A 115343-nucleotide genomic window follows, 5' to 3' on the forward strand; every position below is an offset into this window, starting at 1 on the left:
CCTGGAAGTGCTTGAATACGCTCATTGAAACTGTGCATTGACAGAACAAGAGAGGAAACACTAACCTTGATTCAGGTGTTGCACTTTTCAACCGCCATGTGCTTCACTTTTCGACCGGCGCTTACAAACCTTCGTCCCGCTGATTTTGGTTGTCTGCCTGCTGCCGCTGGTCTCCTTCGGCCAGTCGTCGAAACGGGTGGCTGTTCTGGAGCTTCACAACGAGGCGGGGATCACCGATTCCGAGGCGAACTACCTGACCGACAAGGTGCGCGACGCGGCGAGCCGGGTGCTGGCGAGCCGGGGCTTTCTGGTCATGACCAAGGAGAGCATGTACGAGCTTCTCCCTCCCGGCACGGATTACAAGAAGGTCTGCACGTCCGCGCAATGCGAGGTGGAGGTGGGGCGGCAACTCGGCGCGGACTACATCGTCACCGGCGAGATTATCAAATATGCCGGCGATTACCTGATCAACCTCAAGGTGCATCACAGCCAGAGCGGCGCATTTCTGGGCTCACAGTCGGCTGAAGGCGCCGACAAGAAAGCGCTGAAAAAGGCGCTCGACCGTTCCTCTCTTCAATTGTTCAACAAGGTGCTGGCGCACGGGGGGGGCGGGTCGGTTTCACAGACGCGACCGACAATCCAGCCTGGCGCGATCGGCGAGTCGCGGACCGGCGATTGGGAATTGCCCACAGCCTCGCAAGTCGTGGTGCGCTTCGAGAGCGACCCGCCGGGCGCGGTCGTGATGGTCGATGGGCAACTCAAGTGCCAGCAGACGCCATGCAGCAAGGCCATGAATGAGGGCACCGTGACCGTCTCCATGCAGCGCGAACGCTACCAGGCTCGGCAGGAGATCGTGCAGATCAAGAAGGGCATGTCGCCCATTTCTTGGAAGCTGTCGCCCAACTTCGGATGGCTCACCGTCGAGAGCGCCCCCTCCGGACTGCCGGTCAAAATCAACGGCGAGTCGGCCGGATCAACGCCTTTGACTGCCAAGGAACTCGACCCAGGCGCTTATGAGGTGCTGGTCAGCGATCCGCGTTACTACGATCAGGGCGAGCGAATCAACTTATCGGCGGGAGAGCGCAAATCAGTATCCGTCACGCTGCCGCCACGTGAAGGTGGCATCCAAGTCACCGCCCGCGACCAAAACGGCAATGACCTCACGGGCGAGGTCTTCATCGACGGTGCGAAAGTCGGCAACGCGCCTGGGACGTTCAAGGCGATCATCGGGCAGCACAAGGTCGAAGTGCGGACGGCCCAGGGATCGTGGTCGGGGCAAGTCGACGTCAAGGAACGCGAGGTAATCGCCGTGGCGGCCGAAGTCCAGGTGGCGTCGGTTCCGCCCAAGCCAACCGCCTCGACGCGGAGCGCAGCGGCGAGCGGGGCGACGGACGGCATGGTGCACATCCCGGCTGGTTGGTTCCAGATGGGTTGCGTGCCGGGTGACAGTCAATGCGTCACCGCCGAAAAACCACGGAAGCGGGTGTATGTGGATGGCTTCTACATGGATATTCATGAAGTCACCGTCGCTGAATTCCGTCGCTGTGTTCAGGCCGGGCACTGCAAAGTGGAGCGGGACCGCAGTAAAAGCAACTACTGCAACTGGGGTTACGACGACCGCGACGACCACCCGATCAACTGTGTGAGCTGGCATCAAGCAAGCGCTTTCTGTAGTTGGGCGGGCAAGCGCCTGCCCACCGAGGCCGAGTGGGAAAAAGCGGCGCGCGGCGGTCAGAAGGGAAAAGGCTATCCCTGGGGCGATGCAGACGCGAGTTGTGACTATGCGGTGATGGATGACGGTGGCGAAGGTTGTGGCCGAAAAAGTACCTGGCAGGTGATGAGCAAGCCTCGCGGGCGCAACGAATATGGTTTGTACGACATGGCCGGCAACGTGTGGGAGTGGTGCGAAGACTGGTACGACGAAAAGTGGTACTCGAAAATGCCTAAACGCAACCCGCAAAATAATACCCAGTCTCAGCACCGCGTGCTGCGGGGTGGTAGCTGGAGAAGTTATCCGCCTGGCGTGAGCGCGTCGAATCGGATTGGGAATCTACCTACGATTACGAACCACAGCTTCGGGTTTCGATGTGTCGGGACTGAGGAATGACCCTTGGGCCCTTTTTCTCTTTTATCCTTTTGGGGGCTTCCAAAGGGGGCTTGACCCTTTTGGTGAGTACAGGGCGAAGCCCTGTCCGTGAAAAACAGGAAAGAGATGTGGCGTAAATGAAACGCTTTTTTACATGGCTTCTGCCGTTGCTGGTTCTCACGACTGTGTCGCTGGCCGGTGACGCGCCCCGCGTTGCCGTGCTGGATTTCCAAAACCCGGCGGGGTTGGAGCAGCAGGAGGTCGATTACATCACCGAGTTGGTGCGCACCGAGGCTCGGAAGATGCTGCCCCGTGATCGGTATGTGCTGATGACCAAGGAAAACATCCAGGACCTGCTGCCGCCGGAAAGGCGCAATCTCTCCGAGTGCGTCGGCGAGTGCGAGGTCGAAACCGGCCGAATGATCGGCGCGCGCTACCTGGCGACCGGCGAGATCGTGCGGTTTGGCGGTGAACTGCGGGTCACGGTGCGGCTGTATGATGTCGAAACCGGCAACCTGCTGGAGAGCCGTCGCGCCAAGGGCAAAAAGACGCTCGACCTGGAAGCGCCGCTGGAGCGGGTGTCGTCGATGCTGTTTGTCATGCTCCCCGGCGCGAACCAGTTCGTGGCGACCGCGCCGGAGCCGGTGGTTACGCCGACGCCCAAGCCATACACCCCCCCGGCGAACGCGGACCCGGCCTTTGAAAAGCTCGTCCGCGAGGAGCAGGTGCGGATCGAGGCCGAGCGCCGCCTTGCCGCCGAGCGCCAGGCACAGCGAGATGCCGACTACTTGGCGGTAAAGGCGATTCACGATTCACCTTCCTACTCCGACGAAGCGAAGAAGGCGGCCTATGCCAAGTTCATCGAGAAGTGGGCGGGGGATACGGCCCGCACGCCCGAGGTGAAAAAGTGGCTGGCGTCGGTGGATGTGCCGGAGGGCATGGTGCACATCCCGGCCGGGTGGTTCCAGATGGGCTGCTCGTCCGGCGACTCGGAGTGCGACAACGACGAAAAACCGAGTAAGCGGGTGTACGTGGAAGGTTTCTTCATGGACGCTCACGAAGTCACGCAGGCCGAGTATCAGCGCGTCACAGGCACGAACCCCAGTCACTTTCCAGGTTGCCCGACTTGCCCGGTGGAAATGGTCAGTTGGCACGATGCTCGCAATTACTGCGCGAAGGTAGGAAAAAGTCTACCGACGGAGGCGGAATGGGAGTACGCGGCCCGCGGCGGCACGACGGGGGTGCGTTACGGAAACCTGGATTCAATCGCCTGGTACAGCAAGAATTCGGGCCTCAAAATTCATCCTGTCGGCCAGAAGCAGCCCAACGCCTACGGTTTATTCGACATGCTCGGCAACGTGTGGGAATGGTGCGAGGATGGGTACGACGAAAACTGGTACTCGCGGATGCCTGAACGCAACCCCAAAAACGAAAGTCAGTCTCAGTTCCGCGTGCTGCGGGGTGGTTGCTGGATCAATCTTCCTCTAAACGTACGCGCGTCGTATCGGTACAGGTTTCTACCAACGATTACGGACAGCAACTTCGGGTTTCGATGTGTCGGGACTGAAAAATGACCCTTGGGTTCTTTTTCCCTTTTACCCTTTTTGGGGGGTCTGGGGGCAGAGCCCCCAGCGATTTTTGAAAGAAGAACGTACCTGCGGATCGCTGAAACAGGTCGTTCAGCGTGGGATTCTTAGGAGTGTCTGAATGCGACGTATGACAATCATCTTGGTTTTCTTCCTCCTGGCGTCGGTTTGTGCTTTTGCCGCCGACTCGGAGTTGCTCCAGACCAGCGGCCAAGCGGCGGTCGGGCAAAAGGTGCCCTGGTTTTCGGGTTGGACGGTAGACGACCAGGTCTTCAACCTGAAAAAGGCGTGGGCCGATCCGGCGACCAAGCGCGTGGCGTTAGTGTTTTGGGCCACGACGTGCGCCCCGTGCCGCGTGGGCATGCAGCGGCTTTGTCAGGCGAAAGCGAAGTTGGAGCGTGCGCACGTCAAGGTCGTGTTGGTGAATGTCGGCGAGCCGGTCGGCACCGTGCGGCGGTTCCTCAAAACCCACCCGCAAAAGTTCACGGTGGTGGTCGACCAATACGGACATTCGAAAAAGGCCTTCCTGAACAACGGCGACGGCCCGACGCCCGTGCCGCGCACGGCCATCATCGGCCGCGGCGGAAAGGTGATCCGCATCATCGGCGCCGAGGGCAGCGATTACATCAACCAGATTGTGAAGTGAGGTGATTGGATGCAATTCGTGAATCGAAACCGGAATTTGTTTGTTGTCGTCGCTGTTGTCGCCTGTTTGGCGGTCTTGATCGTGTGGACGTTCGCTCTGGCCGCAGGTGACAAGAAGGTCGCGGTGTTGGAGTTGGTCAACAAGGCGGGCATCACCGACGATGAGGCGTATTTTCTCACGGATAAGGTGCGGCGGACGGCGAGCCAGACTCTGCCCATCAGCCATTTCACGATCATGACCAGTGAGAATATCCAAGAGATGTTGCCACCGGGCAAGGACCTGGCCAAGTGCACCGATGCAGCTTGCGAGGTGGAATTAGGCCGGGAAATCGGCGCCGAGTACCTGATCACCGGTGAGATCATCCGTTACGCGGGCGACTTGCGCGTGCAAATCAAGGTCCATCATGTGCCGTCGGGCCATTTCATCGGCAGCGAAGACACCAAGGCCGGTTCGTTGGAAGATCAGGAAGGCATGCTCACGGCGAGTTCCTCGATTTTGATGAACAAGGTGCTTCGGCACGCGGGCGTACAGGCTCCGGCTCGTGCCGGAGGCGGGGCCGTTTTCGTTCAGCCCACTCAACCGACTGGGCCATCCGGGCAGGCGGAGGTGCGGGTGTTGGCCCCGACGGAATTACCACCCCCAACAGCCACCGGTCCGGCGGGTTTGTACATCACTAGCAAACCGGCGGGGGCGGAAGTCTACCTGGGTCAGACGAAGGCTGGGACGACTTCGCCAGCTTTCCAGAAAGTGAATTTACAGACCGGCACGAATGTTCGTATCACACTCAAAATGGACCTCTATCACGATGCCATCTTTGACGCGCAGCTCAAGCCGGGAATTACGAAGTTTGAGGGCGTCGAACTCAAGCCCGCCTTCGGCTCACTGAAGATAGAATCCGAGCCTTCCGGCGCCGACGTGTTGATCGGTGGCGAGAAGGTCGGCACGACGCCGTTTTCAGACCAACGTTATCCGTCCGGCCAGTACCTCGTGACGGTGAAAAAAGAATGGTATTTGCCGCAAGAGGACATTCAAATCACGGTCAGCGACGGCCAGGCCACGACGAAGATGTTTGCCCTGTCGCAAGACTTCGGCACGCTGGAGGTGGCGTCCGAGCCCACCGGCGCGACCGTAACGCTCGACGGCAAGAAACTCGGCACGACGCCGGGCAGTTGGCGGGTGCCGCCGGTGATGGGCGGCAAGCTGGAAGTGACGCTGGCCAGGCATCGTGGCAAGTCCTTCCAGATTACCATCGACCGCAATCAAACTGTGAAGATCACCGCCGAACAGGCGACGCTGACGGCAAAGGTTGGCTCGTTGCAAGTGTACGCCGACCCGCCGGAGCCGGGGGCGAAGGTGTTTGTGGATGGCCGTGAGGTTGGGACCGCCCCGGCGACGGTGGGCGATCTGATCGAAGGCGGCCACGAAGTGAAGGTTGAAACCAAGGACAAATCCGGCACATCCACGGTCAATATCCAGGAAGGGCAAACGGCGGTGGCCACGGTGCCGCTGGGGAATCGCAGTGGTCTTGCCGCGGGTGGCGCGGTGTGGACGGATTCGTCGACGGGATTGACATGGCAGGTATCGCCGACGGGTGGGGAAATGAAGTGGTCTGCGGCGAAATCTCACTGCGAGGGCCTGAGCCTTGGGGGCCAGAGCGGCTGGCGTTTGCCGACGATCACGGAATTGCGGAGCCTGATCCGCGGCTGCCCTGCCACGCAGAAGGGTGGTTCCTGCGGCGTGACGGACTCGTGCTTGAGTTATAAAAGTTGCCGGACCAGTGTTTGTGATGGCTGTTCCAGCAAAGGCGGCCCTGGTTCGGGCGGCGCGTATTGGCCCCCCGATCTTTCGGGCGAGGTGAGTTGGTATTGGTCGTCCTCGGCGGTCGCGGACCTCGACCGCTACGCGTGGTACGTCTATTTCTACGACGGCGACGTCTACAACGGCGGCTACGTCAACGACGGCCACGATGCGCGCTGTGTGCGTTAGTCGACCGTGAAGTTGGTCATTTGGTGATTTGGTCATTTACGGCGTAGGCGGGAAACCAGAAATAAGGATGAACACCCCGTCCGTCATTCCCGCGTAGGCGGGAAACCAGGCAAAAGAAGGCTGGATTCCGGATCAAGCCCGGAATGACAAGGAGTAGGAATGGGAAAACAGTTCTATGTTTACATCATGGCAAGCAAGCGAAATGGAACGCTTTATATCGGCGTCACATCCAACTTGATCAAACGGATTTGGCAGCACAAGAACGATGTTGTGGAAGGATTCACATCAAAATACAGGGTCCATCGTCTCGTTCATTATGAACACCATCCCACTGCCGAAAGCGCCATCGGCCGCGAAAAGAAAATGAAAAAATGGCGAAGGGATTGGAAATTGAGATTGATCGAAAAGGGGAATCCAGACTGGAAGGATTTGTATGAAGAAATCTGCGGAACTGAGTAACTGGATTCCCGCCTTCGCGGGAATGACGAGGGGGAAAAGCGCGGGAATAACGAGGGAGAAAAACGCGGGAATGAGGGTACAGGTTTCATATACTCTTCAAATCCTCTTATGCCTTGCTGCTTGCCGCTTGCTTCTCGCTCCTTCTTTGGCCTTCGCCGCACCGAAGATCATCTTCGAGTCCGAGGTCCATCAATTCGAGAAAATCGAAAGTGGCACGGAAATCCCGGCTGAATTCCTGTTGCACAATGAAGGCGACGACGCACTTGTGATCGAAGAGTTGAAGGTGACGTGCGATTGCACCGAGGTCAGCGCCGAGCCGAAAGTCATCCCGCCGGGTGGTGAGGGAACGATCTTCGTCGTGCTGGATACGTCCTACCGCGTCGGCGAGCTGGACAAGGAGGTCGTCGTCGTCACGAACGACCCGGCGCGGCCGGAAATCACGTTGCACATCAAAGGAACGACCTACCTGCCATTGATCTTCAAACCCAGCCCGTTGTTTTTCGACAGCCTACACGCGGGTCAAAAAGCCTTCGCCGACGTCACACTCATGAATACCGGCAAGAAACCGATCACGGTTAAAAAGCTGCTGGCCTCGGAGCCCGACGTCGAACTGGCGGTTTCGGGAAAAGGCGACACAACCGTCGAATTGCCCCACACGTTGGAATCCGGCGATTATTTGTGGGTCAGGGTCACACTCCAGATAAACAACGAAGCCAAGGGATCAATCAACCGACAAATCTCGGCGGTCGCCGACCCAGCACCGGTGACGCCGTTGATTCTGAAAATACAAGGCAACTTCCCTTCGGAAGCGAAAGGACAACCTCAATGAGGCGTTTTGGGCTTTTCTTCTTGCTGACTGTTGTCGGCACGTTTCTTTCTTGCGCGACAACGATGCCGCCGCATTTGTCGAACCCGGCCGCGCACCCGAAGTTCCCCGTGTCGGAGTACATCACCGGCGTGGGGATGAGCGACACGGGTTTTAGTGACGCGGAGAACCTGGCCAAGCTGAAGGTTTCCGAGCAGGTGCGTTCGTACATTGAGTCGTCCTTCGAGCAGCACATGACCGAGAAGTTCAACAAGATATCGTGGCAAATCAAGAAGCACACAAAGTTCACCCACGCCGAGATGATCCGCATCGACACGACCTCGGGCGCCAAGGTGGGGCAGCTTTACTACGCCTTCGCCTATCTGCCGCGTAAGGACGTGTTCCGAGTTCTTTCTGGTGAATACGAAGCCGAGGCCACCAAGTTTCGCCGCTCCGCGCAATCGTTGCCGACTTTGCACGCCGACCTGCCTGCCTACACCGCGGGACTGCGCCAGTCGCAGAAGAGCTTTGCAGCGCTGGCTGCCAAAGCGTTTGAGATTCGCGCCGTGACCCTCAAGGAGCCCACGGCGTTTCAGGCCGACGACGCCGTGTTTCTGGCGATGGAGCGGGACCGCGTCGCCTTGCTGCGCGGCCTGAAAATCACGGTGCGCATCGAAAACGGCAACGTGGGCGACGCCCGCGAGGTGATCCTCATGGCGGTGACCGGCGCGCTGACGAGGCTCGGTCTGGAGGCCACACCCGGCGTTTGTGATCCGCAGAAACACGAGTTGCTCGTCAAGGCCGAAGTGAAGTGCAAACGCGGTTCGTTCGGCCCGCAATGCAAGCTCGATATCGCTGGCGCGCTAGTGCATTGCTCGTCGGGTGCCGTGCTGGCGGAGGCCGACCTGAACGATCCGTCGTTCAAGGGGCTGCACACCAAAGACCAGTCGCGGGCCTTGACGCAGCTTTACAACACGATCACCGCCGAAGCGCTGACGCCGCTGCTGCAAAAGGCGCTGGCGGGCGTGTTGCCGATTGATGAGCAAACCGCAGATGACGGGAGTATGTGATGGACAGGAATAACGCTGTGGCCAAGAAAGTCGTTTTTGGTCTGATAGCCGGGTTCATGCTTGCCTGCGTTTGGCATCTTGCCTTGGCCAGTGGAGATAAAAAGGTCGCGGTGTTGGAGTTGGTCAACAAGGCGGGCGTGACCGACGACGAAGCCTATGCGTTGACCGATCGTGTGCGGATGATCGCCAGCGAGAATCTGCCTGGCGCGCATTTTACAATCATGACCAGCGAGAACATTCAAGAATTGTTACCGCCCGACATGGATCTGAAGAAATGCACCACGGCCGAATGCGAAGTGGAGATGGGGCGGATGATCGGCGCAGAGTACCTAATTACCGGTGAGATCATCCGGTTTGCCGGGGATCTGCGCATCAATCTGAAGGTTCACAATTCCCGCACTGGTCACTTCGTTGGTGGCCGCAGTTGCGAGGCAACCGATATCCGCAGCCTGGAAACCGCACTGAAAGGAATTTCGAAACAGATCTTCGGGCTGGTGCTCTCGCACGCGGGCGTGGCGGCTCCGGCCCGCGGCGGTGGTGCTGCGGTCTTCGTCTCGCCCACGCAACCGTCGTCGACCGGCGGTGCGGCCGAGGTGCGGGCGCTGGCTCCGAGCGAGCAACCACCGGCGACGGCGACGGGGCCAGCGGGACTTTATATAACGAGCAACCCACCGGGTGCGGATGTCTATCTGGGTCAGACCAAGGCCGGGACGACGAGTCCGGCGTTTCAGAAGGTCAACCTCAAGCCGGGTACAACGGTGCGAGTGACGCTAAAGATGGACCTCTACCACGACGTTTCTTTTGACGTGGCGCTCAAGCCCGGCGTGATGAAATTCGAAGGCGTCGAACTCAAGCCCGCCTTCGGCTCGCTGAAAATCGAATCCGAGCCTTCCGGCGCGAAGGTGCTGATCGGCGGGACAGAGGTGGGCACCACGCCCTACAACAACCCGCGGTATCCCTCGGGCAATTACCTGGTCGTGGTGAAGATGGACCTTTTCCATGATCAATCTTTCCAATTGAACGTTGGCTCAGGAACCTCACATTCTGAAAATTTGTCGCTCAAGCCGGAATTCGGCTCGTTGAAGATCGATTCCGAACCCTCCGGCGCGAAGGTGCTGATCGGCGGTTCGGAAGTCGGAACGACGCCCTACACCAACCTGCGTTATCCATCAGGCCAATATCTACTATCGCTGGAACTGGATTGGCACCTCCCGGTTTTAGATGAGGTTTTTACCGTTATAAATGGGGAAACAACTTTACGAAGCTTTAAACTTTCCCAGGACTTTGGGACCCTTGATGTTGCATCGAATCCCAGCGGCGCTAAGGTCTTACTTAACGGTAAAAAGCTGGGAATAACCCCTGGTAATTTTCGCCTTGCTCCCGTTAAGGCAGGCAAACTTAAAGTAGTGATGGCAGGGTATCGAAGTAAGAAGTTCAAGATTTCACTGGACCGTGGGCAAACAGTGAAGATCACGGCAGATCAAGCGACGCTGCAAGCCAAGCTTGGTTCTTTGCAGGTGTACGCTGACCCCCCGGTGCCAGGAGCCAAAGTGTTTGTGGATGGACAGGTAATTGGGGCCGCACCATTGACAGTAACCGGCCTGATCGAAGGCAACCATGAAGTGAAGGTTGAATCAAAGGACAAAACCGGAACCATGACCATCTCCGTCGCCGAAGGGCAAACTGCAGTGGCGACAATCAAATTGAAGAGCAAGGGTGTTCTTGGTGCTGGCGGTAAAATATGGACCGACGTGTCCACGGGGTTGATGTGGCAAGTTGTTCCAACACGCGGAAAGAAGAATAAAACCTCAAAGAACTTAACAAAATCACATTGTAGGCGCTTGACTTTGGCTGGCTATGGAGACTGGCGTTTGCCGACGATCTCTGAGCTTCGGAGCCTTATCCGCGGCTGCCCAGCAACAGAAAAAGGTGGTTCCTGCAGTGTGACGGATTTGCGATTGAACCGCAATTGGCTTGAGAAATCGTGCTGGGGATGTTCAAGTAGAAAAGGACCAGGGCGGGACGGCATGTACATGCCTCCGGAGCTTTCGGGAAATTGTTGCTCGTATTGGTCGTCCTCAGCAGTCACGGGCGAAAATCGCAGCACTTGGTTCGTCAATTTTCGAACTGGCCGCATCTACAACGACTACTCCGGTGGCAACGCAAAATTCAATAGTATTACGCGCTGTGTCCGTTAGCCGGCGCTACTCTGTAAAGTAGACCGCTACGTAGCACGAGCCGTCAAAGTTGGTTATCTTCCGATTCCAAAGGGAGAGGAAATGAAACTCAAATGGCTTTTGACTATCTGTGCTGTTTTTCTGGTCATTTTTCCGGGGCTTGCCTTGGGCGCGGAGAAGATCGCCATTCTGGACCTGATCAATAAGAGCGGGTTGCCGGAAAACGATGTCTATTTCCTCACCGAACTGATTCGCGGGCAGGTGAAGCGGTCGTTGCCATCGTCCTCTTATTCGATCATGACCCGGGAGAACATCTTCGAGTTGCTGTCCCCCGACATGGACCTGAAGAAATGCACGGAGGCCGAGTGCGAGGTGCAGGTCGGTCGCCAACTCGGCGCAGCTTACATTATCACCGGCGACGCGCTGATTTTCGACCGGCGCTTACACCTGATGAAAAATTTCTTGGGTGAGCCTGTCGGATAGTTGGCGCATCGTTCCCGCGCCCGTGGGAAAAACCAGGCGGTGCGGGTTCTGCAAGCGCCACGCCTTCAAGATCGGGGTGAGCACGTCGAGAATCGGGATGTGTCGCACCTTGCCGCTTTTGGTTGTCGCCTTGTCGTAGCGTCTCGCGACAGTGATTAAATGTGTTGGAAAATCCACGTCCGACCAACGCAGGCCGAACAGCTCCCTGGCCCTCATCCCGGAATAGATCGCAGTCGCGTACAGGGCGAAAACTTCGGGGCTGCGTTCGTGCGCTGCTGCCAGAAACGCTCTGACGTCTTCCTTCGTTCGAAGGTAGGTCGGTTCTGTGATGTGGTTTTTTACCTGCCTAATCGTCGGCAAGGCGCGAAGGATTTCGAGATCAATCGCGTAGCGAAGGACGGAGCCAAGCAGCCCCAAGGTGTTATTGATCCGCGCCGGACTCAATCCGGCTTCAAGAAGCTTCCCCTTAAGGTCTTCGATTCGCGCGGTCGTGATCGCGGCAAGAGGCATGTTGTCAAAAGTGGGCAGAAGCCAGCGGTTGAAAATCGAGTGATCGTCTTTTGCAGAGCGTTTTTGTTCCGTGCGAGCCGGGATATATCGCTTCTCGACAAAATCACGAAAGGCCGGCGTTGGTGTGGGGCGGGGGGCGCGGCCTTCAAGTATCGCCGCAACCTCTGCTTTTCGTCGTGCGAGTTCGTTTGCCGCGTCTTGGTACTTCTCGAAGCTTCGGTAACGGCGCCGGCCGTCGAAATCAATCCAATTGATTCGCCACTTATCGCGGTGACGGTTGGGTCGGCTTCCGTGTCTAGGGGCGCGGCGTTGGCGGGGTGCGGATTTATCGGGCATTGTTTGACCTCCCACAAGGTGAAAAGTTCTTCGCCGTAAGTGGTCTAACGTGTACAATTTGAACGGGTAAGCGGGTTCGTTTTGCAAAAAGAAAGCCCGGAATCGCGAATGATTCCGGGCTTTTAGCGTTGTAGCGGGGATAGGATTTGAACCTATGACCTTCGGGTTATGAGCCCGACGAGCTACCGGACTGCTCCACCCCGCAGCAGCGAAGCATGTTTCTATACGAGTCGCCCGGAATTGTCAAGGGTTGATTATGTATCGCCACGAAATCGCAGATAATTCCCGCCCGGCAGGTGGCGCGCTTTGCCCGGACCGGATGAGTCTGTTACAACACTCGCATGTCACGACGATACCGCCTTCGCCATCGTGCAGTCCTCTACGCCATCATCACCTGCGTGGGCATACTGCTTTGTGCCGAATGGCTGGCGGGAATCGCCGTCGGTGACGCGCCCGCGACACGCTTTTTCGCCGCTCAGGATAAAAACTTATTTCGTGCCGATCCCGAGCTGTTTTGGACTTTGCGACCCAGAGCGGTTTTGGCAGACGAGGGCATTCGCGTCAACGGCGCCGGTTTCCGCGGCCCGCCCATCGAAGCGGCGGAGGCGTCCAGAGCGCGGATCGTCTGTCTGGGCGATTCGGTCACTTTCGGATTCAAGGTGCGGCAACACGAAAGCTATCCGGCGCGTTTGCAGGCGGCGCTTGTGGATCGTTTTGCCGTGCAGGTGATCAATGCGGGCGTGCCGGGGTATACGAGCCTGCAAGGGCTGCGACGGTTTGAGCGCGACATCGTGCCGCTGCGGCCGCAGTTCGTGATTGCGTCTTTCGGCAGTAACGACACCCTAAACGCCACGCGGCGAGACAGCGAGCAGCGCGTATTATCGCCCTGGATGTTTCGACTGCGGCGGCTTCTGGACCGGTCCAAGCTAGTGCGTTGGTTGGCGTCGACGCGACAGGAAGAGCCACAAACGACGCGCTGCACGCCTTCCGAATTCACCGAAAACTTGCGGGCCATGGCGCGGCTGGCGGAAGAAAACGGCTGCCGAATATTCTTCTTTCATCCGCTGCACGCCTCGCGCGAGGACTTGCGGGCTGTCGGCATCACGCTGCCGCCGGAGTTGGCGCAGATCGACGTCGCCGGGGCTTTCGTGGCGACGGGACCCGACGCCCGGAGCATGTTTCAAAGCGACGACAACCACCCGACCGCCAGGGGAAACGCGTTGATGGCGCGAACGATTGCAGCCTTCCTGCGTGAGAGCGGAGCGTTGGATCGATTTGCGCGGTGAGGGTTACTCGGGTTTGGCCTTGCCGCCCATTTCCAAATTGTCTTGGATGCGCCCGGTGCCTTCGGCTATGAAGTCGTCCGGTACGCGGCCGGTCTCGAGCATGTAGGCGATGTCGTAGGCTTCGGTCAGCGCGACGATGGCGTGCTGGTTGTAGTCGACGCGGATCGACGGATCGATGGGGCTGGCGCGCAAAGCGCCGCGGGTTTCCTCGGGCAGGTTGACGTAATAGGTGTTGTCGCGCCGGTACTGGTTCTGCAGGAGGAAATGCGCACCGCGCATGATGGCGTCGACGTAGGGCTTCGTGTCCTTGCCCATCCGGTAAGCAAGCCAGTGGACGGAGATTAACGCTTCGACGCGGCGGGCGGCGGTCAGGGTACGGGGCGGCCGGGTCGTGGCGAAACCACCGCGATAGTCGGGGTAGGTCGGCCGCTTGTAGGTTGGGCTGCCGTATTGTTTGCCCAACAGGCCGACTTCCGCCATTTTGAAACACGCCTCGGCGTACTTAGGTTCGTTGACGATCTCATACAATTCGGCCACACCGCGCACCGTCCAGGGGTTGACCTCTTGGGTCTTCTCAAACTGCTCGATTTGGAAATCCGCCGCGAGGCGGGCGGCCTGTAGCCACTCTACGTTCTGGTTCGAGCGGTAGTATCGCGTAAGCGCGAACAGCGACTCGCCCTGGAACGACGGCACCGGGTCATCGGACAAATAACCCAGCAACCGCTGCCAGTAGAAATCAAAGAACTGCCCGTTGGGTTCCTGCATTTCCACGAGAAAGCGAGCCAAGCGATTGATGCGGTCCACGCCGATGCGGTCCAGCATTCGGTCCGGCAATTCGGTCAGGGCCAGGAGGGTCAGCGCCGAGGCTCCCAGTTGGGTAGTTTGCATGCGCTTGACCGCCAACAGGTCCGGCTCCAGCAAGGGCGGGGTGATCCGCTTGACGAGGAAGTCCAGCGATGCCTGGCACACATCGAAAAACTCTTCCTTGCGACTCGCTTTGTATAGTTTGAACAGGGCGTAGACGGTGCCCGCGTGGTGGACCGTGTCGTATTCGAGAAAACTGTTGCGCTCCAGCGTCACCGGATTGAACAAATAACGGAAGCGCTTTTGGTTGAAATCGAAGGTGGCGTTCAGGTAACGCCCGGCGTCAATCGCGGCGCGCCCGATTTCGCGGCTGCCGAAACGCTTAATCAGGGGCGCGTCGCGCAGCACGATCAGCGGCACGAAGTCGGGGCGGTGTTGCAGAATCGAGTGACAGTGGAAGCGGTAGATCGGGTACTTGTGCCAGTTGCCCGCACCCACGCCGGCGGATTTGGCCAGCTCTTCGAGTTGTTTACGTTGACGTTCGGCACGGCTATGGCTGCCGTCTTCCCAGGAGTAAATCAAATAGGAGAAGGGCGGCTGCACCGTGAGTTGGTTGCCGTTTTGCAGCAGCAAGCCGTGCACGCCGGGCTCGATGCGACTCTTGGTGATGTTCTTTTTCGTCGATTCCAAGCGATCGACCCGGTCGGCGATATCGATACGCACGGTCACTTCGTCGAGTTTTACGGAATAGAATCGCTGGAAGACTTTCTGTTGCTGCGTGATCTGATACGTAGCGCACATAATTCGGTCATACACGCAGCCGGTGCGCTTCTGAAGCCCTAGGGATTCCAGGCACCCCTCGGTGCCCACGCCCCATAGAGGCGGTGTGTTTTCTCGGTAGATCGACACGATGACCGGACGGTCGCAGACGTCGGGCAGATCCGAGTCGACGGGAATGGAAAGCGCTTTCTTGACGTCGGGATAGGCGGTCAGGGCGTTGCGGACCAGCGTAAACATCACCAGGTAGTTGTTGATGTTCTTGAACGCCGGCGCGATGGTTTCGAGCGATTCCCCGAAGGGCTCTCCGGGCGGCGGGGCCGACACCCACGGGCGCAGGACAAAGAGCACCGCCAACGCGACAATAAGAACTCCGATAATCGTCCACTTCTTGCGCGTCATAGTCCTGCGATACTCCGCAATTGTCGAACCTCGGAATTATGCAAATGCCGCCATTGCCCGGCCTTCAACAGCCCGGCCTCCAGCGGCCCGAACTTCTCGCGTACTAAACGAATGACCGGATGCCCGACGGCCTTGGTCATGCGTTTGACTTGCCGGTATTTACCCTCTGTGAGCTTGATCCGCAACCACGTGTTGGCTTTGCCGCGCGACAATACGTGAACCTGCGCGGGCGCCGTACGAAAGCCGCCGATGTCCACGCCGTCGCGCAGACGCTGAAGCTCGGCCGCGTTGACTTGGCCCTTCACCTTGACCCGATACACTTTTTGGACCTTGGATGTCGGGCTGGTCAGTGCGTGCGCCAGCGTGCCGTCGTTGGTGAAAAGCAACACGCCCTCGGTCTCGTAGTCCAGCCGCCCGACCGATTGCACAACCTTGCCGTACTTGCCCAGCAGCGCGTAAACGGTTTTTCGGTCCTGCGGATCGTACGTCGTGGAAATCGTGCGCGGCGGCTTATTCATCAGAATGTAGGTCGGCGGCCAAATTTCCTTAATCAGCTTTTGATCGACGCGTACGTGGTCGTCGGCCGGTAGAACTCGCCGTTGGGCGTTGGTTTCAACCTGGCCGTTGACTTTCACGCGCCCGGCGGCAATCAAACGTGTCGCTTCGCGTTTGCCGCCGAAACCGGCGCGCGCTAAGAAATCGACTAGCGGTGTGGGGGCTTTCTCCGTGATTTTCATGACGATGAATCGTCCTCGGCGTTGTGGGACGGCTCGTCTTGGGCGTCGGGATCAGCGGGCGCGTCCTCGTCCTTGTTTTCATTCTCGGCGTCGCCGGCGGATGGCTCGGCGACCTCGGCGTCGTTTTCTTCTTCGGCTGTTTCGACTTGATCGCCTGCCGCGGCGGCTAGCTTTTCTGAATACGCCTCGATTTCTTCGGGCGCCAGGTCTTCGATTTCGCGCAGGCTGGGCAGTTCATCCAGGTTGACCAGGTTGAAGATTTCCAGGAATTCCGGGGTCGTGCCGTAAATAAACGGGCGGCCCGGCATATCCTTGCGGCCTAGAATCTTTACCAGACCCAGTTCCAACAAGCGGGCCACCGAACTGGAGCAGTCGACGCCGCGAATCGCTTCGACCTCCACTTTCGTGGCGGGCTGCTGATAGGCGAAGATCGCCAGCGTTTCGAGCGCCGCGCGGGAAAGGCGGATGGGCTTGTACTCGACGAGCATCTTGACCCATTCTTGGTTCTCCGGCGGCGTGCGGAATTGGTAGCCCTCGGCTACTTCGTCCAGAATGATGCCGCGATCGCGCGACCGGTGGTGACCCTGGAGCTCCTCCAAAATGGACTGCAATTCCTTCGTCGGTACACCCTCCAAAATCGAGCGAATCTTCCGAAACGAAAGGGGCGTTTCAGATACGAAAATCAAACTCTCGACAATGGACGTGATGCGCTCGCGGTCAATGGCCATCGTCGTCCTCCCGGCCGTCGCTGATCAGCGATTGAATGCGGATCGGCCCCGTGGGGTCGATTTGCGTGACTTTCAACATGGATTGGCGCACTAATTCCAACAGCGCGAGGAAGGTTACAATGACTTCGCCGCGCGTCTTGGCGCCACGGAATAATTCTTGAAATACGACGGTGGAACGCTTGCCGAACAGGTCGACCAGTTCCGCCATCTTTTCGCGCACGCTCATGCCCGACATCTGAATTTGATGCACCTGGTCGCTGGGCAGGTTTTTGATCACCTGCCGCATGGCTTGCAGAAGTTGGTAGATATCAACTTCCAGATACGCGTTTTCGCCGTGTGCTTCGCTTAGGTCGGTCGCGGGGAATTTGCGGGCAAAGACATCGCGCCCCAGCATCGGGCGCTCGGAGATTTCCATGGCCGCTTCCTTGAAGCGCTGATACTCCAGAAGTTGTTGGATGAGTTCGGCCCGCGGATCTTCTTCTTCGCCGTCTTCGTCTTCGGTGGGCGGCAGCAGCAAGCGGCTCTTGACGCGCATTAGCGTGGCGCTCATCACCAAGTACTCGGCGGCGACGTTCAAATTCAGTTCCTGCATCAAATCGAGGTATTCGTTGAACTGGTGCGTGATATCGGCCACCGGAATGTCGAAGATATCGTATTCGTTCACCCGCACCAAGTGCAGCAGCAGGTCCAACGGGCCTTCAAAAATATCCAACCGAATTTGCAGATCGTCTTGGCTCATTCGTCAACCAAATTGTAGGACTTTGCGAACTTCCGCCATCGTCGCCTCGGCTTCCTGCCGCGCTTTGGCGTTGCCGGCTTCCAGAATGCGATCGACAAGCGTTTCGTCCGCCTCCAGTTCGGCGCGTCGCTCTTGAATGGGCGCGAGTTCCTGGTTGATCGCCTCAATCAGGGGCTTCTTGCAATCCAGGCAACCGATGCCCGCCGTCGCGCAACCCTTCCTAACCCAATCTTTGGTCTCTTCATCAGAGTATACGCGATGCAAATCGAAAACCGGGCAAATGTCCGGATCGCCCGGATCGGTGCGCCGCTGGCGGGCCGGGTCGGTGACCATGGTTCTGATTTTCTGCGAAACGAGATCGGGCGGATCGCTCAGCAACACCGCGTTCCCGTAACTTTTCGACATCTTACGCCCGTCGGTGCCCGGCACGCGCGGTGTGGGCGTCAGGATTTCCTTCGGCAGTGGGAACACTTCACCGAAGATGTGGTTGAAACGCTTGCCGATGGCCCGCGACAACTCGACGTGCGCGCTTTGATCTTCGCCGACCGGTACGCCGTGCGCCCGGTAAATCAGAATATCCGCCGCCTGCAGCACCGGATACCCGAGAAAGCCGAAGGTGTTCAAGTCTTTCTCTAGGATATTCTCCTGCTGATCCTTGAACGACGGATTTTTCAGCAACCATGGCAGGGGAGTGATCATCCCGAAAATCAGCGCCAGTTCCGTGTGCGCTTTGACTTGGCTCTGTACGAAAATCGTGCACTTTTCGGGGTCCAGCCCGGCGGCGAGCCAGTCGATAACCATGTCGCGGGTGTGCGGCGCGATGGTGCTGGTGTCTTCGTATTCGCTGGTGAGCGCGTGCCAGTCGGCGGCGAAGTAAAAGCACTCGTACTCGCTCGTGAGGGATATCCAGTTGTGCAAAGCTCCGTGCAGGTGTCCCAAGTGCAATTTGCCTGTGGGTCGCATGCCGGAAAGAATGCGCGCCATCGATGCCTCCTGTTTACATGCCGAAAATTGGCTGGAACGTAGCCGGTATCATCACCTGCGAGAGCAGGCGGATCGGGAACACGAGAAAACTCACCACGCCCAGCATCAATAAGCCGATCACGATGAACATGCCGTAGGGCTCGATTGCCGCCACCGCGCGAGCCTGGCGATCGGGCAGGAGACCAACCAGAATTCGGCCGCCGTCCAACGGCGGTATCGGCAGCAGGTTGAACACCATGAGAAACAAATTGAACTGCACGGCGAAGTAACAAATGACGACCAGCGGTACAATCACAGTCTGCAGCATCTGCCCGCCGGGCTCGATCACCTTAAGAAGCGGGACCATGCCGTATAGCAGAAACGAGGCCAGCAGCGCGATCGCCAGATTCGCCGCAGGCCCGGCGGCCGCCACCAGGGCCATGTCCCGTTTGGGATTCCGCAGATTCATCATGTTGACCGGCACGGGTTTCGCCCAGCCGAACATCATGCCGCCAAATATGTATAGCACGGTGGGAACGATCACCGTCCCGACCAGATCGATGTGTTTCAAGGGGTTGAGGGTCAGCCGCCCCAGCATCTTCGCCGTGTCGTCGCCAAGGCGATTCGCGGCGTATCCGTGCGACGCTTCGTGGAGCGAGATCGCCAGCAAGGCGCCCGGCGCGAGCAAAAATAGGTTGGCAACCTGGGTCATGTCCATCGTGTGTACGGCCTCCAGTTGAAACTCCTTTACTAACAGCCCCCAAGCATCATTGTCAACGCGACGCCCGCTTTTACCGAGGCCTCGCGGGGGAGACAAGTTCAATAAATTCCGAGGTTTTTTGGCACCGCGAAGAGGAATGTAGTCGTGATCAAGGGCTTGGCGAGAGCCGCGCCCAAATTTGCTTGGCCAGCCGAAGCTCTTCCATCTTGCCGTCAACTTTGCCGTCGAGCTTCGCGTCGCGCACTTCATCGAGGATCTGCTTGAAAACCGGGCCGGGTTCCAAACCCATTTTGACCAGATCGTCGCCGGTCAACTCGGGTTTGATTCGCGCCAGCGATGAGAAATACGCCTTGACGTTCTGCGACGCGATGTCCTGGTCGTCAAAAACCGTCGCCAGCAGCGCCGCCGGCGGTGCCTGCTCTCGCATCAAGGCCGCAAGCTGACTCGTCAGGTGGGGAGGGCGTTTGACGAGGCGTTCGCGAAGCGCCACCGCGGCATCCTGCAGTTCGGCGATTTCGCTCATTGTGTTCTCGGCCAGCGGCAATCCGGGCGCCCACTCGGCCTTTTCGGCGGGGCTCATGGTCAGGGTCAACACGGCCAACCAGAAGTGAGTAGCGCTGACCGCCGCGACATCGTCCAAGCGCCGATACCAGGAAATCGTCGCCTGAGCGCGCGTCAAAGTTTTCGCGCTCTGATCATCGACGGCAAACGATGGATGAATGCCCGCCAAGACGCCACGTTCGGTCAGCACGACCAACACCGCCGCGGCGTCTTCTTCACCGAACACGAGCTGCATCTCTTTCCAGAGCCGCGCGGGTTCGACACGGTTTACGTAACCGCCCGCCACAGCCTCGTCGTACAGGCGATCGGTGTGAGCGCTGAAGCGAAATCCGAAGCGTTGGGCGAAGCGTGCGCCGCGAAACAACCGCGTCGGGTCCTCGACAAAAGACAGCGGGTGCAACACGCGCATCCGTCCGGCGAGCAAATCCCGCCGGCCGTCGAAGGGGTCGATCAGATGCCCCCACTCGCTCGGATGAAGCGCGAGGGCCATGGCGTTGATGCTGAAATCGCGGCGCGCCAAATCCTCGTCCAACGACGCCGCCTCGACCGACGGCAGCGCTCCCGGCTCGTCGTACCACTCGCGACGGGCCCCGGCAAAATCCACCGAACCGGCGGGACCGTACGCCGTCGCCGTGCCGAACTGCTCGTGTTCCACGACACGACCGCCGACCGCTTCGGCAAAGGCGTGCGCCAGCGCGGCCGCATCGCCTTCGACGACCACGTCCAAATCCTGATTGCCGCGCCCGAGAAGCAGATCGCGTACTACGCCCCCGACTAAAAACGCCCGCGTCTCCAGCGCCTCGGATTGCGCTGCGATTTGCACGACCGTTTCGTGCGCGTCAGGTCGCAGCAACTTGCGCATCGTGGCGGCGTAGCGTTTGTCAGCGCCCGCCGTAGTTTGCGGTGTGGGGGTTTGGTCCGTGTCGGCGACGAAGAATTCATCGGCGGTCGCCCGCAGCACGGTCTCCCGCGACAGGAGGCCGACGAAACGCGATTCGGACATAACCGGAAAGATCGCTTGGCGGCTGTCGCGGACCACGGGAAATAGTTCGGGCACCGTCGCCGAGGCCGGCAGAACATCCAGTTGTTCCTCGAACGCCAGTTGGGTGACCGGCAGCGGGCCCAAGCCGTGATGCAGGGCGCAGGTCGCGTCGGTCAGCGAAAGCAGGAACGCCGGTTTACCGGTTTCATCGGCCACCAACATTGTCGACTCGCGGCCCATGACGAAGCGCCGCGCAGCTTGTTCCACCGTCAACGAAGGTGGGAGCGAATCGGGCGGTGACATCAAGTCGGCCGCGCACGTGTTGCGCTGTTGGCCGATCATCGCCGCGTCCACCAATTCCTTCAGGACGTCCCCGGTCTTGCGCCCGGTGATGATCGCCGTCAGTTCATTCCCCTCCGCGGGCACGTGGAGCACTTCGGCCAAGGACGCCAACGCCCCGCGTCCCGGCCGGGTAAAAGCGAAAACCGTCATCGCGTCGGTGTGGGTGACGGCGACGATCGTTACATCGCCGGCGCGCAAAGCGTGCAGGCGCGCCGCGCATCGATGAACGTCCACATCCGACGGAGCGGCGGTTTCGCCGACAACCACCCGCAGGCGGCCGATTTGCTGAGGCCGGGCGCTACGCAGGAGATCGGCGAGCACCACGGTCTCATCCGAACTCATGGCCTGCCGAGCGGTGGTGGCGACCACCTCGAGGTCGGCGCCGAAATCCAGTAGCTGAGCGGCGGCGCGAAAGTCATCGGACGTCGTGTGGGGCAAGGTGAGGCCGCCGGTTTTTTCAAACAAGCCGAGCAGCGCCCAGGTCGCCTCGTCGGGCATCAGTTTGAGCCCGCGGGCCAGGAGAAGCTGCAACACAATGGTGACGCAGGCGCCGGTTTTTTCGGTCACCTCCATCGTACCTTCGAGATCGACGGGCGAGCGCGGGTGATTGTCGTACAGGTGCAATTCGATATCGGGGTTCTCGGCCAAAGCCACCAAACCGCCGATGTTATCCGGACGGCGCGTGCCGACGAGAATCAGCCGATCGACATCGGCGAAAGATATCTCCTCGGCCTTTTTCAGTCGCAGGCTGCGCAACATCGCGGCGGTCGTTTCGCTGGTGAGCAACTCGCCGTGGGGCTCGGGCACAATCAACGCCGCGCCGGGATACAGCTTGCGTGTCATCAGCAAGCAGCCGATGGCGTCCCAGTCGGGATTCGTATGGGTGGCGACAACATTCATCAGTTATGGGATTCGTAGCAAAAACGACCCGCCGACGCCAGTCGTTATCCTCGCGGATGATGTTTATGGTGAATCGACTTCAGCCGCTCGCGAGTTACATGGGTATAAATTTCCGTCGTGGAAAGGTCAGTGTGACCGAGCATTTCCTGCACCGCCCGCAGATCGGCGCCGTGAGCCAACAGGTGTGTGGCGAAACTGTGCCGCAGCACGTGCGGCGAAATCTTGCGCGGGATTCCCGCGAGTTTCGCGTAGTGATTCACCAAGACGTAGAATCGCTGCCGCGTCATCGGGCCGCCCTTTTGCGAAAGGAACACCGCGTCGCCCGCCTTTTTTATCAGCAAGCGCGGACGGCTTTCGTCCAAGTAGCGTTGCAGCCAATGGCCGGCCTCGTCACCGATCGGCACGAGCCGTTCTTTCCGTCGCTTGCCCAGCACGCGCAGAATGCCGATGTCCAAACGCAGCGCGCCCATCGGCAGGCCGACCAATTCCGAAACCCGCAGGCCGCTGGCGTAGAGCGTTTCGATCATCGCCTTATCGCGCAGCCCGAGCGGCGTCGCGACATCGGGCGCGGCGAGCAGCCTTTCCACTTCCTTTTCGTTGAGTGTCTTGGGTAATCGCAGCTTTTTCTTTTGCAGATCGACCAACTCGGCCGGATTGCCGGGCAGGGCGCCCTCGAAGACCAGAAAGCGCAGAAAACTTCGCACGGCGACCAGGTTGCGTTGCGCGGTGACCGCCGAGACGCCGTCCACGTTGCGCCGGTGCACCACGAAGGCGAGTACTGCCGCCTCGTCGATGGCGGTGACTTCCGTCAAGTCGCGACCTTCGCAAAACGTGGCAAAACGCGCTAGGTCGCGCCCGTAGGCATCCAGCGTGTGCGGGCTGGCGCCGTCCTCGACTTTCTTGTGCGCCAGATAGGCGTCGATCCAGCTTTCCACCGCTATGACTCCGTGGCCAAGAAAAGGACGATGCCGTCGGCGACTCCCTCCGCAAGTTTGGCGCGGTAATCCGACCGTGTCAGCAGCTTCGCCTCTTGCCGATGCGTCGCGAAGCCGATCTCCACGAGCACCGCCGGCATGCGCGCTCCGGAAAGAACGAAAAAAGGCGCCGCTTTGACGCCCCGGTTTGCGGCGTGCCGCACCGTCCGCGCCTGACCCAAAAGCCGCCGCTGAATCGAATATGCCAGCGACGAGGACAAGGCTCCCAGGCGGGCGCGCTCGGCGACGTCGATTTGCGCCGGTGAGAAAACACCGGCTCGCCCCGCTTGGTTTTCAAAGTCGACAATGCCCTCGTCTTCGGCGCTGATCTGCGGTTCGTACACGTAGGTTTCGATGCCGTTGCTCGTGAGTCGCGGGCTGGCGTTGACGTGCAGCGAAACAAAGAGATCAGCTTGCACGTCATTGGCGAACGCGAAGCGTGCATCCAGCGGCAGGTACGCGTCGTCGTCGCGCGTCAGCAAAACGCGCACGCCCGGCAACGCGGCCAAACGGTTGCGGGCGCGCTTGGCCACGTCCAGCACGACGGTTTTCTCGACTAGCCCGTCGGAGTGAGCGCCCAGGTCCGAACCGCCGTGGCCGGGGTCGAGCACGATCAACGTGTCGGCGACGGGCAGCCTAGTGCTTCCCGGCGCTTTGATCTCGATCACGACCCGCGCCGGGGCTTGCAGCAGGTTGACCCGCGTTCCCGAAAACGACTTCGTATCCAACGTCAGCCGCACGCCGGATGCAGAAGTTTGTAGGGCGATGTGCCGCACGGGCCCACTCGTCAAATTCGGCGGCTCCACCGTCTCCGGCAGGACCGCGCCGCGCAAATCGACTGTTACCGTGCCGCTTTCGTCGTCACTGCGGGGCGGCCGGGCGGCATGCTCGACAAGCACCGGGGCCGACAGGTAAACCACGATTGTCGTCCGTCCGGCGATGCTCCACGCTTCGATTTTCGTGACAGAGGGACCGGCCGGCGCGGCGGGCTCCGGCGTGGGTGCGGGCGTCGGCTCAGGAGTCGGTTCGGGCGTTGGTTCCGGTGTAGGCTCTGGCGTCGGCTCGGGTGTCGGTTCAGGTGCGGGCTCGGGTGTCGGTTCGGGTGTCGGCTCGGGTTCAGGCGCGAACGCCGCGAGGCGCTCAGTTCCGTCCAGCGCCTTTTGGACCATGTCGCCATCGGCGTAGCGATCGACGATTTCCCGGTAGAGGCGATAAGCGTCAGCGGGCCGGTCGAATTTCTTTTCCCAAATCTCAGCGGCGCGAAGCAGCCCGTCGTCGGCCAACGGGTGATCGCCGTACACTCGCGCCAACCAATCGAAAACCTTCAGCGACTCGAGCAAATCGGCTTCTCGTCCCGACCAACGGGCGAGTCGTGTGTAGGCGTCGCCGGCCAAGTACAAGGCGTCGGGCGCTCGCGAGTGCGATGGGAACGCCTCCACGAAATCGAGAAATCCGCGGATATGTTTGTTCCACTGCACGCGTTGATGCTGTGCTTGGATGTTGCCCAGAAAATCATCGTAGGCCGCGCGAAGCTGTAGATAAGCGTCCTCGATATCGTCGGCGGCCAGCGGGGCGGCCAGCCAGCACAGTAGGATGAGGACTGCGGCGAGGCGCTTCACTTTTTGCATTTCTCCTGTAAGCGGACCAGGGCGCGCAGGGCCTCCAGCGGCGTTAATCCGTCCAGGTCCATGGCGCGGATTTCCTCTTCCACCGGCGAGGGCGCGCCGGCGAACAACTGCAGTTGGCCGGTTTTTGGTTTGCCTTCTTCGGATTGCCGCTTGGCGATCCGCGCGTGGCCGACTTCGTCGTACTCCACGGCTTCGAGGTTAGCCAGCACTTCCTTGGCGCGGTCGATAACCTGCGGCGGCAGCCCGGCCAAGCGTGCGACCTGAATTCCGTATGAACGGCTCGTCGCGCCGGGTACGATCTTCCGCAGAAAGAGGATGTCGTCGTTCCATTCCTTGACCGAGATATTGAAATTCCGCACGCCGGGGAGGGTGCGGGCCATGTCGGTCAACTCGTGATAGTGCGTGGCGAACATGGTGCGTGCGCCGACGTGCTGTTCGTCGCGGATAAATTCCGCCACGGCCCAGGCGATCGACAGGCCGTCGAAGGTGCTGGTGCCGCGGCCGACTTCGTCGAGTACGATCAGCGAGCGCCGCGACGCATTGCGAAGGATGTCCGCGGTTTCGGTCATCTCCACCATGAACGTGCTTTGCCCGCGGGCCAGATTGTCCGACGCGCCCACCCGCGTAAACACCCGGTCGACCACGCCCACGTGGCAACTGGACGCCGGGACGAACGAACCCATTTGGGCCATCACCACGATCAGCGCGACTTGGCGTATATACGTGGACTTGCCGGCCATGTTCGGACCGGTGATCAGCAGCAGGCGGTTGTCGCCGATGTCCAGGAAGGCGTCGTTGGGCACGAATCGTTCTTCCTTGAACGCAACCTCCACGACCGGATGGCGGCCGTCCTTGATATCCAAGGTGTCGTCCGGTCCGACGGTCGGCTTGCAGTAGCCGCGGGTCTCGGCCAGCAGCGCGAAGCACGCCAGCACATCGACTTGCGCCACCACGCGGGCGCTGGTTTGAATGCGCTCGACCTGGTCGGCCACAATCTGCCGCACTTGCGTGAACAAGTCGTATTCGAGCTCGCTCAGCTTGTCCTGCGCGGTGAGAATCTTCTCCTCGATCTCCTTGAGCTCGGGCGTGATGAAACGCTCCGCGTTCACCAGCGTTTGCTTGCGTGTGTAGTCCTCGGGCACGAGGTGCAGGTTCGCTTTGCTCACTTCGATGTAGTAGCCGAAGACGTTGTTGTAGCGGACCTTCAGGCTCGTCACGCCGGTGCGCTGCCGCTCGCGCTGCTCGATCTCGGCGATGATGCCGCGGCCGCTGCGGGCAATGTGCCGCAACTCATCGACCTGCTCGTCGTAGCCGCTCTTGATCAGACTACCCTCGCGCACGGTGATCGGCGGTTCGTCATCGATAGCGTTATCCAGCAGACCGCGAATGTCCTCGAGCAAGTCCAGCGACTCGACCAGTTCCCGCAAGAGGGGACTTTCAAAGACCGCCAACGCCGCCTGCAAATCAGGTAGGCGGGCGAGGCTGACGCGCAAGCTCACTAGGTCGCGGGCGTTGCAGGATGCGAGGCCGATCTTCCCCGCCAGGCGCTCCAAGTCGTGGATCGTCTCCATGGCCTCGCCGAGGGCTTCGCGATCGGCACGGCGCTGCACGAGTTCGGCCACCGCGTCCAGGCGTCCCCGAATCGGCTCGGGCTGCACGAGGGGATAGGTGATCCAACGCTTCAGCAGGCGTGCGCCCATGGCGGTGCGGGTTTCGTCAAGCACGGCCAACAAGCTGTCACGACGCCCGCCGTCGCGGAGGTTGGCGGTCAACTCGAGGTTCCGCTTCGCCGCTTCATCCAAGACGAGAAAAGCGCCGGACCGATCCACGATGATCTCGCGGAGATGCGCCAGCTCGCGTTTCTGAGTCATCTGCAGGTAGATCAACGTCGCCCCGGCCGCGCACATCGCGGGCGCCAACTCGTCGTTGGGCTCGAAACGCGGAAACTGCTCGGTCAGGCGCGCGCGGGCGTCGTCCAGATCGAAGGTGTCGGGCGATTGAAAGGTCAAGAAGCGACCGGGCAACGCTTGTTGCAGTTGCGCCACGCGCGGGTCGTCCTGCAAGCCCTCGGGAAGAATAATCTCCGCCGGTTCCGCGCGGACCCATTCATCGGCCAGATCCTCCAGCGACTCGTGTTGTCCGATCCGAAACTCGCCCGTCGAGAGGTCGCAGAGGCAAAAGCCGTATTCGTCGTCGGCCAGGTACACGCCCATCAGGTAGTTGTTGTCTTTTTCGTCGAGCAAGTCGTCGCTGCCGATCACCAGGCCCGGCGTGACCACACGTGTGACGGCGCGTTTGACGATCCCCTTGGCTTGGCGCGGGTCTTCGATCTGGTCGCAAATGGCCACTTTGCGCCCGGCGCGCACCAGCTTGGCCAGGTAGGAACTCAGCGCATGATAGGGGATGCCGCACAGGGGGATTCGCTCGCCGGCGGATTTGTGGGAGCGGCTCGTCAGGGCGATGTCGAGGATCTTCGCGGCGATTTCGGCGTCCTCGAAGAACATCTCGTAAAAATCGCCCATGCGAAACAATAAGATATGGCCCGGGTACTGCGACTTGATGTCGAGGTACTGGCGTATCATGGGCGTAAGTTTTTTGGTCGCCTTTGTGGCCATGCCGCAATCCCGTGGAACTTGAATCGACAAGCTAACAAAATCGATGGACCGCTTCAAACAGATCGTCCGGAGCGGATAAGACGCCTTAGCCGTTCAGAGATCGCGCCGGCGTATCGGCCGCGGATCAGGCCTTTTCGAAAAACGCCTTGTAGGCCAAGTAAGCGCTGTATACGTCGTCCTTATGGGCGAGTTCGAAAGGACTGTGCATCGACAACAATGCGGGCCCGACGTCGAGCACGTCGCAGCCGTGAGTGGCGAAATACAGCGCGACGGTTCCGCCGCCGCCTTCGTCGATCTTGCCCAGTTCGCCCGTTTGCCACGGCACCTTGGCTGCGTTCAGGGTTCGCCGCACCTCACCGAGAAATTCGGCGTGCGCGTCCGAGGCTCCTGATTTGCCGCGCGAGCCGGTGTATTTCGTCAGGCAGACGCCTCGGCCGAAGTACGCGGCGTTGCGTTTGTCGTGCACGTCGGGCCATGAGGGATCCAATGCGGCGTTGACGTCGGCGGATAGTACGCGGCTTTCGGCGATGGCGCGAAACACGGCCATTTCGCTGCAGACGCCTTCTCGTTCCAGCAGACGCCCGATCAAATCGGGAAAAAACCGCCCGTGTGCGCCGGTGTTGCCGAACGAACCGATCTCTTCCTTATCCATGAACAAGGCGATCGACGTGCGCTTGGGCCGCTTGTCCAGGTCGAGCAATGCCCGCAGGCTCGTGTAGACGCAGATACAGTCATCCTGCCCGTACGCGCCAATCGCCGCGCGATCCAGGCCCACGTGCCGCGCCGGCCCGGCCGGGACAAACTCCAACTCCGCGGAGATCAAGTCCTCTTCCACGATGCCGTATTTGTCGTACAAGAGTTTTAGGATTTGCAGTTTGACGCGGTTCTTGCCGTCACCCGGTTTACCCAAGGGGCGGCCGCCGAAGAGCACGTTGAGCTTCTCACCGGGAATCGCATCGGCCATCTTTTTTGCGTTTTGCGCTTTTGCGGCCAGGTGGGGCAGCAGGTCCGTGACCGTGAACACGGGATCGCCATCGTCGTCGCCGATCGCGATTTCGACGGTATCGCCGTTGGCGAGCACGACCACGCCGTAGAGCGCCAGCGGCCGTGTGACCCACTGGTGTTTGCGAATGCCGCCGTAGTAGTGGGTTTTCAGCAGTGCCAGGCCTTGGTCTTCATAGAGTGGCTCGGGTTTCATGTCCAAGCGGGGGGAATCCACGTGGCTTACGACCACATTGACGCCCTTGGAAATAGGTTGGCGTCCGAGGTGCACCAGCGCCGCGGCCTTGCCCTTGAAGGAGTAATAGAACCGGCTGCCCGTGGCATCGGCCCGTAACGATTTGAAGCGGGCCCGCCGGGCGAAGCGCTCGATTTCCCGCACCGCCAGGCGCTCGGTTTTGACCTTGTCTAAAAAGGCCATGTAGTCGGCGCAGAAAGGTTCGACTTCTTTACGCCGATCCGCCGTGAAATGATCGTGAGCCGCCAGCCGCTCCCGCAAGAGTTTCTTTTTTAGCTGTTTGAAGCTTTCCTCTTTGGGCATGATGTCGCTCCTTCCTACTTTTTGGGACAAGCAGAATCTAAGAATTCCAAATCCCCGCCGATGATGTTCGAAGCGAGACCCCGATTGTCGGAGAGTTGCAGCTTGAAATTCACGATTTCGCCGTCGGGCACGCCGCCGTCGAAGCCGAACTCCAGGCCGATCGATCCCTGCGGTGGCGCTGATCCGGTGAGGGTTCCGCCCACCGGCGGGAAGGTGTTGTTGATGATGATCGACAGCGTGCCGCCGCTGAGATTGGCCTCGGCGTCCACGTAATCGAAAATGATATCGAAGGTCGCGCCGTCGGCGGTGCAGGCCGGATCCGGATCGAAACGGAGATTGGAAATAACCGGCGCGGTATTCACTCCGTAGGAGCGGAACGTCGCGGCGACCCGGTTGCTCTTATTACCGGCCACGTCGGTCAATTCGATCTCGACGTTCACGGTGCCGGTAGGTAGGTCTTCGGACATCTGGTAGGCGAAGTCGATGAATCCGGAAAATTCGCCCGCGGTGACCGCATCGAAGGTACCGGCGCTTATGCCGTCGAAAAAGAGTTCAACAACGCCGCCGTTCACGTCGCCCTCGAGATCCTGCCAGTGGAAGGATAGCGAGATCAGATCGCCGGAATATCCCTCGTCGGGCAGCAGCGATAAGCCGTCGATCAACGGCGCGGGGCCGGTGGGCGTATCGTCGTCATCGTCGTCGTCATCGTCGTCGGCGGTGTCGTCGTCGGCGGTCGTATCGTCGTCGGCGGTCGTATCGTCGTTATCATCGTCGTCGCCGTCGATGTCGTCGTCATCGTCGTCGTCGCCGCAAGCGAAAACGGCGACGAACGGCAGGGTCACCAGCAACATGAATACCACTATCAGGCGCGGGAAAGACATATTCTACCTCCAACAAGTAGAAGCTCTAAGACCGGTTACTATAACGCCCGATTAGGCTTTTCGCCAGACCTCGTTGCGCGGTCGATCGGGGACCCTCCTGCGCGCCGCGCACCCCGTTGAACGGGGGCGTCACGCGGTTTGTTTTTCACTTCCTTTTCAACAGCCTCCGAAAGATGGACGGCTTCTTTTTACGCAGCGCGCGGCGAATTTGGGGCAGGGCGGCTTCGGCGGCTTCCCGTCCCCCGGCGATGATTTTTTCCGCCGCGGTGAAGTCGGCCCAGTGATGCTCGCCGACCGCGGGCGTGATCACAACGTCGGCCTCGCTCACCTGAAGCGAGATCAGTATCTTCTTGGTGATCTCGTGCGTCCGGAAATACACTTCCAACGCCCGTTTCAGTTCCGCCGGGTGCATCGCGTCATGGGAAACGTTGACCGCAATGACGATATCCGCGCCCATCTCGCGGGCCACGCCGACCGGTACCATGTTGACGACGCCGCCGTCGATGTACTCCGCGTCACCGAGCTTGATCGGCGGAAACGCGCCCGGGATCGCGCTCGAGGCGGCGACCGCGTCAATGACCGAGCCCTTGCGAAAAACGTGTTGGACCCCGCCGACCATTTCGCACGCGATCACGCCGAGTGGGATGTGCAGGCTGCGAATATCGCGGTCGTCAATGAAAGGCTTCAGAAGTGAGTACAAGTCTTCGCGGTCCAAATACGATAGGCGCGTGACCTGGCTGCCCAACGCGATGCCTTTGCGCAAGCGCGAGACGACGGCGTCGAGGAATCCCATGTCCTCTTCCGCCCCGCGACGCAGGTCGTGGATGCGCGAATTGGTGAACTCGGGGCTGGAATAGAAGCGCACGACGCGCTCCACGATTTTGTCGATGTGCGGCCGCGCCGCGTAAACCGCGCCCACTAAGCTGCCCATGCTCGTCCCGGCGATCAGGTCGACGGGTATCCGTTCGCGTTCCAACACTTGGAGCACGCCTAGATGGGCCAGGCCGCGCGCGGCTCCGCCCCCCAAAGCCAAACCGATTTTTACGCGTTTACTCATTTTCCGCCGAGTATTCTGTCGACCGGGATGCCCCATTCAGCGGCCGTCACGTCGCCGATGCCGACGAGCCGCCACGTCGAGCCGTCTTTCGCCAGGGTTAGTTCCACGTTTTGCCGGTAAGCCGTCGGTCGCGACGGCGGTCCTTGTTTCGAAATCGTCTCGGCCACGGTGGCGTCGACACGCACGTGACATCGGAACGTTGCCTTCTCGCCGTCGACCTCGACGTCCGGTTGGATCAATTTGATGTCGACCTGCTTGTAGCGCTCCCGGCTGTAGTCGAGCAACATCATCCATTCCTCGGCACCCAAGCCCAGTAAGTCTTGAAACTGAGGATGGAAGAACGCCTTCACCGCGTCGCGGTCCTCGTTCTCGATCGCCGTAATGGCCGCCACGACGGCCGCTTCTACTTTTGCCTCGGGGCGCAGGTAACAATGGTGGACGACGGCGCCAACCACGAGCAGCAACACAGCGATGGCAATCCAGCGTTTCATCATGACTCCCTTTCGGTCGTCGCGTTCCCGGCGCCGCGGAACACGCAGCCCTTACTGCAACCGCGATTTGCGCTTGCGCTTCAGGCCGATCAACGTGCCGTCCTCGCCGCCCAGCACCACCAACAATTTATGGCGGCATTGCGGGCAGAGCGTCAGGTCTATTTCCATATGAACTTGGTTCTCCAAGGTTTCCTCATCCATTTTCGCGGTCTCCTCGACGAGCTTCGCCAAACTCTCATCGCGCGCCGACGCCGGCAGAAAGCCGTCCCAGACGGACGTGATTTCCACAAAGGCGTGGTATTTGGTCGCGCCCAGCGGCAATTCCCGCCCACAGCGGTCGCAGGTTGTGGCCAGTTGCTTTGGGTTCACGGAGTTTCCTCGGTCAGTGTTTCCACCAAGGCAATGTGCAAATCGCGCCGGTCGCCGTCAAGAATCGTTCGCGGATCAAGCAACAGGCGATCGCGTTCGATGCGCGCAATGACCGGTACGGCGCGAGCCCGCAATCGAGACGCCACCCGGTCGACCGACAAATGCTTCGGCGCAATCGCGACCACCGGACCCGCCAATTCGGCAAAGGGCAGGGCGCCGCCGCCCACTTGCCCGTGGGATTTTACGACGCTCACCTTCGCGTGCTTGCCGAGAGCCGCGGCCAGCGCCTGGGCAATCGTACGCGCGCGTCGGCGCAACGTTTCGTTCTTCGCGCCCAGCATGCGCAGGGTCGGAATCTCCCGCATGGCGCGTTGCGGATCGCGGTACAACTGCAACGTGGCTTCCAAGGCGGCCAACGTCATTTTGTCGACGCGCAGGGCTCGGTGCAGCGGATTCTCGGCGATCGTCCCAATGATCTTCTTGCCGCCGAGCAACACCCCGGCTTGGGGACCACCCAGCAGCTTGTCGCCGCTGAACGTGACCAAGTCGAGCCCTTCCTGCAGCGCTTCGGCCACCGTGGGCTCGTGCGGCAACCCCAAACTCGCGGTGTTGAGCATCGAGCCGCTGCCTAAATCCTCGAAAGCCAGCAGCCCGCGCGCGTGGGCCAGCGTCGCCAAATCCGCGCCCGATACGCTCTCGGTAAATCCAAGAATGTGATAGTTGCTCGTGTGAACCTTCAGCAGCACCGCCGTGTGTTCGCCGATGGCCTGCTCGAAATCTTTGCGATGCGTGCGGTTGGTCGTGCCCACTTCCACCAGGCGCGCGCCGCTTTCCGCCAACACCGCGGGAATCCGAAAACTGCCGCCGATTTCCACCAATTCACCACGGCTCACCACGACTTCCCGGCCTCGGGCGAAGGCCGAAAGCGCCAGCATGACAGCCGCCGCGTTGTTGTTGACCACCAGCGCGGCCTCGGCGCCGGTCAACTCGCACAGGAGCTCCTCGACCAAAGCATATCGGCTGCCGCGCCGGCCCGCAGCCAAGTCGTACTCGAGGTTGGAGTACCCTTTCGCCGCCGTCACGACGGCCTCGATGGCCGTTTTGGCCAGTGGCGAGCGACCCAGGTTCGTGTGCACCACGACGCCGGTGGCGTTGATCACCCGCTTGAGCTTCGGCGCGGCCATCGCGCACGCCCGCTGTTGCACACCGGCCGCGATGTCCGCCTCGGTGATCTCGATCGCGAGGTCGTTTTTCAGCCGTTCGCGCGCGGCGTCGATTTCGGCGCGCAGTGCATCCACGACCAGGGAGCGCGGAAGGTGTTCAACCATCGCTGCCACGTCGGGGTGGTGAATCAAATCGCCGACCGCCGGCAGGGCGCGAAGCTTATCGGACAACGCTTTGTTCGTCATGGCGCTGACTATACGGAACCCAGCGCCCACGGGGCAAGGCCGGTTCTTTTCCGTTTCTGGCTTTCCGGAGAATCATTGGCTATGGTACATAGGGTACAAGCAATTCCACTTCAACCGACTATTGGAGCCGTGACATGAGCGTAGCGGATAAACTTCGGGAACTGGCCGAAAAAGTGCCCGGCGTCGCTGAGTTTCTGGAGCGCGAAGACCTTCGCGAACAAGATAAACTCGTGCGCGATTACGCGGCCGACCAAATGACGAAAATCAAGGACGGCATTACGGGAATCAAGAAAGTGCTGCTGGAGAAGATGCAACTGAGCCTGTTGGACGATTTCGATCGCCTGGGCCAGATCATCGGCCGGCTGCGCGAGTCGCATCGCTTCGCCGCCTATGGCTACGCCGGTGCGTTCGATCGCAAGAAAATCAACGAGCCGGAACTGCAGGACATGCTCGACAAGGACCTCGAAATCCTCGATACCGTCGAGCAACTCGTGGGGGATTGCGGCGACTTGTGCGCCTCGGTCACCGACGAGGACGGCGCAAAAACCGCCCTGGCTAGTCTGCGGGTGGAAATCAAAAAACTCGAAGCGCTGATCGAATCGCGCCGCGCCATTGCCGGCCGAACCGGCTTGTAGGAGGCGACCATGGCCCTCTTGGAAATCATCGAGTATCAAGACCCTTCGGGCAAGGAAATCTGCCACAAAATCCCGGAGCACGGCAGCACCGAAACCCGGTTGGGCAGTCAACTCGTCGTACGGGAATACCAAAAAGCGGTCTTCTTCCGCGACGGCAAAGGGCTCGACGTCTTCGGACCCGGCCGCCACACGCTGACGACCGAAAACCTGCCCCTGTTGGCCGGGCTGATCGGCACGCTCTTCGACGGCGGCAAAAGCCCCTTCCGCACGGAAGTCATCTTCGTCGGGCAAAACGTCTTCAACGATTTGAAGTGGGGCACCAAAGAACCCGTCCCCTTCAAAGATTCCGAATTGGGATACGTGCAGTTGCGGGCCTTCGGCAGCTACACCATGCGTGTGGCCGACCCCTTGCTTTTCGTCAACACACTCGTAGCCGGGCGCGGCCGTTACGGCACCGCCGATATCGCCAATTTCCTGCGGGATATTATCATCTCGCGGCTTAACGACATCCTCGGCGAAGCCTTGGATACCGTCTTTTTGCTCGCCGCGCTTTACGACGAACTCGCCGCTGCGGCCAAGGTTCGCATGGGCGAGGATTTCGCCAAGTTCGGCCTGGAACTGATGGATTTTTACATCAACGCCATCACGCCGCCCGAAGAAGTGCAGAAGGCGATCAACGAGCGCGCCAGCATGGGCGCCTTGGGCGATATGGGTAAGTACTCCCAATACCAAGCAGCCAAGGCGATGCGCGAGGCGGCGAACAATCCCGGCGAAGCCGGCGGCGCCATGTCGACCGGGCTCGGCGCGGGCCTGGGCATGATGATGCCGCAAATGATGGCCGACGCCATGCGCCGCGAGCAGGAAGGCAAAGGCGAGGGCGCTCAGCCGGCGGCCCCCGTGGGAGTGCCCACCATCGCCGAGCGCCTGACCAAACTCAAAGGCCTCCTCGACCAAGGCCTGATCGATCAAGCCGACTTCGACGCCAAGAAAAAGGAAATCCTCTCCGAGATCTAAACAGAGATCTGAACGAGGCGTGCCGGGCGCGCGGCGTTGTTGGTATAGACGCCTTAAAAAACGGTTGCCCCGCCGAAGCGGGGCAGAGCCTACGGTCCGAAGACCTTGTTGGGAAAAGTCTCCCAAATTCAGTATGATTACGAAATGATATTGACACTCTTCTCATAGTCTGTCAATCAAAACTTTGTCGGTTTTTTTACGCCTGCGATAAACACACCAAATTGCCGATTTTCTATGACAAGTTCTCAAAGGAGTCTCCGATGGACTATATTCTCGGTTTGGATTTGGGGGAAACTTCACTCGGTTGGGCGGTAATCAAAGTTGTGGACGGGCAGCCGGCCGGCCTCATTGATGCCGGGTCCCGAGTGTTTCCACCGATCGTGGATCGCTCGGCAAACCTGAGCAATCCGAAAATCAAAAACGCCGATCGTCGCATGCATCGCGGCGCACGCCGTGTATTAGCGCGAAGGGTTTCGCGGCGTGAATCGCTGCAGAGCGCGTTGAGCGATGCGGGCTTGCTGCCGGAATCTGAAAAAGAGCGGGCTCAACTTTTCGCCGCTGTAAATCCATACGAAGCACGAGCCAAGGCGCTGGATGAAAAACTGCCGCCTCACGAATTGGGGCGCGCGCTATACCACTTGGCGCAGCATCGCGGTTTCAAGTCGAACCGCAAAGAAGAAAGCAGCGACGACAAGGAGCAAGGAAAGGTTGCCAAAGAGATCGGAACGCTTCAGGCGCTGATCACCGAAGCCGCTTGTCGTACGCTCGGAGAATTCTTGTGGCGTCTCGGGCGCGATTCCCGGCGTTTGGAGTACGGTGAGACAAGGTTGCGCAACCGTCGCTTCAGCCGCGACATGGTTGAAGCGGAGTTTGACGCCGTCTGGCAGGCGCAGCAGGCGCACCATCCGGCCTTGCTGACGGAGAAACTTCGCGCGCGCCTCCACAACAACATTTTCTTCCAGCGCGATTTCGCCATCAGTGACGAGCGCCGTGCCGCTTTGCCCAAACGTGCCAACGCCCTGCGCGCGCCACAACTCAAAGCCTGCTCGCTCATTCCGGACGAGAAACGTTGCGGCGCCGGCGAATGGATCGCCCAGCAATTCCGCATTTGGAAAGAGGTCAACAATCTGCGCGTCATGGAAGGGCATCATGCGGAACGTCCGCTGACCGTCGAGGAAGCCGCCAAGCTCGTGGCGGGTTTGATCCGCCAGAAAAAAATGACATTCGGCAGGATGAAGACAATTCTCGGCTTTGCGAAGGACTCCCATTTCAACCTCGAGGCCGGCGGGCGCAAAGATCTCGACGGCAATACGGTGGAAGCTGCGCTCGCTACCGCGTTCGGCAAAGCGTGGGATGCGCTCGATGAGGAAACGAAACACGAGCGCCGCAGCCTGCTCACGCACGAGGAAAGCCCGGAAAAACTAGCCGAGGTGGCCCGGCAATGGGGCTTGGATGATGAGGCGGCCGAGAAGCTCGCCAAGTTCAAGCCGAAAGGCTCGTACCTGCGATACTCCGCCAAGGCGATGGAAATTCTGCTGCCTTACGTGGAAGCGGGGCTGATGGAATATGACGCCATCGTGCAAGCGACCGAAGACGGCAAGTTGCCGCATAGCGAGGAAACCGACCCCGTGGACCGCTTGCCCGGACCGCCGGATTTGCCCAACCCCAATGTTATGCGCTGTCTGCACGAAACGCGAAAAGTCGTCAACGCGCTCTTGGCGATGTACGGAAAACCGATGCGTATCGTCGTCGAATTGGCGCGCGACCTTAAAGCTTCGGGAGCCGAGCGTGAAGCCGCCGTGCGGCGAATGCGTGACAACGAGAAGTTAAATAGGCAGGCAAGGGAGTTCTTCGCCGACCACGGAAACCCGGAACCCAGCAATACCGACCTCATCCGCTACCGTCTCTGGCAGGAACAGGAGTGCGAGTGCCCCTACAGCGGCCGGACGATCACCGCCGATCACTTACTATCTCACTACAACGTGCTGGAGATCGACCACATTCTGCCGTACTCGCTATCGCTGGATGACTCCCTGCAAAACAAAGTGCTTTGCTTCACCGACGCCAACCGCGATAAGGGCCAACGCACTCCCTTCCAATGGAAGGGCGGGCCGGACAGCGAAGCCTACGAGGAAATGATCACCCGCGTGAGACGCTACTACCACTACAACCGCGGCAAGTTGCTTAAGTTCCAGCGAGCGGAAATCGACGTGGAAGAAGTCATCCAGCAAAAACTCGTTGACACGCGCTACGCGAGTAGGGAAGTGAAAACATTCCTCGCGCTGCTCTATCCACCCGCCGAGCGCGTCGGCGAAAAACGCGTTCAAGCCAGTCCGGGCCGCGTGACGGCCATCCTGCGATATCTCTGGGGCCTCAACACGATCCTCAACCCCGAGGGCGATAACGAAAAGAGTCGCCTCGACCATCGCCACCACACCGTCGACGCCGTCGTCATCGCCTGCACCGAGCGGCGATTCGTTAAAGCTTTGTCCGACGCCGCCAAGCGCGAACTGCGGCGTGACGAAATGCACGTGCCGCCGCCCTGGGAAGGGTTCCGAGGCGAGGTCGAAAGAGTCTTGTGCCGCCAGGTACGCACCTGGAATGTCGACGGCCGTGAAATCACCACCGAAGGCATCCTCGTTTCCCACCGGGCCGAACGAAAAATCGGCGGCGCGCTACACGAGGAAACCAGCTATGGACCCACGGCGGATCCCAAGGTCTTTACCAGCCGCGTCAAGGTCGAAAACCTCACCGGCGCGATGGTTGCGCGCATCCGAGACAAAACCATTCGCCGTATCGTCCGCGAGCACCTGCTCGCCCAGGACATTGACCCCGCCAAGAAAACCGGCGTGACACCCGCCAAAGCGTGGCAGACCATGCCCCAGTTGCCCGTATCCGCTGCCCGGCGTCGCAAGGACCCCACGTTGCCTGAATCCATCCCTATCCGAAAAGTGCGCGTCCTGAAAACGATCGACCGGCCGCTGCTGATGCCCGGACCCGACGGCGAGCCGTATCGCGCGGTGATTACCGGCAGCAACCACCACATGGAAATCGTCGAGGAAATCGACGCCAAGGGCCGCCGCAAGTGGGTTGGCATACCCGTCACGATGTTGGAGGCTGCCCGCCGCGCCCGCCGCGCGAACGAGCCCATCATCCAACGAGATCACGGCGAGAAGCGAAAATTCGTGATGTCGCTTTGTAAAGGGGAAGCGGTCTTTGTGGAAACGAATGGCGAGTTCAATCCGTACCGCGTTCAGAAGATGGATCAACAGGGTCGAGTATGGTTCCGCCGCTTGACTGACGCCGGACCCGTCGAACAAAAGAAGCTTCTGCAAAAAAATGTTGGGGCGTTAAGCGGAAAAATCTTTAAGATCGCCTTGGACGCTGTCGGTCGGGTGAAATCCTGTCATGATTAAGCGAACCGTCGAAGTTTCGACACCGGGATCGCACTTGCGCACCGAAAACGCTCACTTGGTTGTGTCGGTCAAGGGAGAGGATCAAGGCCGCGTGCCGTGGGAAGACCTCGGCCTGCTGATCCTCGATCAAACCCAATGCACCATCACGCAAGCCGCACTCGCCGCCGCGTCGCAAAACGGCGCGGTGGTCGCCGTATGCGGCCGCGATCACCACCCGTGCGGTTTCCTTTTGCCTCTGGCGGGCAACCAGTTGCACCCGGCGCGCCTGCGCCTGCAAATCGAGATGAACAAGCCGCTGGGCAAGCGTCTGTGGCGCCAACTGGTGCGCGCCAAACTGGCCGGGCAGGCGGCGATGTTGCCGGAGAAAAATGTGGCGCGCGTGCGTATTTCGCAACTCGCCAAAAACGTGCGGCTGGGAGATCCTGACAACAAAGAGGCGCAAGGCGCGCGTTTTTATTGGCCGGCGCTTTTCGGCAAAGCTTTTCGCCGGTCGCGCGAGGGGCCGCCGCCCAACAATCTGCTTAACTTCGGTTACATGGTGCTGCGCGCCGCCACCGCCAGGGCGATCGTTAGCGCGGGCTTGCACCCGGCGCTCGGCATCGAGCATTCGCATCGCAACAACGCGTTTGCGCTGGCGGACGATCTGCTCGAACCGTATCGACCCTTCGTCGACGAACGCGTGTTGTTTATGTGGCGGCAGGGGCACGCCCTGGTCAAAAAGGAAACCAAGCGGCAGTTATACAGCCTGCTGGCCACGCCCATCGCCACGGCCCGCGGGCAAAGCCCACTGACGGTGGCGTTGGATCGCACGGCGACCTCGTTTGTCGATTGCCTGCGCGGCGAGAACAACGCGCTGGAATTGCCGGTGCGATGAGGGTATCGGGGTACCGGCTGATGTGGCTGATGGTGATGTTCGATCTACCGACCGATACGAAGGAGGCGAGGCGGGAGTATACTCGTTTTCGCAAGAAACTTATCAAGGAGGGCTTTCTCATGTTACAATTCTCGGTGTACGGCAGGCCGTGCCCGAGTGAGGAAAACGCCGAAGTGCATGCTGGTCGCGTGCAGGCCTCGTTGCCGCCGGAAGGCCATGTGCGCGTGCTGATGCTCACCGACAAGCAGTTCGGCCGGATGAAGGTTTTTTCCGGAAAAAAACGCGGCAAACTGGAGCACGCCCCCGCGCAATTGGAGTTTTTTTAGTGCTTTTTCACCTCCAAGTCGCCGAAATCGCCCGGGAATTGCTGCCGTCTATTGTAATCATACCGAATTCGGGAGCAATCCCCAACACAAAATCGCCGGTGGATCGTTTCTCGGAATTGTAATCATACCGAATTCGGGAGCAATCCCCAACTCGTGGGCGTAGTACACGGCGCCGCGCGTGATTGTAATCATACCGAATTCGGGAGCAATCCCCAACGGGCCGGCCGGGGGGGCCGTCTAAGTACGTATTGTAATCATACCGAATTCGGGAGCAATCCCCAACGGGAAACGCGCATGAACGTACCGATCGAAGATTGTAATCATACCGAATTCGGGAGCAATCCCCAACAAGGAATAATCAGGCCCGGCAAACGGCGTGATTGTAATCATACCGAATTCGGGAGCAATCCCCAACGGTGTTCCGATCTACGTGAGCAACAACCTGAATTGTAATCATACCGAATTCGGGAGCAATCCCCAACCGCGCCCGTGGTAGTCCGGCACACCAGAGTATTGTAATCATACCGAATTCGGGAGCAATCCCCAACCGTAGAATGCCTGGCCGGCTGAATGCGGGCATTGTAATCATACCGAATTCGGGAGCAATCCCCAACGTGACGCGGCCACGCTACGAACGACGATTTATTGTAATCATACCGAATTCGGGAGCAATCCCCAACCGAACAAAGGCGACCGACCCCACTCATATTATTGTAATCATACCGAATTCGGGAGCAATCCCCAACCTTGAAGGGCGAACGCTACGTTGAGTGAGGATTGTAATCATACCGAATTCGGGAGCAATCCCCAACAACATAATGCCAGACATCCGCGCTCGGTAAAATTGTAATCATACCGAATTCGGGAGCAATCCCCAACCGCCCCGCCGTAGAATTGACACAAATTGAAATTGTAATCATACCGAATTCGGGAGCAATCCCCAACTCGACAACGAGAACCATAACGGGGTCGTCAATTGTAATCATACCGAATTCGGGAGCAATCCCCAACTGTATTTGGGCAACGGCTCTGTTGGCTCTTATTGTAATCATACCGAATTCGGGAGCAATCCCCAACACAAAATCGCCGTCGGTCAAACCGGAGATATTGTAATCATACCGAATTCGGGAGCAATCCCCAACAATTTGAATCGGGTCGCCAGCGTTTTCGCATTGTAATCATACCGAATTCGGGAGCAATCCCCAACATATTACGGACAACGGTGATGCTTCCGGTATTGTAATCATACCGAATTCGGGAGCAATCCCCAACTAACCACCCAACTTGGCGACGTTGAACTTCATTGTAATCATACCGAATTCGGGAGCAATCCCCAACGGCCCCGTAGTGGCGACGATTCACGCCGCTATTGTAATCATACCGAATTCGGGAGCAATCCCCAACGATGTCAAATGAACACCAGACTTCAATTTCATTGTAATCATACCGAATTCGGGAGCAATCCCCAACGTAACCGCGCCAGTCGTGAAAGCGCAATCGATTGTAATCATACCGAATTCGGGAGCAATCCCCAACGTAGTGTCGCGAACCGTACCGTCAATTGAAAATTGTAATCATACCGAATTCGGGAGCAATCCCCAACAACCCCCGCGCCATCGTCATTTTTGGTCCTATTGTAATCATACCGAATTCGGGAGCAATCCCCAACGTAACAGGGGCAGTGCCAGTGCCAACAGTATTGTAATCATACCGAATTCGGGAGCAATCCCCAACGCAATTGCCGAAGGCGGGGCAAGTGGCGTCGATTGTAATCATACCGAATTCGGGAGCAATCCCCAACCAAGTGCTTCGAGCATGTGCGGCGGAATCATATTGTAATCATACCGAATTCGGGAGCAATCCCCAACATGACGCGACTCACCTCGCGCCTGGTTGTATTGTAATCATACCGAATTCGGGAGCAATCCCCAACATGACGCGACTCACCTCGCGCCTGGTTGTATTGTAATCATACCGAATTCGGGAGCAATCCCCAACATCGGCGCAGTCGGCCGCCGCCGCGGCGAGATTGTAATCATACCGAATTCGGGAGCAATCCCCAACAACACACACACAGTAGAGCCATCATAAAAATTGTAATCATACCGAATTCGGGAGCAATCCCCAACATATGCTGTACGTCAATGGGCGGAAGCATGATTGTAATCATACCGAATTCGGGAGCAATCCCCAATGTGTCGCGCCCGGGCGGGCGGAAAAGGCTGGCCGTGCGGGGAAGGTTTGCTATAATGCGGGGCGTCATTTCATCGGGTGATTTATGAAGCAGGGAGAAAAGCCGCATCTGTCGGTGATTGTGCCCGCGTACAACGAGGCCGAGCGCATCGGCATCACGTTGGGCGATTTGGAAGTCTATCTGCGCACCGTCGACTATGCGGCGGAGATCCTCGTCGTCAACGACGGCAGCCGCGACCAAACCGAGCAGGTCGTCCGCGAGCGCATGGGCGGGCAGGTGCCCCTGGAGTTGCTGTCCTACGGCGGCAACCGCGGCAAGGGGTTCGCCGTCAACTACGGCATCACGCGGGCGCGCGGCGCGTACCGCTTGTTTTTCGACGCCGACGGCTCGACGCCCATTGAGGAGGTCGAGAAGTTCTGGCCGCATTTTCAAAAAGGCTGCGAGGTCTGCCTGGGCTCGCGCGCGATGCGGGAATCGAACGTCGTGGTTCACCAGCCGTGGTATCGGGAAACCATGGGGCGCACCTTCAACCTCATGGTGCGGCTTCTGACGGTGCGCGGTTTTCACGACACGCAGTGCGGTTTCAAAGCGTTTTCGGAAAAAGCTGTGCGGGAAATTTTTGCTCGGCAACAACTTAACGGCTTCGGTTTCGATGTCGAACTGCTGTATATTGCGCAGAAGCACGGCCTGCGGGCGGTCGAAGTACCGGTCAAGTGGATCAACTCGCCCAGCAGTCGGGTGAGCCCGATTGGTGACGCAAGCCGTATGTTTTTGGAGTTGCTGAAAATTCGTTGGCTGGACTGGCAGGGAGCGTATCGGTAGACGCGATGACGATCAAATGGAGTTACTTGGGGCAAACCCCCTACGAGAAGGCATGGGCGCTGCAGCGGGAATTGCGGCAGCAGGTCATCGAACGCGGTGACAGCGACTACTTGCTGTTGATGTCGCACCCGCCGGTGGTGACGCGTGGCGTATCCGAACGAGGCGATCACGCCGGACTCGTGGAATCGCGCGAGCAACTGGAAGCGCACGGCATTTCCGTGGTCGACGTGGACCGCGGCGGTAAAACCACCTTTCACGGCCCCGACCAGTTGGTGGGGTATTTCATCTTCGATCTGCGACGCCGCCAAGTAAAGTTGCGGCAGTTCGTCACCCAGGTCGCAGCGGCGATTATCCGCGTGTTGGACTCGTACGGCGTGGACGGCGACTACCGGGAAGAAGACCCGGGCATTACGATCAACGGCCACAAGGTCGGCTTTCTGGGCTTCAGCGTGAAGCACAATGTGACGGCGCACGGCTTCGCGCTCAACATCGGGCGGGACATCAAGGGGTTCGAGTACATCGTGCCCTGCGGCCGGCTGGACCGAAACATCAGTTCGCTGGAAGGCGAGACCGGCCGGCGCTTTTCGATGTACGACGTCTACTGGCGCTGCGTGACGGCCGTGGGTTCGCACTTCGAGGAAACGCTCGAAGAGGTCTTCGTCGACGAAATGGTGCAGGGCTAACGCCGCAACCCAGGAGGGAGCGAAAGGCCGGTGTTCCAGAAGTATTACTGTTTGGCCGTCGTCCAGATTTTGCTGCTGGTGTTTGTCATGCCGCAGGTGCTGGGTTTTATCGGCGGCCTGATCGCCGGTCGAAAACTCCGCGACAAAACGTGGTATCTCGCCATCGGATTGGTGGCGCTAATGGACGTGGCCGTGATGATCGACAAGGGAGGCGTGCCCTTTCTTGTCGGGCATGCGATCAACATGTTTCTCTACACGCCGATGAAGCTGCACTGGCAATTGATCGTCGGCCTGCTGGGCGACGCGGCCCTCGTGTGGTCCTTTCACGGATCAATACGTTCAGGCATGAACCGGGCGATGCGGTTGGTTTCTCCGGCCGAAAAATCCAAGCAATAAGCGCGAGCAAATAGAAAAACGGCGAAAAGCGTGAAGTGCCTTTCGCCGTTTTGTTTTGGTCTCAGGGCCGTGTCGTAATTAGTCGGCTAATCCCAGCAGAGCTCGCACGGTTGCGTGATAGGTGCTCAGGTAGCCGCCCTTCCGCTGAATCACCATGTCTTGATCCAAGCAGGCGTACGCGGGGATGCTGATCGAACCGCCGTGCAGCGGGTAGGTGACATCCCAGTTGTGGTCGTCGAGCACCGGGAACTCGAGGCTGTAGAGCGTTGCCCAACCCAACAAGTCCTGTTGGCTGGGCGGATTCCCGGCGTTATTTTCGATGATCATCTGCAGGACAGTGAATCCCTCATCGGCGTAGACATCCATGAAGTCGGTTTGCAGTTTCGGCGTGTCCGTACGGCAGGGGCCGCACCAGAAGGCCGAGGTGTCGAGCAAGACGACGTCGCCTTCGTAGTCGTACAACGAAACGTTTTCACCGAACTGATTCGTCAGCGTGAAGTTCGGCATCTTGTTGCCGACGTTGTAACCCATCGAGGGCGTGCTGTCGTCGTCGTCATCATCATCGTCATCATCATCGTCGTCGTCATCGTCGTCGTCATCGCCGCCGGTGTCGTCATCGCCGCCGGTGTCGTCATCATCGTTGTCGTCATCATCGTCGCCGCATGTCGCGCCCATCGACGCGATGACGAATACGCCGATTAGTAATAGGGCTATTAGCCAAAACATCCTGGATTTCATTGTGTCTCCCTCTTCGAGTTCCCGGCGGAATCTCGCTTAGTCGATTCCCAACAGATCTCGTATCGTACCGTGGTTTGAATATAACGTATTGCCTTTGCGTTGGATCACCATCTGCTGATCCAAAGTTGTGTAATGCGGAACATAACCATTTCCCAAATTCCGGTCGACTTGCCAGTTTGCGTCGGCCAGCACGGGAAACGTTAGGTTGTATTTGCTTTTCCAATTCGATAGATCGCTGGTCGTGGGCGTGTCGCCGCCGTAATCTTCGCCCAGCAATTGCAGAACGATGAACCCGTCGCCGGTGTCTTTGTATTCCTGGTAGAAGTCGGTCTCCAGGCTCGGCGTGTCCTGCTGGCACGGGGGGCACCACATGGCCGAGGAATCCAGCAGCACTACCAGGCCGGCGTAATCGTACAGTTCGACTTCCGCGCCGTTGGAATCCGTCAGGCGGAAATTCGGAAGGCGGTCGCCAAGGTCGTAACCGTCGGGGATGTCGTCGTCGAAAGGATCGCCGCCCGAATCGTTATCATCGTCGTCGTCATCGCCACCGCCGCTGTTGAACGCGGCCAGGCAACCGACCAGTTCGGCGCAATCCGAAGCTGCCGCGACGCACTGACGCACATCAAGCGCAAAATACTCGAACATCGCCTCACATTGGTCGAAACCACTGATGCTGAGTTGGGCGGTCGCCGCCGGGCACTTCTCCAGCTTCTCGCAAAACTCTTGGCTTGCCGAAGGGGAGTCGCCGGACGTGTCGCTTTCGTCGCCGCTGCTACCGCATGCCGCGATCAACGAAACCGCCATCAGTAAGGCTATGATTGTTGTGGCCAGCACCGCACGCCGGGTCATATTGTCTCCTTCGATGTAGCCTTTTTCCGCTTCCGCCCCGTTGGGCTTGGCGGCCCGAGAAACCGAACACAGAAGTTAACAAACCCGAAACCCCTAGTCAACACATCGGTTTTGTCGGAAACGAATGCGAAGGCGTGTCAATAACACGAGAAGCGGGCTTTTCTTTGTCGGGTCATTGGTTTGGGATTGTCGTTTCAGCGCTGAGTGATTACTCTTACGCGTTCATCCAAACAAAATCGGAATCCAAAACGCCCGAGGCTGTGGATAACGTTGTGGAAAAGTCCGCGGTAAAAGGGACGCGTCGACCGCGCCGAGAAAAAGGCGTCGCCGAGGCTCTTTGGAGTGATTGTGTCTAAAATTCAACGGGTTAAGTCGTTAAATATAAATCAGAGCCTCATGAAAACGGGGTTAAAACGCGATTCTGAAAAACTATCCACAGACTGGTGGGGGATAAGGGGCACAGCATGCCGGAAATAGCCAGCGTAAACGGCGAAATCACAGCGATCGAAAAGGCCTTTGTTTCCATCAATGATCGTGGCTTCGTCTTCGGCGACGGCGTGTATGAAGTCATCGTCAGCTACCGCAACAAGCTCTTTTTGTTCGACGAGCACATCGAGCGTTTGCGTCGCAGCCTTCGATACGTGCGCATGGACTACGTCGACGTCGAGGACATCATCGCCCAAATCGAACGGGCGTTTGACGCCGCCGATATGCCGCGCGCCAAAGTGTATGTGCAGGTTACGCGTGGCGCGGCGCGCCGCAATCACGTTTTTCCGGACCCGCCGGTCAAGCCGAACGTCATCGTTACTGTTTCCGAGTTCCCGCCCGTTGATGAGAAACTCTTCGAGGACGGAATCGCCTGTCTGACCCGAGCCGATATCCGCTGGGGGCGCGTCGATATCAAGACGATCAACTTGTTGCCTAACTGCCTGGCCAAACAGGAGGCGTTGGATAACGGCTGTCTGGAGGCCATTCTCATCGGCGAAGACGGCGAGGTTCGCGAAGCGACCGCGGCCAACGTGTTTATCGTGCGCAAGGAAAAGGTCATCACCCATCCGGACAACGAGCGCATCCTTTGCGGCATCACCCGGAACGCCGTTCTCGCTCTGTGCCATAAGGCGGGCTACCAGGTAGAAGAGCGACCGGCGCCGTTGGAAGAGATGATGCTCGCCGACGAGGTCTTCCTGTCGGGTACTACCGCGGAAGTCATGCCGGTTGTGCGAGTCGACGACCAGCCGATCGGCAAGGCCAAGCCGGGCCCCGTGGCGGCGCGACTGCGGCAGCTCTTTCAAGCGTGGATCAACACGAGTTCCTGAAACGACACCCACAAAAAAACGCCCCGACATCCGCCGGGGCGTTGCTTTCTATGAGATGTGAGATTAGCGCTCCGTGATCAGGAAATCGATCCGCGTATTGCGCGCGAGGCCTTCGGGCGTGTCGTTGGACACGAGCGGCACCTGGTCGCCCATGCCGGCGGCCGTGAGGCGGTCGGCGGCGACGCCTTGCTTGAGCAGGTAGGTGCGCACCGTCGTGGCGCGAGAACCACTTAAGGATTCGGCGTTCGGCGTACCGGCCGCGACGTGCCCCTCGACATGCAGTTTGATGTTTTCGAACTCGCTCATCAACTTGGCGACATCGCGGAGTTGCTTCTTGTCAGCGTTGGTGAGTTTGGAGCTCCCGGGTCCGGCAAAGGTTAGCGGAGCGGGCAAAACGAGTTGGCTGTCAAAGAGCATCAAACCGCTCGGTTTCCGGACCAGCAGTACTTCGGGCACACCGTCTTGGTCCAAGAATCCGTTGACGGTTTCGGCTTCCAGTGGCGCACCGTCCGCGCCATCGGCGACGCCGTCACCGTCGGTATCGGCGCTTACCGGATTCGTTCGCAGGGCGCTGACTTCCTGCCCGTCCAGCAGGCCGTCGCCGTCGGTATCGGCGCGCAGCGGGTCGGTGCCGTGCAGGCGCAACTCGGCGGCGTCGGAAAGGCTATCGCCGTCGGTATCGGTTTTCAGCGGATCCGTCTTGTACTGTTTGACTTCCTCGCCATCGAGCAGACCGTCGCCGTCGCTATCCGATTTCATCGAGTTGGTTTTGTATTCGTGAATTTCCTCGTGGTTGTTCAGGCCGTCGCCATCGGTGTCCATATCCGCGCTGTCCGCCGCGCGTAATCCCGCCGGTGAGGGGGCGAGGGCGGGTTTGGGGCCGTAATCCAACGCCGGGTACGTGAACGAAACGCCCAGCATGCCGCGGTACTCCGGCGCGCCGATGCCATTGGTCAATCCGAAGCCGAAAGCCGTGAGGAAGTCGAGGCCCACGCCGGTGTAAAAGCGAGCGCCGAAGAGCCCTTCCAAGGGGTTGGCCGGATCGATTTCCTCGATGCCGTAATCCTGGGTTCGTCCGACCACTTCGGCGGTCAGGCCGATCCATTTCGCCGCGGCGACGTCGATTCCCAGACCGCCGAATACCTGCCCGGCGGGATCGAGGCCCGAGGGGCTGCCGAGGTATTCGTAGCCGACGTTGGCCACGATATTGACCGGGTCGAAACGTTTGTCCAAAAGCAGCGCGCCCGAGAAGCCCGTGGCTCCGTTGCCGGCGTAAATTTCCTCGTCCCCCGTAGCGACATGCGCGAGGGCGACCAAACCCAGCCCGATCCAGCCGGGCTTGTTGGGCAGAATACTGACCTTCGCGCCCGCGGTCGTGTCGCCGAGAGCGCCGGCGCTGGTGATGTCGGTTTCGGGCAGGCCGTCGATCATCACTTTGTCCATGTCTTGGCCCGCGGTGCGATAGTACGAACCGCCGACGAGCAGATCGAGATGGTCGAACAAGCCGAGCCCTGCGTAGAAATGCCCGGAAATGACCGAATCGACAGCGTTGATTTCGGTGCCCGAATCCTCGCCCTCGAAACGCACCGGCCCCTTGGCGTAGTTGCCGACGATACCCAGCGCGAACTGAGTGTGGGCAAGGGTGGTGCTGGCGTACATACTCAACAAGTTGTGTGGTCCAAGAGCCGGCGTGACGTTCTGGGCGTCGATGGCCGAGACCGCCGTGGCGCCGGCGAGAATCACCAAGAGAGCCAATACCGCAGCGCGTTTCATGGTTCTTCCCTTTCTCCGCTACGGACGCGGAGCCACAGTACGCTTCCCAACACGAATATCAGCAAAAAGACCCCGGCCCGATCGGGCACGCTTGTCGCGCCGCACTCGCCGCAGAGGTCTTCTTCGTCGTCGTGGTCGGTGTCCAAATTTATTTCGTCCACATCAAGGACTTGTTTGGCAAGCCCCCAGCCGCCGTTTTCATCCAAAACGGTTAGGGTGAGGATTGTTGCGCCACCGGAGGTGTAGGTGTGGGTGGTCTGCGGACCGAGGCCGGTGTAGCCGTCGCCGAAGTTCCAGAAGTAGCGGAGATCGGCCCCGTCTGGGTCGACGCTGTCGGCGGCGTCGAAGATCCACGTGATGCCGTCGTCGGACGAAGCCGAGAGCCTCGCCGCGGGCGCCAGGTTTTCGGCGTGCGGTTGCGCGGTGAACACGACGCGAACCTCGCCGCCCACTGCGGCCGGAATCGTCCCGCCGATGCCGTCGATTGTGGCTTTGGCGTAAAGCACTACTTGCCCGTCACTTCCGATGCCGAAATCCGCGATCGGTACGGCTTGGAGGGTGTCGCTGCGCACGATTTTATAGCCCGCGGGCGCGGGCGCGAGATAAAGCTCAAGATTCACCGTCGTTTGCTCGGGTAGGCCGTTGGTGACTTCCACCGTTGCCGATTGCGTATCCCCGTTGTTGTTGAGGTCGCGGCTCCAGAGGTTGCCGGCCGGTACGCTCTGTAGCGCTCCGGGTAGGTAGTTGAGCGACGTGACGTCGCCGTCCGCCAATTCGACGACGCGATAGCCGTCGTATTCCAACTTGCCGGTGTCGGGTGTCACGCCCGCCGTCGCCGTCGTCGTTTGCACGACGGTGAAATCATTCAACGCCAGCAGCGTGCCCACGGCGTTGCCGTCGCGGTCGGTGATCGCTTCGCCGGGACCGTAGGTCCAGATCTTGTCGGCATGGTAATTGGCGATGAACACGTGACTGACGTTGTAATCCAGGGCTAATTGCAGCAGCCGCACGCCGGTGTTGTACTGCTCGCTCTCGTTGGCGATACCGTCCTGCGTGTTTGAATCCCATTGCGGAGACTCCATGTTCCACGCCTCGGTTTCCAGCGAGTCCCAGGATTCGGTGCCGAAAGGACGATTGGCCGTGTAGGGGCCGCGCGGGTCGTGATGCATGAACAACAACGTGGTTTGACCGGCCGCATCGGCGACGGCCAGGTCTTCGGCAAGCCACGCCAGTTGCGCCTCGCTGAGAAAACCGCCCTTGTTATCGGCCGGCAGGGCCAGGATCAAGCGGCCGTACTGCCGCCGCGCCGCCGCGCCGTCGTAGCTGTTGAGGCAGACAAAATGGAACTCGTCCACATCGAAACTGTAATAGGGAGGGCCGAAAGACCGGGCGTAAAATTCCAGACCGTCTTCCTTAAGTTCGTTGCCGTTGAACCACGCGTAGCCGTCGTGGTTTCCCGGTTGCATGAACAGCGGCGTTTGCGTGTTCTGCACCACGCGCATGAAGTCGTCGTTTTCTCCGGCGTAATCGCCGCCCCAAACCAGATCACCGCCGAATACCGCGAAGTCGGGCCGCAGCAACGCCAACTCGTTCAGCACTTCTTGGCGCAGCAAATCGGCGGAGCGTCCGTCCAAGCCCGCGTTCGGGTAACGACGGTTGCTCAGTTCGTTGTCTTCATCCTGCCCAAAGGGATCCGCCGTTTTCGCGTTGGCTAAATGGACGAAGCGAATCGTGTTGCCGGGTTCTCGAACGCGCACCGCAGCGGGTTGGATGTCCGAAAACGCGGGGTTGGAAACATGAATGGCGAAAATATCGGTCGGCGTTTGCGCGGAAACCTGGCATCGCAACGTGTAGATGCCGACTTCGGCGTCGAACGTGACGCTGAGGATATCCAGGTCGTATTCCTGCCCGACGGCGTCGCCAACCGGCGCGTAATCGTCGAGTCGGTTGCGAAAGGCGGTAACGAGCCGAGCGCGCCACAACCCCACGTCTTCCAGAGCCTCTTCCGGTTCCTGGACTAATACCGTTAACGTCTGACCGCGCGTGACCAATGCCGGCAAGCCCACAACCGGGTACACGATTTTGGTTACCCGTCGCGGGATGGCGTTGGTACCTTGTTGGTAAGGAGACGCATATTCGAGCCCCGGGGCGCCGGCGATGTCATAGGGCCAGCCCATCAAGCTGACAAGACTGTCGGCTGCGGCCGGCGGCGTGAACGCCAAAAGGGCAAATGCAACCACTGTAAAAAGGCGCAAAAAACGTATCGGCATTGAGACTCCCGCCTAAGTGTCGCCACATTTGAACGGTTTGGGCACTATAGGATTGACGGCAAGCGAGTGTCAAGACGACGGGCGTTGGATTCCCCCCAATTGCCCCTGTAAATTCGCTTGCTTGGCCACCAACAAACAACAACCGCCTCAGCGGAATCGCGCCAGCATATCCCAATAACCCGGATACGATTTCGTGACGCAATCCGGGTTGGCGACAACCAAGTCGGGCACGCGCAGTGAAATCAACCCGAACGCCATCGCCATACGGTGATCCCCGGCGGGGTTCAACTGTACGCCGCCGTGCAAGGGCCGCGGGCGAACGAGTATACCGTCAGGCAGTTCGCGAACATCGGCGCCGAGCTTGGCCGTTTCCCTCGCAAGCACCGCGAGACGATCGCTTTCCTTAATACGCAGATGCGACACGCCGGTGATTTCCGTCACGTCCTGCGCGAACAATGCGCAAGCCACGACCGTCGGCACGATGTCCGGCGCGTCCTGCAGGCTGAATACTTGATCGCCCGATTGACCAAGTCGCTGAAGCAATCGCTTGAAAATGCGGTCGCCTTGCTCGGACTGCGGATCGAGATTGTCGACTTCGACCGGCTGATTCATCAACCAACCGGCCGCCAGCGGGTAACTCGCACTGGTCCAATCGCCTTCGATCGTGAATTCCGCCGTGTGCGGCATCTTGGGTGGTATTTCAATAATCTCCTGTTGCGAGGTTCGCAGGTCGATGCCGAAAGCGTGAAGCGTTTGGATGGTCAACCTTACATAAGGGCGCGAAGGGAACCTGCCTTCCAGGTGGACGACTAGGCCGCGCGGCAGGCGGCAGCCCATCATCAACAAGGCCGATAGCTCCTGGCTCGAACCGCCGGCGCGCAGGGAAACTTCGGCGGGCACTTGTTCCAGAGGCCCGGGGTTAAGCATGATCGGCGGGCAACACGGCTTCCCCATCTCGACCACTTCCACCCCCATTTCACCAAGGGTGGCCAGCAAGCCGGTCATGGGGCGGCGGCGCATCGCCGGGTCACCGTCGACGACGAACGATCCGGGAAGTAGCGGCGCCAGGCCGGTGATGAAGCGAACCGCTGTGCCCGCGTTGCCGAGCTTCAACGGTCGCGTCGGAGGGCGAAAGATATCCGGCGGCTGAACGCGCCACGCGTCGGTGTCTTTCTCGATACGGGCACCGAGCGAGACCAGAGCTTCGGACAAAACGCGGGAATCGTCGCAATCCAACGGAGAGACGAGGCGTGTTTCGCAATCGGATAAAGCTGCAAGGAGCAACGCGCGCTGAGTCAGACTTTTGGAGGCGGGCACATTAATGCGGATCATCGCCTCCCTCCTTCATGTCCCGTAATACGGACAGCACGGCATCGCGCTCCACCAAATATCCGTAGTTGCCCGTGTCGTCACGCACGATGCTTCCGATCGTCGCGGGCAGCACGAAACGCACGTGACCGCCGCGGCTCTTTTTGTCGGTGGCGGTAGCGTCCCAAATCGCCTCCGGCGTGCAGCCCGGGGGCAGTTCGGTGGGCAGGTCGAGACCGCGCAGAGCGAGTAACACCGTGTCCCGCTCGCGATCCGACAAGCGTCCCAGTTTCGTCGCCAGACGACAGGCCGCCGCCACGCCGATCGCCACGGCAAGACCGTGCGGCGTACCGAAATGCGTCACTTTTTCGATCGCGTGCGCGAACGTGTGGCCGAGATTCAACGTCTGCCGTAGGTTGCCCTCACGCGGATCGGCTTCGGTGATGCGGGCCTTGATTTGCGCCGAGCGATGAATGGCGCGGCCGAGCGCGTCCAAGTCGCGGCCTTCATCGAGTCGACCCAGCGCCACCAACTCGTCTAGATGCATCCTGTCGGCGACGACCGCGTGTTTCACCATCTCGGCCAAGCCGTTTTGCATTTCGACGCGCGGCAAGGTGGCGAGGAAGTCCAAATCCACCAACACCGCCAGCGGGGCGTGGAATGCCCCGACCATGTTTTTCCCCCCGCTCGTATTGACGCCGGTCTTACCGCCGATCGCCGCGTCAACCGCACCAAGCAGCGTCGTGGGCATGGCCAGCCAGGGGATTCCGCGCATGTACGTCGCCGCGATATACCCGGTTAGGTCCAACGTGACGCCGCCGCCTAAGGCAATAAGAAGACCATCGCGGCCCAGGCCGGCGGCGACCATCTCATCTTCGAGCCGGGCTTTGATCTCGCGGCTTTTGTTTTCGTCGCCCGGCGGAAAGACGAACAAATGTCGTGGAATCTCTTTAGGAAGCAAGTCGAGAAGGGTGGCGGCATGAAGTTCCGCGACGGTTTCGTCGGCAACCACGCCGATCGCCGCGATCCACGGCGGCAGGAACTCCGCGATTGTCTCACGCATTCCGCGGCCGATACGAATCGGGTGTTGCGTCGTGGTGATGCTCCAAATCGGCGCCCTAGCGCTCACTCGGGCTCAGCCTCCGCGAAGCCGCTACGGGCTCGCTGCAGCAACACGAAATCAGCGAGCACGAGACACGTCATCGCTTCGGCCACAGCTACCAGCCGTGGCGCAATGCACGGGTCGTGTCGGCCCTCCACCGCAACCTGCGTTCTTTTTCCGCTCCGGTCGATTGTGTTTCGCGCCTTGGCGATCGACGAAGTGGGCTTGACGGCGACGCGTAAAAAGATGTCGGCGCCGTTGGAAATCCCGCCGACCATGCCGCCGGCGTGGTTCGATTCGTATACTCCCGGCCTCAGCATGCTGTCGTGGGCCTCGCTCCCCTGGTGCCGGGCGGCCGCGAATCCGTCGCCGATTTCCACGCCCTTGACCGCGCCGATCGACATCATCGCCGCGCCGAGCCGTGCGTCGAGTTTGTCGAATACCGGCTCGCCGAGCCCAGCCGGCATGCCCGTGGCCTTAATCGCGACGATCCCGCCGACCGAATCGCCTTGCTCGATGACGCGAAGCAGCAGCTTTTCGATTTCCACTTTCGCGGCCGGGTCCGGACAACGCAGGGGCTCGTCGCGGAACTCACGCCAGTCGTCGTCGGCCAGGTTGACCGCGACCCCGCCGATTTCGGCCACCGCGCCGATCACTTCGATGCCGAGGCGATCGAGGACCTGTCGGGCGATTGCACCGGCGGCGACGCGCGCGGCGGTCTCGCGGCCCGAGGAGCGGCCGCTGCCGCGCCAATCCCGCCTGCCGTACTTTTGTTCGTAGGTGTAATCGGCGTGGCCGGGGCGGAACGTATCTTTGACCTTATCGTAATCGCCGGAGCGAGCGTCCCGATTCTCAATTAGCAGCCCGATCGACGTGCCGGTGGTCTTGCCGTCGAACACGCCGGACAGAATGCGGACGATATCTTTTTCCTGCCGCGGCGAAACGAGCGAACTGCGGCCGGGTCGCCGCCGATCCAAATCTTCCTGTATCATCGCTTCGTTAAGTGGCAGACCGGCGGGCACGCCGTCCACGATGGCGCCAATGGCCGGACCGTGGGATTCTCCAAATGTCGTAACGACGAATATCCTGCCGAAGCAACTGCCGGGCATGCAACCTCCTGCCGGGCCAAAACTATCCGAAAACGTTAGGCAACGCTTCAATTGTAGGCTTGTAAGCGGCAAAAGCAAAGCGTGGAAGGCCGAGAAAAAAAAACGCCATTCGTTGACAACCCTCAAATTGAGATTACGGTACAATTTGAAACCGATTGGAACGTAATTAAATGAACTGGAGGGATGATGTACGCCCTGCCAACCTTAAAAAAATAGTCTCCCCTATGGGGTTTTTACCTCAGTATTTTTTAAGGTCGACGGGCTTCAGCGTCCTAGAAAAAAGGGAGAATAGTATGAAAAAATATCTCTTAATTCCTGTGTTTGTTCTCGTTGTGGGGCTACTTGCGCCGACCGTGATGGCGCAAGATAACAACGAGGAATTTGACCCGGACGAACTCCTGAACATCCAACTGTTTCGCCCGTCGATTTTCGGTGGCAGTTTCATCTCCTTCGATGACGGCGACACGCTGGGCACCCTCGGTTTTCACGTCGGGTTGTTGGCCAACTACACGGCCGAACTGCTGGTGGACTACGACAACGACGAGCCCAACTTCAACTACATCGAGGACCTGTTTACCGGTAACTTGATGCTCGCGTTCGGCACGTGGAATTTCCTTAGTCTCGGCGTGGATATCCCCGTGCACTACATTAATCATCGCAACATGACCCTCCTGACCGATCCTGACGAAGCCGCGAAACAGGGCATCCTTTCGCCGCTGGATCTTGAGGACGAGGATCCCGAAGGCGAATTCGTTTTCGGTGACGTACGCGCGGCGATTAAATTCGGCCTGCTCAAGCAGGAAAAACACTGGCTGAACTGGGCCATTACGCCCTACGTCATCTTTCCCACCGGAGAGCCCGATCTCTTCCTCGGTGAAGGCCGTACCACCGGTGGCGGCAGCACAACCATCGAGCACGATTTCGGCCCCATCAACATCGGCCTCAACGGCGGCTATCTCTATCGCGGTAAGTCGATGTTGTTCGGCACCGACGTGGGCGACGCCATCACCTGGGCCGCCGGTGTCTCGAAAGATTGGGATAACGGCTTCGGGCTTTCGGTCGAATACTTCGGCAAGTACTTTGATGTTCAAGATACCGACGCTTATCGCCCCCTGGCTCAGGAAGTTTTGGGCACGCTTCGCTACCAGTTCGGTAAACGCGGCCCGCGTTTGATCGCCGGCGCCGGTCCGGGAGTCTCCCGCGGTGTGGGCACACCCGCCTACCGTGTCTTGGCCGGTATCGACTATACGTACGAACGGCCTGAGAAAACCGACGGCATTATCACCGTACGCACCGTCGACGAAAGTGGTGCCGAAATCGCCGCCGATGTGGCGTTCGACGGCCAGGAAGACGACTTCAACGTCGACTCCTCCGGGGAGTACAAGGCGGAAGTGGCCGCCGGCCTCTACACCATCACCGCCGATCGCGGGGGCTACGAGTCCGACACGCAGGCGGTGGAAATCGCCGTGGACGAATCCAAGACAATTACCTTAACCCTGAAGAAGATCCCGGTCGTGCCGCCCACGATGTTGACGATCATCGTCATCGATAATGATACCGGTGAGCAGGTGGCCAGCACCTTGATCTTCGATCGGGACAGCGACAAGAAATCCTACGACAACCCGGCCGGCAAGCTCAGCGAGAAGTGGTCGCCGGGCGAGCACACGCTGATGATTCGCGCCGCGGGGCACGAAACCTTGTGCACGACCGTCGGCATCGAGAAAAACAAAAACAACATCTACACTTTCAAGCTTCGGACGAAACTGGAGAAGAAGGGCAAGGTCCAATTCAACATCGCTTCGGCCCAGCTGCGGCCCGAGTCCTACGCCGTGTTGGATGACGTGGTCGAGCAAATCGGCCAACTGTGCGAATACAAGAAAATCACCGTCGAAGGTCACACCTCGAACGTCGGAAACGACGCCTACAACATGAAGTTGTCGCAACAGCGCGCCGACACGGTCCGGAACTACCTTATCAAAAAGGGTATTCCCGCCGAGAATCTCGAAGTGAAAGCCTACGGTGAAACTAAGCCGATCGCTGATAACAACACCAACAAAGGCCGCGAGGCGAACCGCCGAGTGGAATTCGTGATCGAAAGTTAGCCGGCAGCTTACATCCATAGAATCCTCACGCCCCGGAAAGCTTCGGCCTTCCGGGGCTTTTCTATACCCTTTGGGGAAACCCCGTTTTGTGAGTTGTGCAGGAGCGATGCGACAGTTTGGGACACCTATAAGCATTACAAGTAAAGGTCCGAAATATACAAATATTGGCCGATAGGTCGAATGAGCCATCCACGAAAGGCCAAAAACGTAGAAATTTTAGAGGTTATCGCGCTAATATAGAAAAGTGGCTTATTTCAGTAACTTATGGAATTGAGGCGAATCGTGCTGATTTCACCGCCGTTTTGGACGTTATCAAAATAACATGGTCATCCAAAATCTAGACAATGCCTGCTAACTATCAGAAAATAAAAGGAAATAAAAATAACATTTCACCCCGTGACATTGCGAGTTTCTTTGTTATATTATCCATGTCAGAGGAAGATTTTTCGGGGAGGGTCGGTTATGCCTAGAGCGGTTGCAGACCGCGATCTCGTTTCCAAAAGCCTGTCAGGTTTCTGGTGGGGCGCTGGATTGCTTATCATGTCAATTGCGATCCTTGGCTTTTGCTCCGCCATGGTTCCGGCGGCTTAGTAAACGACGTCCGACGACGGTTCAAGCTGAACCGAGACCACCACCGCGTTCAAAGCGTGGGGTGGTTTTGTCATTTAAGGTGCGAAGGCTTCTGGAACCTGAGCGACGAATTTCTCCGATTAAGGCCTTGACCAGACGATTTAATGATTACCTTTATTGAGAATAATCCTCAAAATAAAGGATTTATCTGCACGCGAAGAATGCAGCGATAAAAAAAGCGAAAACGGCGAGAAAAACGAAAGCGGCGGGCAACAAAAAAACGACCCCAAGAATGCGCTCCCGATTCGAAATTTCCTCACGTTATTGGAGGAATAGAGATGAGAAAAAAAGACCTCTCCGCGTGGTTGCTTTGGATTGTTCTCGTTCTGCCAACCGCAGCGCATGCACAAACGCTGGATGATTTGGTCTCCGAGGCGTGGCGCGCCCACGGGTCGCCCGCTGCGTTGGACGCTCGCATCGACGCGCAGCGCCATGCCACCCGTCGGGCGGGCGGCTGGATGAACCCGGTCTTTGCGGTCGAATACAGCAACGTCCCTGTTGACTCCCTGGCGTTGGATGAATCGCCCATGAGCGGCGTGCAGTTCAAACTGACCCAACCGTTTCCCTTTCCCGGTAAAGCCGACAAACGTCGCGCCGGTAGCGAATATCTAACCGCCGCGGCCCAATGGGAGCGTGCCGAGAAAGTAAACCAACTGCGCTTCGCGGTAACGAAGCACTACTACGAATTGGCGCGCAATCGACTCCTTCAGCAAATCACCGAACGGCACCTGGAGCAGGCCGCCACACTGGTCGCCATGGTGCGTATCAAGTTCCAGGTCGGCGCGACCGGACAGCACAACTTGCTGCGCCTGGCGGTTCTGGAAGAGCGTTTGCGTGACGACCTCGCCGAATTCGCGCGCGGCGAAGTTGAGCACCGCGCCATGCTCAACGCCCTTTTGGCTCGCGATCCGGGTACGCCGATACAGACGCCCGGGCTTCTCGAACCCGTCGCGCCGGCCGCCGCGGATTTGTGGGAACAGGCGCGTGACGCGCGCCCTCTGCTGAACTTTTGGACGGAAAAAGCGCGCGCGGAGCAGGCCGAAGCCGAGCGGGCCGGGTATGAAGCCTGGCCGGATCCGTCCTTGTGGGTGGGGTATCGCGTGCGGGAGGAGATTGTCGGACCCGACGGCATGGTCCGCGACGAGGGCGACGATTTTTTGACATTCGGCATCGCCTTCTCCTTGCCGCTGTTGCACGGCCAAGGGTGGGGGGCGGCGAAGAAAGAAAAGCTGGCTCGGGCGCAAGCGGCGCAGCACGAGCGCCGCGCTGTGGCTGACGACCTACGCGGCCAACTGGCCACCGCGCTGGCATCCTGGCGTCGTGCTTACGAAAAAGCGCAGGTCTATCGCAATAAAATCGGACCCGACCAGAACCGCGCGCTGGAGTCCACACGCTCGGCCTACCGCGTCGGCTCGGCGGATTTCGCCACGCTATACGGTACGGAAGTGGGCTTGTTGGACATCGAGCGGCAGGCCGTGACGGCCGTCGTGGAAACCCATTTGCGGCAAGCACAGGTGGAGGCGCTGGTTGGCGCCGACTTGCCTGATGCGGGAGTGAAAAAATGAAACGCGCGATTCTCATAGCGGTACTCGCCTTGGTCGTGGCGCTGGCGTTGATCCAACGCCCGGCGCCCGCTGAAGAGGCGGGAACTCTTTACACATGCCCCATGCATCCGCACGTCGTGCAGGACGAGCCGGGCGTGTGCCCGATCTGTCATATGGACCTTGTGCCGATGAAGGACACGCCAACGCCGGATGACGCCGCCGGGATGGATACGCACGAGGATCACGCGACCGACAGCGCGAAAAAATCCATCGTGATCGACCCCGTGACGGTTCAGAACATGGGGATGCGTGTTGAGCACGTCGAACGCGGAGACCTGACGCGTACCATCCGCACCCTTGGCGAAATTGATGTGGCCGAGGATGCCCTCTCGGTGGTCAACCTGCGCTTCTCGGGGTGGGTCGAGCAGATTTACGTCGACGAAACCGGCATGAGCGTCAAGGCGGGGCAACCGCTGTTCCGCATCTACTCGCCGGATTTGGTGCAGGCGCAGGAGGAGTTTCTGCAGGCTCTGACCGCAGCGGGGACCGACGCGCCGCTCACGGAGAGTGCGCGAACAAAACTCGATTTACTCATGGGCGGCTCGTGGCTCAGTCGGCACCTCGAAAAAACCATGAAGCCGATTCGCAGCGTCTCCATACCGTCGCCGCAGAGCGGGTTCGTGTTGCATAAAAACGTGGTGCGGGGCTCGCAGGCTGCGGCGGGACAGGACCTCTATCGCATCGGCAACCTGACGAAGATATGGGCCAACGTGGAGGTCTATGAGTTCGACGCGCCTTGGATCAAGCCCGGCCAATCGGCCCGCATGGAACTCTCGTTCCAGAAAGGCAAGCGATTTGAGGGGAAGGTCGACTACGTGTATCCGACCCTGAATCCGCAATCCCGGACGCTGCGTGCCCGGCTTGTGTTCCCGAATCCCGGCCTCAACTTGAAACCCGGCATGTTCGCCACAGTGTGGATCGACGTGGAAGCCAAGAAAAATGTTTTAGCCGTTCCGACCGAAGCCATCTTGTATTCCGGCGAGCGGCAACTCGTCTTCGTCTCCACCGGCGGCGGCAAGTATTCCGCGCGTGAAGTGGTCACGGGATTAACCGGCAACGATCACCGCACGGAAATCCTTTCCGGTTTGGAAGCGGGCGAGGTAGTGGTTACCAGCGGTCAGTTCCTACTCGATTCGGAAAGCCAACTCCAGGAGGCCGTGGAAAAACTTCTCACCGCGCGTTTGGAGGCAAAGAAGAAGTCCGCCGGGGACGATGAAAACGCGGGCCACGATCACAACGCGATGGCCGCCGATAGTTATTGGAGGTGCCCCATGCACCCGGAAGTCGTACAAGATGAACCGGGACAGTGCCCCATCTGTAAAATGGATTTGGTCGAGAAGAAAAAATGATTGAGCGCATCATCCAAGCCAGCGTCGAGAACCGCTTTGCCGTCATCCTCATCACGTTGATCGTGATCGTGGCGGGCGTGTGGGCGATGTTCGACACGCCGGTCGACGCCATTCCCGATCTCTCCGACGTCCAGGTGATCGTTTTCACCGACTACGCCGGGCAGGCACCGCAGGTGGTGGAAGATCAAATCACGTATCCCTTGGCTTCGGCCATGCTCGCTGTGCCCTTCGCGAAAAACGTGCGCGGCTTTTCGATGTTCGGCTACTCGATGGTCTACGTGCTATTCGAAGACGGCACCGACCTCTACTGGGCCCGCAGTCGCGTGCTGGAATACCTCAGCACGATCCGCGACCGCCTGCCCGAAGGCGTGACGCCGCAACTCGGGCCCGATGCCACCGGCGTCGGCTGGGCTTACATCTATTCCCTGACCTCGGATCGTCATGACTTGGCGCAACTGCGTTCGCTGCAGGATTGGTATCTGAAATACGAACTGACCAGCGTGCCCGGCGTGGCGGAAGTCGCTTCGGTCGGTGGCTACGTGCGGCAGTATCAGATCGAAGTCGATCCCGAACGCCTGCGGGCGTACAACGTCGGGCTGGGCGACATTTCCCGCGCCGTGCGCGATTCCAACAGCGATGTGGGCGGGCGCCTTCTGGAGATTGCCGAAACGGAATTCATGATCCGTGGGCGCGGCTATCTGCGTTCCATAACGGATTTGGAAAACATCCCCGTCGGCGTCAACAAGCAAACCCACACGCCGATTCTCCTTAGCCAGTTGGCCAACATCCAAATCGGGCCGGAGATCCGCCGCGGCGTGATCGAATTCGACGGGCAGGGCGAGGCCGTGGCGGGGATCGTCCTCGTACGCTTCGGCGAGAACACGCTGGAAGTCATCGACCGCGTGAAAACCCGGCTCGCCGAATTGGAGAAGGGGCTGCCCGCGGGCGTCGAAATCCATACCTCCTACGACCGCTCCCGTTTGATCTGGCGCGCCATCAACACCCTGCGGTCCAAGCTGATTGAAGAAATGATCGTCGTGGCGCTGATCATCATGCTTTTCCTGCTGCATTTTCGTTCGTCGTTCGTGGCCATCATCACGTTGCCGGTGGGGATCCTCATCAGCTTCCTGGCGATGCGCTTGCTGGGCATCTCGGCCAACATTATGAGTCTCGGCGGCATTGCCATCGCCATTGGTGTCATGGTCGACGCGGCGGTCGTGATGGTTGAGAACCTTCATAAGCACAAGGAACGAGACGTCGACCGAACGCACCAGGAGACTGTCATCGCCGCCGCGCGGGAAGTCGGCCCCGCGCTCTTCTTTTCGCTGATCATCATCACCATCAGCTTCCTGCCCGTGTTCTCCCTGCAACAGCAGGAAGGGCGGATGTTCACGCCTCTGGCCTACACCAAAACCTTCGCCATGGCCGCCTCGGCGTTGCTGGCCGTGACGCTTGTGCCGGTGCTGATGTTCTACTTCGTGCGCGGCCGCATCCGCCGGGAACAAGACAACCCGGTCAGCCGTTTCTTCATTCGCGGCTACGCGCCGGTAATTCGCGCCGTTCTCAAGCGACCCTTGACCACCGTCGGCATCGCCTTGGTGATTGCCCTGGCGACGGTGTGGCCGTGGACGCGCCTGGGCGGCGAGTTCATGCCGCCGCTCAACGAGGGCGATTTGCTCTACATGCCCACGACGCCCCCGGGCATCAGCATCACCAAGGCCAAGGAACTGCTGCAGCAAACCGACAAGCTCATCAAGACACATCCGCAGGTCGAGCACGTTTTGGGCAAGGTCGGGCGGGCCGAAACCGCCACCGATCCCGCGCCGCTCTCGATGATCGAAACCCATATTATTCTCAAGCCAAGCAGCGAATGGCCGCCGGGTAAAACGATCGAGGACATCACGCGTGAATTGGACGCCCGGGTGCAGTTCCCAGGGCTGACCAATGCCTGGACGATGCCGATCAAAACCCGTATCGACATGCTTGCCACCGGCATTAAAACGCCGGTGGGCATCAAAATATTGGGTGAGGACCTTGCCACGCTGGGAAAGATCGGCGAACAAATCGAAGGTTTGCTGCGCGGCGAAAAGGACGTGTCATCGGTCTACGCCGAACGAGTCACCGGCGGCAACTACATCGATATCGATATCGACCGCGTCACCGCCGCCCGCTTCGGGCTGACCGTCGGCGATGTCCAGCGGGTCATTAGCAGCGCCATCGGCGGCATGAACATCACCGAAACCGTGGAAGGCTTGGAACGCTACCCGGTCAACCTGCGCTTCCCGCGGGAACTGCGCGACAGCCCGGAAAAACTCCGCCGCGTGCCGGTGATGACAAAGATGAACCACACCGTGCCGCTTGGCCAACTGGCCGACATCCGCGTCAGCAAAGGCCCGCCGGGCATCAAAAGCGAAAACGCGCGCCGCACCGCGTGGGTGTTCATCGACTTAAATACCGACGACGTGGGCGGCTTCGTGTCGCGGGCGAAAAAACTGGTGGGCGATAACATCGAACTGCCCGAGGGCTACTCGCTGCTATGGTCCGGGCAATACGAGTACATGCAGCGCGCCGCCAAACGCCTGCGGGTAGTCGTACCGCTTACGCTGGCGATCATCTTCCTGTTGCTCTTCATGCATTTTCGCAACATCAGCGAAAGCCTGATCGTCATGCTCACCTTGCCCTTCGCCCTGGTCGGCGGCGTCTGGCTGATGTTCGCCGCGGGCTACAACCTGTCGGTCGCCGTGGCCGTCGGCTTCATCGCCTTAGCCGGGCTGGCGGCCGAGACCGGCGTGGTGATGCTCGTCTACCTCGACAACGCCTACCGCGAACGACAAAACGCGGGACTGCTCACCAGCCTGGCGGACTTGCGGGAAGTCGTCATGGCCGGGGCGGTCGATCGCGTGCGCCCGAAGCTGATGACCGTGGCCACTACCACCATCGGCTTGCTGCCGATTATGTTCGGCATCGGAACCGGCACCCGCATCATGAAACGCATCGCCGCGCCGATGGTCGGAGGGCTGATCAGTTCCACGATATTGACCCTCGTGATTCTCCCGGCCATCTACTTCCTTTGGAAAAAATGGACGACGCAGCCCGCGCTTGCCGTAGAAAAACACGACGACGATGAAAAATAGATCCGAGAACCCTTGCTTATCAGGACGGTATGGCTATCGTTTATGGTTGAAAAGACATATTGAAGTGTTGCCATGACAAAAACGACGAACGAGAAAAAAAGGAGATGAAAAATGGTGAATATAATCGACCGTAAATTCCTCGTGACGGCGCTGGCCTTGATGTTCTTGCTCGTGGGAGCGGCCGCGGCCTTCGCCGGTGGCGATTGTCTTAGCGGAAAGAAAGCTGCCGCTGAGAAGATGGCCGCTGCGCAGGCGCCCACGTCCTTTGACGCGCCGCAAGCGCCGGGTACCATGGCGACTTGTCCGGTGATGGGCGGCTCGTTCACGATCACCGAAAAGACGGATTCTGCCGAACATAACGGTCAGTACGTTTACTTTTGCTGCCCCGGCTGCGTAAGTAAGTTCGAGGCCGATCCGGAAGCCTTCTTGAACAAGGCCACCGACAAGGTGACGTCTAAGTAGTCTCGTCGGTAAGCGGCCCGAACGCGCCCGCTTGTCGATATTCTTCAAACTTTTCGGCCGTGACGCCGGCTTCGGCGTACACGGCCTTTGTGTGTGCGCCCAGCGCCGGGGCCGGTCCATCCGCGGGGTGTGCGGGCGGATCGAAGCGCAACGGCGACTTCAAGCGCTGATACGTGCCCCCGGTCGGGTGCTCCGTTTCCTGGAAACAACCGCGGCCGGTGAAATGTGGGTGGTGAGCTGTTTCGGCGAGGTTCAACACCGGCTCACAGCAGCAGTCGACTTCGCCCAATTCCCGCACCCATTCCGCTTGCGTCTTCCCGGCGAAGATTTCACACACGGTTTCGTACACCGGGTTGCCGCGCCGCGCCGGCGTGTACCCCTCGGCAATCAGATCGGTCCGGCCGACCGCTTCGCAAAACGCCTGCCAGAATTTCGGCTCCAACGCGCCAAGTGCCATGTGGCGATCATCCGAGGTGCGATACAAGTGGTAGCAGACGTGCAGCCCGGTCACCGGGTGCCCCGCGGGGGTGGGCGGCGTTTGCGACTGAAAATATTCGGCGTAGGTCATCGCCATCAGAGCCAGAGCGCTATCGGCCAGGGCGACATCGACGTAGCTGCCGCGCCCGATTTTATCGCGCCGAATCACCGCCGCCAAAAGGGCCACTGCGGTGTAAAGGGCGCCGCTCACGTCGGCGATCTGGTGTCCCGGGATCACGAGTTCGCCGTCGGCGTTGCCGGTGATGCTGAGGCCCCCGGTAAGCGCCAGGTAGTTCACGTCGTGGCCGGGCTTACGCCGTAGCGGACCCGTTTGGCCGAAGCCGCTGAGCGAAGCGTAGATCAAGCGCGGGAATTCACTTTGCAGTTGTTCGTGTCCCAGACCGAAACGGGTAAGGACGCCCGGCCGAAAACCTTCCAGCAGTACGTCGAAGGTTTCGAGCAAAGCGCGCAGCGCATTCGGGCCGGCCGGGCTGCGCAAGTCGACCGTGATTGAGCGCTTGCCCGCGTTGACGGCGAGGAAGTACGCCCCTTGTTCGTTGACCCGCGGCGGCATGTTGCGCATATAGTCGCCGCCGTCGGGGCTTTCCACTTTCACGATGTCGGCGCCCAGGTCGGCCAGCAGTTGCGTACAGAAAGGGCCGGGCAACAAGCGGCTGAGGTCCAGGATCTTGACACCTTCCAGGGGACGATTGGTTTGGGGCATCGCGTTTCCTCCCGTTTCAGCAGCCTTCAGGCTGTTTCTTTTTCGGCATCATAACCTGGCGGATCAGCAACCGCACGGCGGGGAACAACATGCCCACGCCGATGATCAGCGGGTAGGATAGGAACCACGAAAGGATGGGCCGGCTCCAATACGTGGCGCTAACCACAACGCCGAAAATGAGCGTGAAGATTCCCCAAAAGCGAAAATAGCTCGGCTTCAAGATGTTGGCGTCACGCCGTTGCGCGAAAAATCGCGCTAGATAAAACGTGACCAGCACCGTGCCGATCTGCGCCAGCGGAAATACTTTCCACGTCGCCGCTCCGGTCCGGCCGCCGAACAAGCTCAGCGGCAGGCACACGAAGTCGACGAATATCCACTGGAGTATAAATATCATAAATGATTCGCGGCCGATGAATTCAATTGCCTTGTTGATCTTCAACCGGCCTTTGTAGAAGCGCCGCGTCAGCAAAATGGAAATGCCCGCAATGCCTGAAGACCAAAACAGGAAGTCGATCTTGCCGCGAAAGTAGAAGTCCATTTGGATTCGCGGCACGTACCACGGCGCGTAAAACGACGCCGCGAGAAATCCGCCGAACAACAGATACAGCCACTTCTCGTGGCGACTGCCCGCCAGGCGCATCAGCACGCCGCCGAGCAGGAACCAGGCGACCCACGGCAGCAGCGAGAAGTGCACGAACAAAAAGCGCTTCCAATAAGGGTACTCGTGAATCACCAACAGGTTGAACAATCGATGTAGGCGGTCGACGACCAGCGGGCGCAGTTCGGCGTTGGCGAACGAGGCCTGCAGGGCTTTCGCGTTGATGACCAGCGGGTAATCGTGCCAGGTCTGCGCGTCGAAAAGCTGCGGGATCAAAGCGTCGATTTTCCCCGCCGGCAGCATGTCGTAGTAGAAATAGCTCCAATTGGCCGTCGCGCCGAACAGCAGCACCGAGACGACGATCAGCGACCAGTTCGGCCAGTTGCGGCGCAAAATCAGGTACGAAATCGCTGTGCATGCCGCCACGCCCTGGAAGAGCTCCATCTGGCCGAGCATGCGCCGGTTCATGCTGTAGACGATGCCGAGCCCGAACAGCGCGGCCGTCATGAGCATATACGAGGTCAGGGCACGCCGCCGGTCGCGGTTCATATCCCGCGACACCGACCGCCATACGTTCATGCCCGAAGCCATGAAAAACCAAGCGTAGAACTGATGAATGAATTGAAATTGCACCGTCCACAGCACATGACGGTTGGGCACGCCGATCATCACGACCGCGTGCAGCATCAGCATGAAAATACACGCGATGCCCTTGATCCAATCCAGGTCGCCGTCACGCCGCGGCGCGGCGGGTTTTGTCTCGGCCAAGCTTCCGCTCCCTCTTGTTGGTGAATCGATGCTAGGCGAGCCGTCCCGAGGCGTCAACATCGGGCGGGATACCGGCGGGCTTTTCGCGTTCGGACGACGTCGAATCAGACCAGGCCGAGCGCGCGCTCAATCGCCTCAACCTCCGCCGGCAGTTCCACAATCGGGTTGGCCGCGTGCGGCCTCAAGTCCGGCAGCGCCCCCGTGTGGTAATCGACGCCAACCTGCGAGAACTTCGCGCCGTGCGCCGTGAGAATCACCACGACCGATTGGCCCGCTTCGATCACGCCCTCGGCCCGCAACCGACGCAAGCCCGCCAGGGCGACGCCCGAGTTCGGGCAAACCGCTACGCCGCAACGGTCGGCGAGGGCTTTGGCGTCCATCAACTCACCTTCGTCGACCCGGGCGACCACACCGTCGAAGCGCTGTACGACGCCGCGGGCTTTCTCGTAGCTGACCGGGTTGCCGATCCGAATGGCGCTGGCCAAGGTGGGGCCGGCTTGCCGCGTGATCTTCTCCCGAAAGCCGGTTTCGTAACTGCGATAGAAAGGATCTGCCGCGGCCGCTTGAATGCCCGCAATGCGCGGCAGGCGGTCGATGATGCCCAACTCGAGCGCTTCCCACAGGCCCTTGCCGAGCGCGCTGATGTTGCCTGCGTTGCCCACCGGAATGACGAACCAGTCCGGCACCTGCCAGTCAAGCTGTTGGATCGCCTCGAGGCCGATCGCTTTTTGACCTTCGATGCGGAAAGGGTTCATCGAGTTGAGCAGGTAGACCGGATGCTTGGCCGTGACCGCCTGCACCAGCCGCATGCAGCCGTCAAAATCGGTATCCAGCGCCAACGTCCGCGCACCGTAGGTGATGGCCTGCGACAACTGCTCGGCGCTGATCTTTCCCCGCGGCAAAAACACCACGCTCTGCATGCCCTCGACCTGCGCCGCATACGCGGCCATCGCAGCCGAGGTGTCGCCGGTCGACGCGCATGCGACAACCTTTTGCCCCAGGTGATGCGCCCACGAGACGCCCGCGGTCATGCCGCGATCCTTGAATGACAAGGTCGGATTCTCGCCCTCATGCTTCAGGTGCAAACGCTTGGTGTCGAACGCGGCGGAAAGCTTGGCGCTGTGGTAGAGGTTCGTGTTGCCTTCGGGTTTGGTGACGACGTCCGCCGGCGGCAACTCCGGCAGAATCAACTCGTGATAGCGCCAGACGCCCGACAGGTAGGGCCGCTGCGTTGTGCCCATGCGGCGGGCGAACAGTTCCCGCAAATCCGGGTGGAGTGCGCGCAGGCGGTCCAAGTCGTGTACGACTTCCAGCAGCGCGCCGGTGTCGCTGCGATAGCGAACCTCGCGCGCGTCGTACAGCTTGCCGGTGTCCAAACAACGTAAGTGGGTCAACGGCTCGTTCATAAGCGACGCGCTCCTTGCAGACTGAGGGGCGAAAGAAAAGTCTCGGCGGCGTGACCGTGGTCGGCGAATACCTTCGCGATCTGTGCGGCAGACGCGGCGGCGGTCTCGCGCTCTCCCGCCAGGCAAAACAGCGACGGCCCCGCGCCGCTGATCGAACACCCGTAGGCTCCCGCGGCGAGCGCGGCGGATTTCGCCTCGGCAAAGCCCGGTATGAAGCGAGCGCGATAAGGTTCGGCCAAGCGGTCGCTAAATGCTGCGCGCAGCAGATCCGCATTGCCTTCCAGCAGGGCTACCACGAGTGTCGCCGCGTGCGCCACGTTGGCGGTCGCATCGGCCATCGGCACGTGTGCGGGCAGGGCGTCACGGGCCACTTTTGTCGGGACCGCAAAAGCCGGCATCACCACCGCGCACCATAGCGGCAGCCGCGGTTCAAGGCGGGCAATCGACGGCGGATCACCGGGCCGCGCGATCGTGAAGCCGCCCAACAACGCGGGCGCCACGTTATCGGCATGCCGCGCACCGGCGGCGACGGCCTCACCGTCCAGTGCGGCGGAAAGCACGCGCGTGCGGTCGTAGGGAACACCGGCGACGGCCATCGCTACCGTGGCGGCGGCTACGGCCCCGGCCACGGCGCTGGCGGCGCTGCTACCCATGCCGGAGCACGGCGGCAGGCCTTTCTCGATGCGGATCTCCAGGCCGCGATCGGCTGATGCGGGCATGCTCGCCCACACTGACAAGGCGGCGCGTCCGGCGGTGTTGCGCTCGATGTCGTAGGGCAGCGCACCGTCGTCACCGGTGATGCCCGTGATGCGCACGCCGGGCTCGGCGGCTACGCGGGCGGCCACGACATCGCCGGGCGCTTCGAGCGGGAACCCGAAGCAGTCGAAGCCGGGGCCGACGTTGGCGACAGTTGCCGGTGCGAAAATGCGTACCCAATCCTCGTTCATACATGCCTCGCTTTGCGAATGTCGGCGAACGTTACTTCGCAGCTTGCCCGCGCGGATAGGTGTATCCAATCGCCACTCATACATGCCTCGCGATCTTGAGGATGTCACCGAAGACGCCGGCGGCGGTTACTTGTGCTCCGGCGCCGGGGCCGCGTATGACCAGGTGGTTTTCCGCGTAGCGTTCGGTTTCGTACACCAGCACGTTATCCGGGCCGAAAAGCTGCCCCGTAGCGCTTTCGCGCGGGACGGGTCGCAGGCCGACGGTGACTTTCTCCGGCGTGATCTCCGCGACGTAGCGCAGCACCTTGTCGTCATTTTCGGCTTCCTGAACGCGGCGGGCAAACGCCTCGTCGAGTTCGGGCAGGCGGGCCAGGAAAGTCTCAACATCGGGCAGGTCCATGAACTCGGCGGGTACGAAGGATGCCAACTCCAGTTCGTCCATTTCGATTTTCATGCCGATTTCCCGCGCGATGATCAGCGCCTTGCGGGCCACGTCCAGGCCGGACAAGTCGTCGCGCGGGTCGGGCTCGGTGAAACCCTTTTCCTTGGCCTCGACGACCATCTCCGACAGGGGCCGGCCTTCCTGCAAACCCGTGCAGATGTAGCCCAGCGTGCCGGAGAAACAACCGGTGATGCGGCGCACGCGATCGTGGGTGGCCAGCAGTTCCTGCAAGGTAAACAGCACCGGCAGCCCGGCGCCGAAGGTCGTCTCGAAGTGGTAGCCGAGCCCTTGGCGCGCCGCTTCGGCACGGATCGCCTCGTAGTCCGCCAGCGACCCCGAGAGCGGTTTTTTGTTGGCGCCGACAACGTGAATCCCCGCCGTCAGCGCCGCGTGATGCAGATCGCCGGTTTCGGCCGCGGTGACGTCGCACAGCACGACGTCGAGGCGTCGCGTTTCGCTGAGGGCGGCGACGATTTTCTCATTCGTAGGCCGTGCTTCGCCGCCCAGTTCGAGGAGCGATGCGCCCGCCGCGATGCCGGTCAGCGTTTCGTCGGACAGGCCGTGAGGATCGAACAGCCATTCGCTGCGTCCCGCCACGCCCACGACCTTCAGCGACAGCCCGTGGTCGCGATGCAGGCGCTCGCGGCTGGCCAGCAGTTGCTGCAGGAGCGTTCGGCCGATCAACCCCTTGCCGAGCAGGAACACGTGGGTGTCGCTCGTCAGGCCGAAGCGCGTGTGGACCGCGCCGACAGCCCGATGCAGGTCCTGTTGGTCGACGACGACCGACACGTTCAACTCCGAACTGCCTTGTGCGATGGCCAGCACGTTGATGCGGCTCGCGCCGAGGGCGGCGAAAAGCCGTCGGCTGATGCCTGGCGTGCCTTTCATCCCTTCGCCGATGATGGCCAGGATGCCCACCGGCGTCCGGGTGTCGATACGGTCGATTTTGCCGCGACGCAGTTCGTTGTCGAATTCTTCGTGTAGCGTCGCGGTGACGCGCTCGCTGTCGGGCTCACGCACGAGAAAGGTGATGTTCTGCTCGGAACTCGCCTGCGAAATCATGTACACATTGACCTCGGCGCGGGCCGTGGCCGTGAACACGCGGCCGACAATACCGGGCACGCCGATCATGCCGCGCCCTTCGATCGTGACCAGCGCCATCTCGGCGATCGAGGTGACGGTCTTGACGCCATCGAAGCGATCGGTGCGCCGATCCGAAACCAGCGTGCCGGGGAGTTCCGGGTTCATGCTGCTGCGAATCCGCACCGGAATATTGGCGCGAATGGCCGGTATCATCGTGCTCGGGTGCAGTATTTTGGAACCGAAGTACGCCATTTCGGCAGCTTCGCGGAAGGAGACAGCTTCCAACGCGCGCGCTTCGGGCACCACGCGCGGGTCGGCGGTCATCACGCCGTCGACATCGGTCCATACCCAAATCTCATCCGCGTCGAGAAACGCCCCGACCAACGTTGCGGTGTAGTCGCTGCCGCCGCGTCCGAGCGTCGTCGTGCGGCCGTCGGCGGTCGCGCCGATAAAACCGGTGACGACCGGCACGCTGCTCGCGGTTTGGGGAAGAAGCGATTCACGGGCCAGGGCGCGGCTGGGGTCGAAATCGACGTTGGCGGCTCCGAAGCGGTCGTCGGTGCGCAGAAAGCTTCGCGCGTCGACGTAATCGCTCGGCGTGCCGGCCGCGTTGAGGGCGGCGGCCAGTAGGCGCGCGGCAAGTCGCTCGCCGAACGAGGCGATCAGGTCGAGGGAGCGCGGCGAAAGTTCTTCCAACAATTGCACGCCTTGCAGCAATTGCCCCAATTCGGAGAATTCAGCGGTAATATCCGCCCTCAAGGTTTCGCGATCCGGGTCGTTCGGCACGAGGGTGTCGGCGGCTTCGAGGTGCCGCGTGTGCAGCGCCGTCAATTCGCGTTCCAGGTCGGCGGTGCGGCGCTGTTGGGCCAAACTCCCCAATTCGATCAGGCGATCGGTCACGCCGCCGAGGGCCGAGGTCACCACGACCGCGGGGCGTGGTTCCTTCGAGGCGAGTTGGGCCGCGTGTTGGAGGCGTTTGGCGTCGGCCACCGAACTACCTCCGAACTTGTGAACTAACATGCAACCTTGTCCTTTCGATGCAAACTCGTATAAATGAGGTCAAGCCTTGATAAAATGCACCGCTTTGCGGCTGCTGTAAACACGCTGTTATTGCGTTATCGTCCGGCATTGTGTAGATTGCCGCACCCTGGAACCGGCGAGGGATATGTCAGCTAAATCGAGTCCACAGCATCGAATCGCCTACATCGACATGATGAAAGGCATCGCCTGCCAGATCATGGTGTTCGCCCATGCGATCACGATGAATTTCGGCGCGCTTTCGGTGCCGGAAAAAGCGTTTTTCACCTTCATCATTTACCCGGCGGGATTGTTCTTCTTGGCCTCGGGCGTCAACGTCGTTCTCTTTTTTGAGAAAAGCCGCGGGCGGGAAGGCTTTCAGGCCTCACGCTTTTTCCTGATGGCGGCACTCGTGCTTTTCGTCCTCTCGCTGCCGTATTCCATCAATCGCAACAACCTCTTTGTACCGCAAATTTTCCAAGGTATCGCCGCGACCTACGCGGCGACGTACCTGCTGCTGCGCGCGCGCTTATCCAACACCTGGCTTGTCGTGATCGCCTTTGCCTCCTACCTGCTGTGGTTCGGAGTTTGGTATTCCGTGGCCGGAGACATCGCCGCGCTGCGGCACCTGGATACGAGGGAAATCTTCCCGGCGACGCTGACATGGCTCAAGCAATTGGGTCCCGCCCACCGTTTTCTCTTTGTGAATTTCGCCTTATTCCCGTGGGTGAGCTACATGCTGACCGGCGCCGCCTGGTACCGCAGCAACCGCGACCACCCGGAACACCTGTGGCGTTGGGTGGCGCTATTTTGCGCCTGCCTGGGCGTGGGCGTTTCATCCATCGCGGTGGGCGCTCTGGATCAACCGCTGCTGCTGGACAACTTCGCCGACATGCTCATGCGCAACGTGCCGGTGCACTTCTTTTCCTGGATGGGGCTCAACGGCCTGACCGCCATCGCCTTTGCGCGGTGGTATCGCGGCACGGACCATTTCGCCAATTCACGGGTGCGGTGGGTGTTGCGTTACGTCGAATACACGGGCAAAGAATCGCTGATGTTTTTCGTTTGGCACTGGGTGATCCTGTTCTCGGCGAGCGTCTTGCTGCATGTTTTGGGCATTTTCACCTACCTTGCCGACCCGCCGTTCAAGGCCCACCTGACGTGGATCATCGCCATGCCGGTAGTCGCCTGGACCCTGCCGAAAGTCGTGGCGTTCGGCAAAAAATGGAGTCAACGCCGAAACTTCGTGTACGAAGTCATGACCGTGTGGATCGTCGGCAGCGCGTTTTCCTTGAGGCTGATCAAGGGCAGGGCCGATGTACCGCCGGCGGCGTTCGTGCTCTCGCTGCTGGCCAGCATCGCCTTCGCCGCGTTTTATCCCGTCGCCCGCCAAATTTTGCGCGAACGCTATACCGTGCGACCCCGCACGATCAGGCGAAAATAACCGCTCACCTGCGGGCTTTCAGACGCACCGGCATGCGCAGTGGTCAGAGACCGCGAGTTTTGCCAGAATGGTTCAAACCTTCCGGGGGAAGAAGTTGACGGAAAAGGCCGTGAAGTACGCGGGCCTCGCCGCGGTTGTGGGATGCCATCTGGCGACACGGCTCGTTGGGCTGCTCGCGTTGCCGATTTTCAACGACGAGGCCATCTACCTGCGCATGGCTCAGCTCGTGCGCCAGGGACATGGCTTGGTGTCGCTGTCTCATGAAAGCCTAAAACCCCTTTTCGTGTGGCTTCTGGCCCTTTGTTGGCCGCTGGCCGACGACCCTCTGGTGATGGGGCGGCTGGTGGCGATCGCTTGCGGCGCGGCTACCGTCGCCGTGATTTACTTGACCCTCTACCGCTGGGGCGGGAAGGGGCCCGCGCTGTTGGCCGGCGCGTTTTATGTGTTGCTGCCCATGGCGCTGTTTCACGACAAGATGGCGCTTTACGAACCCCTCCTGACGCTGCTGAGCGCGGTGTCACTCGCCGCCGCCTGGTCGCTGGTGGAAACGCGGACGTGGAAGGCGGTCGTGGTTTTCGGCTTGGCAGCGGGTCTCGGGTTGGCGACCAAGGAATTCGCGCTGTTCTTCCTGCTCTATCCCCTGGCCGGAGTCGTGGCGCGTTGGCGGGCGCGGCAGCCGGTCGGCAAAGGTCTATGGAGCCGCGTGGGCGTCGCATGGCTGTTGGCGGGGGTGATCTGGCTGGCGCTGGTCTTCATTCCCTCGTTGACCACGGCGCACGGCATTCTCCACGGGCAGGTGGGCAAGTACGCTTTTTCGGCTGCGGAACTGGCGGCCTTTCCTTTCGACAAGTGGGCCGCGAACCTCGTCTTCACCAGTGACGCGCTCGGGCGCTACCTTGGCCCGCTGTTTGCCCTGGGCTTGTTGGCGTCGGCGGTTTGGAGCCTCTGGCGTCGGCGGGAAAATGCTCTCTTTGTCGCCTTGTGCTGGGCGGGGCCGCTGGTCGCGCTATTGTTGGTCGGGCGCACCTTGTTCTCGCGCTACTTCCTTTTTTTGGTTCCGGCGATGGTGGCTGCTGTGGCGCTGGCGGTTTGGGCCGTGGCGCAAGCGTCCGCGAAGGATAGAGGTCAACGCGGATGGTGGATCCTTGCGGCTTTGACGGCGGCGATCTTGGTGTTTCCGGCAAGTCTTGCGTGGAAGGTCACGTTTCAGCCGCACGCCGCGCCATTGCCGAGTGGCGATCGCGAGCAGCATTTAGATGGTTGGGCGGCCGGATCGCCGTGGCCCAGCGTCAAAACCTACCTGGAACAAGCCGCCGCGACCGAACCGATTGCCGTTTTTGTCGCGCCGGTGCCCGGACTGTATCACGACGTGTTGAAGCTTTACGTGGAGGGTCCCCGCGTCCAGGTGTGGCCGGTACCGTGGGTGCTGGAAAAGTCGTTGACGGCGTTTACATCCGGCGACCAAACGACGCGGCTGCCGACATCGATTTACCTGCGTGATCTGCCGCTGCGCGAGGCCGACCCCGCAGACTGGCGGCGCGCTTTTTTCCTGATCAATGTGCCGCAATTACGCCTGGAGCCTTTCATGAGGCTCAACCCCAACGCAAAACTCGCCCATGTTTCACGCCATGCGCAAGGAAAAGCATTTGTCGCGCTAATGGAATTGCCGGTACGGGAACCAGAGGCGTCCTCTAGCGAGCCATAATCCCCTTCACCGTCGCCAGAAAAACCTTGCGGTCAAAGGGCTTGGTGAAAGTGTGTTCCACGCCGAGGCTCTTGGCCCATTCGATGCAATCCTTGGCCTGCAGGTAGGCCCCACCGCCGGAGATGGCGACGATCGCTGGAGTCGGCTTTTGCCGGCGTAATCTCGTAATGACTTCCACGCCGTCCATGCCGGGCATCAGAATGTCGGTGATAATGAGTTTGACCGGCTTGTCGCCGAAACGATCCATGGCTTCTTTGCCGTTGGCGGCGAGGAGTACTTCGTACCCTTCACGCTCCAACATTTCTTGCAGCAAGGAGCGCATTTGCTCGTCATCTTCGATGATCATAATCAGTGGCATAGAGCAATCCTTCTTTTAGTGAAAATAGCACAGCGAAGGACTCAAGTCGACACCGAAAATACAGAACGGAATTTTACGAAAATGACGTTTGTCGAGTTTTCCAGTTGGCGTTTCAATGGCGGGAGGAGGGTGTAATTAGTATATTATTCGAATAGTTATATTTTAATACACCCTTCAGCGGGTGCGAAATGCGATGGTCCGACAAAGCTGGAAAAACTCACCGTTGTCGCTCCATTCCGGAATTTTCTTGAATAGTCGTTCAACTTCTTTGAGGGAGTTTTCGAGGTGGTCCGAGACCTTCGCGATCAAATCGGTTTCACGGGCCAGAGCGAGGATGGGCGCGGCGAGCGTCGTGTCGCCGTTACCGAGTTCCGCCAACAGTCGTTGCCGCTGCTCCGGGGTGCCGATTTCCATCAAAAGCAAATAGGGGAACGTTAGTTTTCCCTCGTTCAAATCCCGCAACACGTCCTTGCCCGTTTGATCGGTGTCGAAAGCCAGATCGAGCATGTCGTCGGCGATTTGGAACGCGCGTCCCAGTAGAATCCCGGCCTGGAATAGTTGCTCCTGTTGCTCCGGCGCGAGTTCGGCCAACACGCCGGGAAGGCCGACGCTGAGGCTGATCAGGCTGCCGGTTTTTCGGTCGACGATGTAATTGTAGTGATCCAGTGTTCGGCTCGATGGCGGGACCGGTACCGACTCCGCCAATTGCCCGGCGGCCAGATCGACCACGGCTTTGCCGACGCGCCGATACACCGTGAGATTGTCCAGGCGGGTCAGTAACTGCATGGCACGGGCGAAGCAGAGGTCGCCGGTCATGATGGCGAAACGGGCGCCGTTGTTCGTGTGCAGCGCGGGCTGCCCGCGGCGCAACGCGGCGTTGTCAATCACGTCGTCGTGAAAGAGAGACGCGTTGTGAACCATTTCAATCGCGGCGGCCAGGATCGCGGCGCGGTCGTCGACCACGCCCAATCCGGACGCCACGGCATGCAACAGGCGGGCGCGTAGGCGTTTGCCGCCCAATTGCAGCTCGGGCAGATCGTTGGTCCAAGCGATCCATTCCCGCAAGTTGCCGGCTTCGGCAACCAAGCGCTCGACCTCGTTCAGCCAACCGGCGAGGGTATCCGGAGCGTTCGTCATATGAGGGTACCTATCAATACGCCGGCGCTGCATAGCAATCCGGCCATTAAGTGCATCATCAGGGCGTCCGCTTGGGCGGCCCGAACGCGTTGCGGGTCGTCGTATCCCTCAAAGGCGTTGCGGGTCGAGCGCCAAGCGAGCGGCAAAGCGATCAGGACAATAAGAAAACTCGGTTCGACGACGGCTTTCACCACCGCATACACCACGGCGGCGTACACAAATATATTAAGCAGCATGTAGCCCCATCGCGCTTTCTTTTTTCCCAGGCGCACTACCAGGTTGTTTTTGCCCGCCAGCTTGTCGGATTCGAAATCCGTGTATTGGTTGATCCACAAAAGCAGCGCGATGAGTCCGGCGATCGGCAAACTGAGTACAATCGCCTCCCACGTGATACGCCCGGTTTGCACGGCGTAGGTCCCGATCACCGGCGCCGGACCGAGGAAGACGAAGATGTCGAGTTCGCCCAAGCCGCGGTAGGCCAGGCGCAACGGCGGCGCCGTGTAGAAGTAACCGCCCAGGAATCCCAGCACCATCACGGCCATGACCTCGAGATGTCCGGCCGGTATCCACACGAGAATGACGATCCCGATCGCCAGGGCCGCCGCGAAACAGATCCAGAACCACCGCTTCACGCTTTCCGGCGGCACTCCGTCGCGAACAATGGCGTCGCCGCCGCCGGAGTAAGGGCGATCCTCGTCGTGTCGATCGGCCCCGGATGCGAAGTCGAAGAAGTCGTTGGAGAGGTTCACGCCCACGTGCGCGATCGAAACGCCGAGCAAGGTGAGCAGAAACAGCGGCCAGTCGAACCGGCCGGTGTGGGAATAAGCGACCGCGCCGCCGAAGGCCACCGGCACGACGGTGCAGGTCAAAAACAGCATGCGCGACTGTCGTGCAAAGTCGCGTAGGATGCGGACGAAACTCATGGGACCCTCCCGAACGATACGGGCTTCGAAGCGCGGCAAATTTTCTGTTGTGATCAATCGTGTTGAATTCGGATAGACCAACTAGCGCCGCTTTGCAAGCTCCGGCGCCGTGAGCGTCTCCGTCGAACAGGCTTCCCACTGCCGCAATATCTCGAAAACCACGATACCGCAGGCCGTGGCGACGTTGATGCTCTTCTTGTAACCCTGCATCGGGATTTGCACCACGTGATCGCACTGCGCCAGCGTCGCCGAATCGATGCCGCCCACCTCGTTGCCGAACACCAGCGCGACCGGCCGCGGCCACGTGAAGCTGTGATGCGCCGGCGCGTCGTCCTGGGTCTCGATGCCGACGATTGGAATGTTTGCAGCCTTCAACGCGGCGATGGCCCCCTGGATATCCCACGTGTGGCTCCACGGGACGTAATCCATCGACCCCAACGCGGTCTTGGCGAGTTTGCCGTTCGGCGGATGCGCCGTGTAACCCCACAGGTGCAATTGCGCCACGGCCGCCGCGTCCGACGTGCGAAAAATCGAACCGACGTTGAATGCGCTGCGAATGTTTTCGAGCACGACATGCAACGGGTGATGCTGCCGTTTCGGCAATTGTTCGGGCGGCACGTCGCGGTAATGTGGTTCCAAATCAGGCATGCGTGCATTGTGTCGTCCGGTGAGGCGCGGGTCAAATCCGCCATCGGGAAGCGCGACAAGCCCCGCAGCCCGGCGTCTTGTGGTTTGGAGGGGGCGTCGGTATGATCGAAAAATCGAATCCGTGGGAGCGTCGTTGGAATCCATCCGATTACTTAAGTGGGTCTTGCTCATGATCACGGTGGTGCTGTTGTTGGGCACCATCGGATACTCCATGCTCGAGGACGTCACGCCCTTCGAAGCCTTCTACATGACCGTCATTACCATCACGACCGTGGGCTTCCGCGAGACCTTCGCTTTAGACGATAGCGGCCGCCTTTTCACGATCATCCTAATCTTTATGGGCGCAGGCATGATCATGTTAACGATCGGCGTATTGACGCAGATCGCTGTCGAAGGCACCTACCAACGCGCCCGGGAGCAAAAACGCGTGCAACGAAAAATTGGTAATCTGACGAACCATTATATCGTCTGCGGGGCCGGGCGAATCGGCCAGTATGTGTTGGGCGAACTCAAAAAACGCCACGTCCCGATTGTCGTGCTCGAGGCCGACGAGGCCGTGTACCAAGAATTGATCGACGACAACATCGTCGCTTTGCACGGCAGCGCCACGGAAGAAGAATTTCTGCTCAAGGCGAACCTCGAAAACGCCAAGGGGTTGATCGTCACCGTCAGCAGCGACGCCGAGGCCGTGTTCATCATCTTGACCGCGCGGGATATCAACCCCGACCTGTTCATCGTGGCCCGGTCCATCGAAGAGCACAACGAATCCAAGCTGCGGCGCGCCGGCGCCAACCGCGTCATGTCGCCCTACCGCCTCATCGGCAAGCGGATGGCCAACTCCATGCTGCACCCGGCCGTCATCGACATGATCGACTCCCTGATGTTCTCCGACGAACTCGACCTCGCGCTCGAAGGCGTCAAGGTCTATTCCAGCAGCCCGGTCGCCGGGCAAACCCTGCGCGACAGCCACATTCGCGACAAGTTCGGGCTGATGATCATCGGCGTCCAGAAAGCCCACGGCAACATCATCTTCAATCCGATGGCCGAGGAAGTGATCGAGCCGGGCGACACTTTGATTTCCATCGGCGAGAAAGATGCGCTGATGCGCTTGACGGAGTATCTGGCGGGTAGCGGTCGGGGTTAGGGCTTACCGGTTGCGATAGCAGCCGCCCGCGATGTCACGGTAGAAAAGAATGTCGGCCACCCGCAACTTGGCGCCGCGGCGATGACGGTCGAGGATCTGCACGCCGCGCTCCTTGAGTTGCCGCCGGTGTTTGATAAGTTCCTTGCCGACCACGTAATCCACGACATAAACCAAATTGCCCCCGGCCGCCGCGTATTGTTGCCCGTAGGAGATGGGCACGTCCGCCGAGGGCGGTTCCAGAAGCGAACGCATGATCGGCGTCACCTTGCGACTGCCGGCCGCCAGCAAGAGAACCGTCCGCGCCCGAAACACTTGCTTCGCGCTCATGGACGTGGCAAAGCGCGGCACCTGTTGCGCCGAGGGAAAGTAGCCGTCGGCCACGGCGTTGACGACCGTGTTGTCGTCGAGCCGCACCAGCAGCGTGCTGCTCATCGACCACGGAATGCCGGACTCGTGAAACGCCACGTGACCGCGACCGCCCACGCCGATCACCTGCAGATCGATGCCGCCCGCGGCGCGGATCTTCCTGTCGTAAGCGTCTAGAATTTCACTGCGTACCCAACGCAGATAGGACGAGTGCGCTTTCCGGGAAATCACGATGGCGCGTCCCGAATCGCCGCCGCGCTCCCGCCAATCGTCGGGATGGGCGCGAAGTTCTGACCGCAGTTCGTCTTGATCGATCACGCAGCCGAGCGGCAGATCTATGGACGCGAAAGGGCGGCTGAGCAAGCCGAACAATTCGGTGGTCATGAAATAGCTGTAGCTGGCCGGGTGCAGCGTGCGGGCCTGCGCGTTATCGCCGGGCAAGCCGACGTACTCGTCCAAATTGAACGTGCGTATACGGCGCGGGTCGATACGCCCCTGGTTGGCCGCGTACTGAAAATGCTTGTACAAACCCACCGGCGAGGTGCCCGTCGCCAGGCCGAGCACGTAGCGGTCTTTGATGGCGAGTTGGGCTTTCAGGTCGGCGTGTAGAAGCTCAAAGGCGACTTCACTCATCTGGTCGTAATCGTTTGCCACTACCACGCGAACAGGCATACCGCATTCCTTTCCAATTCCACTGAAAAAAAACGAAATGTTGTGTTTGAACGTCTGTTCAAGCGAGTGCTTTTTCTACAGCATCCACAACTTGTTGGCAATACGCGCGAGTCTCGTCCTCGGTCGGGCCTTCCACCATCACGCGGCACATGTTTTGCGTCCCCGAATAGCGGACCAGCACGCGGCCTGTGTCGCCGAGTTTGGCCTCGACATCCGCGATGGCCGCCATGACCTCGGGTAGTTCTTCGATCGGCGGTTTGCGCGTGACGTCCACGTTGATCAGCTCTTGCGGAAGCACGTCCATCACCTTGGCCAGTTCCGAAAGCGGCCGGCCGGTGCGCCGCATCACCGCGATCAGTTGCAGCGCCGAGAGTGTGCCGTCGCCCGTGCCGTGGTGCTCGCAGAAAATCATGTGACCGGAATCTTCGCCGCCGATCACCGCGTCGAGCTTCTCCATGTCTTCCAGCACATACCGGTCACCGACCTTCGTGCGATGGTTCCGAATGCCCAAGTTATCGCAGGCGACTTTGAGGCCGAAGTTGCTCATCACCGTGGTCACAAGCAAATCATTGCGGAGCCGTCCTTCCTCTTTCATCTGCCGCGCGCAGATGGCGAGGATCTGGTCGCCGGTGATGCGCTGTCCGCGCTCGTCCACGGCGATCAAACGGTCGCCGTCGCCGTCAAAGGCCAGGCCGAGATGGGAGCCGGTGTCGATCACGAGTTGTTCGAGGTCTTCGGTATACTGGCTGCCGCATTCCTTGTTGATGTTCAGGCCGTTGGGCTCGTCGTGTATCACCGTGAGTTCGGCACCCAGTTCGCGCAGCGTACCCACGGCCGTGCGGTACGTGGCGCCGTTAGCCACGTCGACGGCGATTTTCATGCCTTCCATCGTCAGATCGCGGGGAAAGGCGTTTTTGAGAAACTGAATGTAGCGGCCGCGGGCGTCGTCGATGCGGTAGGCGCGTCCCATGTCCGTCGCGACGGGCGTCACTTCCGACAGGTTGCCGCTCAGGATCAACTTCGCCAACTCTTCTTCCTGCGCGTCGCTCAGCTTGCGGCCGTTACCGGCGAAGATCTTGATGCCGTTGTCGTAGAAAGGATTGTGCGACGCCGAAATGACGATACCGGCATCCGCCCGCATACTTTCGGTGATGAGGGCGATACCGGGCGTGGGCAGCACGCCGACCAGATAGGAGTCGCCGCCCATCGAGGTGATCCCGGCTTCCAGCGAACTCTCCAGCATGTAGCCGGAGATGCGTGTGTCTTTGCCGATGACGATGCTGAAGCGGTGCCCGTTGCCCATTTGCTCGCGCAACCAATGTGTCAACGCTTGGCCTACGGCGAACGCGGTTTGTGAATCCATGGGGAAGCGGTTCGCTTCACCGCGAATGCCGTCCGTGCCGAATAGGTCGCCCATAACGTCGCCCTTTCTACGTTCGCGGCCGAAAAGCCGGAAGTATTTGCCAAGCGGCTTCCATCACCTCGTCGACGATGCTTTGCAGCCACGCCGTGCCGGTGGCGACCGTTTTCTCGTCGAGGCTCTGAATCGCCGTCACGTAATCGTCGGATGCCGCACCCCGGCAGGCGGCGAGAAATTCGTCGCGCTTCGCTGCGTCCGTGTTTTGCTCGAAACCAGCGCTAAAGACCGCCGCCAACTCCGCGTACCCTTCATGAAACTGGCGCTTCGCCGCGGCATCGTCTTCGTCGGCGGCAATCGAATCGGACATCTTATCGGCCATCGCCTCCAAACGCTTAAGTCGCTCTTGCTTCGCGCGGGCTAATTTGTCCAGCGCGCCTTCATAAAGGAGCGAACCCAGCGGCGCGCGCGAGAAGAAGTCGCGCCGTACGCTACGGTACCACTCGGTAAGCGCCAGCAGATTCGCCACGTACAACACGTTGTTGGCGAGCACGCGGGCGAGGGTCGGGTACCGTCGCGGCATGAAAGGCTTCCTGACCGAACGCGGCAGGCCCTCAACGACCAGTTGATTGTCTTCGGGTACGTCGTGGCGCAAAACCGAACCGGCGGCCGATACCGTGCCGAAACCCATGTGAACCGGGCCGACAATGCCGCCTTGGCCGCCAAGGAAAATCGGCGGCTGCCGCAACATCACGCCGCGGGGCACGTCACCCAGCAGGCTGGCCGTGGTTTTGTCGGCCTCGGGCGTGAAGTTGAAATGAATGAACGAAGAACCGACTTCGCTGTGGTTCTTACGGCTGGTTCCCCCGGCCATCAAGCAGTCACAGAAGTTGATCAGGCTGCCCAGCGTCACGAAGGGGAAGAGGATCGTTTGCTTGATGCCGACGGTATGCGCGCCGCCCGCTTCTTCTTCCAGCAGGCAGCCCTCCCGCACGTGCGCGCCCATACACATGTTCGCGCCGCGCAGGAATGTCGCTTTCTGGAAATAGCCGCCCTTGAGCTTCACGTCGGGACCGATCTGGCAGTCCTCCACCACGACAGGCGCTTCGTAGCCGAGTTGGGCGCCGGCGCAAATCGCCGTCGTCGCCCCGCACAGCCGCGTGCCGGGATACAGCACGACGCCGTCGCCGGAAATGCGGTCCGGGTCGATATCCTCGCTGATCTCCACCATCAGCGGGTTGACGATTCGCACACCCTTCTCGAGCAAGGTTTTCACGGTGTCGGACACGTTGATCCGCACTTCCATGCGTCACTCCTCTTGCTGGCGTCCAGTGTGGAGGAAATATAGCGCCCCAAGGCGGCGATGTCCAAGCGGCCCACGAGCCGAAAGCGCCTTGAACCCCAAACCGGTGCGGTGCAACATTGACATGACTTTCGCGTTCTGTTTGAAAAGGCATTCACACCACCGCATCCGGAGGTTTGCGATGATCAAAGGAAACGCCGTCATCGGTCAGTCCGGCGGCCCGACGCCCGTTATCAACGCCTCGCTCGTCGGCGTGGTTCACGAAGCGAAAAAGCACGCCTTCGTCGAGGGCATCTATGGTATGCGCTGGGGCATCCAGGGATTTCTGGAAGAGGATCTGGTCGACCTGCGGGCCGAAAGCGACGCGACCTTGGAAGCCGTGCGGGTCACGCCGTCTTCCGCGTTGGGATCGTGCCGACTGAAAGTGCGCGACGAACATTTGCCGCGCATTCTGGACATGCTTAAAAAATTCAACATCCGCTACTTCTTTTATATCGGTGGCGACGATTCGCAAAACACCTCGCACCGCGTCGTGGAGTTCGCCAAGGAAGAAGGCTACGAACTCTACGCCATCGGCATCCCCAAAACGGTCGATAACGACCTGTTCGGCACCGACCATACCCCCGGCTACGGCTCGGCCGCGCGCTACGTGGCGCTCTCGGCGCAGCAGGGCGGCATCCTGGCCCGCGACATGCAGAAGGTGGACCCGGTGCTCGTCTACCAAGCCGTCGGGCGCGACGCCGGTTGGTTGGCGGCGTCGGCGGCCTTGGCCAAGAAGGTCGAAGGGGACCCGCCGCACCTGATTTACATCCCCGAGCGGCCGTTCACGCGGGAGAAGTTCTACGCCGACGTCGAGCGGTGCTACTCGAAGTACGGCTTCGTGTCGATTTTCATCGGCGAGGGCATCGTGTATCCGGACGGCTCGCCCGTCTCGGGCACGCAGACCGTCGACAAATTCGGCAACCCGGAATTCGGCGCGATGGGCGGCGTGGCCGCCGCGACGGTTGTCAAACAAATGGCCTGCGACCACCTGGACGTGCGCGGCGAGTTTCAGATCGTCGAATCTCTGCAGATGGCGGGGATGGATCGTGTTTCGGCCGTCGACCAGCAGGAGGCCTACCAGGCGGGGGTCGAGGCGATGCGCCTGGCGGCTGCGGGCCAAAGCGGCCTGATGGTCGCGTTTGTGAGGGAGTCGAGCGATCCCTACCGCATTCGTTACGAAGCCGTGCCGCTCACCCGCGTCAACGAAGGCAAACAGACGATGCCCGACGAGTTCATCGACGACGAAAACAGTTTCGTGACCGAGGCGTTTTGCGAATACCTGCGTCCCTTGGTGGGGCCGCTACCGGACATGGGCCGGCTGTCTTATAAACCGCGCTAAACCACGAGGCGAACATGGCCACCTTCACGTACCGAAACGGCCGCTACTTCCGCGATGGCGAACCCTTTTTCTTTGTCGGCGTCGACTACCAGTACTACCGCGACAAGCGTAGCAATTGGGCCGACCGCCTGGCGCAAATCAAGGCCGGGCAGGGCAATGTCATCACCTTTTACGTGCCCTGGCGGCATCACTTGGTCCATGATCCGAAAACCGGTGCCATCAGCTACGATTTTCGCGGCGAGACCCTCGATTCGCGCGATCTGATTCACTTCATCGACTTGATCGCCGAGCAGGGGCTCTACGCCGTGGCCAAGCCGGGGCCCTTCGTGCATTCGGAGTTGAACATCGGCGGCCTGCCGGATGTTACCTCGCCCTCGTTCAATCCCGAGATCGAACCGGTGCGCGTGCATGACGGCCGCCCGCTGTATTGGGAATACGACTACACGCAGTTGCCGTCTCCCTACGACGAGCGCTTCTTCAAATTGGCCGAACAGTGGCTCGCGGCGGTGGGCGAAGTGCTTGCGCCGTACACGGGCGAGGCGGGGCCGGTCATCGGCATTCAACTGCTGGATGAAACCATCTACTGCTCGTCGAACGACGCGCCGTGGCACTACGGCTACGACGCGCCCAATCAGCGCTATTTCCATCAATTGCTGCGGAAGAAATACAAGACGATCCACCGCTACAACGCGCTGCACGGCACCGAATACCGCGCCTTCGAGTTGGTCCCGCCCGTGTGCCTGAAGCCGGGCGAGCCCGTGGCGCGGCGGCGGTCGGAGTTGCTGCGGCTGGTCGATTGGGCCGAGTTCCAATGGCGTGTCCGGCGCGATGCCTACGCGCTCTACAAGAAACAACTCGGGATCGACTTGCCCTACTTGTCGAACTTCGCCGGCATTACGCCGCCCATCGAGGAAAATGTCCCCGATGCGCAGGAGAGTCCGTCCAAGGATTCACCCGGGAAATACCTGCCGCTTTATCCGGAGTGGTGGTTTGCGCACAACCGCGTCGACCTGGATGCGGAGGTCTACCACTACGGGATGATCTCCTGGCTGGGCGTGGCGGCCTACAACATCGCCGACGCGGGCAGCGAGCCGGGCGAGATCGGCGACAACGAAGTCTTCAACCGCTACATCAACACCTCCCGCCGACGCCGCGGCATAAACGTCGAAGAAAACTGGGGATTTTCGAAACTCTATCACCCGCTGAGCGAGTACCCGATCATTCCCTTCTTCCAAACCCTGGCGTCGATTGCCGGCGGCTGTACGGGCTACGTCGTGTTCACCGGCGTGTGCCACGGCTACTGGACCGACGACCTGGACCGCACGACCCAAAAGCAGTTCCGTACCTTCCCCGCCGACGCGCCCATCGGCGAAAACGGCGAGACCGGCCCGATGTACGCGGCCATGAAGCAACTCGGCGAGTACTTTGCGCGAGAGGGCGGCGACTTCCTGCGGGCCGAACTGGAAATGGATGTGTGCTTCCTCATCGTGCCGGAGTACGCCGCGGTGTCCTCCTGGGTGCCCGGCGCCGAAGAATGGGCGTTGCCCCATGCGATCCCCCGCGTGGGTACCGACGTGCTCGAACCGGCGACCCACATCTGCAACACCAACGGCATCAACTACGAAATGGCCGAACTGCCCGCGTTTTCGGTTGAAGACCTGCTGGCCAAGCCGCGCCTGGCATTGCACCTCGGCTTCTTCCTGCCGGCGGACGAGCAAGAGAAACTTGTCCAGTACGTTCGCCGCGGCGGGCAACTGATTCTAAGCGGCGAACTGCCGCAATTCGACGAATTCATGAAACCCTGCACGGTGCTTGCCGATTGCGTGGCCGAAGGCTTGCCGGGCGTCCACTACAACACCGGCAACATTTTCCGCGACCAGCGGGCGCTGCTGGCCAACCTGCGTCGGGCCGGCTGGCAGGCGAGGGTGTCCTATTCACCGCTGCTGCGCGCTTTTGTGTACCGGAGCGAAACGGATACCTTCGTGCTCTTTTTCAACTTCGACCGCGAGGGTCCGCACGAGAAAACCATCGAGTTCGACGGCCTGCGTCTGGACCTGACGCTCGGCGCAAAAACCTGCGGCGTGGTGCGGGTGAGGGGAGGACGAATTCGCTCCTACCTGATCAAGGGCGTCAACGAGTTTGAGGGCCGCAGCGAGACCATCGTGCTCGGCTTGGGCGACCAAGAAATTACGGTCGAGGGCGACGGGTCGGGCTTCGATATTTGATCGAAAGACGCCTGCGAACTTGTGTCGCGGACATAAAATAAGGGTTTTTTTCGATTTGCGCGCCGCATTCGGTGTCCGATTCGATGTCCGTTTGGACACAATTGTTGTTAAAAAGACGCAAATTAAGGTGCGATGACACAATTGAAACGCTTTTCAAACCGGCTGATTCCTGCTATACAACAACGCCAGAGGGTCGTTGTTGAACGCGAGTCTCATTAACCTGGCGGAGGTGATACAGCATGGCCAAGGCAAAAGTCGCGGTTCTAAAAACCGAACCCGAACGCGCAGTCGAGGACTATCAGAAACTCTTGGAAATGGCCGGCGCCGACCAGCACATGGACAAAAACGCGACGACCATCCTCAAAGACAACATCTCGTGGCACTTCATGTATCCCGGCGCGAACACCACGCCGTGGCAGCTTGAGGGCACCATCACCGGGCTGCAGAAGCTTGGCTTCACCGATCAGGTGGCCGTGCAGAACGAGACGGTCGTCATCAACGCCTTCAAAGGCGAGCGGCTCAATAAATATCCGCCGATTTTTCAGAAGTACGATATTCCGGTGCTCTACAACTTCCGCCCGGAAGAGATCAAGTGGATCAAGTACGAGCCGCAAGGCGAAACGCTCGTGCTGCACAAAATCTACCCGCAAGGGATCATGATTCCCGAGTTCTTCCTCGGCAAAAACATCGTTCACCTGCCGACGGTCAAGTGCCACGTCTACACGACCTACACCGGCGCGATGAAAAATGCGTTCGGCGGCTTGCTCACCACGCGCCGGCACTACACCCACACGTGGATTCACGAAACACTGGTCGACCTGCTGATGATCCAAAAGGAAATCCACAAAGGGATTTTCGCCGTCATGGACGGCACCACCGCGGGCAACGGCCCCGGGCCGCGCACCATGTGGCCGGTGGTGAAAGACTACATCCTGGCCTCGGAAGATCAGGTGGCCATCGACGCCATCTCCGCCAAGATGATGGGCTTTGACCCGATGACCATTCCGTGTATCCGCCTGGCGCACGACCGCGGGCTCGGCGTGGGCGACCCGAACGAAATCGAAATCGTCGGCGAAGATATCAGCAACGTGAACTTCCATTTCCAGACCGGGCACAACGCCGCGACCGGCTTCGTGAAGTATTTCTGGTGGGGGTTCCTGTCGCCGCTGCAAAAGCTGTTTTTCCACACGCCGCTGGTCTACTTCTTCGTGCTGGGCAGCTACATCTTTCACGACTACATTTGGTACCCGGTCAAGGGCATCCCGCGCGTTCGCAAGTGGCTGAAAAATACCAAGTGGGGCAAGCTCTTCATGAAGTACCCCGGCAAATTCAGCTACTATTGATCCCCAGGCTGAGCCTGGACCGGACAAGGTCCGGTGCTAAGACCGAGTGCATCCGACGACTATATTGTTGCAACGACCGCTCCCGCTGGTCGCTTGGCGAGCCCCAGGCAGTGCCTGGACCCGAAACCGAATGCATCTATCGACTATATTGTTGCAGCGACCGCTCCCGCTGGTTGCTCTACGAGCTTCACACCAAACCGTAGGAGCGACTTCAGTCGCGACCGGACAAGGCCCGCCAGGCTGAGCCTGGACCCAAAACCGAGTGCATCCGACGACTATATTGTTGCAACGACCGCTCCCGCTGGTCGCTCTACGAGCTTCACACCGAACCGTTGAAGCCGGGGTGCCATAGTCTCACCGCCGACGGCGGGGAGGTTGTGCGGCTGAGTCTTGGGGAAAACGGGGACATGTACTTGATTCGTGTCCCGTTTTTTGCCCTCACCCCCGGCCCCTCTCCCACGAGGAGAGGGGAAGTAGGTCGCCGGCATTTTCGCTTCCCTCTCCCGCGGGGAGAGGGACGGTCGTAGGCCAGGGTGAGGGCCGAACTCAAATCCGCGCGGAGGCTGTGCGGCACTGGCTTGCGTTCACGCGACCAGAGGCGTAGAATTAGTATAGTTGCCCCGCCACAACGTAGATTTTCCACCAACATCGTTCCTGCAAAGGCGGCAATCAAAGAGTAAGCGCCGAATAGTGTTTTGCACGGGGCCGACAATTTCGAAAGCCGTATTCGGATCGATAATCCGAAATGACAGCCTCGACGGAGTGGAAGATGCGTCGGATAAATAAGTATGCTGTCCGGGGAATTCTCGATTGATTACAATGCGTGACAGGGGTACGATTAATACCAGCAATCAGGATTTATCCGAAATCGGGATCATGAAGGGATCTTTTTAGAATGCGGTCAGTTTGAATAGGGGAAGTTACCACTTTTTTGGAGGAATCCCGAATGAATGAATTTCAAACAAAAGTACTGTTGCTAATTATTGGTGTAATAGTTTCTCAAATTAGTGCAATGGCAACTACAGCCAGTAAAAGTGTAAAATGTTTACTTTTCCAATTTAATATAGAACATAATAAAGAGGAATTCATTGTAAATCTTACAAATTTTAGTTCGGAAAAAACGGGTGAAGTCAAAATCGCTATTTCGGGAACATCAGATGTGCAAATATTTGATGTAAAATATCAGTTGAGTGATGCATTTGATACTAACCGTTTTAAATCAGCGAATCAAATCCGCTTTGGAAAACAAGTAGTTTTAAAGTATTTACATCCGGATGACAGTATCATGATACATTTTCTTTATAAAAGTGACAAACCACCTGCTTATATTGATGACAAATTAGAAAAGGGATTGTCGATTACTTCAGAAGAAACAAAAGTTAGGATATTTAGGATTTATGATGAAGTTTTCACTAGGCCAATTTTATGTCATGTAGTGTATCTTATAATTCTTGTAGGCGCTTTATTAATAATATTTAAGTTATGCTTTCCAAAAAATAACAAAAATGTCTTGGCCACGCAAAGGCCATCCAAAGAGAGCGAATCTATGGGGGAATGATAAATGAGAAGGTTACAGGGTTTGGCAATTGCGTCTATCGTTGTCTTAGTTCAGAGTGTATGTCTTCTTACGCTAGTGTTTGCTCAGAGTACACGAACTGTTTCAGGAAAGGTCATCGACGAAAACGGTGACGGGGTCAAAGGAGCCAAAATCGATGCCGATGGTTGCGCCGTAAATGAAGATATATCACAAGAAAATGGTAATTATACTTTACAATTAGGAACGGATAAAAGCCCCTGTACTTTTAGTATATCGGCGAAGAAGGAAGGTTTTCTGCCTAGCGAAAAAGTTCTTGTAACAGTAAAAAGTAAGAGTGTTGCTGAAAGAAATCTCAAGGTACTTAGCCGTCAGTCAGTTCAAAAGACAGTGGGAGACCTTCGTAAAGCAATCAATACTGGAAACGTAGAAGAAATCATGAAGATTAGCAAATCTCTGGTTGAGACATGTAACGGGTTCGGATGTGATGCCATCGGAGAGTATAAAAATGTTATGGATGAGACAAGCAAAATATTACAAAAAAAGTGTAAAGGCGATATCATGAAATAAATCTATTCCATTGTCTTCAGAAGAATAGCTCTAAATTTAGGGACACTAGGCTTAATTATCGGACGCATCTTGCCCTCCGTCGATGCCGTTACTTCGAGCGATCGCTTCGTACGACGCGCCCGATATATTCGGCCCCGCGCAACGCTTGGCGTGGCGATTTTTCTAAAAATTCCATTTTCGTGGGAACGATGTTGGTGGAAAAACTACGTTGCGGCGGGCGGAACATACGAATTATGCGCCTCTGGTTGTGTGAACGCAAGGCTGTACTTTCAGGCCCTCACGCTCGAGTAAAACCCAGGACACGTAACAAGTACATGTCCCGATTTTACTCTGGCAACGACGCTGAGCCGCACAGCCTCCCCGCCGATGGCGGTGAGACTATGGCACCCCCGAAAAACATAGCCCCGCAGGGGCGTTATCAAATGGCCCTGGGTAAGGTTGAGCATTATCGCGACTGAAGTCGCTCCTACGGTTTTGTATGAGGCGCGCCGAGCGACCAACGGGAGCGGTCGTGATGACAACGTCGTCGTCAGATGCAGGCGGTCTTAGGCCCGGACCTTGTCCGGTCGCGACTGAAGTCGCTCCTACGGTTTTGGGTGAGGCGCGCCGAGCGACCAACGGGAGTGGTCGTGATGACAACGTCGTCGTCAGATGCAGGCGGTCTTAGCGCCGGACCTTGTCCGGTCGCGACTGAAGTCGCTGCTACGGTTTTGTATGAGGCGCGCCGAGCGACCAACGGGAGCGGTCGTGGTGACAACGTCGTCGTCAGATGCAGGCGGGCTTAGGCCCGGACCTTGTCCGGTCGCGACTAAAGTCGCTCCTACGGTTTTGTGTGAGGCTCGTAAAGGCGGCGAAGACGCCGGTCGTGGTGGCAACATAGTCGTAGGATGCATGCGGTTTTGGGTCCAGGCACTGCTTGGCGGCTTTTTTCTGCTTTTTTGATGTGGCATGTGATACGCTATATTTACATATTCTAAGTTCCTGGAGGAGAACCATGTTTAGACAATGGATTTTAGTCGCGTGCGTTTTGTTGCTCTTCACTGTATGCCTCACCCCTATACTATCCGGCTGCGACGATGACGATGACGACGATGTGTCGCCCTCGGCTGACGACGACACGTCGGCCGATGATGACGACGACAATGACGACAACGACGATGACAACAACGACGACAACGACGACAACAACGACAACGATGATGACGACGACACCGCGCCACCGCTCATTTCGCTGACGCCGGGAACCTGCAAGCATCCGTTCGAAATCGGCGAAGTATTGCTGCAGCAGATCGTCGCGGGCGCGCCGGGCCGCAACGGTGTCGGCGCCGATCTCTCGCCGGACGGGCACCTGACAGTCGCCGCGACCTACGGTGCGGGCGTGGTCGTGCACGAACAGGACGAAGAGGGTGCCTGGCGGGCCGGTTGCTTGGACGAATTCGGCGACGATCCGCGTCTCGATCGCGGGCCGGACGGCGTGATCCACGGCATCTTTCGCGATTATTGGACCGACGCGTTGATGGTTACGCAGCAGGTCGGCGAGGCGTGGACGGAGCCGGAGATGATTCCGCTGCAGGCGAAGACGGTACACCAATTCCGCGTGGGTCACGACGGAGCGCTCTACGTGGGGTGTATCGATTTAGACACCAAGGTGGTTTACGTGCTCCACAACGCCGCGGGCGAGTGGGACCGATTCGACCTGATGGACTACGAGGATTCTTTCAACAATATCTATTTCGATTTTGACGTGGACGAACAGGGCGTGGTTCACGCGATACTCTCGGGTCCGAGCGACGTGCGCTACGTGCGGTACGAGGGCGAGGACGCCGAAGAAGAGATCGTCGCGGAAGATTCGCGCTACCCGGCGATTCGCTTGGCGTCGGACGACTCGCTGCGGGCGTTTTTCGAGCGCTACGAGTTGGACCACGTCTACTGGTCGCAGATCCTGCCCGGCGTTTGGGTCCCAACGCGGGTGTACGACTATTTCGGCACCGTCAGCATTCGAACCGCCGACGGTTGGGAGGCGGACGAGGTCGACGCGGGCGGTTACATGCTGACGGGTCGCTACTTGGAATTGGATGCCGAGGACTACGCGCACGTGCTGTATCCCATCGAAAATTCCTATCCGCGGAAGTTGCGGTATGCGACAAAACGCCCCGGGTTTTGGCAGACGATTAATTTCCAGGAACAGGACGAGGGAGGCTACGACGAGGACTTGGTCGTCGAGCCCGACGGCGTGGCGCACGTGCTCTATGCCGATACGGACAACCAGCGCTTACGGCACGCGCACAATACGCAGATGCCCTGGACGACCGAGACGGTCATGAAGGCGGAATTGAGAGTATATGGCGTCTCGCCGGCGCTGATGCCCGACGGTACGCCGGTCGCGATGTTCCACGACGGGGTCGCGGGCAAGTTATATAGCGCGCAGCAAGTGGGCGACTCGTGGACGATATCGACTCTCCTGCCGGAATTGACCTGGTTCCGCGATTTCGCGTGGGATATGGACGGCCTGGGACGGCGGCATTTGGTTTACCAAACCGAGCCCGGCATCGTGAACTATCAGATGTGCGATCCGGAATGCGGGCCCGCGACGCAGCTTGCGGCAGCCATTTACAACGACGCGCGGGCCGATGTGGACATCGACGCCGATAACGCTGTGCACGTGGTTTATCGCACCGGTGAATACGACGCGATGAAGGTGATGTACGCCACCAACAAGAGCGGTAACTGGGAGTGGACGCTCGTGGCGAGCCACCGGCACGACGGTCGCAACGCGATATACGTGGGCGAGGACGGCGTAGTGCACATCGCTTACGTGCGCGAGTACGAAGAGAGCGACGACGTGCTGTTCTACGCCCGGATCGACGGTGACCAAGTCGAGCGGGAAGCGGTTCACGGCGATATGCAGCGGACCGACATCGCTGTCGGCGCCGCGCCCGACGGCACGCCGCACCTGCTGTATTCGTGCTACATACAGGGCGGCGGTTACGGCACCTTCTATTCGGTGAAATCCGGTTCGACGTGGCAGACCGAACAGCTCACCGACGACGGTTTCGCGAGCGTGGACATCCACGTCGACGAGGGCGGTACGCCGCACTTGCTGGTCAGCGCTGAAGATCTGTCGTATTTCGTTCCGGGCGAGGACGGTTGGGATGTCACGGCGATTGCCGTTGGAGGCCCGGAAGGCGGTTCATTCGTGTTGGACGAGCAGGGACGTTTTCACGCGATTTATCTGAACAGGGATACGTTGTCGTACGCGCGGTTCCCGCTGGGACTCTCACAGTAAGTCGTTTTCGATAAGCGCGCGCTGCAACAGCCGGGCCATGTCCGCGTGGCCGGCGTCGTTGAAGTGAACCGGGTCGTGGGGCCACACGTAGTCCAGCGGTTGCGGCTTGGCGGCGAAGTACGACCAGGCGTCGAGGTAAGGGAAGCCCTCCGCTTCGGCCAACTCCCGCAAGACGCGCCGGATATCCAACTGGCGACGATCGTTATTATGGTCGGTCCAGTTTTGGCCGTGGAATTCCGAGGCCAGCAAAACCTTGCCGCCTTGATTGCGCGTCAAGTCGATCACGTCACGCAAGTTGGCCCGGATGTCGGAGAGGGGGTTGGTGCCGCGTAGAAAATCGCGGCCGAGTTGCATGGCCAGGCGCTGGCGGCCGGCGACGATCAAGCGAGAGTATCCATTGTAGAGCAGGCTGTGACTCAATCCCCGTTGCATCCGCCGCACCCACGATTCGCTGCGCGCGCTCTCCCACAATTGACGCACCGTGAAAAGGCCGCGAGGGTTCGTGTGGTCGTTGAAGCCCATGTAGATCACCACCAAGTCGGGGCGGTAGCGCGCCGCGTACTCCGTGTAAAGCACCATGACTTGGAAGCTGTTGAAACCGCGCACACCGGCGTTGAGGACTTCCACGTCGTGTCCGGCCTCGCGCAGATTGGTTTCGAGCAAGCCCGAAAAGGCCGTGTCGTTCGAGGGCTGGCCGTCGCCCCACACGTTGGACCCGCCGAGGGTCATGATTCGCAGGCGGCCGGGGGCTTTTTCGAGCGGCGCGTCTTCGTGGCCGCGGAACCGCACGGCCCGCACATCCTTGGTGTGTTTGTAGGGAAACGAGTCGGCATACCCAAAGAGGTTCTTCGGCACCCAATACAGCAGCTTGTCGGTTTGGTAGTCGTCGCCGATGCGATGCGGTTGCAGGTGTCGGCGAAGCTCCGTTTGGCCGAGGGTCCATTCGGCCAGGGCGAGCGAGGCGACCACCAGGATGAGCATCAATGCGCCATAGGCCCGCAGACTTTTGCGGTGGTGGGAGACGGGAATCGTCATCGCCAGAACGCCCAGCGGTAGGAACCAGCGGAAGGGGTCGCCCAGGCGCGCCGTCAACACGATGGGAAGGAACACCGCCAGAAAGGGACCCAACGTTCCGACCGCTCGACGCCAGGTCACCTCGAGATCCAAGCGCATGGTGACGATTACGGCCGCGGCGAGGGCCCAGGCCGCCACGACAACCGCCGGTGCACTTGTAACGAAGGTGAAAGTCAACGCACCCAACCCGGCCAGGGCGATGAAGGCCGAGGAAAGCCGGTGCGTGCCCGTGAAGGGTAGCCGGGAGCGCAGGACCCAGAATCGGGCGCGCAAGAACAGCCACAGCCATAGGGCGGGCCACGCGACGTGAGGGGCGAAGGGGGTATCGACCGCCGCCGCGGCAAGGCCGAGGGGCGGGAAGGTGGTCAGTGTCCAGCTAAGGGCGAGCGAGCGTGGGCTTACGTGGGTTGCGCGGGCTACGGCGAGTTCGATTAGAAAAAGCAGGACGATGAAAACGACGCCGCCCAACCATCGGAGGATTTTCTTTCGTGTGCGGTCCGGAAAGGAAACGTGGAGCGCGGTGCGGCCGGTCAGTGTGTTTTCGAGACGCAATTCGTGGACGAGCAAGGGCGCCCATCTGGCGTACACGAAAAAACTGCGCGCCTCGATATCAGCGCGCCGCGCCCTCAGGTAGTCGTTTCCATCGTGGTGAAAAACGGCTTCGTCACCTTGCGGCACGATGTCAACTTCAAAGGGCTTACCGGGAAGCATTTCGTCATCGAGCGGGCTGCTGATGACCACGTCCTGGGTGACCACGCCGATTTCCGCCGGCACCGGGGCCGTTTTTTCCAGGCGGAGGACGAGGCGTTGGTGCTTGGGCGGCAGGCTGGGATCGTGAATGCGCAGCGTCGCGCCGGGCGGCAGTTTGAGTCCGTTTTCCAGCCGGGCGACCGCGCCGTGGGGTTCGATTAATTCGAGTCGTTGGTCTTGAAGCGGAGTTCCTGAGAACAGGGGCAAGGAACCGACGATGCGGGCCAGAAGCGCGCCGGCGGCGAGGCAAAGGGCAAGCGCAAGAACGATTAAGCCGTATTGCTTGAACCGACGGCGCACCCTTCCTCCTTTGGCAACGGTGGCGTGATCGTCGCCGCGGAACCGCTTATTCGGGGACGAGGTACTGTTGACTGTTGTTGGCTTCTTTTTGCGAGTTGAGGTTGTAAATCAGGTCGTGGAAGAACTCGTGCATTTTGATGACGCTTTGCTTGAGCTTCGCGTCATCATCGCCCTTGGCGGCGGCGACAACATTGGCAACCGAATCGGCCAGAAGTTTGACGTCGATGGCGTATTGCGCCTTGCGTTCCGCGTAGTTCGCGGGTAGTTCGGCCTTGACCAGCGCCGCGGCGGCTTCACTGAGCTTCGGCGCGACGGTGCGAATCGCGGCCCAATCATCCTTGGGGAAATCGACGTGCCACATCTGGGCCATCACGTCGTGAAATGCCTTCAGTTCGGGAAAGCCCTTGGGGCCAGGTTCTTCCGCGACGGCAACAACCGTTAAAGACGCGATGAGTGCCAGGGTGAGAACAATGGCGTTCAACGTGCGCATGGTGTGCTCCTGTTTGGTTCTAATCGACGAAACGGAATTTGATTATCGTCCACAAGGCGCGAAAGCCGTCGCGCCACGTGATTTTCTTGCCTTCTTCAAAATCGCGGCCGGAATAGTAGATCGGCACTTCGAACACTTTGTGCCCGGCCTTGAAGACCTTGGCGGTGATCTCGGGCTCGAAGTCGAAACGGTCGGAGCGGATCGCCATGTCTTTGAGGATGTCGGCCTTGAAAACCTTGTAGCAGGTTTCCATGTCGGTCAGCGTGGTGTTGTAAAGCAGGTTTGTCACGAAGGTCAGGAAGCGGTTGCCGAGGTAGTGCCAAAACAAGAACGCGCGGTGCTTGCCCAGAAAACGGCTGCCGTAAACGACATCCGCCTTGCCGGCGGTGATGGGCTCGATCAGCGTGGTGTAGTCGTTGGGGTCGTATTCGAGGTCGGCGTCCTGAATCAGCGCGATATCGCCGGTGATGTGCTGCTTGCCGGTACGGATCGCGGCGCCTTTGCCGCGGTTTTTCTCGTGATAGAACACGCGCACGCCCGCGAGCGATTCGATCTTTTCCTTGAGGATCGCGATCGTGCCGTCAGTGGAACCGTCGTCGACGATGATCAGCTCCTTGTCGAGATCAACCGCCATCACCTGGCGAATGATTTCCTCGAGGGTCGCTTCTTCGTTGTAGACGGGCATGATAATCGAGAGTTTCATCGGCCCTCCTGCCTCGTGAAGTTGGTACATTAAGCGAAATCGCTTCGCAGTGTAAACCGGTGATGTCCAGGGCGCACGACAACTCGAAATCGGGGCGGGACAGCAAGGCAACAATCCGCTAAACTCGTCGAAATTCACAAACACGCGAGAAGGATGAGCATGTTGCAGTACACCTTGGCTGCGGCGCTGGTACCGGCGCTGTTTCTCGTTTGGTTTTTCTATCGTGCGGACCTACGGCCGGAGCCGCCGAAGGTGATATGGATCACTTTCTTTTTAGGCGTCGCCTCGACCTTCGCCGTGTTGGCGGTGCTTTTACCGGTCAAATACTTGTTTGGCGATTTCGAGGATCTGGCCAATCCGCTCTGGGGCAGCGTAGGGGAGGCGTTTTGCTCCGCCGCGATTCCTGAAGAACTCCTCAAGTTTTGTGTGCTGTTTTTCTTCGCCGCCCGCCACCGCGCGTTCGACGAGCCCATGGACGGCATCGTGTACGGCGCCACGGCGTCGCTGGGTTTTGCGGCGCTGGAAAACGTGTTGTACACGCTGTCGGGCGGGATGGTCGTGGCGATCATGCGGGCGCTGACCGCGGTGCCGGCGCACGCCTGCTTCGGCGCGGTCATGGGATACTATTTGGGGCAGGCGAAATTCCGTTCGGGGGCCAGTCGCTTCTACTTCTTACCCGCAGCGCTCATCTGGCCGATCGTCTTGCACGGGCTGTACGATTTTCCGCTCATGTTGGCGAACCGGATCGATTCGGCGTCGGGCCTGGCCGAATTCGGGATGTTTTCGGCATCGATGCTCGTGTTGATCCTCGGCGCCGTGTGGACGTTGTTGCTGGTGCGGAAACTTAATCACGCGCAACGCGCGGAGTTGGGGATGGAACGCCCCGCGCGTCCCTCATTATTCGATACATCCAGAAAAGCCAAACCGGCGGCGCCGGCCCCGGCGGTTGCGACAGGCATTCCCGTGGCACCGGCCCCGGTGGGCGGCGTGAGGATCGGACCGCCTCCACCGGTACCGCGCCGGGCCGCCACCGATGCCTGGACCATCATGATGTTGATCGGCGGGGCGATATTGGGCACGATCGGCGCTTTGCTGACGCTGGTGGCCATTGTCGGTGTGATCGCCGAGCCACCGAGCGGCGGCGATGACGTGTTGGTCATCGGCTGCGTTTCGTTCATGGCGCTGGTGCCCAGCGTCGGCGGCGTGGTGTTATTCGTGTTGGGCCTGCGTCGCATGCGGAAATAGAAAAGGACGCCCGCCTCGAGCGTCCTTAGTCTCGCCTTGATTGTATTCTAGTACTTGTAGAACCCTTGGCCGGTTTTGCGACCGAGGCGACCTGCTTCCACCATTTTGATCAATAGCGGGCACGGACGATATTTGGCGTCGCTAAAGCCGGTGTAGAGCCTCTCCATGATGAACAGGCAGGTATCCAGGCCGATCAGGTCGGCGAGCGTGAGCGGCCCCATGGGGTGGTTCATGCCCAGTTTCATGACGGTATCGATCGCCTCGGCGTCGGCGATGCCTTCGTAGAGGCAATAGACCGCCTCGTTGATCATCGGCATGAGGATGCGGTTGGAAATGAAACCGGGGTAGTCGGCGACCTCGGCCGGTGTTTTGCCCAGTTCAAGGGAGAGGTCGTAGATGGCTTTGTAGGTATCGTCCGAAGTGGCCAGGCCGCGTACGATTTCGATCAACTTCATGACCGGCACGGGATTGAAAAAGTGCATGCCGATGACTTTTTCCGGGCGCGCGGTCGCCGCGGCAATGGCGGTGATGGACTGGCTTGACGTGTTGGTGGCCAGGATCACGTCAGGACGGCAGACCTGGTCGAGTTCCATGAAGACTTTTTTCTTGATATCGAGATTCTCGACGGCGGCCTCGATAACCAGGTCGGCGTCTTTGGCCAGCGAGAGATCGCTGACGGCCTGGATGTTGGCCAACAGCGCGTCTTTCTGTTCGGCGGTGATCCTTTCCTTTTTCACTTGGCGGTCCAAGCCCTTGCTGACCGCGGCTTTGCCCTTGTCGGCGAGTTCTTGACTGATGTCGTGCAGCAGGACGGTTTTACCCTTTCCGGCGGCGACCTGCGCGATGCCGTGACCCATTTGGCCGGCACCGACTACAAAAATCGTCTGAATGCTCATGTTCTGCTCCTTCCGTATATCCGCATGGTTGCCGAAATCTCGTGGAAAATCGATGAAACTGAGTCTTCGTAGCACGCCTGAAATATGGGAGCAAGTACCAGTTGCGGGAGTATATTCATTCTGGTACAAACGACCGTCGTTTTTGGTCGAAAGCGCCGTTCTCCGGGGGTCGTCAATGGCGAAAAAGGACTTTGGCAAACTGCACATCTGTGGCGAGTGTGGAACCAAATTTTTCGACTTCAACAGCGAGGGTCGGACATGTCCGAAATGCGGCCTTGCGGAATCCGGTGAGCCGCGCAAGAAGCCGGTCTCGCCGAAGAAAACCGTCGAGAAACCGAAGCGCGAAAACTTCGACGAGATTGATGATCTAGACGACATCGATGGGGATTACGACGGAGAATTCGACGAAGAATTAGACGGTGATTTTCCCGCCGCCGACGAAGTCAGCGACAAGCCGGATGCCGACGCCGGCAACGATTCAACCGACGACAGCGACGGCGGCGACGGGAAAACGAAGTAGTCGCCCCGCCAAGGCCGGCGGAGCAGCGGGCGAGTCGTTATTCTGCAGAGTGATTCACTTGCGCGTGTGGCGGCACGAAGAAACCCGCATACGCCTCTTTTAATTCTTCCCCAAATAGCGGCGCCAATTTGCTGCCCTGCCTGCGAACCGGCGTTAAATCGAGGGTCATGAGGCGATCACCGTAATAGGTGAAGCGGGTGACGAAGGTGACGGGGAAACGCAACTCCGGCCCGGTCGAGAAACCCAAGCTACCCAGCCCGAAGAAAATGAACACGTTGTTTACCAGTTCCATGCCGCCGGGCGCGAAATCGCCCGCGAAAATGATGGCGGCCGGCTTCGCTTCGGTAAGGCGGTAAGCGATCGCCGAATGCTCGACGGGCGGTTTTTTCGCAACCAGGTAAACGAACGTCCGGCGCTTGGCGGCCGTCTGTTTTTGGACGGCGGCAAAGGCTTTTTCGAGCGACCAATCCGGGGAAGAGATATCAAACACCATCACGGCGAATGCCACGCCGCGCGAATCAAACACTTGGACGGGAGTGGTGGAGGGCGAAGCCGTCAGTAGATTGTGGCTCGCCAAACCCTCTCCATTAGCCGCGGCGATACCCGGCAGCGTGGCTACGACGTCGATGCCCGCATAGTCCAGCGCGCCATACCACTCCGGATCCAGGCAACGCGCGCCGGGCCGGCAATCCTTTTCGAAAGGCGCGGCGAGAACCGTGGCTGTCAGGTCGAAGCCCTGCAACAGCGGCGCCGCTTTGAAAAAAGCGTCCGTGACCGGTTCAAGCCTCTCGTCGATCATCACCGCAGGCGGATGGAGCGGGGGAATGAGGTGATCGGTCATGACGACGCGGCGCAATTGGTGGGGGTCGAAGACCAAATCCGCCGGCAGCGAGCCGTCGAGCTTCATCGGTATCAACAAGGGGTAACGATTGAAGTAGTAGCGCACCAGGGCGCCGCCACGCCGGGCGCAATCGCGTATGTAGGGTGTGTCGGGGCTTTCCCCGTCGATGGGAATGACGCGCAGTCCCGGCAACAAATCGTCCAGGGGTAGAAAGCCGAGCGTCATGGGGTCGGTCAACAGACGGCGGCGTACGGCTTCGGCGTCGGGCAGCACCTCGATCGGGACGGGCGTTTCGATTCCCATTTGGATGGGCACCCATTTGTCGAGCGGGGCGACCGTCACAACGCTCACGGGTACTTCGATACCGTTGATTTCCTTCCAATTGGAGATGACGCCGTCCACCATGTTTTTCACGCGGGCGGAGAACATGCTTTCCACGGGATTTTTCAGTCCCGTGACGCAGGCAATGATCGCCTTGTGTGTGCCTTCTTTATCGAACTGCGCGCCTTTGGGAATGCCGATGAGCAGCGTGTTGAGATCGGCGTCGTCCAGATGCATCGGTTCATGTTCGAGCAGGTAGTCCAAGTTGAGGTGATAGAGATGCGCCAGAATGCGTCCCTCGAGGTCGAGCCCGCCCATGCGAATCAGGGTCGGGCGGTCGTCGAGCAGGAGCTTCAGCTTTACGGAGTCGCGCTCGAGGAAGTAGCGGTTGTCCAGTATGTACTGCGTGAGCCAATCCACGTTCCGGCCGGCGCCGCGCGCAATGATGATTTGGGTACCCCAGATGACGCGACCGAAGTGCTTTTCCAGCAACGTGGCGAATACGTCCCGTTGACGAATGATCGCCTCGAAAGCGCGCTTTTTGTCCTCGTCCCATCCGAAGGAAAAGTCGAGCAACAAATTGTTGTAGCGCTGCATGAGCAGATGGAGACGCGGGATGTCTTCAATCAAGCCCAGCATGCGACCGCCGATGACCGACAAATTCGGGTAGTCGCGCAGGAAACTTTGAAATTCGTCGCCGTACTGGTCCATGTCCACGTCGACAAGCAAGGGCAGGTGGTTGAGTTCGCACCAGGCGTAGAAGTCGGCGAGTCGCGGGTCGTTCAGGGCGACGCGGCGGCGGTCCGGCAAGCCGTTGGCGATGCGAAAACCGCGCGCCTTTTTGGCGACAAGCGACTTCGCGTACGCCAACAAATCAGGTTCGTCGCCGCGAAGCAGGGGAAAGGCGATGATGCGGTGGGGAACGCGCGCGTGTGCGTCAAGCAGCAACTCGTTGTTGGCGTGCGAGGAGTTCCAATCGATCGGTTCGGTGGGATTGAAGGCCACGTTGTAGGCGCCGGCAAGCAGGATGTGGTCGATGCCGGCTTTGTCCATGGCCTGGAGCAAATCGCCGCCTTTGGCTTCGTCGGCGAGGTGATCGCGGCCGGAGTAAATGGATTTTTCATCGTAGAGACTATCGCCGCAGGCCGTGAAGAGCGGGATGCTTAGTATCAGAAACAAAAAAAGCCGCAGGGATCTCGGCATTTCACGTCCTTTGCTGGATTACGTTTTTTGACACCTCATTGTAATGACTACAACGAATTTGGTCAAACCTTTGCCGGGCGTAAATCGGGCGTCTCGATTGAGCGGTCGTTCAGTTTACGGCACAAAAACGTCCCATTTTGAGTAATAGGAAAAAGGCAGTGGTTTCGTTGAGTTGAATTAAGCCAACGGTTGGCGGTGGGTCCGTGTTTTTTGATAAATAGACTTTTTGAAGGCAGTATTTTTCGTTGACAGGAGGGGGAATATGGTTATTTTTGTGCTGGCGTTTTGAGATTAGCGCGAATGTAAAGGAGTAATCAGATCATGAGTAAGATTATCGGCATCGACCTGGGAACAACAAACTCGGTCGTGGCGGTGATGGAAGGCAACGAAGCCAAAGTCATTGTCAACTCGGAAGGTGGACGTACGACTCCTTCAGTCGTGGCTTTTACCAAGGACGGCGAGAAGCTGGTCGGCACAGTTGCCAAGCACCAAGCCGTATCCAATCCGGAAAACACGATTTTTTCGATTAAGAGGTTTATGGGGCGCCGCGTCGCTGAAGTGACCGAGGAGCGGAGCTTCGTACCGTATAATATCGTGAGTGGTCCCAACGGCGACGTGCGCATCGAGGTCGACGGGAAGCAGTACAGCCCGCCTGAAATCAGCGCGATGATTCTGCAGAAACTGCGCAGCGCGGCCGAAGACTATCTTGGTCAAAAGGTGAGCGAAGCCGTCATCACCGTGCCCGCTTATTTTAACGACAGCCAACGCCAAGCCACGAAGGACGCCGGTACGATTGCTGGCTTGACCGTGCGGCGCATCATCAACGAGCCCACGGCGGCCGCGTTGGCGTACGGCCTGGATAAAAAAGAGAACAAAGTGATCGCGGTCTACGACTTCGGCGGCGGCACCTTCGACATTTCGATTCTGGAAGTCGGCGAAGGCGTGGTGGAGGTTAAGGCCACCAACGGCGACACCCATCTGGGCGGCGACAATTTGGATCACCGCGTGATTGAGTGGCTCGTCGCCGAGTTCAAGAAAGAGCAAGGCATCGATCTGTCGCAGGACAAGATGGCGCTGCAGCGCCTGAAGGAAGCGGCCGAGAAGGCGAAGGTCGAATTGTCGACAGCCAGTTCGACGAAGATCAACTTGCCCTTCGTGACGGCCGACGCCGCGGGACCGAAGCACTTGGACTTTGATCTGACGCGCTCGAAATTGGAGCAGTTGATCGACGACTTGGTCGAGCGGACCAGGCGCCCGGTGGAACAAGCGCTTGCCGACGCGAAGATGACGCCGTCGGATATCGACGAAGTTGTGCTCGTCGGCGGCAGCACCCGCGTACCGAAAGTGCAGGAACTGGTCAAAAGCGTCTTCGGGCGCGAACCGCACCGCGGCGTGAATCCGGACGAAGTCGTGGCCGTGGGCGCGGCGATTCAAGGCGGCGTGTTGGCCGGCGACGTCAAGGACGTACTGCTGCTGGATGTCACGCCCTTGTCGCTGGGAATCGAGACATTGGGCGGCGTGATGACGCGGCTGATCGAGCGCAACACGACGATCCCGACGCAGAAAAAGGAAACGTTCTCCACGGCCTCGGATAGCCAAACGAGCGTGGAAATTCACGTGATGCAGGGAGAGCGCGAACTCGCCCGGGACAATCGCACGTTGGGCAAATTCCACCTCACCGGAATTCCGCCCGCGCCGCGCGGTGTGCCGCAGATCGAAGTCAGCTTCGATATCGACGTGAACGGCATTATGTCGGTTTCGGCGAGAGACATCGCCACAAGCCAGCAGCAGTCGATTACGATCACGAGTTCGTCAGGCTTGAATAAAGACGAAGTGGAGAAGATGGTTCACGACGCCGAGGCGCACGCGGAAGACGACAAGCAGCGGCGCGAGTCGATCGACCTGCGAAACCAGGCCGATTCGCTGTGCTACCAAACCGAGAAGCTGCTTCAAGAGAACCGCGAGGCGGTTGGCGAGCCCGAGGCCGGAAATATCGAAGCGGCCGTCGCCGAATTACGTAAAGCGCTCGAGGGCGAGGACGTCGCCGATATTAAGGCGAAGATGGAAGTGCTTACGCAGGCGTCGCACAAATTAGCCGAAGCCATGTACCAGAGAGCCTCCGCGGAAGCGGCGGGCGATTCAGGCGGCGACGCGGCGCCGGGTGCAGAACCGGAATCGGGTAAGGCCGCCAGTGGTGGCGACGATGTGATCGACGCGGAGATTGTCGACGAAAATTGATGTCCGCCTGAAAGCTTCGGGCGACGTTTGTGGCGCACAGGAAGACTGGTTTAAGGTGGTTGAGATGGGGCGCCGCAAACGGCGCCCTTTTCGTGCCGCCCAACGGCGGTTGACCGGGTAAACGTGTGACGGAGGACGATCGCATTGGCCGGGAGACGTGATTACTACGACGTGTTGGGAGTGCCTCGCGGCGCCGAGATGAAGGATATTCGTTCGGCGTACAAGAAACTTGCGAAGAAATTCCACCCTGACTTAAATCCGGACGACAAGGAAGCCGAAGCGCGTTTCAAGGAAATCTCGGAAGCGTACGCGGTGTTGTCGAATCCGGAGGCGCGCAAAAAGTACGACCAATTCGGCCATCAAGGGCCGCAGGCCGGCGGTTTCGACTTTTCCGGATTCGATTTTCGCAACATGAGCGGCGGATTTTCCTCGCAAGGCGAAACCTTTTTCGGATCCTTCGGCGACATCTTGTCGGACTTGCTCGGCGGGCGGGGCGCGAGGGGCCCGCGCGGCCGGCGACCGTCGCGGGGCGATCCCTTCGGCGGCTTCGATCCCTCCGGAATCGGCGGATTCGAGGACGGCGGCTTTCGCGGCCGGCGACCGCCGCAAGAATTGCGGTTGAAGCTGAATATCGACTTCATCTTGGCGGCGCAGGGCGGGGTGACGAAAATCCATCTGGCGGTTGGCGGGCAGAATCAGGAAATCACGACGCGGATTCCGGCCGGTATGAGTACGGGACAAGTCATTCGGCTGAAGGGCAAGGGCCCCGGCGGGACCGATCTACTCTTAGAATTGGAGGTCGGCGAGCACCCGGTTTTCACGCGGGATGGTTTAAACCTGCGGTGTACCGTGCCGATCACGATCGCCGAGGCCGTGCTTGGCGCGAAGGTGCGGGTGCCGACCCTGGAGGGCGAAGCGACAATTACGATCCCGCCGGGCACGCAAGGCGGCCAAACCCTTCGCTTGCGGGGACGAGGCGTGCGCAAGAGCAATAAGCAAAAAGGGGATTTGTTCGTCAACGTAAAAATTGCCGTACCGAAAAAGGTGAACGACAAATCCAAGGCGCTGATCCAAACTTTTGACAAAGATAATCCGATGCATCCGCGAGCGGACATCAAGGAGTAGGAGAATTTAGGCTATGGCGGAAGAGAAGGGAAAGCCGAAGGCGTCGAAAACCAACGGGGCCGATCAGGAGCGCGCGGCCGACACCGTCGCGGCGGAGGAGGCTCCGGTCGAGGCGCCGTCGGACGAGGAGGCGGGCGATCCAGGGGATTGGCAGGCTCGTTACATACGCCTGGCGGCCGACATGGACAATTTCCGCAAGCGCACGGAGCGCGAACTGGCGTCCCGGCACGAAGCGGGCCTCGCGCGGGCGGTGATGGAATTTCTGCCGGTGCTCGATTCCCTCGATCGATCTTTGGAAAGCGCCCCGGCCGGACAGGACGAAGCTTGGCGGACTGGCGTGGAGAAGATTCACCAGCAGTTTCTAGAGGCATTGACCCGAATTGGCGTGCAACCGATTTCCGCCGAGGGCGGCTCGGCGTTGGATCCGCGGATTCACGAAGTATTAGCGACGCAGCCGTCGACGGATATCGAGGCAGAAAAGATTTTGCAGACGTTTCAGGTCGGATATACATTGAATGAAAGGTTGCTGCGGCCGGCGAAGGTAATCGTCGCTGTGGCCCCACCCGATAATCAGTCACAGGAGTAGGGACATTATGGCGTCCGATGCAACGAAAAAAGACAAGCCGGTGTCAGAACAGGAAATGGCGAAAGACGGGGAAGTATCTGGCGAACACGAAAAAGAGCAATTCGAAGAGGATTGCGAGCCTTGTGAGACCGATTTTCGTTCTTTGCCGCCGATTGATTTTACTTCCTTCGTTTTTTCGTTATCGACCAGCACCATGATTTACCTCGGGGTGTTGCCGGAGACGGAAGGCGTTGAGTCCAAGGTCGACTTGGCGATGGCCAAGCAGCACATTGATATCCTCGGTATGCTGCAGGAAAGGACGAAGGGTAATCTGACGCAAGAGGAAGCGGACTTCCTGGAACGATCGCTGTACGACCTCCGTTTGCGTTTTGTGACCGCTTGTTCTGAGTAGCCCCGCGGACACGTCATCGACTTGAGGAGTTGCGAATGAAGATCACCGTCGCGGCACGGGCCGCGTTGGCAGTGAGCCTTTTTACGATAATCCTGCTATTCGCAGTGCCGGCGCAGGCCGAAGTCCCAAGTTTCGCGGACCTGGTTAAAGCGGCGGCTCCCGCGGTCGTGAACATCGACGTGTCGAAAGACGCCCCGCGCCGTCCGGGTCTCTTCACGCCCCACAAAGACCGCGTTCAGCAAGGGCAGGGTTCGGGGTTCATCATCGATCCCGAGGGCTACATCGTCACCAACAATCACGTGGTGCGTGACTCGGCGCAGATCGTTGTGCGGCTTTCGGACAAGCGCGCTTTCCCGGCGAAGATCATCGGTACCGATCCGAAGACTGATTTGGCCCTGCTGAAAATCGAAGAGTCGGGCTTGCCGTACCTGCGTTTCGGCGACAGCGAGCAGTTGGAAGTTGGAGAATGGGTCGTGGCGATCGGCAATCCGTTGGGCTTTTCGCACACGGTGACGGCGGGGATCGTTTCGGCCAAGGGACGTTGGATCGGCGCGACGCAATACGACGATTTCATTCAGACCGACGCGTCGATCAATCCGGGAAATTCCGGAGGGCCGCTGCTCAACACGAGCGGTGAAGTTGTCGGTATCAATACGTTGATCGCGGCGGGCCAGGGCCTCGGGTTCGCCATTCCCAGCAACTTGGCGCGGCACATCATCGGGCAACTCCAAGAAGCGGGGTCGGTCGCGCGCGCCTGGTTGGGAGTGCAACACCAGCAGGTGACGCCTGAACTGGCGGCGAGCTTTGGTTTGGACCGACCGCGCGGCGCGTTGGTGCGACAGGTCGTGGCCGATAGCCCCGCGAAAAAAGCGGGCATCGAAAGCGGCGACATCATCGTGGAATTCGACGGGCGCTCCGTCGAAGATTCACGGGACCTGCCGATCATGGTTTCGAATATGCCGATCGGCAAACGCGTTTCGGTCGTAGTCGTGCGCAACGGACGCGAGAAATCGCTGAAGGTCACGCTGGGCGATCTGGACCGGGCGATCACGAGCCTGAGCCCCGCCGAACCGCAGAAACCCACGCACAAAAAGCACGAAGTGCTGGGTATGTTGTTGGCCGACATCACGCCGCCGGTCGCCCGCAAGCTGGGTGTGCCGCCGGGACGCGGTGTGCTTATTCAGCGGGTCAATCCGCTTGGATCCGCGGCGCAGAAGGGGTTGGCGCAAGAAGATATCATCGTGAAAATTAACGGTGTGAAGGTCAAATCGGTCGCGAAAGTTGTGGCGAGCATCTCGGCCCTGCCGGAGGGCGCTTTGGTGCGCTTTTTCGTCCAACGTGGTGATTTTACGTTTTTTGCGACGCTGACTCGCTAAGCGAAAGGCTGATCCAGAACGATCGTCTCGTCCCGGCCCGGGCCGACGGAGATGAGGCGGATCGGCAATTTCAAATAACGTTCCACAAATTTCAGAAGGGCACGCGCTTCGGGCGGCAGTTCGTCCCACGTGCGGGCGCCGCAGACCGATCCCTGCCATCCCGGAAGCTCCTCATACACCGGCTCGATCCGTTCGTACGCCCACGTCGAGGCGGGGATGTGGTCAATCGGCTTGCCGTCGAGTTCATAGCCCACGGCGACCTTGATGTTCTGTAAGCCGTCGAGGACGTCGAGCTTGGTCAGGATCAGATCGGTGATGCCGTTGATTTCCGAAGCGTACTGCACGGCCATCAGATCCAGCCAACCGCAACGGCGGGGCCGGCCGGTGGTCGAACCGTATTCGTTGCCATGGTCGCGCAAAGCCTGGCCGATATCGTCGTCGAGTTGGGTCGGGAAGGGACCGGCTCCCACGCGCGTGCAGTAGGCCTTGATCACAGCCATGATGCGGTCGATTTTTCGCGGCCCGACACCGGCGCCGGTGCACACCGCACCGCTGATCGTGTTGGAACTGGTCACGTAGGGGTAAGTGCCGTGATCGATGTCCAGCATCGTGCCTTGGGCGCCTTCGAAGAGTACTTTTTTGTCGGCGGCGATCGCCTGATTGACCAGCCGATAGGTACAGCCCACGTAAGGTCGCAAGGTCTCGGCCAACGCTTCGTACGCGGAAAGCACCTCGTCCAAGTCCAGCGTCGGGGCGTCATAGAATTTCTCGAGCATAAAATTGGCTTCGGGCAGCACCTTCTCGAAATAAGCGCGCAGAAAACCGGGCTGCACGAAATCGCCAAAGCGAAGGCCGGTACGCGCGGCCTTGGCGCGATACACCGGACCGATGCCCCGGCCCGTCGTGCCGATTTTGCCTTCGCCTTTTTTCGCTTCGGCGGCCTTATCCAGCGCGATGTGGTGCGGGCAGGTGACGTGCGCGCGGTCGCTGATGACAAGCTGCGAGTCATCCTGGAAAACGCCTTTGGTTTTGAGGCGCGTGATTTCGTCGATGAGCACGGCGGGGTCGAGGACGACACCATTGCCGATGACGCACTTGACGCCGGGGTGCAAAACTCCCGAGGGGATGTGGTGAAGGATCGTCTTCTCGCCGTCGACCACGACCGTGTGACCGGCATTGTTCCCGCCCTGATAGCGCACGATCATGTCGGCGCGCTGGGCGTAGATGTCGATCACCATTCCTTTGCCTTCGTCGCCCCATTGGGCGCCCAAGATCACGGTTGAGGGCATGCTAACCTCCGTGTGCGGACAGTCCTATTCGCTAACTAGGTGTACGACGCGGGCCGAGGTAACGTTCGGCAGGTTGCCGAATTCGGCCACCACTTCCGGCGTGATGTCGCCGTCGACGGTTACGACCATCAGAGCCTCGGAAAGATCCTTGTGACGGGCCAGGCGCAGTTGGCCGATGTTGATGCCGCGCTGGCCCAACAGGGTGCCGACTTCGCCCACGACGCCGGGCACGTCGTGGTTGGTAATGACGATCAGGTAACCGTTGGTATCCACGTTGATCGCGTATCCGAATACGCGCACGATTCGCTCTTCACCCGGGGCCGGAATCGAACCCTGTACGCCGATTTCGGTGCCGTCTTCGAACACCGCCTTTACGCCGATGACGTTGACGAAATCCTGCAGACTCTCCCGCTTGGATGTGGCTACGGATACGCCGCGCTCCTTGGCGAGGTAGGGCGCGCTGACCGGATTGATGTCTTCGATGCCGAAGTGGGGCAGCACGCCAAGCAGAACCGCGATCTGCAGCGGCGCGTCCGGGAACAATGCGAAATCGCCGCCGATGAATATCTTGAGATCGCGGGGGGCGCGGTCCAGCAACTGCCCGACGAAGCTTCCCACCGTGTGCGCCAGGGAAAGCACGGGGCGCATGCGCTCGAGCAATTCCGGCGCGACCTGCGGGGCGTTGACGGGGTTTTTGATCACGCCGCCGCGCAGGTAGTCGATAATCTGTTCGGAGATCGCGATGGCGACGTTGTCCTGGGCTTCGCTGGTCGAGGCTCCCAAATGGGGCGTTACCACGACGTTGTCCAGTTCAAACAGGGGCGAATCGGTGCACGGCTCGGTGACAAAGACATCGACGGCGGCGCCGGCCACCTTGCCGCTTTGCAGGGCGTCGTAGAGGTCTTGCTCGTTGACGATGCCGCCGCGGGCGCAATTGATGATACGGACGCCATCCTTCATCTTGGCGATGGTGTCGTGGTTGATCAGGTTGAGGGTTTTTTCGCCTTTGGGAACGTGTACGGAAACGTAATCGCATTTAGCGAGCAGTTCCTCGAAGGTGGCGGGAATCGCGCCGGCCTCGACGATCTTGTCGGGTACGACGAAGGGGTCGTGGACCAGCACGCGCATCTGGAGGCCCAGGGCGCGGCTGACGACGATGCGGCCGACGTTGCCGAAACCGAGCACTCCGAGTGTTTTGCCGAAGACCTCGACACCGATGTTCTGCGATTTTTCCCAGCGACCGTTTTTCAAAGCGCCGTGGGCCTGTGGAATGCGGCGCGACAGGGCCATCATCATAGAAATGGCGTGCTCGCCGGTCGCCACGTTGTTGCCGCCGGGGGTGTTCATGACGACGATTCCGCGCCGACTGGCGGCCGCGAGGTCGATGTTGTCCACGCCGATGCCAGCGCGGCCGATGGCCTTGAGTTTGGGCGCGCCGGCGATCAGCTCGGCGGTCGCTTTCGTGCTGCTTCGAACGATCAGGGCGTCGGCTTCGGCGATCGCCTCGGCGAGTTCGGCACCCTTCAAGCCGGTACGATAATCGACCTGGATATCGGGGGTCGATTCGAGAATCGCCAAGCCTTTTTCGGAAAACTTATCGCTAACCAAAACACGCATGGTTCGCTCCTCAATCGCAGTTGCTGCGGGCATTTGGTGCCGAAAAACCCTTCACGGGGGCAGGTATCGCCAGAACGCGACGATAATCTAGGGGGGCGTGCGTGTCAACCGAAACGGGCGCTAATGCTAGCCTTTGGGCAGGGAAACATAGAAGCGCGTGCCGGCGGCGGCGTCGTCGGGGACGCGGCTTTCCACGCGAATTTCGCCCTCTAGGGCGCCGATCGCCGCTTTGACGATGCTCATGCCCAGCCCGAGGCCGTGTTTCTGTTTCGAGAAGCGGGTGTAGCGGGCGAAGATGCGGTCCTGCAATTCCTGCGGAATGCCGTCGCCGTTGTCTTCGAGGATGACGGTCCAATGGCGGCGGTCCTCGGATTCGGCGACAGAGACGCGCACTTCCTTGAATTCGCTCGAGTTATGGCGCAGGGCGTTGGAGAACAGATTGACGAATATCTGCGCGGCCAAGGGGTGCCCCAAAACGTGCTGGTGTGGCTCGACATCGACGCTGAAAACGTATTTTTCGTCGGCGAATTGTTCCCGCACGGTATCGGCAGCCTCGTCGAGTAACTGGCGCAGCGGCAGGGGCACGAAAGTGTCGGGGTCGAGCCGGCGGATCATCATCAATTCGCGAACGCGATCGATTAACGCCGAGCCGCGTTTCGCGTTGGCCAAGGCCTTTTGACGATAGGCGTCGTGCGCTTCGTCGAGCGAGCCGACCATGGGGTCGCCCTGCAAGTCGAGATTTCCGATGATGGTATGGATTAGGTTGTTCACGTCGTGGGTGAGGACGTCGTTGAAGAATTCCGCGGCGTCTTTTTCCGCGACCAACGCTTGCTGCAACTGAATGCGCAGCCTGAGGTCGCGGACAAAGGACAGGCTGGCCGGCCGACCTCGATACGCGAAGGTGACGGCGTTGAGTTCGGTACGGACCGGGTGGCCGTCTTTGGCCATCAGCCTGCCTTGGTAGATTTCTTTGGTCAGTTCGCCGGTGATGCGCCGGTTGTAGGCACCCATGAACAATTCAATGTCTTCCGGATACATGATCGCCTGAATAGGTAGGCCGAGCAGGTCCGAAACTTTGTAATCCAGCATGTCGGCCAGCTTTTTGTTGACGAACTGGAAAACGCCGTCCTGACTGATCATGATGCCGTCATTCGCGCTTTCGACCAACATGGAATATTTGCGCTCGCTCTCGCGCAGGTCCTGCATCAAGCGGTTTTTTTCGATGGCCAGAGCCATTTGTCCGGCGATGGCTTCAAGCAGGGCGAGGTCTTCGAATTTCAACGGGCTAAGCGGCATGTAGAAGAAAATGCCGACCGCTTGGCCCTTGTTGACCAGCAGCACGGCCTCCGCACCCTGCAGGCGATGACGTTGCAGGTCGGCGTGAATGTCCGGCGGCAAAAACTGCAGGTTGTCCATGCGCAGCGGGCCGGGCTCGGAGGCAGCGCGTTGCAGCCAGGCTGTGTCGTAGGAGTATTCGGCCAGGCGGACAATGATTTCGCGGGGTACACCGCGGTGGACCGCCAGCTTCGCAAGATGCTCGTCGCGATGAAGCAGAAAAACGGCGGCGGCGCGCAGTCTGAGGTTCTGCATGGAAATCAGAACGAGTTTTTCCAGCAGTGCTTCCAGATCGCCGCCAACCGCAACCAAGGCGCTGACGCGGCCTAGGGTGGCTAACTGCCGATTACGGGCTTCGAGGGCCACCTGCGTCTGCATTTCATCGGTGATGTCGTGCAGCAACATGATGGTGCGGATCGGGTGGTTCTTGACGGGCCGCAGCGTCGAGCTGGTAAGCGTCGCCGTGGTTTCGGAACCGTCCGGACGGCGAACGGAAACCCGCAAGGTGAGGCTATCGGTGGTTTGATCGGCGAGTTCCATGTCATCGAGATCGTGAGGGGATTGGACGAAATCGGTCGCTAACCGGCCCTGCAGATCCGCGCCGCGCACGCCGAGCATGGATAACACGGCACCGCCTGCGAAACGGATTCGCCCATGTTCGTCCAGTAGAAGAAACACTTCCCGCAGCGCGCCCAGAACAGACGTGAAGAACCACTGGGCGTCCATGTCAAAGGGAAACGAATCCACCCCGTCTACCCGGTCGGGTGACATGAGCCCTCCTTATCGCTGCGTCGGATGTCGGTTGTTATGCATTATTGTAGGCCGTCGGGCGGGGGGATTCCAGCCTGCCCGCCGGAGCCTCTACAAAGTCGCTTTCATCCAGCCAATCACGTAGTCGACAAACGACTGCTCAACTTCCAGTGATGGGTCGGCGTACTCTCCGATAGTTCCCTCTGAGGGAAGGAAGAAGTGATTAAGCCCTTTGAAACCCTTGAAAGTGTAGCGATCGGTGCCTTTGAAGGCCGCGACGAACGCATCGGCGTGCTGCGGGAAAACCTGCAAGTCCTTGTCGGGATGGATGTGCAGAATCCGCGCGCTGGATTTTTTGAGGTCTTCGATCGGGGTCATACCGAACCATTCGCGGTAGACGTCCAGGTACACCGAATGACCGCCGTAGACAAAGAACTCGCGATCGGGTTGCTCGCGGGCAATGCGCATCAATGAGATGACAGGGTGGCGCTCCCACGACCCGGCCTGGGGACGGTTTTCGATTTTGATGCGGTGTTTGATCTGTTCCACGGCCAAGTCCGACAAGGGGACGTCGGAGGGGGAAAGGAGCACCACGGCTTTTACGTCCGGTCGCTTGGCGGCGACCATGATCGCCACGTTGGCTCCTTCGCCGTGTCCAATGATGCCGATACGGTCGGGATCGATATCGTCCCGTTTTTTCAGAAATTCGATTTGTGCAGTGGCGTCGAGCGCTTGGACCGAGAGACTGTTGCGGGCGAAATCGCCGGCGCTTTCGCCGACGCCGCGGTCATCTAAGCGCAGCACGGCGAAGCCGGATTCACTAATGCGGTCGAGCCATTCGCCGGTCCGAACGTTTACATTGCCCGACAATGAATTGCCGTCGCGGTCGTGCGGGCCGGCATCGGAGAGAAAGATCAGCGCCGGTAAACGCGCTTCAATACCGCGTGGTTTGGTCAGCAGGCCGCCGAGCTGTTCGGTTTGACTATCGAGGTTTACCGCTTCGTTAAGAACGTTCTCGCCGAGCGTTCTTACGGGTTGCACCTCAGGTGCGCGTTCACCGTCGTACTTGGCCAGTTCGGCGGCGTAGCCCTGCATGGGCGATTCGATGCGCAAAATGCGACCCTTGGTGTCGGCCCAGACGATAATGCCCACGTCACCGCGATTCACAAAGTATTTGTTGGCCATGAAGTAGCCGTTTTCGAGGGAGACGGCTTCGCGACCGATCTGCTTGACGTACACCGGGTCGGCGATGCGCAGTTCCGAGGCGACCACCGTCGCGAATCGCTGCTGGCCGCCGGTGCGGTGCGAATAACGATGAATCAAAAAGTGCAAGTGATGCCACACGCCGACATCAACCAGCATCGTGGAAGGCGTGATGTTCAGTCGCGTTTCCTTTTTCCGTGGTCCTTCACGGGTTTCGATCAGCAGTTCGTCGCCGTTGTAGGTGGCGAACAGGCCTTGCGGCAATTGACTGACGAAAACCTCGCGCTGGTAAGTATGAATGGGCCCGTCGAGAGTTCGCAGAACGAGCCGCGTGTAGTCCTTGGCTTCGGTTTTATCCTGCCGCACGGTCCCGTGCGAACTGGACGTGACGCGGCCGTCGCTCTCGAAGGTGATCGTGAATTTCTCCGCGCCGACAAGCTTGCCGTTTTCCGTAATCTTGAAGGTGCCGCTGATCTCCTCGTCGGCCCAGGCGAACGACGCCACGCACAGCACGATGAGCAGGGCGATTGAGATTCGAAAGCTTCGCATACACTTCCTCCATTGGCAAAGCAAGATAGCATAACTAGCAGGTTTTTTCTTTGAATTCCAGTGAATAGCGCACCGTTGCGAGACGGCGGTGAGCGTGTTAACTTTCCCTGACACCCATTTTCCACAAGGAGACGCTTTATGATCCAGCGGTGGACAATGTTCTGTGTGGCGATCGTGTTTGTGGCTGTTTTAATTGCCGGTTGCGGCCACACGCAGTTCAAGGGAGCGCTGGATCGCGGCCTGGCGCCGCCGGCGGTGGGCAAGAGCGAAATCCCCATTTTCGATTACGATCGCTCTCCGGTTGATATCAGCTTGGAGTTTAAGCGCGAGACGGCGACCTATCGCCAGTATTTCATCAAAATCCGTAAAACGGATCTGGATGGTCTAAAGAATAAAAAGGCGCGTGCGTTCTATTTCGAGCAGAAAAACACGACGCATAAGACGCCGGGCTTGATCTGTCTGCCGCCGACCGGGGGGCCGATTGAGATTGCCGAGACGTTCGCCCGCTCGTACGCCGAGCAGGGGTACAACACGTTGGCGTTTTACCGGCGGGAGCGCTTTTTCAATGCGCAGAAGGATTTTGAATACAATTCGAAATTGGTGCGCCAATCGGTGATCGACGTGCGCCGCGGCATCGATTTCTTGACGTCTCGGGAACCGGTGGATAGCGACCGCATTGCGGTGATGGGCATGAGTCTGGGAGGGATTCTCGGAGCGCTGGCCACGGCGGCCGACGGGCGCGTCAAGGCAACGGTCATGCTGGTATCGGCGGGCGACTTGATTGAGGTGATGCGCACTTCTCATTACGGGCGTGTGGCGAAGTTCCGCGACGCGATGATGAAGCGATACAACCTGCGAACGCGCCAGGAATTGATCGACTTCGCCGAGCCGCGGATGCGGAAGATCGACCCGATCACGTATGCTGATCGCATTGATCCGGCGCGCCTGCTGATGATCAACGGTTACCAGGACAACATCATCAAGATATCCGCCGCGCGGTCGACGTGGGATGCTTTCGGGCATCCGGAATGGCGGACGCTACCGGTCGGTCATTACAGCGCGTTCGCGCTCGTGCCGCTGGCGAAAAAGTGGACGTTGGAACATTTCCAACGTATACTTGATCCAGCCTTGTAGCTTCTTGAAGGGTTCGTCGATGGTTAAACACTTCGTCTTGGATACTAATGTCTTGCTCCACAATCCACGCGCGATGTTCCTCTTTGACGAGCATCACATCGTCATTCCGATCACCGTGATCGAGGAGATCGACCGCTTCAAGAAGGAACTGACGGAAATCGGCCGCAACGCTCGATTGACCAGCCGGTTCTTGGACGAGTTGCGTTTGCAGGGCAGCTTGGTCGACGGCGTACCGCTGGAGAGCGGCGGTTCGGTGCGGGTGGATGTGAGCGCCCACCAGGACGACCGGATTTCGGACGTGCTGTTCGAACGCAATGCGGATCGGCAAATTCTTTTGGCGGCCCTTCATGTCAAAAAGACCATGGAGCAGGAGCACAGGAACGAGCCTGTGATTATGGTCACGAAGGACACGAATCTGCGCATCAAAGCCCATGCACTCGGGTTGGAAGTCGAGGATTTCGAAAATTCGAAGGTGAATATCGAGGAACTCTACACGGGATACACCGACGTGATGGTACCCGGTGAGTTGATCAAAGCGGCGTACGCCGACGAGGAGTTCAGTCTTGACGCGGTGCGGGAATTCTACCGGCCCGAGCCGATCGGGAACGGTGAGCCGACCGAGGCGGACCTGCGCCTCTACGCCAACCAGTTTCTGCACTTGATCGACGAGGCCGACCCGAAAAGCAGCGCGTTGGCCCGGATCGATATCGACGGCAAACGGGTCGTGCTGCTCAAGAAAATGAAGCACGCGATCGTCAACATCAGCCATCGCAACCGCGAGCAGCGGTTCGCATTCGATTTGCTGCTCGACGACCGCATTCGCCTCGTTACCCTCGTGGGCATGGCGGGCACCGGCAAGACGCTTTTAGCGCTGGCCGCGGGTCTGCATAAAGTCGTGCACGAGGCGGTCTACCAGCGGCTGCACGTAAGTCGGCCGATCCAACCGATGGGCCGTGAGTTGGGTTACCTGCCGGGCGATCTGGAAGAAAAGCTGCGTCCGTGGATGCAGCCCATTTTCGACAATCTGGAGTTCCTGCTTTCGAGCGCGACCGACAAAGCCGCGCAGTTTACGCGGCTCAACCAATACATCGACGAGGGCCTACTGGAACTCGAGGCGCTCACGTACATTCGCGGCCGCTCGATTCCGAACGTTTATCTGCTGATCGACGAGGCGCAAAACCTGACTCCCCACGAAATCAAAACCACGATCACGCGGGCGGGCGAAGGCACCAAGATCGTGCTGACCGGCGATCCCTATCAAATCGATAATCCGTACCTGGATTCCAGTTCCAACGGCCTGACCTACGTCGTCGAACGGCTGAAAGGGCAACCGTTGGCGGGACACATCACGTTGAGCAAGGGCGAACGCAGCCCACTGGCCGAATTGGCGGCG

Annotated in this window: 87 protein-coding genes, 1 tRNA gene and 1 CRISPR repeat array (1 of these 89 running past the window's edge); of the genes, 42 read left to right on the forward strand and 46 right to left on the reverse strand. The window is 59.6% G+C overall.

The genetic code is table 11. The annotated features are described in order from the left end of the window. Window positions 1-145 precede the first annotated feature (145 nt). The 9 genes from P9L99_03375 to P9L99_03415 all read left to right on the forward strand — a co-directional run bounded on the left by P9L99_03375 (window position 146) and on the right by P9L99_03415 (window position 11298). Window positions 146-2107, forward strand: coding sequence for an SUMF1/EgtB/PvdO family nonheme iron enzyme (locus P9L99_03375; GenBank protein ID MDP8222375.1), 1962 nt, complete (start codon window positions 146-148; stop codon window positions 2105-2107). A 116-nt stretch (window positions 2108-2223) separates the two neighbouring features. Next, window positions 2224-3660 carry an SUMF1/EgtB/PvdO family nonheme iron enzyme gene (locus P9L99_03380; GenBank protein ID MDP8222376.1) on the forward strand — a complete coding sequence of 479 codons (1437 nt, stop codon included), beginning with the start codon at window positions 2224-2226 and terminating at the stop codon, window positions 3658-3660. A 133-nt stretch (window positions 3661-3793) separates the two neighbouring features. Further along, window positions 3794-4318 (forward strand): redoxin domain-containing protein, encoded by a 525-nt coding sequence (locus P9L99_03385; GenBank protein MDP8222377.1) that lies wholly within the window; start codon window positions 3794-3796, stop codon window positions 4316-4318. Window positions 4319-4336: 18 nt separating this feature from the next. Then, on the forward strand, window positions 4337-6304 hold the full coding sequence (locus tag P9L99_03390) for a PEGA domain-containing protein (protein MDP8222378.1): 1968 nt from the start codon (window positions 4337-4339) through the stop codon (window positions 6302-6304). A gap of 159 nt (window positions 6305-6463) precedes the next feature. Further along, window positions 6464-6763, forward strand: coding sequence for a GIY-YIG nuclease family protein (locus P9L99_03395; protein MDP8222379.1), 300 nt, complete (start codon window positions 6464-6466; stop codon window positions 6761-6763). 145 nt (window positions 6764-6908) lie between these two features. Further along, window positions 6909-7592: a DUF1573 domain-containing protein gene (locus tag P9L99_03400; GenBank protein ID MDP8222380.1), complete on the forward strand. Its 684-nt coding sequence runs from the start codon at window positions 6909-6911 to the stop codon at window positions 7590-7592. Further along, a complete protein-coding gene (locus tag P9L99_03405) occupies window positions 7589-8638 on the forward strand; it encodes a hypothetical protein (protein ID MDP8222381.1) in 1050 nt (349 codons plus the stop codon). Before P9L99_03400 ends, P9L99_03405 begins: the two co-directional genes overlap by 4 nt. A gap of 17 nt (window positions 8639-8655) precedes the next feature. Then, window positions 8656-10836: a PEGA domain-containing protein gene (locus P9L99_03410; protein MDP8222382.1), complete on the forward strand. Its 2181-nt coding sequence runs from the start codon at window positions 8656-8658 to the stop codon at window positions 10834-10836. A gap of 81 nt (window positions 10837-10917) precedes the next feature. After that, window positions 10918-11298, forward strand: a complete 381-nt coding sequence (locus P9L99_03415) for a hypothetical protein (protein ID MDP8222383.1) — start codon at window positions 10918-10920, stop codon at window positions 11296-11298. Here the strand turns inward: P9L99_03415 and P9L99_03420 are convergent. Both P9L99_03420 and P9L99_03425 read right to left on the reverse strand, forming a co-directional pair. After that, entirely contained in the window at window positions 11257-12144 is an 888-nt protein-coding gene (locus P9L99_03420) for a site-specific integrase (protein ID MDP8222384.1), read from the reverse strand. The genes P9L99_03415 and P9L99_03420 overlap by 42 nt on opposite strands. A 131-nt stretch (window positions 12145-12275) precedes the next feature. Next, window positions 12276-12349: transfer RNA gene (locus P9L99_03425), tRNA-Met, on the reverse strand. A gap of 136 nt (window positions 12350-12485) precedes the next feature. On the opposite strand from P9L99_03425, the gene P9L99_03430 reads away from it, so the two are divergent. Further along, a complete protein-coding gene (locus tag P9L99_03430) occupies window positions 12486-13430 on the forward strand; it encodes a GDSL-type esterase/lipase family protein (protein ID MDP8222385.1) in 945 nt (314 codons plus the stop codon). A 3-nt stretch (window positions 13431-13433) separates the two neighbouring features. Here the strand turns inward: P9L99_03430 and P9L99_03435 are convergent, their stop codons facing one another. From P9L99_03435 to selA, 16 genes are all read right to left on the reverse strand, one after another. After that, a complete protein-coding gene (locus tag P9L99_03435; protein MDP8222386.1) occupies window positions 13434-15413 on the reverse strand; it encodes a hypothetical protein in 1980 nt (659 codons plus the stop codon). Beyond that, window positions 15410-16150: a pseudouridine synthase gene (locus P9L99_03440; GenBank protein MDP8222387.1), complete on the reverse strand. Its 741-nt coding sequence runs from the start codon at window positions 16148-16150 to the stop codon at window positions 15410-15412. The genes P9L99_03435 and P9L99_03440 overlap by 4 nt, the downstream gene beginning before the upstream one ends. Then, complete coding sequence (gene scpB, locus P9L99_03445) at window positions 16147-16878, reverse strand: SMC-Scp complex subunit ScpB (GenBank protein MDP8222388.1); 732 nt, start codon at window positions 16876-16878, stop codon at window positions 16147-16149. The genes P9L99_03440 and scpB overlap by 4 nt, the downstream gene beginning before the upstream one ends. Continuing rightward, entirely contained in the window at window positions 16868-17617 is a 750-nt protein-coding gene (locus P9L99_03450; protein ID MDP8222389.1) for a segregation/condensation protein A, read from the reverse strand. Before P9L99_03450 ends, scpB begins: the two co-directional genes overlap by 11 nt. Window positions 17618-17620: 3 nt before the next feature. Then, the gene (trpS, locus tag P9L99_03455; protein MDP8222390.1) at window positions 17621-18601 is read right to left on the reverse strand and encodes a tryptophan--tRNA ligase; all 981 of its coding nucleotides are present in this window, start codon (window positions 18599-18601) and stop codon (window positions 17621-17623) included. Window positions 18602-18614: 13 nt separating this feature from the next. After that, a complete protein-coding gene (locus P9L99_03460) occupies window positions 18615-19397 on the reverse strand; it encodes a site-2 protease family protein (GenBank protein MDP8222391.1) in 783 nt (260 codons plus the stop codon). 52 nt (window positions 19398-19449) lie between these two features. Then, window positions 19450-22086: a hypothetical protein gene (locus tag P9L99_03465; GenBank protein MDP8222392.1), complete on the reverse strand. Its 2637-nt coding sequence runs from the start codon at window positions 22084-22086 to the stop codon at window positions 19450-19452. A gap of 44 nt (window positions 22087-22130) precedes the next feature. Next, window positions 22131-23021, reverse strand: a complete 891-nt coding sequence (xerD, locus tag P9L99_03470) for a site-specific tyrosine recombinase XerD (protein ID MDP8222393.1) — start codon at window positions 23019-23021, stop codon at window positions 22131-22133. A gap of 2 nt (window positions 23022-23023) precedes the next feature. Next, window positions 23024-24688 (reverse strand): N-acetylmuramoyl-L-alanine amidase, encoded by a 1665-nt coding sequence (locus P9L99_03475; GenBank protein ID MDP8222394.1) that lies wholly within the window; start codon window positions 24686-24688, stop codon window positions 23024-23026. Next, window positions 24676-27303 (reverse strand): DNA mismatch repair protein MutS, encoded by a 2628-nt coding sequence (gene mutS / locus P9L99_03480; GenBank protein ID MDP8222395.1) that lies wholly within the window; start codon window positions 27301-27303, stop codon window positions 24676-24678. The genes P9L99_03475 and mutS overlap by 13 nt, the downstream gene beginning before the upstream one ends. Window positions 27304-27427: 124 nt before the next feature. After that, window positions 27428-28843, reverse strand: coding sequence for an aminopeptidase (locus P9L99_03485; GenBank protein MDP8222396.1), 1416 nt, complete (start codon window positions 28841-28843; stop codon window positions 27428-27430). Between the two features lie 14 nt (window positions 28844-28857). Further along, on the reverse strand, window positions 28858-29724 hold the full coding sequence (locus tag P9L99_03490) for a hypothetical protein (protein MDP8222397.1): 867 nt from the start codon (window positions 29722-29724) through the stop codon (window positions 28858-28860). 145 nt (window positions 29725-29869) lie between these two features. Beyond that, window positions 29870-30781: a patatin-like phospholipase family protein gene (locus P9L99_03495; GenBank protein ID MDP8222398.1), complete on the reverse strand. Its 912-nt coding sequence runs from the start codon at window positions 30779-30781 to the stop codon at window positions 29870-29872. Next, on the reverse strand, window positions 30778-31272 hold the full coding sequence (locus tag P9L99_03500) for a hypothetical protein (protein MDP8222399.1): 495 nt from the start codon (window positions 31270-31272) through the stop codon (window positions 30778-30780). The genes P9L99_03495 and P9L99_03500 overlap by 4 nt, the downstream gene beginning before the upstream one ends. Before the next feature lie 51 nt (window positions 31273-31323). After that, window positions 31324-31641, reverse strand: coding sequence for a hypothetical protein (locus tag P9L99_03505; GenBank protein ID MDP8222400.1), 318 nt, complete (start codon window positions 31639-31641; stop codon window positions 31324-31326). Continuing rightward, window positions 31638-33035: an L-seryl-tRNA(Sec) selenium transferase gene (gene selA, locus P9L99_03510; protein ID MDP8222401.1), complete on the reverse strand. Its 1398-nt coding sequence runs from the start codon at window positions 33033-33035 to the stop codon at window positions 31638-31640. The genes P9L99_03505 and selA overlap by 4 nt, the downstream gene beginning before the upstream one ends. A gap of 149 nt (window positions 33036-33184) precedes the next feature. On the opposite strand from selA, the gene P9L99_03515 reads away from it, so the two are divergent. The 8 genes from P9L99_03515 to P9L99_03550 all read left to right on the forward strand — a co-directional run bounded on the left by P9L99_03515 (window position 33185) and on the right by P9L99_03550 (window position 43410). Continuing rightward, window positions 33185-33685: a hypothetical protein gene (locus tag P9L99_03515; GenBank protein MDP8222402.1), complete on the forward strand. Its 501-nt coding sequence runs from the start codon at window positions 33185-33187 to the stop codon at window positions 33683-33685. Window positions 33686-33694: 9 nt separating this feature from the next. Further along, window positions 33695-34699: an SPFH domain-containing protein gene (locus P9L99_03520; GenBank protein ID MDP8222403.1), complete on the forward strand. Its 1005-nt coding sequence runs from the start codon at window positions 33695-33697 to the stop codon at window positions 34697-34699. A 260-nt stretch (window positions 34700-34959) separates the two neighbouring features. Then, window positions 34960-38115 carry a type II CRISPR RNA-guided endonuclease Cas9 gene (gene cas9 / locus P9L99_03525; GenBank protein MDP8222404.1) on the forward strand — a complete coding sequence of 1052 codons (3156 nt, stop codon included), beginning with the start codon at window positions 34960-34962 and terminating at the stop codon, window positions 38113-38115. After that, window positions 38108-38989 (forward strand): type II CRISPR-associated endonuclease Cas1, encoded by an 882-nt coding sequence (gene cas1, locus P9L99_03530; GenBank protein ID MDP8222405.1) that lies wholly within the window; start codon window positions 38108-38110, stop codon window positions 38987-38989. Before cas9 ends, cas1 begins: the two co-directional genes overlap by 8 nt. Then, window positions 38986-39315 (forward strand): CRISPR-associated endonuclease Cas2, encoded by a 330-nt coding sequence (gene cas2 / locus P9L99_03535; protein ID MDP8222406.1) that lies wholly within the window; start codon window positions 38986-38988, stop codon window positions 39313-39315. The genes cas1 and cas2 overlap by 4 nt, the downstream gene beginning before the upstream one ends. Before the next feature lie 50 nt (window positions 39316-39365). Beyond that, window positions 39366-41510: a CRISPR direct-repeat array (repeat unit 36 nt; unit sequence ATTGTAATCATACCGAATTCGGGAGCAATCCCCAAC). Between the two features lie 83 nt (window positions 41511-41593). Next, on the forward strand, window positions 41594-42331 hold the full coding sequence (locus tag P9L99_03540; GenBank protein ID MDP8222407.1) for a glycosyltransferase family 2 protein: 738 nt from the start codon (window positions 41594-41596) through the stop codon (window positions 42329-42331). A 5-nt stretch (window positions 42332-42336) separates the two neighbouring features. Then, window positions 42337-43014, forward strand: a complete 678-nt coding sequence (gene lipB / locus P9L99_03545; protein MDP8222408.1) for a lipoyl(octanoyl) transferase LipB — start codon at window positions 42337-42339, stop codon at window positions 43012-43014. Window positions 43015-43044: 30 nt separating this feature from the next. Beyond that, window positions 43045-43410: a hypothetical protein gene (locus P9L99_03550; protein MDP8222409.1), complete on the forward strand. Its 366-nt coding sequence runs from the start codon at window positions 43045-43047 to the stop codon at window positions 43408-43410. Window positions 43411-43488: 78 nt separating this feature from the next. Here the strand turns inward: P9L99_03550 and P9L99_03555 are convergent, their stop codons facing one another. Both P9L99_03555 and P9L99_03560 read right to left on the reverse strand, forming a co-directional pair. Next, complete coding sequence (locus P9L99_03555) at window positions 43489-44148, reverse strand: redoxin domain-containing protein (protein MDP8222410.1); 660 nt, start codon at window positions 44146-44148, stop codon at window positions 43489-43491. 36 nt (window positions 44149-44184) lie between these two features. Continuing rightward, entirely contained in the window at window positions 44185-44997 is an 813-nt protein-coding gene (locus tag P9L99_03560) for a TlpA disulfide reductase family protein (protein MDP8222411.1), read from the reverse strand. Window positions 44998-45461: 464 nt separating this feature from the next. Between P9L99_03560 and P9L99_03565 the strand changes: the two genes are divergently transcribed. After that, a complete protein-coding gene (locus tag P9L99_03565; GenBank protein ID MDP8222412.1) occupies window positions 45462-46313 on the forward strand; it encodes a D-amino acid aminotransferase in 852 nt (283 codons plus the stop codon). A 63-nt stretch (window positions 46314-46376) separates the two neighbouring features. Here the strand turns inward: P9L99_03565 and P9L99_03570 are convergent, their stop codons facing one another. From P9L99_03570 to aroC, 5 genes are all read right to left on the reverse strand, one after another. Continuing rightward, window positions 46377-48086, reverse strand: coding sequence for an OmpA family protein (locus tag P9L99_03570; GenBank protein MDP8222413.1), 1710 nt, complete (start codon window positions 48084-48086; stop codon window positions 46377-46379). Beyond that, window positions 48083-50356 (reverse strand): PKD domain-containing protein, encoded by a 2274-nt coding sequence (locus P9L99_03575; GenBank protein MDP8222414.1) that lies wholly within the window; start codon window positions 50354-50356, stop codon window positions 48083-48085. The genes P9L99_03570 and P9L99_03575 overlap by 4 nt, the downstream gene beginning before the upstream one ends. A gap of 147 nt (window positions 50357-50503) precedes the next feature. Continuing rightward, on the reverse strand, window positions 50504-51688 hold the full coding sequence (gene aroA / locus P9L99_03580) for a 3-phosphoshikimate 1-carboxyvinyltransferase (GenBank protein MDP8222415.1): 1185 nt from the start codon (window positions 51686-51688) through the stop codon (window positions 50504-50506). Then, a complete protein-coding gene (gene aroB / locus P9L99_03585) occupies window positions 51675-52793 on the reverse strand; it encodes a 3-dehydroquinate synthase (protein ID MDP8222416.1) in 1119 nt (372 codons plus the stop codon). Before aroB ends, aroA begins: the two co-directional genes overlap by 14 nt. Further along, the gene (aroC, locus tag P9L99_03590; protein ID MDP8222417.1) at window positions 52790-53875 is read right to left on the reverse strand and encodes a chorismate synthase; all 1086 of its coding nucleotides are present in this window, start codon (window positions 53873-53875) and stop codon (window positions 52790-52792) included. The genes aroB and aroC overlap by 4 nt, the downstream gene beginning before the upstream one ends. A 293-nt stretch (window positions 53876-54168) precedes the next feature. Between aroC and P9L99_03595 the strand changes: the two genes are divergently transcribed. The 5 genes from P9L99_03595 to P9L99_03615 all read left to right on the forward strand — a co-directional run bounded on the left by P9L99_03595 (window position 54169) and on the right by P9L99_03615 (window position 63156). Continuing rightward, window positions 54169-55977, forward strand: a complete 1809-nt coding sequence (locus P9L99_03595) for an OmpA family protein (protein ID MDP8222418.1) — start codon at window positions 54169-54171, stop codon at window positions 55975-55977. Between the two features lie 908 nt (window positions 55978-56885). Beyond that, a complete protein-coding gene (locus P9L99_03600; GenBank protein ID MDP8222419.1) occupies window positions 56886-58172 on the forward strand; it encodes a TolC family protein in 1287 nt (428 codons plus the stop codon). Then, a complete protein-coding gene (locus P9L99_03605; protein ID MDP8222420.1) occupies window positions 58169-59560 on the forward strand; it encodes an efflux RND transporter periplasmic adaptor subunit in 1392 nt (463 codons plus the stop codon). Before P9L99_03600 ends, P9L99_03605 begins: the two co-directional genes overlap by 4 nt. Then, on the forward strand, window positions 59557-62694 hold the full coding sequence (locus tag P9L99_03610) for a CusA/CzcA family heavy metal efflux RND transporter (protein ID MDP8222421.1): 3138 nt from the start codon (window positions 59557-59559) through the stop codon (window positions 62692-62694). Before P9L99_03605 ends, P9L99_03610 begins: the two co-directional genes overlap by 4 nt. A 111-nt stretch (window positions 62695-62805) precedes the next feature. Then, entirely contained in the window at window positions 62806-63156 is a 351-nt protein-coding gene (locus P9L99_03615) for a hypothetical protein (protein ID MDP8222422.1), read from the forward strand. Here P9L99_03615 and P9L99_03620 read toward each other — a convergent pair. The 5 genes from P9L99_03620 to thrA all read right to left on the reverse strand — a co-directional run bounded on the left by P9L99_03620 (window position 63149) and on the right by thrA (window position 70621). Next, the gene (locus tag P9L99_03620) at window positions 63149-64357 is read right to left on the reverse strand and encodes a CaiB/BaiF CoA-transferase family protein (protein MDP8222423.1); all 1209 of its coding nucleotides are present in this window, start codon (window positions 64355-64357) and stop codon (window positions 63149-63151) included. The two genes, P9L99_03615 and P9L99_03620, sit on opposite strands and share 8 nt — an antisense overlap. Before the next feature lie 16 nt (window positions 64358-64373). Further along, window positions 64374-65723 carry a hypothetical protein gene (locus P9L99_03625; GenBank protein MDP8222424.1) on the reverse strand — a complete coding sequence of 450 codons (1350 nt, stop codon included), beginning with the start codon at window positions 65721-65723 and terminating at the stop codon, window positions 64374-64376. A gap of 104 nt (window positions 65724-65827) precedes the next feature. Continuing rightward, on the reverse strand, window positions 65828-67129 hold the full coding sequence (gene thrC / locus P9L99_03630; GenBank protein ID MDP8222425.1) for a threonine synthase: 1302 nt from the start codon (window positions 67127-67129) through the stop codon (window positions 65828-65830). Then, the gene (locus tag P9L99_03635) at window positions 67126-68076 is read right to left on the reverse strand and encodes a homoserine kinase (protein MDP8222426.1); all 951 of its coding nucleotides are present in this window, start codon (window positions 68074-68076) and stop codon (window positions 67126-67128) included. The genes thrC and P9L99_03635 overlap by 4 nt, the downstream gene beginning before the upstream one ends. 76 nt (window positions 68077-68152) lie before the next feature. After that, on the reverse strand, window positions 68153-70621 hold the full coding sequence (thrA, locus tag P9L99_03640) for a bifunctional aspartate kinase/homoserine dehydrogenase I (protein ID MDP8222427.1): 2469 nt from the start codon (window positions 70619-70621) through the stop codon (window positions 68153-68155). 145 nt (window positions 70622-70766) lie between these two features. Here thrA and P9L99_03645 point away from each other — a divergent pair, with 145 nt between their 5' ends. Both P9L99_03645 and P9L99_03650 read left to right on the forward strand, forming a co-directional pair. Further along, window positions 70767-72062, forward strand: a complete 1296-nt coding sequence (locus tag P9L99_03645; GenBank protein ID MDP8222428.1) for a heparan-alpha-glucosaminide N-acetyltransferase domain-containing protein — start codon at window positions 70767-70769, stop codon at window positions 72060-72062. Window positions 72063-72171: 109 nt separating this feature from the next. After that, window positions 72172-73767 carry a glycosyltransferase family 39 protein gene (locus tag P9L99_03650; protein MDP8222429.1) on the forward strand — a complete coding sequence of 532 codons (1596 nt, stop codon included), beginning with the start codon at window positions 72172-72174 and terminating at the stop codon, window positions 73765-73767. Here P9L99_03650 and P9L99_03655 read toward each other — a convergent pair. The 4 genes from P9L99_03655 to P9L99_03670 all read right to left on the reverse strand — a co-directional run bounded on the left by P9L99_03655 (window position 73754) and on the right by P9L99_03670 (window position 76833). Beyond that, window positions 73754-74125 (reverse strand): response regulator, encoded by a 372-nt coding sequence (locus tag P9L99_03655; GenBank protein MDP8222430.1) that lies wholly within the window; start codon window positions 74123-74125, stop codon window positions 73754-73756. The genes P9L99_03650 and P9L99_03655 overlap by 14 nt on opposite strands. A 174-nt stretch (window positions 74126-74299) precedes the next feature. Next, window positions 74300-75262 (reverse strand): polyprenyl synthetase family protein, encoded by a 963-nt coding sequence (locus tag P9L99_03660; protein ID MDP8222431.1) that lies wholly within the window; start codon window positions 75260-75262, stop codon window positions 74300-74302. Next, window positions 75259-76185 carry a 1,4-dihydroxy-2-naphthoate octaprenyltransferase gene (gene menA, locus P9L99_03665; GenBank protein MDP8222432.1) on the reverse strand — a complete coding sequence of 309 codons (927 nt, stop codon included), beginning with the start codon at window positions 76183-76185 and terminating at the stop codon, window positions 75259-75261. Before menA ends, P9L99_03660 begins: the two co-directional genes overlap by 4 nt. 81 nt (window positions 76186-76266) lie before the next feature. Further along, on the reverse strand, window positions 76267-76833 hold the full coding sequence (locus P9L99_03670) for an RNA methyltransferase (protein MDP8222433.1): 567 nt from the start codon (window positions 76831-76833) through the stop codon (window positions 76267-76269). A 133-nt stretch (window positions 76834-76966) separates the two neighbouring features. Here P9L99_03670 and P9L99_03675 point away from each other — a divergent pair, with 133 nt between their 5' ends. Next, complete coding sequence (locus P9L99_03675) at window positions 76967-77977, forward strand: potassium channel protein (GenBank protein MDP8222434.1); 1011 nt, start codon at window positions 76967-76969, stop codon at window positions 77975-77977. A gap of 3 nt (window positions 77978-77980) precedes the next feature. Here the strand turns inward: P9L99_03675 and P9L99_03680 are convergent, their stop codons facing one another. Genes P9L99_03680 through P9L99_03690 form a run of 3 tightly spaced genes read right to left on the reverse strand, consistent with a single transcriptional unit; the run spans window position 77981 to window position 81678 of the window. Then, window positions 77981-79015, reverse strand: a complete 1035-nt coding sequence (locus P9L99_03680; protein MDP8222435.1) for a hypothetical protein — start codon at window positions 79013-79015, stop codon at window positions 77981-77983. 58 nt (window positions 79016-79073) lie between these two features. Beyond that, on the reverse strand, window positions 79074-80432 hold the full coding sequence (glmM, locus tag P9L99_03685; protein MDP8222436.1) for a phosphoglucosamine mutase: 1359 nt from the start codon (window positions 80430-80432) through the stop codon (window positions 79074-79076). Window positions 80433-80445: 13 nt separating this feature from the next. Beyond that, the gene (locus tag P9L99_03690; protein MDP8222437.1) at window positions 80446-81678 is read right to left on the reverse strand and encodes a hypothetical protein; all 1233 of its coding nucleotides are present in this window, start codon (window positions 81676-81678) and stop codon (window positions 80446-80448) included. A 178-nt stretch (window positions 81679-81856) separates the two neighbouring features. Here P9L99_03690 and P9L99_03695 point away from each other — a divergent pair, with 178 nt between their 5' ends. The 6 genes from P9L99_03695 (at window position 81857) to P9L99_03720 (ending at window position 92014) form a co-directional block, all read left to right on the forward strand. Beyond that, window positions 81857-83056, forward strand: a complete 1200-nt coding sequence (locus P9L99_03695; GenBank protein MDP8222438.1) for a diphosphate--fructose-6-phosphate 1-phosphotransferase — start codon at window positions 81857-81859, stop codon at window positions 83054-83056. A 14-nt stretch (window positions 83057-83070) separates the two neighbouring features. Then, window positions 83071-85281, forward strand: a complete 2211-nt coding sequence (locus P9L99_03700; protein ID MDP8222439.1) for a beta-galactosidase — start codon at window positions 83071-83073, stop codon at window positions 85279-85281. A gap of 239 nt (window positions 85282-85520) precedes the next feature. Then, entirely contained in the window at window positions 85521-86624 is a 1104-nt protein-coding gene (locus P9L99_03705; GenBank protein MDP8222440.1) for a DUF362 domain-containing protein, read from the forward strand. Window positions 86625-87570: 946 nt separating this feature from the next. Next, window positions 87571-88182, forward strand: a complete 612-nt coding sequence (locus tag P9L99_03710; GenBank protein MDP8222441.1) for a hypothetical protein — start codon at window positions 87571-87573, stop codon at window positions 88180-88182. Between the two features lie 3 nt (window positions 88183-88185). After that, the gene (locus P9L99_03715) at window positions 88186-88728 is read left to right on the forward strand and encodes a carboxypeptidase-like regulatory domain-containing protein (GenBank protein ID MDP8222442.1); all 543 of its coding nucleotides are present in this window, start codon (window positions 88186-88188) and stop codon (window positions 88726-88728) included. A gap of 994 nt (window positions 88729-89722) precedes the next feature. After that, window positions 89723-92014 carry a hypothetical protein gene (locus P9L99_03720; protein ID MDP8222443.1) on the forward strand — a complete coding sequence of 764 codons (2292 nt, stop codon included), beginning with the start codon at window positions 89723-89725 and terminating at the stop codon, window positions 92012-92014. On the opposite strand, the gene P9L99_03725 is transcribed toward P9L99_03720, so the two are convergent. From P9L99_03725 to P9L99_03735, 3 genes are read right to left on the reverse strand one after another with little or no spacing between them, the layout of a single operon-like run. Further along, window positions 92006-94138: an SGNH/GDSL hydrolase family protein gene (locus tag P9L99_03725; GenBank protein MDP8222444.1), complete on the reverse strand. Its 2133-nt coding sequence runs from the start codon at window positions 94136-94138 to the stop codon at window positions 92006-92008. The two genes, P9L99_03720 and P9L99_03725, sit on opposite strands and share 9 nt — an antisense overlap. 46 nt (window positions 94139-94184) lie before the next feature. Beyond that, window positions 94185-94628: a hypothetical protein gene (locus P9L99_03730; protein ID MDP8222445.1), complete on the reverse strand. Its 444-nt coding sequence runs from the start codon at window positions 94626-94628 to the stop codon at window positions 94185-94187. A gap of 19 nt (window positions 94629-94647) precedes the next feature. Then, entirely contained in the window at window positions 94648-95331 is a 684-nt protein-coding gene (locus P9L99_03735; protein ID MDP8222446.1) for a glycosyltransferase family 2 protein, read from the reverse strand. A 159-nt stretch (window positions 95332-95490) separates the two neighbouring features. Between P9L99_03735 and P9L99_03740 the strand changes: the two genes are divergently transcribed. Then, entirely contained in the window at window positions 95491-96576 is a 1086-nt protein-coding gene (locus P9L99_03740) for a PrsW family glutamic-type intramembrane protease (protein ID MDP8222447.1), read from the forward strand. A gap of 47 nt (window positions 96577-96623) precedes the next feature. On the opposite strand, the gene P9L99_03745 is transcribed toward P9L99_03740, so the two are convergent. Then, complete coding sequence (locus tag P9L99_03745; GenBank protein MDP8222448.1) at window positions 96624-97472, reverse strand: 3-hydroxybutyryl-CoA dehydrogenase; 849 nt, start codon at window positions 97470-97472, stop codon at window positions 96624-96626. Between the two features lie 175 nt (window positions 97473-97647). Here P9L99_03745 and P9L99_03750 point away from each other — a divergent pair, with 175 nt between their 5' ends. Then, window positions 97648-97992 carry an FYDLN acid domain-containing protein gene (locus P9L99_03750; GenBank protein MDP8222449.1) on the forward strand — a complete coding sequence of 115 codons (345 nt, stop codon included), beginning with the start codon at window positions 97648-97650 and terminating at the stop codon, window positions 97990-97992. 37 nt (window positions 97993-98029) lie between these two features. Here the strand turns inward: P9L99_03750 and P9L99_03755 are convergent, their stop codons facing one another. After that, window positions 98030-100357 carry a hypothetical protein gene (locus P9L99_03755; GenBank protein ID MDP8222450.1) on the reverse strand — a complete coding sequence of 776 codons (2328 nt, stop codon included), beginning with the start codon at window positions 100355-100357 and terminating at the stop codon, window positions 98030-98032. Window positions 100358-100678: 321 nt separating this feature from the next. On the opposite strand from P9L99_03755, the gene dnaK reads away from it, so the two are divergent. The 5 genes from dnaK to P9L99_03780 all read left to right on the forward strand — a co-directional run bounded on the left by dnaK (window position 100679) and on the right by P9L99_03780 (window position 106073). Then, window positions 100679-102595 (forward strand): molecular chaperone DnaK, encoded by a 1917-nt coding sequence (dnaK, locus tag P9L99_03760; GenBank protein ID MDP8222451.1) that lies wholly within the window; start codon window positions 100679-100681, stop codon window positions 102593-102595. A gap of 144 nt (window positions 102596-102739) precedes the next feature. Beyond that, a complete protein-coding gene (locus P9L99_03765) occupies window positions 102740-103720 on the forward strand; it encodes a DnaJ C-terminal domain-containing protein (protein MDP8222452.1) in 981 nt (326 codons plus the stop codon). A gap of 13 nt (window positions 103721-103733) precedes the next feature. Beyond that, complete coding sequence (locus tag P9L99_03770) at window positions 103734-104306, forward strand: nucleotide exchange factor GrpE (protein MDP8222453.1); 573 nt, start codon at window positions 103734-103736, stop codon at window positions 104304-104306. Window positions 104307-104313: 7 nt separating this feature from the next. Beyond that, a complete protein-coding gene (locus tag P9L99_03775) occupies window positions 104314-104697 on the forward strand; it encodes a DUF1844 domain-containing protein (GenBank protein MDP8222454.1) in 384 nt (127 codons plus the stop codon). A gap of 35 nt (window positions 104698-104732) precedes the next feature. Then, complete coding sequence (locus P9L99_03780; GenBank protein ID MDP8222455.1) at window positions 104733-106073, forward strand: Do family serine endopeptidase; 1341 nt, start codon at window positions 104733-104735, stop codon at window positions 106071-106073. Here the strand turns inward: P9L99_03780 and P9L99_03785 are convergent. The 4 genes from P9L99_03785 to P9L99_03800 all read right to left on the reverse strand — a co-directional run bounded on the left by P9L99_03785 (window position 106070) and on the right by P9L99_03800 (window position 112816). Further along, window positions 106070-107362 carry an adenylosuccinate synthase gene (locus P9L99_03785; protein MDP8222456.1) on the reverse strand — a complete coding sequence of 431 codons (1293 nt, stop codon included), beginning with the start codon at window positions 107360-107362 and terminating at the stop codon, window positions 106070-106072. The two genes, P9L99_03780 and P9L99_03785, sit on opposite strands and share 4 nt — an antisense overlap. A gap of 24 nt (window positions 107363-107386) precedes the next feature. Continuing rightward, window positions 107387-108979 (reverse strand): phosphoglycerate dehydrogenase, encoded by a 1593-nt coding sequence (serA, locus tag P9L99_03790; protein MDP8222457.1) that lies wholly within the window; start codon window positions 108977-108979, stop codon window positions 107387-107389. 126 nt (window positions 108980-109105) lie between these two features. Further along, entirely contained in the window at window positions 109106-111085 is a 1980-nt protein-coding gene (locus tag P9L99_03795) for a PAS domain S-box protein (protein ID MDP8222458.1), read from the reverse strand. A gap of 90 nt (window positions 111086-111175) precedes the next feature. Then, a complete protein-coding gene (locus tag P9L99_03800; GenBank protein ID MDP8222459.1) occupies window positions 111176-112816 on the reverse strand; it encodes an alpha/beta hydrolase in 1641 nt (546 codons plus the stop codon). Window positions 112817-112954: 138 nt separating this feature from the next. Here P9L99_03800 and P9L99_03805 point away from each other — a divergent pair, with 138 nt between their 5' ends. Next, a complete protein-coding gene (locus P9L99_03805; GenBank protein MDP8222460.1) occupies window positions 112955-113950 on the forward strand; it encodes a dienelactone hydrolase family protein in 996 nt (331 codons plus the stop codon). A gap of 19 nt (window positions 113951-113969) precedes the next feature. Then, window positions 113970-115343 carry the 5' portion of a PhoH family protein gene (locus P9L99_03810; GenBank protein ID MDP8222461.1) on the forward strand. It continues 12 nt past the right edge of the window, so the window shows 1374 of its 1386 coding nt (coding positions 1-1374); its start codon is at window positions 113970-113972; the stop codon falls past the right edge of the window.

The organism is Candidatus Lernaella stagnicola (assembly GCA_030765525.1).
Classification (GTDB): domain Bacteria; phylum Lernaellota; class Lernaellaia; order Lernaellales; family Lernaellaceae; genus Lernaella; species Lernaella stagnicola.

Excerpts from the sequence above, each read along its gene's own strand:
- P9L99_03380 (MDP8222376.1), top strand. The coding sequence starts at position 2,224 with ATGAAACGCTTTTTTACATGGCTTCTGCCGTTGCTGGTTCTCACGACT.
- P9L99_03385 (MDP8222377.1), top strand. The coding sequence starts at position 3,794 with ATGCGACGTATGACAATCATCTTGGTTTTCTTCCTCCTGGCGTCGGTT.
- P9L99_03395 (MDP8222379.1), top strand. The coding sequence starts at position 6,464 with ATGGGAAAACAGTTCTATGTTTACATCATGGCAAGCAAGCGAAATGGA.
- P9L99_03405 (MDP8222381.1), top strand. The coding sequence starts at position 7,589 with ATGAGGCGTTTTGGGCTTTTCTTCTTGCTGACTGTTGTCGGCACGTTT.
- P9L99_03415 (MDP8222383.1), top strand. The coding sequence starts at position 10,918 with ATGAAACTCAAATGGCTTTTGACTATCTGTGCTGTTTTTCTGGTCATT.
- P9L99_03420 (MDP8222384.1), bottom strand. The coding sequence starts at position 12,144 with ATGCCCGATAAATCCGCACCCCGCCAACGCCGCGCCCCTAGACACGGA.
- P9L99_03430 (MDP8222385.1), top strand. The coding sequence starts at position 12,486 with ATGTCACGACGATACCGCCTTCGCCATCGTGCAGTCCTCTACGCCATC.
- P9L99_03435 (MDP8222386.1), bottom strand. The coding sequence starts at position 15,413 with ATGACGCGCAAGAAGTGGACGATTATCGGAGTTCTTATTGTCGCGTTG.
- P9L99_03440 (MDP8222387.1), bottom strand. The coding sequence starts at position 16,150 with ATGAAAATCACGGAGAAAGCCCCCACACCGCTAGTCGATTTCTTAGCG.
- scpB (MDP8222388.1), bottom strand. The coding sequence starts at position 16,878 with ATGGCCATTGACCGCGAGCGCATCACGTCCATTGTCGAGAGTTTGATT.
- P9L99_03450 (MDP8222389.1), bottom strand. The coding sequence starts at position 17,617 with ATGAGCCAAGACGATCTGCAAATTCGGTTGGATATTTTTGAAGGCCCG.
- trpS (MDP8222390.1), bottom strand. The coding sequence starts at position 18,601 with ATGGCGCGCATTCTTTCCGGCATGCGACCCACAGGCAAATTGCACTTG.
- P9L99_03465 (MDP8222392.1), bottom strand. The coding sequence starts at position 22,086 with ATGAATGTTGTCGCCACCCATACGAATCCCGACTGGGACGCCATCGGC.
- P9L99_03475 (MDP8222394.1), bottom strand. The coding sequence starts at position 24,688 with ATGCAAAAAGTGAAGCGCCTCGCCGCAGTCCTCATCCTACTGTGCTGG.
- mutS (MDP8222395.1), bottom strand. The coding sequence starts at position 27,303 with ATGGCCACAAAGGCGACCAAAAAACTTACGCCCATGATACGCCAGTAC.
- P9L99_03485 (MDP8222396.1), bottom strand. The coding sequence starts at position 28,843 with ATGCCCAAAGAGGAAAGCTTCAAACAGCTAAAAAAGAAACTCTTGCGG.
- P9L99_03490 (MDP8222397.1), bottom strand. The coding sequence starts at position 29,724 with ATGTCTTTCCCGCGCCTGATAGTGGTATTCATGTTGCTGGTGACCCTG.
- P9L99_03495 (MDP8222398.1), bottom strand. The coding sequence starts at position 30,781 with ATGAGTAAACGCGTAAAAATCGGTTTGGCTTTGGGGGGCGGAGCCGCG.
- P9L99_03500 (MDP8222399.1), bottom strand. The coding sequence starts at position 31,272 with ATGAAACGCTGGATTGCCATCGCTGTGTTGCTGCTCGTGGTTGGCGCC.
- P9L99_03515 (MDP8222402.1), top strand. The coding sequence starts at position 33,185 with ATGAGCGTAGCGGATAAACTTCGGGAACTGGCCGAAAAAGTGCCCGGC.
- P9L99_03520 (MDP8222403.1), top strand. The coding sequence starts at position 33,695 with ATGGCCCTCTTGGAAATCATCGAGTATCAAGACCCTTCGGGCAAGGAA.
- cas9 (MDP8222404.1), top strand. The coding sequence starts at position 34,960 with ATGGACTATATTCTCGGTTTGGATTTGGGGGAAACTTCACTCGGTTGG.
- cas1 (MDP8222405.1), top strand. The coding sequence starts at position 38,108 with ATGATTAAGCGAACCGTCGAAGTTTCGACACCGGGATCGCACTTGCGC.
- cas2 (MDP8222406.1), top strand. The coding sequence starts at position 38,986 with ATGAGGGTATCGGGGTACCGGCTGATGTGGCTGATGGTGATGTTCGAT.
- P9L99_03540 (MDP8222407.1), top strand. The coding sequence starts at position 41,594 with ATGAAGCAGGGAGAAAAGCCGCATCTGTCGGTGATTGTGCCCGCGTAC.
- lipB (MDP8222408.1), top strand. The coding sequence starts at position 42,337 with ATGACGATCAAATGGAGTTACTTGGGGCAAACCCCCTACGAGAAGGCA.
- P9L99_03555 (MDP8222410.1), bottom strand. The coding sequence starts at position 44,148 with ATGAAATCCAGGATGTTTTGGCTAATAGCCCTATTACTAATCGGCGTA.
- P9L99_03560 (MDP8222411.1), bottom strand. The coding sequence starts at position 44,997 with ATGACCCGGCGTGCGGTGCTGGCCACAACAATCATAGCCTTACTGATG.
- P9L99_03565 (MDP8222412.1), top strand. The coding sequence starts at position 45,462 with ATGCCGGAAATAGCCAGCGTAAACGGCGAAATCACAGCGATCGAAAAG.
- P9L99_03570 (MDP8222413.1), bottom strand. The coding sequence starts at position 48,086 with ATGAAACGCGCTGCGGTATTGGCTCTCTTGGTGATTCTCGCCGGCGCC.
- P9L99_03575 (MDP8222414.1), bottom strand. The coding sequence starts at position 50,356 with ATGCCGATACGTTTTTTGCGCCTTTTTACAGTGGTTGCATTTGCCCTT.
- aroA (MDP8222415.1), bottom strand. The coding sequence starts at position 51,688 with ATGATCCGCATTAATGTGCCCGCCTCCAAAAGTCTGACTCAGCGCGCG.
- aroC (MDP8222417.1), bottom strand. The coding sequence starts at position 53,875 with ATGCCCGGCAGTTGCTTCGGCAGGATATTCGTCGTTACGACATTTGGA.
- P9L99_03595 (MDP8222418.1), top strand. The coding sequence starts at position 54,169 with ATGAAAAAATATCTCTTAATTCCTGTGTTTGTTCTCGTTGTGGGGCTA.
- P9L99_03600 (MDP8222419.1), top strand. The coding sequence starts at position 56,886 with ATGAGAAAAAAAGACCTCTCCGCGTGGTTGCTTTGGATTGTTCTCGTT.
- P9L99_03605 (MDP8222420.1), top strand. The coding sequence starts at position 58,169 with ATGAAACGCGCGATTCTCATAGCGGTACTCGCCTTGGTCGTGGCGCTG.
- P9L99_03610 (MDP8222421.1), top strand. The coding sequence starts at position 59,557 with ATGATTGAGCGCATCATCCAAGCCAGCGTCGAGAACCGCTTTGCCGTC.
- P9L99_03615 (MDP8222422.1), top strand. The coding sequence starts at position 62,806 with ATGGTGAATATAATCGACCGTAAATTCCTCGTGACGGCGCTGGCCTTG.
- P9L99_03620 (MDP8222423.1), bottom strand. The coding sequence starts at position 64,357 with ATGCCCCAAACCAATCGTCCCCTGGAAGGTGTCAAGATCCTGGACCTC.
- thrC (MDP8222425.1), bottom strand. The coding sequence starts at position 67,129 with ATGAACGAGCCGTTGACCCACTTACGTTGTTTGGACACCGGCAAGCTG.
- P9L99_03635 (MDP8222426.1), bottom strand. The coding sequence starts at position 68,076 with ATGAACGAGGATTGGGTACGCATTTTCGCACCGGCAACTGTCGCCAAC.
- thrA (MDP8222427.1), bottom strand. The coding sequence starts at position 70,621 with ATGTTAGTTCACAAGTTCGGAGGTAGTTCGGTGGCCGACGCCAAACGC.
- P9L99_03645 (MDP8222428.1), top strand. The coding sequence starts at position 70,767 with ATGTCAGCTAAATCGAGTCCACAGCATCGAATCGCCTACATCGACATG.
- P9L99_03655 (MDP8222430.1), bottom strand. The coding sequence starts at position 74,125 with ATGCCACTGATTATGATCATCGAAGATGACGAGCAAATGCGCTCCTTG.
- P9L99_03660 (MDP8222431.1), bottom strand. The coding sequence starts at position 75,262 with ATGACGAACGCTCCGGATACCCTCGCCGGTTGGCTGAACGAGGTCGAG.
- menA (MDP8222432.1), bottom strand. The coding sequence starts at position 76,185 with ATGAGTTTCGTCCGCATCCTACGCGACTTTGCACGACAGTCGCGCATG.
- P9L99_03670 (MDP8222433.1), bottom strand. The coding sequence starts at position 76,833 with ATGCCTGATTTGGAACCACATTACCGCGACGTGCCGCCCGAACAATTG.
- P9L99_03680 (MDP8222435.1), bottom strand. The coding sequence starts at position 79,015 with ATGCCTGTTCGCGTGGTAGTGGCAAACGATTACGACCAGATGAGTGAA.
- glmM (MDP8222436.1), bottom strand. The coding sequence starts at position 80,432 with ATGGGCGACCTATTCGGCACGGACGGCATTCGCGGTGAAGCGAACCGC.
- P9L99_03690 (MDP8222437.1), bottom strand. The coding sequence starts at position 81,678 with ATGGAAGTGCGGATCAACGTGTCCGACACCGTGAAAACCTTGCTCGAG.
- P9L99_03695 (MDP8222438.1), top strand. The coding sequence starts at position 81,857 with ATGATCAAAGGAAACGCCGTCATCGGTCAGTCCGGCGGCCCGACGCCC.
- P9L99_03700 (MDP8222439.1), top strand. The coding sequence starts at position 83,071 with ATGGCCACCTTCACGTACCGAAACGGCCGCTACTTCCGCGATGGCGAA.
- P9L99_03705 (MDP8222440.1), top strand. The coding sequence starts at position 85,521 with ATGGCCAAGGCAAAAGTCGCGGTTCTAAAAACCGAACCCGAACGCGCA.
- P9L99_03710 (MDP8222441.1), top strand. The coding sequence starts at position 87,571 with ATGAATGAATTTCAAACAAAAGTACTGTTGCTAATTATTGGTGTAATA.
- P9L99_03715 (MDP8222442.1), top strand. The coding sequence starts at position 88,186 with ATGAGAAGGTTACAGGGTTTGGCAATTGCGTCTATCGTTGTCTTAGTT.
- P9L99_03720 (MDP8222443.1), top strand. The coding sequence starts at position 89,723 with ATGTTTAGACAATGGATTTTAGTCGCGTGCGTTTTGTTGCTCTTCACT.
- P9L99_03730 (MDP8222445.1), bottom strand. The coding sequence starts at position 94,628 with ATGCGCACGTTGAACGCCATTGTTCTCACCCTGGCACTCATCGCGTCT.
- P9L99_03735 (MDP8222446.1), bottom strand. The coding sequence starts at position 95,331 with ATGAAACTCTCGATTATCATGCCCGTCTACAACGAAGAAGCGACCCTC.
- P9L99_03740 (MDP8222447.1), top strand. The coding sequence starts at position 95,491 with ATGTTGCAGTACACCTTGGCTGCGGCGCTGGTACCGGCGCTGTTTCTC.
- P9L99_03745 (MDP8222448.1), bottom strand. The coding sequence starts at position 97,472 with ATGAGCATTCAGACGATTTTTGTAGTCGGTGCCGGCCAAATGGGTCAC.
- P9L99_03750 (MDP8222449.1), top strand. The coding sequence starts at position 97,648 with ATGGCGAAAAAGGACTTTGGCAAACTGCACATCTGTGGCGAGTGTGGA.
- P9L99_03755 (MDP8222450.1), bottom strand. The coding sequence starts at position 100,357 with ATGCCGAGATCCCTGCGGCTTTTTTTGTTTCTGATACTAAGCATCCCG.
- dnaK (MDP8222451.1), top strand. The coding sequence starts at position 100,679 with ATGAGTAAGATTATCGGCATCGACCTGGGAACAACAAACTCGGTCGTG.
- P9L99_03770 (MDP8222453.1), top strand. The coding sequence starts at position 103,734 with ATGGCGGAAGAGAAGGGAAAGCCGAAGGCGTCGAAAACCAACGGGGCC.
- P9L99_03775 (MDP8222454.1), top strand. The coding sequence starts at position 104,314 with ATGGCGTCCGATGCAACGAAAAAAGACAAGCCGGTGTCAGAACAGGAA.
- P9L99_03780 (MDP8222455.1), top strand. The coding sequence starts at position 104,733 with ATGAAGATCACCGTCGCGGCACGGGCCGCGTTGGCAGTGAGCCTTTTT.
- P9L99_03785 (MDP8222456.1), bottom strand. The coding sequence starts at position 107,362 with ATGCCCTCAACCGTGATCTTGGGCGCCCAATGGGGCGACGAAGGCAAA.
- serA (MDP8222457.1), bottom strand. The coding sequence starts at position 108,979 with ATGCGTGTTTTGGTTAGCGATAAGTTTTCCGAAAAAGGCTTGGCGATT.
- P9L99_03795 (MDP8222458.1), bottom strand. The coding sequence starts at position 111,085 with ATGTCACCCGACCGGGTAGACGGGGTGGATTCGTTTCCCTTTGACATG.
- P9L99_03800 (MDP8222459.1), bottom strand. The coding sequence starts at position 112,816 with ATGCGAAGCTTTCGAATCTCAATCGCCCTGCTCATCGTGCTGTGCGTG.
- P9L99_03805 (MDP8222460.1), top strand. The coding sequence starts at position 112,955 with ATGATCCAGCGGTGGACAATGTTCTGTGTGGCGATCGTGTTTGTGGCT.